General features: G+C 72.3%; 101 protein-coding genes and 2 pseudogenes (2 of these 103 running past the window's edge). 43 read left to right on the top strand and 60 right to left on the bottom strand.

Going from position 1 to position 113,185, the window contains the following annotated elements; genetic code table 11:
* The 5 genes from IG94_RS41465 to IG94_RS0102620 all read right to left on the bottom strand — a co-directional run.
* On the bottom strand, positions 1-116 hold the 5' portion of the coding sequence (locus IG94_RS41465; protein WP_031030311.1) for a hypothetical protein. Its footprint begins 55 nt before the window's first position; the window shows 116 of its 171 coding nt (coding positions 1-116); its start codon is at positions 114-116; its stop codon lies beyond the left edge, outside the window.
* Between the two features lie 105 nt (positions 117-221).
* Complete coding sequence (locus tag IG94_RS0102635) at positions 222-1,169, bottom strand: cytochrome c oxidase assembly protein (RefSeq protein ID WP_031030307.1); 948 nt, start codon at positions 1,167-1,169, stop codon at positions 222-224.
* A 197-nt stretch (positions 1,170-1,366) separates the two neighbouring features.
* On the bottom strand, positions 1,367-2,392 hold the full coding sequence (locus IG94_RS0102630; protein WP_031030303.1) for a 6-phosphofructokinase: 1,026 nt from the start codon (positions 2,390-2,392) through the stop codon (positions 1,367-1,369).
* Between the two features lie 166 nt (positions 2,393-2,558).
* Positions 2,559-3,287 carry a type 1 glutamine amidotransferase gene (locus IG94_RS0102625; RefSeq protein WP_031030300.1) on the bottom strand — a complete coding sequence of 243 codons (729 nt, stop codon included), beginning with the start codon at positions 3,285-3,287 and terminating at the stop codon, positions 2,559-2,561.
* A 23-nt stretch (positions 3,288-3,310) separates the two neighbouring features.
* Complete coding sequence (locus tag IG94_RS0102620) at positions 3,311-4,549, bottom strand: Mur ligase family protein (protein WP_031030297.1); 1,239 nt, start codon at positions 4,547-4,549, stop codon at positions 3,311-3,313.
* Positions 4,550-4,728: 179 nt separating this feature from the next.
* Here IG94_RS0102620 and def point away from each other — a divergent pair, with 179 nt between their 5' ends.
* Positions 4,729-5,268, top strand: a complete 540-nt coding sequence (gene def / locus IG94_RS0102615) for a peptide deformylase (protein WP_031030294.1) — start codon at positions 4,729-4,731, stop codon at positions 5,266-5,268.
* 30 nt (positions 5,269-5,298) lie between these two features.
* On the opposite strand, the gene IG94_RS0102610 is transcribed toward def, so the two are convergent.
* Positions 5,299-5,955, bottom strand: a complete 657-nt coding sequence (locus IG94_RS0102610; RefSeq protein ID WP_031030291.1) for a TetR/AcrR family transcriptional regulator — start codon at positions 5,953-5,955, stop codon at positions 5,299-5,301.
* Between the two features lie 168 nt (positions 5,956-6,123).
* Here IG94_RS0102610 and IG94_RS0102605 point away from each other — a divergent pair, with 168 nt between their 5' ends.
* Positions 6,124-7,350: an acyl-CoA dehydrogenase family protein gene (locus IG94_RS0102605; protein ID WP_031030288.1), complete on the top strand. Its 1,227-nt coding sequence runs from the start codon at positions 6,124-6,126 to the stop codon at positions 7,348-7,350.
* A gap of 12 nt (positions 7,351-7,362) precedes the next feature.
* On the opposite strand, the gene IG94_RS0102600 is transcribed toward IG94_RS0102605, so the two are convergent.
* The 8 genes from IG94_RS0102600 to IG94_RS0102565 form a co-directional block, all read right to left on the bottom strand.
* On the bottom strand, positions 7,363-7,917 hold the full coding sequence (locus tag IG94_RS0102600) for a cupin domain-containing protein (protein WP_031030285.1): 555 nt from the start codon (positions 7,915-7,917) through the stop codon (positions 7,363-7,365).
* Complete coding sequence (locus IG94_RS0102595) at positions 7,914-9,128, bottom strand: cytochrome P450 (protein ID WP_031030284.1); 1,215 nt, start codon at positions 9,126-9,128, stop codon at positions 7,914-7,916. Before IG94_RS0102595 ends, IG94_RS0102600 begins: the two co-directional genes overlap by 4 nt.
* Positions 9,125-10,315, bottom strand: a complete 1,191-nt coding sequence (locus IG94_RS0102590) for a type III polyketide synthase (protein ID WP_224227930.1) — start codon at positions 10,313-10,315, stop codon at positions 9,125-9,127. The genes IG94_RS0102595 and IG94_RS0102590 overlap by 4 nt, the downstream gene beginning before the upstream one ends.
* A gap of 165 nt (positions 10,316-10,480) precedes the next feature.
* Positions 10,481-10,717 (bottom strand): DUF6213 family protein, encoded by a 237-nt coding sequence (locus IG94_RS0102585; RefSeq protein ID WP_031030278.1) that lies wholly within the window; start codon positions 10,715-10,717, stop codon positions 10,481-10,483.
* 25 nt (positions 10,718-10,742) lie between these two features.
* Complete coding sequence (locus IG94_RS0102580) at positions 10,743-12,128, bottom strand: NADP-dependent succinic semialdehyde dehydrogenase (RefSeq protein WP_031030275.1); 1,386 nt, start codon at positions 12,126-12,128, stop codon at positions 10,743-10,745.
* Positions 12,129-12,242: 114 nt separating this feature from the next.
* Positions 12,243-12,704: an NUDIX hydrolase gene (locus IG94_RS0102575; RefSeq protein ID WP_031030273.1), complete on the bottom strand. Its 462-nt coding sequence runs from the start codon at positions 12,702-12,704 to the stop codon at positions 12,243-12,245.
* Entirely contained in the window at positions 12,701-14,239 is a 1,539-nt protein-coding gene (locus tag IG94_RS0102570; RefSeq protein WP_031030271.1) for an ATP-dependent DNA ligase, read from the bottom strand. Before IG94_RS0102570 ends, IG94_RS0102575 begins: the two co-directional genes overlap by 4 nt.
* Positions 14,240-14,692: 453 nt before the next feature.
* Complete coding sequence (locus IG94_RS0102565; protein ID WP_043482796.1) at positions 14,693-15,661, bottom strand: NAD(P)/FAD-dependent oxidoreductase; 969 nt, start codon at positions 15,659-15,661, stop codon at positions 14,693-14,695.
* Between the two features lie 77 nt (positions 15,662-15,738).
* On the opposite strand from IG94_RS0102565, the gene IG94_RS0102560 reads away from it, so the two are divergent.
* The 6 genes from IG94_RS0102560 (at position 15,739) to IG94_RS0102535 (ending at position 21,119) form a co-directional block, all read left to right on the top strand.
* Positions 15,739-16,311, top strand: coding sequence for a helix-turn-helix domain-containing protein (locus tag IG94_RS0102560; protein WP_031030253.1), 573 nt, complete (start codon positions 15,739-15,741; stop codon positions 16,309-16,311).
* Positions 16,312-16,450: 139 nt separating this feature from the next.
* The gene (locus IG94_RS0102555) at positions 16,451-17,422 is read left to right on the top strand and encodes an NADPH:quinone oxidoreductase family protein (protein WP_031030251.1); all 972 of its coding nucleotides are present in this window, start codon (positions 16,451-16,453) and stop codon (positions 17,420-17,422) included.
* Positions 17,419-18,600: an acyl-CoA dehydrogenase gene (locus IG94_RS0102550; protein WP_031030248.1), complete on the top strand. Its 1,182-nt coding sequence runs from the start codon at positions 17,419-17,421 to the stop codon at positions 18,598-18,600. The genes IG94_RS0102555 and IG94_RS0102550 overlap by 4 nt, the downstream gene beginning before the upstream one ends.
* Positions 18,597-19,685, top strand: a complete 1,089-nt coding sequence (locus IG94_RS0102545) for an acyl-CoA dehydrogenase family protein (RefSeq protein ID WP_031030245.1) — start codon at positions 18,597-18,599, stop codon at positions 19,683-19,685. Before IG94_RS0102550 ends, IG94_RS0102545 begins: the two co-directional genes overlap by 4 nt.
* Before the next feature lie 224 nt (positions 19,686-19,909).
* Positions 19,910-20,806, top strand: coding sequence for a phosphatidylinositol-specific phospholipase C/glycerophosphodiester phosphodiesterase family protein (locus tag IG94_RS0102540; RefSeq protein WP_031030243.1), 897 nt, complete (start codon positions 19,910-19,912; stop codon positions 20,804-20,806).
* 118 nt (positions 20,807-20,924) lie between these two features.
* Entirely contained in the window at positions 20,925-21,119 is a 195-nt protein-coding gene (locus IG94_RS0102535) for a hypothetical protein (protein WP_031030242.1), read from the top strand.
* A 24-nt stretch (positions 21,120-21,143) separates the two neighbouring features.
* Here the strand turns inward: IG94_RS0102535 and IG94_RS0102530 are convergent, their stop codons facing one another.
* Positions 21,144-21,512 (bottom strand): DUF779 domain-containing protein, encoded by a 369-nt coding sequence (locus tag IG94_RS0102530; protein WP_031030241.1) that lies wholly within the window; start codon positions 21,510-21,512, stop codon positions 21,144-21,146.
* A gap of 127 nt (positions 21,513-21,639) precedes the next feature.
* Between IG94_RS0102530 and IG94_RS0102525 the strand changes: the two genes are divergently transcribed.
* Together IG94_RS0102525 and IG94_RS0102520 are read left to right on the top strand one after the other, a co-directional pair.
* On the top strand, positions 21,640-22,110 hold the full coding sequence (locus tag IG94_RS0102525) for a MarR family winged helix-turn-helix transcriptional regulator (RefSeq protein WP_031030240.1): 471 nt from the start codon (positions 21,640-21,642) through the stop codon (positions 22,108-22,110).
* A 170-nt stretch (positions 22,111-22,280) separates the two neighbouring features.
* Complete coding sequence (locus IG94_RS0102520; protein ID WP_031030238.1) at positions 22,281-23,885, top strand: MFS transporter; 1,605 nt, start codon at positions 22,281-22,283, stop codon at positions 23,883-23,885.
* A gap of 42 nt (positions 23,886-23,927) precedes the next feature.
* Here the strand turns inward: IG94_RS0102520 and IG94_RS0102515 are convergent, their stop codons facing one another.
* The 4 genes and pseudogenes from IG94_RS0102515 to IG94_RS0102500 form a co-directional block, all read right to left on the bottom strand.
* Positions 23,928-24,317, bottom strand: coding sequence for a luciferase domain-containing protein (locus IG94_RS0102515; protein WP_031030236.1), 390 nt, complete (start codon positions 24,315-24,317; stop codon positions 23,928-23,930).
* Positions 24,318-24,441: 124 nt separating this feature from the next.
* Positions 24,442-25,527, bottom strand: a complete 1,086-nt coding sequence (locus tag IG94_RS0102510) for a lytic polysaccharide monooxygenase auxiliary activity family 9 protein (protein WP_031030234.1) — start codon at positions 25,525-25,527, stop codon at positions 24,442-24,444.
* Positions 25,528-25,767: 240 nt separating this feature from the next.
* A pseudogene (locus IG94_RS0102505) lies at positions 25,768-26,553 on the bottom strand (GH12 family glycosyl hydrolase domain-containing protein); the annotation flags it as partial.
* A 237-nt stretch (positions 26,554-26,790) separates the two neighbouring features.
* Positions 26,791-27,816, bottom strand: a complete 1,026-nt coding sequence (locus IG94_RS0102500; RefSeq protein WP_031030229.1) for a LacI family DNA-binding transcriptional regulator — start codon at positions 27,814-27,816, stop codon at positions 26,791-26,793.
* 184 nt (positions 27,817-28,000) lie between these two features.
* On the opposite strand from IG94_RS0102500, the gene IG94_RS0102495 reads away from it, so the two are divergent.
* Together IG94_RS0102495 and IG94_RS0102490 are read left to right on the top strand one after the other, a co-directional pair.
* Positions 28,001-28,729: a YqjF family protein gene (locus IG94_RS0102495; RefSeq protein WP_263435640.1), complete on the top strand. Its 729-nt coding sequence runs from the start codon at positions 28,001-28,003 to the stop codon at positions 28,727-28,729.
* 30 nt (positions 28,730-28,759) lie between these two features.
* Entirely contained in the window at positions 28,760-31,009 is a 2,250-nt protein-coding gene (locus tag IG94_RS0102490) for a CDP-glycerol glycerophosphotransferase family protein (RefSeq protein WP_107060391.1), read from the top strand.
* A 146-nt stretch (positions 31,010-31,155) separates the two neighbouring features.
* Here IG94_RS0102490 and IG94_RS38405 read toward each other — a convergent pair whose 3' ends face one another.
* Both IG94_RS38405 and IG94_RS0102480 read right to left on the bottom strand, forming a co-directional pair.
* On the bottom strand, positions 31,156-31,554 hold the full coding sequence (locus IG94_RS38405; RefSeq protein ID WP_211269646.1) for a hypothetical protein: 399 nt from the start codon (positions 31,552-31,554) through the stop codon (positions 31,156-31,158).
* Positions 31,555-31,862: 308 nt separating this feature from the next.
* Entirely contained in the window at positions 31,863-32,618 is a 756-nt protein-coding gene (locus tag IG94_RS0102480; RefSeq protein WP_031030219.1) for a FadR/GntR family transcriptional regulator, read from the bottom strand.
* Positions 32,619-32,723: 105 nt separating this feature from the next.
* On the opposite strand from IG94_RS0102480, the gene IG94_RS0102475 reads away from it, so the two are divergent.
* Positions 32,724-34,460 (top strand): IlvD/Edd family dehydratase, encoded by a 1,737-nt coding sequence (locus IG94_RS0102475; protein WP_031030216.1) that lies wholly within the window; start codon positions 32,724-32,726, stop codon positions 34,458-34,460.
* Between the two features lie 24 nt (positions 34,461-34,484).
* Here the strand turns inward: IG94_RS0102475 and IG94_RS0102470 are convergent, their stop codons facing one another.
* The 4 genes from IG94_RS0102470 to IG94_RS0102455 are packed head-to-tail and all read right to left on the bottom strand — an operon-like array spanning position 34,485 to position 40,037.
* Positions 34,485-36,872, bottom strand: a complete 2,388-nt coding sequence (locus IG94_RS0102470; protein ID WP_031030211.1) for a beta-xylosidase/alpha-l-arabinosidase — start codon at positions 36,870-36,872, stop codon at positions 34,485-34,487.
* A 57-nt stretch (positions 36,873-36,929) separates the two neighbouring features.
* Positions 36,930-37,826 carry a carbohydrate ABC transporter permease gene (locus IG94_RS0102465; protein ID WP_031030209.1) on the bottom strand — a complete coding sequence of 299 codons (897 nt, stop codon included), beginning with the start codon at positions 37,824-37,826 and terminating at the stop codon, positions 36,930-36,932.
* A 1-nt stretch (position 37,827) separates the two neighbouring features.
* On the bottom strand, positions 37,828-38,730 hold the full coding sequence (locus IG94_RS0102460; protein ID WP_031030207.1) for a carbohydrate ABC transporter permease: 903 nt from the start codon (positions 38,728-38,730) through the stop codon (positions 37,828-37,830).
* On the bottom strand, positions 38,727-40,037 hold the full coding sequence (locus tag IG94_RS0102455; protein ID WP_031030205.1) for an extracellular solute-binding protein: 1,311 nt from the start codon (positions 40,035-40,037) through the stop codon (positions 38,727-38,729). The genes IG94_RS0102460 and IG94_RS0102455 overlap by 4 nt, the downstream gene beginning before the upstream one ends.
* A 326-nt stretch (positions 40,038-40,363) precedes the next feature.
* Here IG94_RS0102455 and IG94_RS0102450 point away from each other — a divergent pair, with 326 nt between their 5' ends.
* From IG94_RS0102450 to IG94_RS0102440, 3 genes are all read left to right on the top strand, one after another.
* Entirely contained in the window at positions 40,364-41,374 is a 1,011-nt protein-coding gene (locus IG94_RS0102450; RefSeq protein ID WP_031030202.1) for a LacI family DNA-binding transcriptional regulator, read from the top strand.
* Positions 41,375-41,797: 423 nt separating this feature from the next.
* Positions 41,798-43,231, top strand: coding sequence for an endo-1,4-beta-xylanase (locus tag IG94_RS0102445; RefSeq protein WP_031030200.1), 1,434 nt, complete (start codon positions 41,798-41,800; stop codon positions 43,229-43,231).
* Between the two features lie 162 nt (positions 43,232-43,393).
* Entirely contained in the window at positions 43,394-44,389 is a 996-nt protein-coding gene (locus IG94_RS0102440; protein ID WP_043482750.1) for an alpha/beta hydrolase, read from the top strand.
* Positions 44,390-44,610: 221 nt separating this feature from the next.
* Here IG94_RS0102440 and IG94_RS0102435 read toward each other — a convergent pair whose 3' ends face one another.
* The 3 genes from IG94_RS0102435 to IG94_RS0102425 all read right to left on the bottom strand — a co-directional run bounded on the left by IG94_RS0102435 (position 44,611) and on the right by IG94_RS0102425 (position 46,849).
* On the bottom strand, positions 44,611-44,880 hold the full coding sequence (locus tag IG94_RS0102435; protein WP_123937818.1) for a hypothetical protein: 270 nt from the start codon (positions 44,878-44,880) through the stop codon (positions 44,611-44,613).
* A gap of 307 nt (positions 44,881-45,187) precedes the next feature.
* Positions 45,188-46,090 (bottom strand): MerR family transcriptional regulator, encoded by a 903-nt coding sequence (locus IG94_RS0102430; protein ID WP_031030194.1) that lies wholly within the window; start codon positions 46,088-46,090, stop codon positions 45,188-45,190.
* Positions 46,091-46,369: 279 nt separating this feature from the next.
* Positions 46,370-46,849 (bottom strand): Lrp/AsnC family transcriptional regulator, encoded by a 480-nt coding sequence (locus IG94_RS0102425; RefSeq protein ID WP_031030192.1) that lies wholly within the window; start codon positions 46,847-46,849, stop codon positions 46,370-46,372.
* On the opposite strand from IG94_RS0102425, the gene IG94_RS0102420 reads away from it, so the two are divergent.
* The 3 genes from IG94_RS0102420 (at position 46,848) to IG94_RS44290 (ending at position 49,658) form a co-directional block, all read left to right on the top strand.
* Positions 46,848-47,978, top strand: coding sequence for a Glu/Leu/Phe/Val dehydrogenase family protein (locus IG94_RS0102420; protein ID WP_224326229.1), 1,131 nt, complete (start codon positions 46,848-46,850; stop codon positions 47,976-47,978). The two genes, IG94_RS0102425 and IG94_RS0102420, sit on opposite strands and share 2 nt — an antisense overlap.
* A gap of 284 nt (positions 47,979-48,262) precedes the next feature.
* A complete protein-coding gene (locus IG94_RS0102415; RefSeq protein WP_031030188.1) occupies positions 48,263-49,291 on the top strand; it encodes an SAM-dependent methyltransferase in 1,029 nt (342 codons plus the stop codon).
* Positions 49,292-49,370: 79 nt separating this feature from the next.
* Complete coding sequence (locus tag IG94_RS44290) at positions 49,371-49,658, top strand: hypothetical protein (RefSeq protein ID WP_078892141.1); 288 nt, start codon at positions 49,371-49,373, stop codon at positions 49,656-49,658.
* 102 nt (positions 49,659-49,760) lie between these two features.
* Here IG94_RS44290 and IG94_RS0102410 read toward each other — a convergent pair whose 3' ends face one another.
* Both IG94_RS0102410 and IG94_RS0102405 read right to left on the bottom strand, forming a co-directional pair.
* On the bottom strand, positions 49,761-50,756 hold the full coding sequence (locus tag IG94_RS0102410; protein ID WP_031030185.1) for an amidohydrolase family protein: 996 nt from the start codon (positions 50,754-50,756) through the stop codon (positions 49,761-49,763).
* 53 nt (positions 50,757-50,809) lie between these two features.
* Positions 50,810-51,511: an SDR family NAD(P)-dependent oxidoreductase gene (locus IG94_RS0102405; protein ID WP_031030182.1), complete on the bottom strand. Its 702-nt coding sequence runs from the start codon at positions 51,509-51,511 to the stop codon at positions 50,810-50,812.
* Positions 51,512-51,823: 312 nt separating this feature from the next.
* Here IG94_RS0102405 and IG94_RS0102400 point away from each other — a divergent pair, with 312 nt between their 5' ends.
* The 3 genes from IG94_RS0102400 (at position 51,824) to IG94_RS0102390 (ending at position 54,864) form a co-directional block, all read left to right on the top strand.
* Positions 51,824-52,276: a MarR family winged helix-turn-helix transcriptional regulator gene (locus tag IG94_RS0102400; protein WP_031030179.1), complete on the top strand. Its 453-nt coding sequence runs from the start codon at positions 51,824-51,826 to the stop codon at positions 52,274-52,276.
* Positions 52,277-52,492: 216 nt separating this feature from the next.
* Positions 52,493-53,569: an AraC family transcriptional regulator ligand-binding domain-containing protein gene (locus IG94_RS0102395; RefSeq protein WP_169752314.1), complete on the top strand. Its 1,077-nt coding sequence runs from the start codon at positions 52,493-52,495 to the stop codon at positions 53,567-53,569.
* Positions 53,570-53,673: 104 nt separating this feature from the next.
* Positions 53,674-54,864 (top strand): alpha/beta hydrolase, encoded by a 1,191-nt coding sequence (locus IG94_RS0102390; protein WP_052410524.1) that lies wholly within the window; start codon positions 53,674-53,676, stop codon positions 54,862-54,864.
* Positions 54,865-55,170: 306 nt separating this feature from the next.
* Here IG94_RS0102390 and exaC read toward each other — a convergent pair whose 3' ends face one another.
* The 5 genes from exaC to xylB all read right to left on the bottom strand — a co-directional run bounded on the left by exaC (position 55,171) and on the right by xylB (position 62,143).
* On the bottom strand, positions 55,171-56,694 hold the full coding sequence (gene exaC / locus IG94_RS0102385; RefSeq protein WP_031030170.1) for an acetaldehyde dehydrogenase ExaC: 1,524 nt from the start codon (positions 56,692-56,694) through the stop codon (positions 55,171-55,173).
* A 204-nt stretch (positions 56,695-56,898) separates the two neighbouring features.
* A complete protein-coding gene (locus IG94_RS0102380) occupies positions 56,899-58,158 on the bottom strand; it encodes a GAF domain-containing protein (RefSeq protein WP_031030167.1) in 1,260 nt (419 codons plus the stop codon).
* 116 nt (positions 58,159-58,274) lie between these two features.
* Positions 58,275-58,880, bottom strand: a complete 606-nt coding sequence (locus tag IG94_RS0102375; RefSeq protein ID WP_031030165.1) for an N-acetylmuramoyl-L-alanine amidase — start codon at positions 58,878-58,880, stop codon at positions 58,275-58,277.
* 312 nt (positions 58,881-59,192) lie between these two features.
* On the bottom strand, positions 59,193-60,404 hold the full coding sequence (locus IG94_RS0102370; protein ID WP_031030162.1) for an ROK family transcriptional regulator: 1,212 nt from the start codon (positions 60,402-60,404) through the stop codon (positions 59,193-59,195).
* Positions 60,405-60,697: 293 nt separating this feature from the next.
* Positions 60,698-62,143, bottom strand: a complete 1,446-nt coding sequence (gene xylB / locus IG94_RS0102365; protein ID WP_031030160.1) for a xylulokinase — start codon at positions 62,141-62,143, stop codon at positions 60,698-60,700.
* Positions 62,144-62,298: 155 nt separating this feature from the next.
* On the opposite strand from xylB, the gene xylA reads away from it, so the two are divergent.
* Complete coding sequence (gene xylA / locus IG94_RS0102360) at positions 62,299-63,462, top strand: xylose isomerase (protein WP_031030158.1); 1,164 nt, start codon at positions 62,299-62,301, stop codon at positions 63,460-63,462.
* Positions 63,463-63,565: 103 nt separating this feature from the next.
* Here the strand turns inward: xylA and IG94_RS0102355 are convergent, their stop codons facing one another.
* On the bottom strand, positions 63,566-64,831 hold the full coding sequence (locus IG94_RS0102355; protein WP_031030155.1) for an SWF or SNF family helicase: 1,266 nt from the start codon (positions 64,829-64,831) through the stop codon (positions 63,566-63,568).
* A complete protein-coding gene (locus tag IG94_RS0102350) occupies positions 64,828-67,698 on the bottom strand; it encodes a DEAD/DEAH box helicase (RefSeq protein WP_078892139.1) in 2,871 nt (956 codons plus the stop codon). The genes IG94_RS0102355 and IG94_RS0102350 overlap by 4 nt, the downstream gene beginning before the upstream one ends.
* A 308-nt stretch (positions 67,699-68,006) precedes the next feature.
* Here IG94_RS0102350 and IG94_RS0102345 point away from each other — a divergent pair, with 308 nt between their 5' ends.
* Positions 68,007-68,189 carry a hypothetical protein gene (locus IG94_RS0102345; RefSeq protein ID WP_031030150.1) on the top strand — a complete coding sequence of 61 codons (183 nt, stop codon included), beginning with the start codon at positions 68,007-68,009 and terminating at the stop codon, positions 68,187-68,189.
* Positions 68,190-68,240: 51 nt separating this feature from the next.
* On the opposite strand, the gene IG94_RS0102340 is transcribed toward IG94_RS0102345, so the two are convergent.
* Positions 68,241-69,188 carry a hypothetical protein gene (locus IG94_RS0102340; protein WP_031030148.1) on the bottom strand — a complete coding sequence of 316 codons (948 nt, stop codon included), beginning with the start codon at positions 69,186-69,188 and terminating at the stop codon, positions 68,241-68,243.
* Positions 69,189-69,625: 437 nt separating this feature from the next.
* On the opposite strand from IG94_RS0102340, the gene IG94_RS0102335 reads away from it, so the two are divergent.
* Positions 69,626-70,522 (top strand): oxygenase MpaB family protein, encoded by an 897-nt coding sequence (locus IG94_RS0102335; RefSeq protein ID WP_031030145.1) that lies wholly within the window; start codon positions 69,626-69,628, stop codon positions 70,520-70,522.
* Positions 70,523-70,615: 93 nt separating this feature from the next.
* Here IG94_RS0102335 and IG94_RS0102330 read toward each other — a convergent pair whose 3' ends face one another.
* Positions 70,616-71,215: a class I SAM-dependent methyltransferase gene (locus IG94_RS0102330; RefSeq protein ID WP_031030142.1), complete on the bottom strand. Its 600-nt coding sequence runs from the start codon at positions 71,213-71,215 to the stop codon at positions 70,616-70,618.
* An 82-nt stretch (positions 71,216-71,297) separates the two neighbouring features.
* Positions 71,298-71,726, bottom strand: coding sequence for a PPOX class F420-dependent oxidoreductase (locus IG94_RS0102325; RefSeq protein WP_031030140.1), 429 nt, complete (start codon positions 71,724-71,726; stop codon positions 71,298-71,300).
* Positions 71,727-71,834: 108 nt separating this feature from the next.
* Here IG94_RS0102325 and IG94_RS0102320 point away from each other — a divergent pair, with 108 nt between their 5' ends.
* On the top strand, positions 71,835-72,248 hold the full coding sequence (locus tag IG94_RS0102320) for a roadblock/LC7 domain-containing protein (protein ID WP_031030137.1): 414 nt from the start codon (positions 71,835-71,837) through the stop codon (positions 72,246-72,248).
* A gap of 138 nt (positions 72,249-72,386) precedes the next feature.
* Complete coding sequence (locus tag IG94_RS0102315) at positions 72,387-73,364, top strand: DUF6397 family protein (RefSeq protein ID WP_052410523.1); 978 nt, start codon at positions 72,387-72,389, stop codon at positions 73,362-73,364.
* A gap of 1 nt (position 73,365) precedes the next feature.
* Here the strand turns inward: IG94_RS0102315 and IG94_RS0102310 are convergent, their stop codons facing one another.
* Positions 73,366-74,232, bottom strand: coding sequence for an acyl-CoA thioesterase (locus IG94_RS0102310; protein WP_031030132.1), 867 nt, complete (start codon positions 74,230-74,232; stop codon positions 73,366-73,368).
* 28 nt (positions 74,233-74,260) lie between these two features.
* Positions 74,261-76,774 carry a DEAD/DEAH box helicase gene (locus IG94_RS0102305; RefSeq protein WP_031030130.1) on the bottom strand — a complete coding sequence of 838 codons (2,514 nt, stop codon included), beginning with the start codon at positions 76,772-76,774 and terminating at the stop codon, positions 74,261-74,263.
* Between the two features lie 145 nt (positions 76,775-76,919).
* Between IG94_RS0102305 and IG94_RS0102300 the strand changes: the two genes are divergently transcribed.
* Complete coding sequence (locus tag IG94_RS0102300; RefSeq protein WP_031030127.1) at positions 76,920-77,714, top strand: metal-dependent hydrolase; 795 nt, start codon at positions 76,920-76,922, stop codon at positions 77,712-77,714.
* Between the two features lie 53 nt (positions 77,715-77,767).
* On the opposite strand, the gene IG94_RS0102295 is transcribed toward IG94_RS0102300, so the two are convergent.
* The 4 genes from IG94_RS0102295 to IG94_RS0102280 all read right to left on the bottom strand — a co-directional run bounded on the left by IG94_RS0102295 (position 77,768) and on the right by IG94_RS0102280 (position 82,710).
* Complete coding sequence (locus tag IG94_RS0102295) at positions 77,768-78,040, bottom strand: type B 50S ribosomal protein L31 (RefSeq protein WP_031030124.1); 273 nt, start codon at positions 78,038-78,040, stop codon at positions 77,768-77,770.
* Positions 78,041-78,100: 60 nt separating this feature from the next.
* A complete protein-coding gene (locus IG94_RS0102290; protein ID WP_031030121.1) occupies positions 78,101-78,571 on the bottom strand; it encodes a DUF5709 domain-containing protein in 471 nt (156 codons plus the stop codon).
* Between the two features lie 315 nt (positions 78,572-78,886).
* A complete protein-coding gene (locus IG94_RS0102285) occupies positions 78,887-80,668 on the bottom strand; it encodes an ABC transporter ATP-binding protein (RefSeq protein WP_031030113.1) in 1,782 nt (593 codons plus the stop codon).
* Positions 80,665-82,710, bottom strand: a complete 2,046-nt coding sequence (locus IG94_RS0102280) for an ABC transporter transmembrane domain-containing protein (protein WP_224326228.1) — start codon at positions 82,708-82,710, stop codon at positions 80,665-80,667. Before IG94_RS0102280 ends, IG94_RS0102285 begins: the two co-directional genes overlap by 4 nt.
* Positions 82,711-82,891: 181 nt before the next feature.
* Between IG94_RS0102280 and IG94_RS0102275 the strand changes: the two genes are divergently transcribed.
* A complete protein-coding gene (locus IG94_RS0102275; protein ID WP_031030110.1) occupies positions 82,892-83,650 on the top strand; it encodes a hypothetical protein in 759 nt (252 codons plus the stop codon).
* Positions 83,651-83,781: 131 nt separating this feature from the next.
* Here the strand turns inward: IG94_RS0102275 and IG94_RS0102270 are convergent, their stop codons facing one another.
* Complete coding sequence (locus IG94_RS0102270) at positions 83,782-84,243, bottom strand: MarR family winged helix-turn-helix transcriptional regulator (protein ID WP_031030107.1); 462 nt, start codon at positions 84,241-84,243, stop codon at positions 83,782-83,784.
* Between the two features lie 213 nt (positions 84,244-84,456).
* Here IG94_RS0102270 and IG94_RS0102265 point away from each other — a divergent pair, with 213 nt between their 5' ends.
* Together IG94_RS0102265 and mltG are read left to right on the top strand one after the other, a co-directional pair.
* A complete protein-coding gene (locus IG94_RS0102265) occupies positions 84,457-86,259 on the top strand; it encodes an ABC transporter ATP-binding protein (protein ID WP_031030104.1) in 1,803 nt (600 codons plus the stop codon).
* A 43-nt stretch (positions 86,260-86,302) separates the two neighbouring features.
* A complete protein-coding gene (gene mltG / locus IG94_RS0102260) occupies positions 86,303-87,196 on the top strand; it encodes an endolytic transglycosylase MltG (protein WP_211269645.1) in 894 nt (297 codons plus the stop codon).
* Positions 87,197-87,208: 12 nt separating this feature from the next.
* Here mltG and IG94_RS0102255 read toward each other — a convergent pair whose 3' ends face one another.
* Entirely contained in the window at positions 87,209-88,288 is a 1,080-nt protein-coding gene (locus tag IG94_RS0102255) for an NAD(P)-binding domain-containing protein (RefSeq protein ID WP_031030097.1), read from the bottom strand.
* An 84-nt stretch (positions 88,289-88,372) separates the two neighbouring features.
* Here IG94_RS0102255 and IG94_RS0102250 point away from each other — a divergent pair, with 84 nt between their 5' ends.
* Together IG94_RS0102250 and IG94_RS0102245 are read left to right on the top strand one after the other, a co-directional pair.
* Positions 88,373-88,795 carry a secondary thiamine-phosphate synthase enzyme YjbQ gene (locus IG94_RS0102250; protein WP_031030095.1) on the top strand — a complete coding sequence of 141 codons (423 nt, stop codon included), beginning with the start codon at positions 88,373-88,375 and terminating at the stop codon, positions 88,793-88,795.
* Positions 88,796-88,830: 35 nt separating this feature from the next.
* A complete protein-coding gene (locus tag IG94_RS0102245; RefSeq protein ID WP_372459447.1) occupies positions 88,831-89,427 on the top strand; it encodes a YdeI/OmpD-associated family protein in 597 nt (198 codons plus the stop codon).
* Between the two features lie 105 nt (positions 89,428-89,532).
* On the opposite strand, the gene IG94_RS0102240 is transcribed toward IG94_RS0102245, so the two are convergent.
* The 3 genes from IG94_RS0102240 to IG94_RS0102230 form a co-directional block, all read right to left on the bottom strand.
* On the bottom strand, positions 89,533-91,032 hold the full coding sequence (locus IG94_RS0102240) for a tripartite tricarboxylate transporter permease (RefSeq protein WP_031030091.1): 1,500 nt from the start codon (positions 91,030-91,032) through the stop codon (positions 89,533-89,535).
* Position 91,033: 1 nt separating this feature from the next.
* Positions 91,034-91,516, bottom strand: coding sequence for a tripartite tricarboxylate transporter TctB family protein (locus IG94_RS0102235; protein WP_052410541.1), 483 nt, complete (start codon positions 91,514-91,516; stop codon positions 91,034-91,036).
* Positions 91,517-91,644: 128 nt separating this feature from the next.
* Entirely contained in the window at positions 91,645-92,631 is a 987-nt protein-coding gene (locus IG94_RS0102230) for a Bug family tripartite tricarboxylate transporter substrate binding protein (protein ID WP_031030087.1), read from the bottom strand.
* Between the two features lie 408 nt (positions 92,632-93,039).
* Here IG94_RS0102230 and IG94_RS0102225 point away from each other — a divergent pair, with 408 nt between their 5' ends.
* Both IG94_RS0102225 and IG94_RS0102220 read left to right on the top strand, forming a co-directional pair.
* A complete protein-coding gene (locus tag IG94_RS0102225; protein ID WP_031030085.1) occupies positions 93,040-94,686 on the top strand; it encodes a sensor histidine kinase in 1,647 nt (548 codons plus the stop codon).
* On the top strand, positions 94,683-95,447 hold the full coding sequence (locus tag IG94_RS0102220) for a response regulator (protein ID WP_031030083.1): 765 nt from the start codon (positions 94,683-94,685) through the stop codon (positions 95,445-95,447). Before IG94_RS0102225 ends, IG94_RS0102220 begins: the two co-directional genes overlap by 4 nt.
* Here the strand turns inward: IG94_RS0102220 and IG94_RS0102215 are convergent.
* The gene (locus IG94_RS0102215; protein WP_031030082.1) at positions 95,407-96,000 is read right to left on the bottom strand and encodes a TetR/AcrR family transcriptional regulator; all 594 of its coding nucleotides are present in this window, start codon (positions 95,998-96,000) and stop codon (positions 95,407-95,409) included. The genes IG94_RS0102220 and IG94_RS0102215 overlap by 41 nt on opposite strands.
* A 286-nt stretch (positions 96,001-96,286) precedes the next feature.
* On the opposite strand from IG94_RS0102215, the gene IG94_RS0102210 reads away from it, so the two are divergent.
* The 4 genes from IG94_RS0102210 to IG94_RS0102195 are packed head-to-tail and all read left to right on the top strand — an operon-like array spanning position 96,287 to position 101,142.
* Entirely contained in the window at positions 96,287-96,883 is a 597-nt protein-coding gene (locus IG94_RS0102210; protein WP_031030078.1) for a 2Fe-2S iron-sulfur cluster-binding protein, read from the top strand.
* On the top strand, positions 96,880-97,872 hold the full coding sequence (locus IG94_RS0102205) for an FAD binding domain-containing protein (protein ID WP_031030074.1): 993 nt from the start codon (positions 96,880-96,882) through the stop codon (positions 97,870-97,872). The genes IG94_RS0102210 and IG94_RS0102205 overlap by 4 nt, the downstream gene beginning before the upstream one ends.
* Positions 97,869-100,016, top strand: a complete 2,148-nt coding sequence (locus IG94_RS0102200) for a xanthine dehydrogenase family protein molybdopterin-binding subunit (protein ID WP_031030069.1) — start codon at positions 97,869-97,871, stop codon at positions 100,014-100,016. The genes IG94_RS0102205 and IG94_RS0102200 overlap by 4 nt, the downstream gene beginning before the upstream one ends.
* Positions 100,009-101,142: an XdhC family protein gene (locus IG94_RS0102195; protein ID WP_031030066.1), complete on the top strand. Its 1,134-nt coding sequence runs from the start codon at positions 100,009-100,011 to the stop codon at positions 101,140-101,142. The genes IG94_RS0102200 and IG94_RS0102195 overlap by 8 nt, the downstream gene beginning before the upstream one ends.
* A gap of 183 nt (positions 101,143-101,325) precedes the next feature.
* Here the strand turns inward: IG94_RS0102195 and IG94_RS38400 are convergent.
* The 4 genes and pseudogenes from IG94_RS38400 to IG94_RS0102175 form a co-directional block, all read right to left on the bottom strand.
* Positions 101,326-103,090: pseudogene (locus IG94_RS38400) on the bottom strand (glycoside hydrolase family 15 protein).
* 104 nt (positions 103,091-103,194) lie between these two features.
* Positions 103,195-104,106, bottom strand: coding sequence for a polysaccharide deacetylase family protein (locus IG94_RS0102185; protein ID WP_078892138.1), 912 nt, complete (start codon positions 104,104-104,106; stop codon positions 103,195-103,197).
* Between the two features lie 44 nt (positions 104,107-104,150).
* Positions 104,151-105,086 carry a DMT family transporter gene (locus tag IG94_RS0102180; protein ID WP_031030059.1) on the bottom strand — a complete coding sequence of 312 codons (936 nt, stop codon included), beginning with the start codon at positions 105,084-105,086 and terminating at the stop codon, positions 104,151-104,153.
* Between the two features lie 16 nt (positions 105,087-105,102).
* Positions 105,103-105,957, bottom strand: coding sequence for an SDR family NAD(P)-dependent oxidoreductase (locus tag IG94_RS0102175; protein ID WP_031030056.1), 855 nt, complete (start codon positions 105,955-105,957; stop codon positions 105,103-105,105).
* Between the two features lie 276 nt (positions 105,958-106,233).
* On the opposite strand from IG94_RS0102175, the gene IG94_RS0102170 reads away from it, so the two are divergent.
* Together IG94_RS0102170 and IG94_RS0102165 are read left to right on the top strand one after the other, a co-directional pair.
* Complete coding sequence (locus IG94_RS0102170; protein WP_052410540.1) at positions 106,234-107,304, top strand: MGDG synthase family glycosyltransferase; 1,071 nt, start codon at positions 106,234-106,236, stop codon at positions 107,302-107,304.
* Positions 107,305-107,553: 249 nt separating this feature from the next.
* Positions 107,554-108,045, top strand: a complete 492-nt coding sequence (locus tag IG94_RS0102165; protein ID WP_031030048.1) for a DUF1360 domain-containing protein — start codon at positions 107,554-107,556, stop codon at positions 108,043-108,045.
* A 20-nt stretch (positions 108,046-108,065) separates the two neighbouring features.
* On the opposite strand, the gene IG94_RS0102160 is transcribed toward IG94_RS0102165, so the two are convergent.
* On the bottom strand, positions 108,066-108,473 hold the full coding sequence (locus tag IG94_RS0102160) for a DUF5997 family protein (RefSeq protein WP_031030045.1): 408 nt from the start codon (positions 108,471-108,473) through the stop codon (positions 108,066-108,068).
* A gap of 56 nt (positions 108,474-108,529) precedes the next feature.
* Here IG94_RS0102160 and IG94_RS0102155 point away from each other — a divergent pair, with 56 nt between their 5' ends.
* Positions 108,530-109,330, top strand: a complete 801-nt coding sequence (locus IG94_RS0102155) for a LysR substrate-binding domain-containing protein (protein WP_031030042.1) — start codon at positions 108,530-108,532, stop codon at positions 109,328-109,330.
* Positions 109,331-109,431: 101 nt separating this feature from the next.
* Here IG94_RS0102155 and IG94_RS0102150 read toward each other — a convergent pair whose 3' ends face one another.
* The 3 genes from IG94_RS0102150 to IG94_RS0102140 all read right to left on the bottom strand — a co-directional run bounded on the left by IG94_RS0102150 (position 109,432) and on the right by IG94_RS0102140 (position 111,568).
* Positions 109,432-110,172 (bottom strand): DUF4142 domain-containing protein, encoded by a 741-nt coding sequence (locus IG94_RS0102150; protein ID WP_031030039.1) that lies wholly within the window; start codon positions 110,170-110,172, stop codon positions 109,432-109,434.
* Positions 110,173-110,375: 203 nt separating this feature from the next.
* The gene (locus IG94_RS0102145; RefSeq protein ID WP_031030036.1) at positions 110,376-111,071 is read right to left on the bottom strand and encodes an HAD family hydrolase; all 696 of its coding nucleotides are present in this window, start codon (positions 111,069-111,071) and stop codon (positions 110,376-110,378) included.
* Positions 111,072-111,091: 20 nt separating this feature from the next.
* Positions 111,092-111,568: an Lrp/AsnC family transcriptional regulator gene (locus IG94_RS0102140; protein WP_031030030.1), complete on the bottom strand. Its 477-nt coding sequence runs from the start codon at positions 111,566-111,568 to the stop codon at positions 111,092-111,094.
* Between the two features lie 225 nt (positions 111,569-111,793).
* Between IG94_RS0102140 and IG94_RS0102135 the strand changes: the two genes are divergently transcribed.
* On the top strand, positions 111,794-113,185 hold the 5' portion of the coding sequence (locus IG94_RS0102135; RefSeq protein ID WP_031030025.1) for an FUSC family protein. It continues 99 nt past the right edge of the window; 1,392 of the gene's 1,491 nt are visible here — the first part of the coding sequence; its start codon is at positions 111,794-111,796; the stop codon falls past the right edge of the window.

Raw genomic sequence — 113,185 nt, 5'->3', positions numbered from 1 at the left:
CCGAACCACAGCCAGCCGTTGCTGCCGAGCGCCACCGTGTAGGCCGTCACCGCCACCAGGCCGCCGATGGTGAAGGCCCCCATCGTCTTCGTCGAACTGTCCGTGGAACCGGGCATCGCAACACCCTCCTCGTTGTCCGCTCCCCTCCATGGTGCCCCGGATCCGGCGCCGAAGGGTGCGGGAGGGCGAGATACGGCCCCGGGCCCGTGCTGAGCGGGCGGTCAGCCGCGTGCGTTCAGCGAGGCCAAATAGGCGTTGTACTCCGCCAGCTCCCTGTCCCCGTCGCGCTCGGCGGCCCGGTCGCTGCGCCGGGCCCGGCGCTCCTCGGAGGCGTACCACTGGAACAGCAGGGCCAGCAGCACCAGCACGGACGGGACCTCGCTGAAGGCCCAGGCGATGCCGCCGGCCGCGTTCTGGTCGGAGAGCGCGTCGATGCCGAGCGAGGCGGGCGGGTTCTCGAACGTCCCGACCATCGGCGCGGACGCCATCATCAGCGCGATGCCGAAGAAGGCGTGGAACGGCATGCCGGCGAAGAGCTCCAGCATCCGCATCAGGTAACCCGGCCGGTGCGGTCCCGGGTCCACGCCCATGATCGGCCAGAAGAACACCACGCCGACGGCGAGGAAGTGCACCATCATCGCGATGTGCCCGGCCGACGAGCCCATCAGGAAGTCGAAGAGCGGGGTGAAGTACAGCGCGTAGAGGCTCGCGATGAACAGCGGGATGGTGAACGCGGGATGCGTGATGATCCGCATGTAGCGGCTGTGCAGCAGCATCAGCAGCAGCTCCCGCGGACCCTTGCGGCCGCGGCCCGCGGGGGGCAGGGCGCGCAGCGCCAGCGTGATGGGGGCGCCGAGCAGCAGCAGGATCGGCGACACCATGCTGATGATCATGTGCTGCACCATGTGCACGCTGAACATGACCATGCCGTAGTCGTTGAGCCTGGTGCACATCATCAGCGCGACGCTCAGCACACCGACGACGAAGGACACGGTCCGCCCGACCGGCCACTTGTCGCCGCGCCGGGTCAGCCGCAGGACGCCCCAGCCGTACAGCGCCAGCCCCAGGAGGCAGGCGACCAGGAAGAAGGGGTCCGCCGACCACGCGAGACCCCGCCCCAGCGTGAACGGCGGCAGATCCGTCATCATGCCGTGCCCGCTGTGATCCATCCGCCGGCTCCTGTTTCGTGCTGATTGAGAGCGATTGAACGCCCCTTGTCCGGAGCCAAGCCTAGAACCGCCCCGGACGCCCCCTACGACCGGGGGCGCCCGGAGCGCGCTCCAAAGGGGCGCGGGGAACTGCGCGGCCGGCCACCGACGGCCCGCAGACCGCGAACCGTCTCAAGCCCCGAGCTGCGTCCGGCGGGTCACAGCACGCACTCCGCCTCCGCGTACCGCGCGTCCGGCACCGTCTTCAGCGACTCCACCGCGTCCGCCAGCGACACCATCCGGATGTCCGTCCCGCGCAGGGCCGTCATCATCCCGAACTCCCCGCGGTGCACCGCCTCCACCGCGTGCCATCCGAACCGGGTGGCAAGGACCCGGTCGTACGCCGTCGGCGTACCGCCGCGCTGGACGTGACCGAGTATCACCGGGCGCGCCTCCTTGCCGAGCCGCTCCTCCAGCTCGATGGAGAGCTGGCGGGCGATGCCGGCGAAGCGCTCGTGGCCGTAGACGTCCTTGCCGCCCTCGTCGAAGTCCATCGTCCCGGCCCTCGGCTTGGCGCCCTCGGCGGCCACCACGATCGCGAACCGCTTGCCCGCGGAGAAGCGCTCGCCGACCTTCGCGGTCAGCTCGCCGATGTCGAAGGGGCGCTCCGGCACGACCACGGCGTGGGCGCCCGCGGCCATGCCCGAGTGCAGCGCGATCCAGCCGGTGTGGCGGCCCATGACCTCCACGATCAGCACCCGCTGGTGGGACTCGGCGGTGGTCTTCAGCCGGTCCAGGGCCTCGGTGGCGACGGTCACGGCGGTGTCGAAGCCGAACGTCACGTCGGTGACCGCTATGTCGTTGTCGATGGTCTTGGGCACGCCCACGATCGGCAGGCCGTTGTCGGACAGCAGCCGGGCCGCCTTCAGGGTGCCCTCGCCGCCGATCGGGATGATCGCGTCCAGGCCGAGTTCCGCGACGTGGCCCCGGGCGCGCTCCACGCCGTCGCGCAGGTGCTCGGGACGGACCCGCGAGGAGCCCAGTACGGTGCCGCCGCGCGCCAGGATGCCGCTGACCGCATCCAGGTCGAGCTTGAGGTAGTCGCACTCCAGGAGGCCCTTCCAGCCGTCCCGGAAGCCGACGACCTCGTCGCCGTGGTCGACGACGGCGCGGTGCACGACGGACCGGATGACGGCGTTCAGGCCGGGGCAGTCGCCGCCGGACGTGAGCACACCAATGCGCATAGCCCGAATTACCTTCTCAACGTGGCACGGGTCCGGACCGCGCTGTCCGGCTCGATTCCCCGCCACCCTAGCGGTACGAGGGGGCGGGGCCGAACCGTGCGTCCGTCTGCTGGACGAGGCCGCTCAGCTGTGCGGACGGGCCATCAGACGGGCCGGGGAGAGCAGGTCACGCGGGCTGCTGCGCGGCCGCGATCCGCTCGCCCCGCAGTGCCTCGTACCAGCGGTCGTCGGTCGGCGGCAGCGCGTTGACGTCCAGGGCCAGCTTCAGCAGCAGGTCCGCGATCTGCGGGTTGCGGGCCAGCACCGGACCGTGCATGTACGTGCCGAAGACCGTGTCGTTGTACGCGCCCTCGGTGCCGTCGCCCGTGCCGTTGCCGTTGCCGAAGCGGACCTGGGCGAGCGCACGGGCGTGCGGCCCGACGTGGGTGACGCCCTGGTGGTTCTCGAAGCCGGTCAGCGGGGGCAGGCCGAGGCGCGGGTCGATGTCGCCGAGGACGTCACCGACGCACCGGTCGCCCTCGCCGCGCGTCGAGACCACGTCGAGCAGGCCGAGGCCCGGCTCGCGCTGGCCGAGGTCGTTGATGAACTCGTGGCCCAGGATCTGGTAGCCCGCGCAGACGGAGAAGACGATCGCGCCGTTCTCCACCGCCCGGTTCAGGCCGCCGTCGCGCCGCAGCCGCTCGGCCGCCAGCCGCTGCGGCCGGTCCTCGCCGCCGCCGATGAGGTAGATGTCGCCGGACGTCGGGATCGGCTGGTCGCTGCGCACGTCGAGCCGGGCCACGTCGAGGCCCCGCTGCCGCGCCCGGCGCTCCACGACGAGGGCGTTGCCCTGGTCGCCGTACGTGCTCAGCAGGTCCGGGTAGATCCAGACGATGCGCAGTTGGTTGTCGCTCACGGAAGTCCCCTGAAGTCTCGCGGTCAGTTGCCGACGCGGCGGCGCAGGTCCTGGAAGGCGGTGTAGTTCGCGATGACCTCGATGCGTCCCGGCGGGCACAGCTGCACGGCCTGGTCGAGGTCCTCGCACACCTGGAACTGCTGGTTCGCGACCTCCAGGCGCACCGCGAGGTCCAGCTTGCGGTCGCCGACCACGCAGATCGGGTGGCCGGTCAGCCGGGTGTAGTCCACGTCCCACAGCCAGGAGGTGTCGGTGCCGTCGGCGCCGCGCGCGTTCACCGAGAGGATCACCGGGGCCGGCGGCGGGTCGATCAGGGAGAAGGTCTCCAGCCAGCCGGCGGGGTTCTTGGCGAGCAGCAGCCGCAGGTCGCGGCCCTGGAACTGCACCACGTCGTAGCGTCCGGCGACCGCCTGCACCTGGTACATGCGCTCCAGGGCGACCTGCGGCGGCACCCCGAAGACGGCGGTGACGGCGGCCGAGGAGGCGGCGTTGGCCTTGTTGGCGCGGCCCGGCAGCTGGAGGTGGATCGGCCAGGCGGAGCCGTGCGGGTCGAGGACGTGGTCGCCGGACAGGGCCCAGCTGGGCGTCGGGCGGCGGAAGCCGCACTCGCCGCAGAACCAGTCGTCCCCGGGGCGCTGCATCACGCCGCCGCAGGACGGGCAGGACCAGGCGTCGTCCTTCCACATCTGCCCGGCGGCGACCCAGATGACGTTGGGGGAGGAGGACGCGGCCCACACCACCAGCGGGTCGTCGGCGTTGGCGACGATCACGGCCTTCGAACCGGCCAGGCCCTCGCGCCAGTTCTCCGCGAGCATCCGGGTCTCGGCGGCGCGGTCGAGCTGGTCCCGGGAGAGGTTGAGCAGCGCGATGCACTTGGGGTCGGTGGCCTGGGCGACGCCGACGAGGTACTTCTCGTCGACCTCGATGACGCCGTAACGGGCCTCCGCGCCGCTCGCCAGGGCGGAGGTGATGCCGGCCGGCATGTTGGCGCCGAGCGCGTTGGACACGACCGGGCCGGCCGCCTTGAGCGCCTCGGCGATGAGCCGGGTGGTGGTGGTCTTGCCGTTGGTCGCCGAGACCAGGGTCACGTCCAGGTGTCCGGCGAGCCGGGCGAGGAGGTCGGGGTCGAGTTTCAGCGCGACCCGGCCGCCGATCACCGAACCGCTGCCCCGTCCGGCGGCGCGGGACGCCCTAGCGACCGCCTTGCCCGCGGTCACGGCGATCTTGGCCCGCGGCGTGAGCGGGTCCGAGTTGCCTGCCATCAGTTCTCGATCCTCCTTGCCGTACGCGCCGCGCCTGAAGCCTGTGAAGCCTGACGGCCACGTGGTGTGGACCTCAGCCTATCGAGATCCATTCGCACTCCCGAATCGCGGCACCGGCCACCCGGTTCCGGCGGCGGGCGCGTGCCGCCGGGGGACACAGGGACCTTACTCTGACGGTCATGCGACACGGCTCCATCCCGGGCGCCCACGGGCGCGTCCGCCCCCTCGCCCTCCTCGGCGACCCCGTCCTGCACGCCCCCTGCGCCGAGGTGACGGACTTCGGTCCGGAACTGGCGGCGCTCGTGGAGGACTTGTTCGCGACCATGTACGCGTCCCGCGGCGTCGGACTGGCCGCGAACCAGGTCGGCGAGGGGGTGCGCGTCTTCGTGTACGACTGCCCGGACGACGAGGACGAGCGGCACCTCGGGCACGTGGTGAACCCGCGGCCGGTGGAGGCCGGCGGGGTGGTGGTGCGCGGCCCCGAGGGCTGTCTGTCGCTGCCGGGTCTGGAGGCCGGCGTCGAGCGGTACGACGAGGCGGTCGTGACCGGCGTCACGGTGACCGGGGAGCCCGTCACCGTACGCGGGACGGGGTTCTTCGCGCGCTGCCTGCAGCACGAGTGCGACCACCTGGCGGGCCGGGTGTACCCGGAGCGCCTGTCGGGCCTGCGTCACCGGCGGCTGATGCGGAAGGCGGCGCGGGCCCCCTGGAGCCGCTGAGGAGCGGGGCCCGGCGCGGGCGCAGGGCGGTCAGAAGCCGGGGCCGCCCGCCTTGTCCCCGGCGGCGGCGAGCCGCCCCCACAGCAGGTCGGCCAGGCTGCCGACCAACTCCGCCCGGGTGCAGGGGCGTTCGCCCAGCCACCAGTCCCCGGCGGCGTGCATCATGCCGACGATGCCGTGCCCCCAGACCCGGGCCAGCTGCTGGGTGCCCGGGCCGACGTCGAGGCGCTCCTCGATGACCTGGGCCAGTTCCTCGCCCATGCGGCGCAGCAGCGGTGCCGAGTGCTTGCCGACGTCGAAGCCCTGCTCGGCCTGGTCGCCGGGGGTGGCGGCGCCGTCCGCCGGATGCATCAGGAAGCGGTAGACCTGCGGGCGGGCCTCGATGGCCGCCAGATAGGTGTCCAGGGTGGCCTCGACGCGCTGCCGCCGCTCCGCCGGGGCGTCCAGCGCGGCGCGCAGCGAGGCGAGGAGGGCGTCCGTGTGCCGCATGGCGAGGGCGGCGTACAGTCCGCCCTTGTCGCCGAAGTGGCGGTAGAGAATGGGCTTGGTGATGCCGGCCTCGGCGGCGATGGCGTTCATCGAGGCGTGCGGACCGTCGCGCAGCACCACCCGGTCGGCGGCCTCGAGCAGTTCGCGACGCCTGTGGTCGGCGGACCGCTGCTGGCCGGTCCGCTGTGTGGTGTCCATGTGCTCTCCCCACCCGTGCTGTTTCCGTGACGCCTGCGCAAACTAACACTCACAGGGCACCGCCCATCGAACGGGAGGTGACGGGCCTCGGGAGTTGACTTTTCCTACCGACCGGTAACAGACTCCGAGTTACCGTTAGTAACATGCACGTGCGTCACTGGAGGGGACATGGCCGAGTTCACCATGGAGCTCAACGACGAACAGAAGGAGGTCCGGGACTGGCTGCACGGCTTCGCGGCCGACGTCATCCGCCCCGCGGCCGCCGAATGGGACGAGCGTGAGGAGACTCCCTGGCCGGTCATCCAGGAGGCCGCAAAGGTCGGCATCTACTCCCTCGACTTCTACGCCCAGCAGTACTTCGACCCCACCGGCCTCGGCATCCCCATGGCCATGGAGGAGCTGTTCTGGGGCGACGCGGGCATCGCCCTGTCGATCGTCGGCACCGGCCTCGCCGCCGTCGGCGTCCTCGCCAACGGCACCGAGGAGCAGATCGGCACCTGGATCCCGCAGATGTACGGCGACGCCAACGACGTGAAGGTCGCCGCGTTCTGCTCCTCCGAGCCCGACGCGGGCTCCGACGTGGCCTCCATGCGCACGCGCGCGGTCTACGACGAGGCCAAGGACGAGTGGGTGCTCAACGGCACCAAGACCTGGGCGACCAACGGCGGCATCGCCAACGTCCACGTCGTCGTCGCCGTCGTCGACCCGGAGCTGGGCTCCAAGGGCCACGCCTCCTTCATCGTGCCGCCGGGCACACCGGGGCTGTCGCAGGGCCAGAAGTTCAAGAAGCACGGCATCCGCGCCTCGCACACCGCCGAGGTCGTCCTCGACAACGTGCGCGTACCCGGCTCCTGCCTCCTCGGCGGCAAGGAGAAGCTGGACGCCCGCCTGGCCCGCGCCCGGGAGAAGGCCAAGAGCGGCGGCGAGCGCGTGAAGAACGCGGCGATGGCCACCTTCGAGGCCTCGCGCCCCGCGGTCGGCGCGATGGCCGTCGGCACCGCGCGCGCCGCCTACGAGGAGGCGCTGGAGTACGCCCGCACCCGCGAGCAGTTCGGCCGCCCGATCATCGACAACCAGGGTGTCGCCTTCCAGCTCGCCGACATGCGCACGTCCATCGACGCGGCCCGGCTGCTGGTGTGGCGGGCCTCGTGGATGGCGGTCAACGGCAAGCAGTTCACGGCGGCCGAGGGCTCGATGTCCAAGCTGTTCGCGAGCGAGACGGCGAAGAAGGTGACCGCCCAGGCGGTCCAGATCCTGGGCGGCAACGGCTACACGCGGGAGTACCCGGTGGAGCGGATGCACCGCGACGCCGCGATCTACACCATCTTCGAGGGCACGAGCGAGATCCAGCGGCTCGTGATCGCACGGACCCTGGCGGGCGTGCCGATCCGTTAGCAGGCCGATCCGCTAGGCCCGGTCGGAAGCGTCCTGGCCGGGCCTGAGCGGTGTCAGCTGCTCGATGTCGTACCGGGCCCGCAGCGCCTCGATGGCCGCGTGGTCCGGCGGGCCCCCGCCGGCGAGGATCTCCAGCAGTTCCTCGAAGTACCGCTCGTGGTCCGGGGGCGGGCTGGCCTGGAAGAACATCTTGGCCGGCTCGCCCGTAGGGTTCGCGAAGGCGTGCGGACAGCCGGGCGGTACGACGATGACCGTGCCCGGCGTCGCGCGGACCACCCGGTTGCCCGAAGGCGACTCCCAGGTACGCCAGTTGTCGGGGGTGCGGAGCCGCGGCTCGAAGGCGAGCACGTCCAGCTCGCCCTCCAGCACGTAGAACAGCTCCTCGCTGCGGGCGTGCACATGGGCGCCGACGTCGAAGCCCGGCGGCACGACCACCTCGAAGGTGGACGCCGCGCGCGAGTGCGAGCCCGTCACCTTGAAGGTCACGTGCTGGGCCGGCGCCTGCACGACCCTGCCCTGCCCCGGTGGCACCAGCAGCCCCTCCGCGGCCGCCGCGAGCCCGCTCACCAGGTCACCGGCAGGGCCTCGGGCCCGCGGATCAGCGCGCCCTTCTTGAAGGGCACGTCCTCGGGCGCCACCGCGAGCTTCAGCCCCGGCACCCGGTCCAGGACCGCGTCGACGAGCAGCTCGGACTCCAGCCGGGCCAGCATGCCGCCCGGGCAGTAGTGCGGGCCGAAGCCGAACGACACGTGCGGGTTGGGGGAGCGGTCGAAGTCGACGGTGTCGGGGTCGGAGAAGACCTCCGGGTCGCGGTTGGCGGCCAGGTACGACACGTAGACCGCGTCGCCCGCCCGGACCCGCACCCCCCTGATGCCGACGTCCTCCAGGGCGATCCGGGACAGCCCGACGGCGTTGCGGTGGGGAATCCAGCGCAGCAGCTCGTCGATGGCCCGGGGGCGGACCTCCGGCTCGGAGCGCAGCCGCTCGGCGAGTTCGGGCCGGCTCAGCAGCAGGTGGAACATCTGCCCGCTGTTGTTGGTGACCGCCTCGCCGCCGATCTGCAGCAGGACCGCGAGGCCCACCGCCTCGGCCATCGTGATGTCGCCGCGGCCCACGGCGGCGCCCAGCAGCGAGGTGACGTCCTCGCCGGTGCTGTCCGCGCGGAGCCCGACGAGGTCGGAGAAGTAGGTGCTCATCTGCTGCTTGGCCCGCTCGCTGACCTCGGCGCCGTGCGAGGAGGACAGGATCAGCTGGGTCCAGGTGTGCATGGCCTGCCGGTCGGAGGCCGGAACGCCCATCAGCTCGCAGATCACCGCGATGGGGAAGGGACTCAGCACGGCCTCGGTGAGGTCGGCCGGCGGACCGGCCGCCAGCAGGGCGTCGACCAGCTCGTCCAGCATCTCCCTGGAGTGCTCCCGCACCCGTTCCACGCCCCGCGCCGTGAAGGCGGCGGCCACCGAACGGCGCAGCCGGGTGTGGTCCGGCGGGTCCAGGAAGCCGACCGCGCCGCGCGCCGGGATGAAGTGCGGGGCGAGCCGGGTGACCTGCCGGTCCATGACGGCCTCGCGCCCGAACCGGGGGTCGTTGGTGACGAACCGGACGTCGTCGTGGCGGGTCACCAGCCACGCCCAGCCCTCGCCGTTGGGCAACGAGATGCGGGTGAGGGGACCCTCGCGCATCAACTCGGTCAGCACCGGGTCGAAGTCGCTGCCCGGCAGGTCGGCCGCCGGCCACGGACGGACCGGCGGCGCCGCCTCGGACATCGTCTCTTCCCTCATGCCTGCCTCACACTCCGTCGCAGTTCCCGTGCCATGTCCTCGCGCAGGTCCCGGCGCACGTCCGCGGTCTGCCAGTGGCCCAGGGACATCTCCGCGGTGATGCCGGGACCGAAACCGGCCAGCAGCCCGCGAGCCCCCTCGCCGGCCCCGCCCTCGTCGAAGAGCCTGCGCAGCGCGTCCAGGACAACGGCGCTGGCGATGTTGCCGTACTCGGTGAGCGTGGCCCGGCTGAAGCGGAACGCGTGCGGGTCGACCTGGAGGAACGTGCTGAGGTCGTCGAGGATGCGGGGGCCGCCCGCGTGCACGATGTAGAAGTCCAGGTCGGAGGCGTCCCAGCCGTGGCCGCTCGCCATCTCCCTGAGTGCCGGAGCCAGCGGCTCCATCGTGGCCGGTACCCGCTTGTCCAGCAGGAAGTGGAAGCCGGTCGCCTTCACGTCGTACATGATCCACTCGGCGGTCTCGGGGATCAGGTACGAGCCGTTGCGCTCCAGGGACACACCGGTGCCGCCCCGGCCGCGGACCACCGCGGCGGCGATGCCGTCGCCGAAGAGTCCGTTGGAGAGCAGGGAGCCCACGCCGAGGTCGGTGGGCTGGTAGCACAGCGAGCAGAACTCGCAGGCCACGATCAGGGCGTTGGCCTCGGGGTAGGCGGTGCAGAAGTCGTGGGCCCGGTTGACCGCGGCACCGCCGGCCGCGCAGCCGAGCTGGGCGATGGGTATCTGCCGCGTGGTGCTCTCGAAACCCATCTCGTTGATCAGCCAGGCCGTGAGCGAGGGCATCATGAAGCCCGTGCACGAGACGTAGATGATCACGTCGATGTCGGTGGTGAGCAGCTCCGCGTCGTCCAGGGCCCGCCGGATCACGGCCGGGACCCGGGCCTTCGCCTCCCGCTCGTAGAGCTTGTTGCGGTCCTCGAAGCCGGGGTGCTTCAGCGTCTCCTCGATGGGCTGCACGAGGTGCCGGGTGCGGACCCCGGTGTTCTCTATCAGCCGGAGGGCGAGCGGCAGTTGGGGGTGGTCGGGGTGGCGCCGGCGAGCCAGCTCCAGCGTGTCCTCCATCGTGATCACGTGCTCCGGGACGGACACCGAGGGTCTGCACAAAGTCGCCATGAACCGTGCCTGCTTTCGCCTCGCGGAAGGTTGACGCCCCCGGCCGGAAAGTGCTGCACCTGTTACGGGGGTGCCCATCCACGATCACCCAGCGGCACGGCGATCTCTCGCGGGGTTACTCCGTCCCGGGGACCGCGGCGGCCGGCGGGGAGGCTCCGGGGGTGTCGTCCGGATCCTGCCGGGGCCGTCTGGAAGGCGCCGTTGCCTGGAACCGGCCGGATCCGGACGACACCCCCCTCGGCGTCAGGAGGAGCGGTCGCTGCTGTGGGCGATGCAGGCCACGTCGATGCGGTCGGCCAGCTTCGCCAGCTCGATGGTGAGGGCCGCGACCGTGTCCTCGTCCAGGCCCCCCTCGCCGGTCTCCACCAGCCGCAGCCACCGCCCGCCCACCGTGCGCAGCAGCTTGCTCACGTCGGACGCGGCGACCTGGAGCGTGCCGCGGTCGTCGACGATCAGAGGCAGGGTCACTTCGCGGTTCACAATAGGGATCGTAGTCGCGCAGGGCTCACGCTCCGTGCCATACGGTCGTGATGTTGCAGAACTCGCGGATTCCGTGCCCGGACAGCTCACGCCCGTAGCCCGACCGCTTGACCCCGCCGAACGGGAGGGCCGGATGGGACGCCGTCATCCCGTTCACGTACACACCCCCCGCCTCCAGGTCCCGTACGAAGCGGTCGACGTCGGTGTCCTCGCGCGTCCAGACGTTGGAACTGAGCCCGAAGTCCGTGTCGTTGGCGATCAGCACCGCCTCGTCGAGGTCCGCCGCCCGGTAGAGCGTGGCGACCGGCCCGAAGGCCTCCTCGCGATGGATGCGCATCTCACGGGTGACGCCCGCCAGCACGGTCGGCGGGTAGTACCAGCCGGGACCGTCCGGGCGTTCGCCTCCGCACAGCACCGTCGCGCCGCCGCGCACCGCGTCGTCGACCAGCTCCACGAGATCGTTCACCCCCTGCTCGCTGGAGAGCGGTCCGACCTCGGTCTCCTCGTCCATCGGGTCGCCTACCCGCAGCGCCCTCATGCCCTCGGTGAAGCGCGCGGCGAAGGCGTCGTAGACGTCCGTGTGCACGATGAACCGCTTGGCGGCGATGCAGGACTGCCCGGCGTTCTGCGTGCGCGCGGTCACCGCCACGTCGGCGGCCCGGTCGACGTCGGCCGAGGGCATGACGACGAACGGGTCGCTGCCGCCCAGCTCCAGGACCGTCTTCTTGATCATCTCCCCGGCGGTGGAGGCCACCGCGCGGCCGGCGGGCTCACTGCCGGTGAGGGTGGCGGCCCGCACCCGCTCGTCGCGCAGGATGTCGTCGACCGCGGCGGAGCCGATGAGGAGGGTCTGGAAGCAGCCCTCGGGGAAGCCCGCGCGGTGGAAGAGGTCCTCCAGGTACAGGGCGGTCCGCGGCACGTTCGAGGCGTGCTTGAGCAGCCCGACGTTGCCCGCCATCAGCGCGGGTGCCGCGAAGCGGATCACCTGCCAGAGCGGGAAGTTCCACGGCATCACCGCGAGCACCGGGCCGAGCGGCCGGTAGCGGACCAGGGCCCGGGAGGCGCCGGAGTCCTTCACGTCGGCCTCGGCGGGCTCCTCGTCGGCCAGCAGCCCGGCCGCGTGGTCGGCGTACCAGCGCATCGCCTTCGCGCACTTGGCCGCCTCCGCGCGGGCCTGCTTGACCGGCTTGCCCATCTCGGTGGTGATGACCCGGCCGATCTCCTTCTGATCGGCCTCCAGGAGGTCGGCGGCCCGGCGCATGAGCCCGGCCCGCTCGTAGAAACCTGTCGTCCGGTACGTGCGGAAGGTGGCCTCCGCGAGCTCGATCCGGCGCTCGATCTCCTCCTCGCCCATGGCCTCGTACGTCCTGAGCGTCTCGCCGTTCGCCGGGTTCACCGTCGCGATGGGCATGGCCGACCTCCCTGGGGTGCCGATATGTGCTTCGACCCTGGCGCGCGGCCCGGGCGGCCGCAACGCGGGCGGGCCGCGTGGTTCCTCGTACCTGTGCACGAGCGATTCGTCTCGTCAGTGCGAGTGCTCAGCCAGCCGGTCGAGAAACGCGGCCTGCGCCTTCACGATCACCTCGCGGGCCCGGTCCGGCCCGAACCACGCCACCCGGTCCAGCTCCGGGAACTCCCCGACCCGCCCCGACCTCGGCGGCCACTCCATGCGGAAGGTGCCGGGGACCACCGCCGCCGGATCGAGGTCGGCCTCGACGGCCCAGACCGTGACGGTCTTCCCGCCCGCCTGCCGCACCTCGCCCAGCGGGACGGCCTCGCCCTCGGGCGGCGGCAGCCCCAGCTCCTCCGCGAACTCGCGCCGGGCCGCCTCCCACGCCGGTTCGGCCGGGTCGTACTCCCCCTTGGGAACGGTCCACGCCCCGGCGTCGCGCCGCGCGTAGAACGGCCCGCCCATGTGACCGAGGAGCACCTGGCGCTCCCCGCCGGGACCGCGCCGGTGCAGCAGCAGGCCCGCGCTGCGCCTCACCGCGCCACCCCGGGGTGCGCGGCGAGCAGCCCCTCCACGGTGTCCGCCTCCTCGGGGCGCTTGTCCTCGCGGTAGCGGATCACGCGGGCGAAACGGAGGGTGACGCCGGCCGGGTAGCGGGTGGAGCGCTGGAGGCCGTCGTAGGCGATCTCGACGACGAGTTCGGGACGTACGGTCACGCCCCAGCCGTGCTCCTCGACGGCCAGCTGCCCGAGGCGCCCGGTCTGCCAGGTCAGCAGCGCGTCGGTCAGGCCCTTGAAGGTCTTGCCGAGCATCGTGAAGGAGCCGTCGGCGGCGCGGGCGCCCAGGTGGAGGTTGGAGAGCTTGCCGGTGCGGCGGCCGTGGCCCCACTCGGCTGCCAGCACCACCAGGTCCAGGGTGTGGACGGGCTTCACCTTCAGCCAGGACGCGCCGCGCCGACCCGCGCTGTAGGCGGCGTCGAGCCCCTTGACGACCACGCCCTCGTGACCGCGCTCCAGTGCCGTCGCGAGGAACTCCTCGGCCTCCCGCGTCCCCTCCGGACCGTGCACCAGCGTGCGCCGCACCCGCGCCGGCTCGGGAACCAGCCGCGCCAGCTCCGCGTGCCGCTCGGTCAGCGGCAGGTCGAGCAGATCGCGGCCGTCGACGAAGAGCGCGTCGAAGAACACCACGGAGACGGGCAGCGCCCGCGCCGCCGTGGCCACGTCGGTGCGGGAGCCGACCCGTCCGGCGGTCTCCTGGAAGGAGCGGGGGCGGCCGCTCGCGTCGAGGGAGATCACCTCGCCGTCCAGCACGAACCGCTCACCGGGCAGCGCCAGGGCCGCCTCCGTGACCTCGGGGAGCCGGTCGGTGATGTCGTCCAGGGTGCGGGTGTAGAGCCGTACGGTGCCGCCGTCGCGGTGCACCTGCACACGGATGCCGTCCAGCTTCTCCTCGACGGCCGCGCTCCCCAGTCTGCCGACCGCCTCGGCGACCGAGGACGCGCTGTGCGCCAGCATCGGCAGCACGGGTCGGCCGACGGTGAGCCGGAACCGGTCCAGGGCCCCGGGGCCCTCCGCCAGCAGGGCCTCGGCGACGCCCTGCAGTGACCCGGCGAGCATCACCGCGCGGCGTACGTCCGCCGGGGGAGCGTCCGTCGCCGCGGCCAGGCCCTCGACGGCGGCCGCGTCCAGGGCGCCCTGCCGGACCTCGCCGGTGAGCAGGCCGGTCAGGAAGCGCTGCTCGTCCTCGGTGGCCGCGCCCATCAGCTCCCCGACCAGCCGGGTGCGCTCGGCCTGCGAACCGGCGCCCGACACCGCGCCGAGCCGGGTGAGGCGGGTGTCCACGTCACGCACGGTCAGGGTCGGCGCGTCGGCGGGCGGGACGGGGCGCCCCAGCACTTTCCAGCCGACGCCGATCCGGCCCTGCGGGAGGCGTCCCGCCAGGTACGGGATGACGACCGGCACGTCCGCCGCCTCCGCCTCGCGGAACAGCTCCGCGAGCAGGGCGGTCTTCCGGGACCGCGCCGACGTCTCGGCGACCTCCCGGGACACCTGGGCCAACCGGGCAAGCAGCATGCAGTCAGGGTGCACCGGACACGGCCACCGCACACCCCCGCGACCGCAGCGGCTCCCGGGGGAGGGTCCTGGCCGGCGGCCGACGGCGGCCCACGGAGGTCCACAAAGGCCCACGGAGGCTCAGGGAAGGTCGCTACGGGCTTTGGCGGGTCTCGATCCCTGGGTGACCCCGAGCGCGGCTCGCTGTCCCCCCCCGGCCGGGTGGTCTCCGGGTGCCTCGGGCGATCTTGGGTGCCTCGGGTGCTCCAGGTGCTCCGGGTGTCTCACCGGCGACCGGGAGTGACGCGTCGCTCGCTGCCGTATGGGTGGTGGCCTCCACGGCTTGCCTGGGCCGGCCCGAGCGCGGCCCGCCGTCCTCGGCCGTACGCCCCCCCCGGGGCCCGGGGGGGGCGGAGCACGGTGCGCCGGCCGCCGTACGAGCGGTCGTCCCAGGGGCCGGGGACGGGGGCGCCCTCACTCGGCGACGGCCGTGTCCAGGTCCGACATGAGCAGGTCGCCGACGATCGCGGTCGCCGCGCGGTAGCCGCCGCTCGCCGCGTGCACGACCTGCTCGGCGAAGCCCATCGCGTTGCCCGCGGTCCACACGCCCGGCACAGTGGTGCGTCCTGTCGGGTCGACCACGGGGTAGGCGCCGAACGGGGTCTCCTGGAACTCCGCCCCCAGGCGCTCCATCAGACCGGTCTGCGGGACCGCCTTCGGGGCGACGAACACCACCGTACGGTCGTGCGTCGCCCCGTCCGCCAGCCGGACCCCGGTGAGGCGGTCGTCCTCGATCCGCAGCCCGGCGACCTCCCCGGGCACCACCCCGACGCCCGCCGCGGCGAGCCGCCGCAGATCGTCGTCGGACAGCTCCTCCTCGGCGACGGTGTGCAGGAAGAGCCGCACGTCGGCCGACCAGCGGGACACCATCAGGGCCTGGTGCACGCTCTGCGGACCGGCGGCGAGGACGCCGAAGGGCTCGTCCCGGACCTCCCAGCCGTGGCAGAACGGACAGTGCAGCACGTCCCGGCCGAACCTTTCCGCGACGCCGGGCACGGCGGGCAGCTCGTCCCTGAGCCCGGTGGTGACGACCAGCCGGCGGGCCCGAGCGCCCTCCCCGCCGGCCAGCCGCACGGCGAACGGCGCGTCCCCGGCTCCGGCTCCGTCCCGCGACACGTCGGTCACGCGGTCGCGGACCAGCTCCACCCCGTAGCGCGCGATCTCCTCCCGGCCGAGTGCCAGGAACTCGGCGGGCGCCATGCCGTCCCGCGTCAGGTAGCCCTGCATGTGCTCCGAGGGCGTGTTGCGCGGTTCACCGGCGTCGACGACCAGGGTGCGCAGCCGAGCCCGGCCCAGCACGAGCGCGGCCGACAGCCCTGCCGCGCCGCCGCCGACGACGATCACGTCGTACGTTCCGGCCGGGGACTTCTTCTTCTCGGTCATGGTGACCACCTCCACGGAGAAGGTCGCTCGGGTCTACCGGTATTGACAAATGTTGTTGCCGATTCTGCAATATCCGTATGACTGCAGACGATGTCCTCGCCGGTGTCGGACCCAGGCTCCGCCAGCTCCGCAAGGAGCGCGAGGTGACCCTGGCGGCCCTGTCGGAGGCGACCGGCATCTCGGTGAGCACCCTGTCCCGGCTGGAGTCCGGGCTGCGCCGGCCGAGCCTCGAACTGCTGCTGCCGATCGCCCAGGCCCACCAGGTGCCCCTGGACGAACTGGTCGGCGCCCCGCCCGTCGGCGACCCCCGGGTGCGGTCCGAGCCGATCGTGCGCCACGGCCGCACCCACTGGCCGCTCACCCGGCAGGCGGGCGGCCTCCAGGCCTTCAAGGTGCTGGAGCCCCGGCGCAAGGAGGAGCCGGACCCGCGCACCCACGAGGGGTACGAGTGGCTGTACGTCCTCTCGGGCCGGCTGCGGCTGGTGCTCGGCGAGCACGACGTGGTGCTGTCCGCGGGCGAGGCCGCCGAGTTCGACACCCGGGTGCCGCACTGGTTCGGGTCGACGGGGGAGGGCCCTGCGGAGTTCCTCAGCCTCTTCGGTCCGCAGGGTGAGCGGATGCACGTACGGGCGCGGCCCCGGCGGTCGTGACGCGGTGACGTACGGCGCCGTGGGCCCGGCTGCTTCCCGGAGCCTGCTGATTCCCGGACGTCCGCTGTTCCCCGAACGACAAGCGACCGCTTAGTATGCGAAAGACCCGGTCGGACGACGCAGTCGGTGGAGGCCCCGCATGCAGGTATGGCAGGTGCACGAGAACGGCGAGCCGGGCGAGGTGATGCGCCTCGTGGACGCGGCGCCGCCGGTTCCCGGCGAGGGCCAGGTCCTGCTCAGGGTCCGCGCCGCGAACATCAACTTCCCGGACGCCCTGCTGTGCCGGGGCCAGTACCAGGTCAGGCCGCCGCTGCCGTTCACGCCCGGCGTCGAGATCTGCGGTGAGACGGAGGACGGGCGCCGCGTCCTCGCCACCCCGGTGCTGCCGCACGGCGGCCTAGCCGAGTACGCCCTCGCGGACGCCCGGGCCCTGCTGCCCGCCCCGGAGACCCTGGACGACGCCGAGGCCGCCGCCCTGCACGTCGGCTACCAGACGGGCTGGTTCGGCCTGCACCGCCGGGCCCGCCTGGAGGCGGGTGAGACCCTGCTGGTGCACGCCGCGGCCGGTGGCGTCGGCAGCGCGGCGGTGCAGCTCGGCAAGGCCGCCGGTGCGACCGTCATCGGTGTGGTGGGCGGCCCGGACAAGGCGGCCGTCGCGCGCGAGCTGGGCTGCGACCTGGTCGTCGACCGGCGCGGAGAGGACGTCGTCGCCGCGGTCAAGGAGGCCACCGGCGGCCGCGGTGCCGACGTAATCTACGACCCGGTGGGCGGCGAGGCGTACACCCAGTCCACCAAGGTCGTCGCCTTCGAGGGCCGCATCGTCGTCGTCGGCTTCGCCGGCGGCACCATCCCGACTCCCGCGCTGAACCACGCGCTGGTCAAGAACTACGGGATCCTCGGCCTGCACTGGGGCCTGTACAACACCAAGAACCCGGAGCTGGTCCGGCACTGCCACGAACAGCTCACCGAGCTGGCCGCGCGTGGCGCGATCAGGCCGCTGGTGAGCGAGCGGGTGCCGCTCGACGCGGCGGCGGACGCCGTGCAGCGCGTCGCCGACGGCCGGACGACCGGCCGCGTGACCGTCGTCCCCGCGAAGGAGGCAGCCGCATGACCACCGCAGCGGAACTGCGCCGCCGCACCCGGGAGTTGCTGGCCGCGCACCCGCCCGCCGACACGGACCGCCTGGACTTCCTCCGGGCCCGCTTCGACGCCGGACTCGCCTGGGTGCACTACCCGGAGGGCCTCGGCGGCCTCGCCGCACCACGCGCCCTGCAAGCCGTCGTGGACGCCGAACTGGAGACCGCGGGCGCCCCCGGCAACGACCCCCGGCGCATAGGCATCGGCCTCGGCATGGCGGCCCCGACCGTCCTCCAGTACGGCACGGAAGAGCAGAAGCGCCGCCTCCTGCGCCCGCTGTGGACCGGCGAGGAGGTCTGGTGCCAGCTCTTCAGCGAGCCCGGCGCCGGATCCGACCTGGCCGCGCTCGGCACGCGGGCGGTCCGGGACGGCGACGACTGGGTCGTCAACGGGCAGAAGGTGTGGACGTCCAGCGCGCACCTCGCCCGCTGGGCGATCCTCATCGCCCGAACCGACCCGGACGTGCCCAAGCACCGGGGCATCACCTACTTCGTGTGCGACATGAGCGACCCGGGCGTCGAGGTCCGGCCGCTGCGCCAGATCACCGGCGAGGCCGAGTTCAACGAGGTCTTCCTCACCGACGTCCGCATCCCCGACTCCCGGCGGCTCGGTGAGGTCGGCGACGGCTGGCGGGTCGCGCAGACCACGCTCAACAACGAGCGCGTCGCCATCGGCGGCACCCCGGTTCCGCGCGAGGGCGGCATGATCGGCAAGGTCGCCGCCACCTGGCGCGAGCGCCCCGGACTGCGTACCCACGACACGCATCAGCGCCTGCTGGGCCTGTGGGTCGAGGCCGAGGTCGCCCGGCTCACCGGCGTCCGCCTGCGCCAGCAACTCGCGGCCGGCCAGCCGGGGCCCGAGGGCGCGGGCATGAAGCTGACCTTCGCCCGCCTGAACCAGGAGATCAGCGGCCTGGAGGTGGAACTCCTCGGCGAGGAGGGCCTGCTGTACGACGACTGGACCATGCGCCGCCCGGAACTGGTCGACTTCACCGGCCGCGACGCCGGATACCGCTACCTGCGCTCCAAGGGCAACAGCATCGAGGGCGGGACCAGCGAAGTCCTGCTGAACATCGTCGCCGAGCGCGTCCTGGGCCTGCCCGCCGAGCCGCGCACCGACAAGGACGTCGCATGGAAGGACCTCGCCCGATGAGCGCACAGCCGGAACCCGCCCTGCTCCACTCGGAGGAGGAAGAGGCGCTGCGCGCGGCCGTGCGGGACCTGCTCACCGACCACTGCGACCCCGCCGGCGTCATCGCCCGCAGCGAGTCGGCCGCCGTGCACGACGTCCCGCTCTGGAAGGCGCTCTCGGACGCGATGGGACTCGCGGGCCTGCTCATACCCGAGGAACTGGGCGGGCAGGGCGCCTCCCACCGCGAAACCGCGGTCGTCCTGGAGGAGTTGGGGCGCGCGGTCGCACCCGTGCCGTATCTGACGAGTGCCGTCGTCGCCACCGAGGCACTGCTCGCCTGCGGCGCCGACGACCTGCTCGGCGAACTGGCGTCCGCCGCCACCGTGGCCGCCCTGGCCGTCGGACTCCACGTCGCGCCCGGCGGCGCGTTCGCGTCCGTACGGCTCGAAGACGGCACCCTGCACGGGGAACTGACCGGCATCGCCGACGCGTCCGCCGCCGACGTACTGCTCGTGCCCGCGGACGACGGGGGCCTGTACGCGGTGCGGACCGCCGACGCCACCGTCGTGCCGCAGGTCTCCCTGGACCTGACCCGGCCGGTGGCCCGGGTGGCCCTCGACGGCGTGACCGGGCGCCGCCTCGGCGAGGCGGCGCCCGCCGTGCGGCGGGCCCTGCGGACCGGTGCCGGGCTGCTCGCGTCCGAGCAACTGGGCCTCGCCGACTGGCTGCTGACCGAGACGGTCCGTCACCTCAAGGAACGCAGGCAGTTCAACCGCCGGGTCGGCGGCTTCCAGGCGCTCAAGCACCGGCTCGCCCGGCTGTGGCTGGAGATCGCCGGACTGCGCGCCGCCGCCCGCAACGCGGCCGACGCCCTCGCGACCGGCGCGGACACGGACATCGCCGTCGCCGTCGCCCAGGCCCACGCGGCCCGGGTCGCCGTCCACGCGGCCGAGGAGGCACTGCAACTGCACGGCGGCATCGGCATGACGTGGGAGCACCCGGTCCACCTGTACCTGAAGAGGGCCAAGGCCGACTCGATCGCCTACGGAACGGCCGGCGCCCACCGGGAGGCGCTGGCCGCCCTGGTCGACCTGCCCGCACCCTGACGCCCCGTCCTCGTACCGGAGCGGTGCCCGTCCTCCTTCCGGGAGGGCGGGCACTTTGCCTTCCGCTCGTCGCGGGGGAGCGTCGCGGGGGAACACCGCCGCCCGTCCGCGGAAGTGAACGACCGGCGGCGGTCGGGCCAACTCCCCGCACGGCTCTGCTCCCCGAAGGCACCGGGACCCCATACTCACAGGCGTCCCGTACGGCACCTCCAGGGAGGCAGAGCATGGCCCTCACCACCCGACGCAGAGCCCTCAGCACCCTCGGCACCGCCCTCGCGGGCGCGGTCGTCCTGCCCGCCGGCACCGCACTGGCGGCCGGCAACAGGCACAGCGGCAGCGCCCCGGCGGGCGAAGGCAGGCCCGGCCCGCGCCCGTTGTGGCGCGCCCACGCCCACAACGACTACGAGCACGCGCGCCCCCTCCTCGACGCGCTCGACCACCGCTTCGGCAGCGTCGAGGCCGACATCTACCTGGTCGACGGCCAACTCCTCGTCGCCCACGACCCCGAGGACCTCGACCCGGCCCGCACCCTGGAGGCCCTCTACCTCGACCCGCTCGCCGCCCGCGTCCGGGCCGGCCACGGCCGGGTGTACCGCCGCGACCGCGGCTCGCTACAACTCCTGATCGACATCAAGACCGAGGGATCGTCGACGTACCTCGAACTCGACCGCCGACTGCGCCCCTACCGGCACCTGTTCACCTCCTACGCCCACGGCCGCGTCCGCCCCGGCGCCGTCACCGCGGTGGTCTCCGGCGACCGCGCGGCCCGCCCGCCGATGGAGGCCCAGCGCACCCGCCTGGCCTTCTACGACGGCCGCCTCACCGACCTCGGCACCACGGCACCGGCCTCCTTCGCTCCGCTGATCAGCGACAACTGGACGCTCAACTTCACCTGGCAGGGCGTCGGAACCTTCCCGGCCGCCGAGCGGCGCAAGCTGCGGGGCATCGTCGGCGCGGCCCACGCCCGCGGACAGCGGGTGCGCTTCTGGGCCACCCCCGACGTGGCGGGCCCCGCGCGGGACGCCGTGTGGGGAGAACTGCTCGACGCCGGTGTCGACCACCTCAACACCGACGACCTCGCCGGTCTTGAGGCATTCCTCGACGCCCGCGGCAAGCGGTAGGAGGCGGCCCGCGGAACACCACTCGTTCGGAGGACAGGTCAGCCGCCCGGACGAACCCTCCGCTACGCCACACTTGCGGCCGAACGCCGCGAAGTGGACGTGGCGGAGGAGGTTGACCATGGCCGTTTCCATCTCTGTGGTGCTGTTGCTGCTGGTCCTGGCGGTGATCTTCCTGCGCAACGGCGGGCTCAAGATCTCGCACGCACTGGTGTGCCTGTTGCTCGGCTTCTGCCTGGCGAGCACGAGCCTCGCCCCGACCATCAACGACGGTCTGACGGCCACGGCGGACATCGTCAGCGGCTTCAGACCGTGACCGGTGCCGTCGGGTCCGGTGCCGTCAGGTCCCGATCACGCGGGAGCGGATGAGGAAACGCACCCCCTCGGGGGCCTCCAGCGAGAAGCCGCTGCCCCGGCCCGCGACGACGTCCACGATCAGCCGGGTGTGCGCCCACGCCTCGTACTGACTGCGCGACATCCAGAACTCCACCGGCTCCCCGACCCCCTCGACGGCCAGTTCGCCGAGCAGGACGTCCGAGGCGCCGGTGCGGAACTCCCCGGCCGGATAGCACATGGGGGCGCTGCCGTCGCAGCAGCCGCCGGACTGGTGGAACATCAGCGGCCCGTGTGCCTCGCGGAGCCGCCGCAGCAGTGCGGCCGCCCCGGCGGTCAGTTCGACGTGGGGAATCTCCTCGTATGTGTCACCCATGCCACCCATGCCAGCACGGGGAAGGTTGCGAGTGCGTTGCGGGGGAGGGGGCGAGGAGGGGGCCGGGGCGGACCCCCGGCCATTACCTCTTTTGACATACCTATCTGACCATACCTATTGTTCCGGGGTGGCCGACTCCAGCACCCCTCGCCGGGACATCGACCGCGTCGCCTCCGGGCTCGCGGCGTGCCTTCCCGCGCTGCACCGGGCGCTGGACCGGCAGGTCGCCGCGCGGTACCCGCACCCCAAGCCCCCGGAGGCCCAGCTCGCCCTGCTGCGGTACGTCGCGCAGCACGAGGGCGCCACGGTGCGCGAGGCCGCCGAGGCCCTGCTGATGAAGCCGAACAACGTCAGCGCCCTGGTCTCCCAGCTCACCGAGCAGGGCGACCTGGAGCGCAGGCGGGACAGTGCCGACAAGCGCGTCGCCCACCTCCACCTCACGGCCGTGGCCCGTGAGCGGCTGACCGAGGTGCGGGAACTGGAGACCGCGCTCATCCGACAGGCCCTGACCCCCCTCACCGAGGGACAGCAGGGCGCGCTCGGCTCCGCCCTGGACGCCCTCGACGCGCTGACGCGGCACCTCCGCCCCACCCGCTGACCGTCCCCGCGCCGCCCCTGACCGTCCCCGCGCCGCCCCGGCCGTTCCTCGACCGCCCCCGGCCGCCCCCGGCCGTCCGCGGACCGGTCGTTCGGCGGGCAGCCACGGACGCTCGTGCCGGCCGCCCGCCACCCTCCCCGTCACCGCGAATCCGGAAGCGAAGCCCCTCCATGCCCTCCTCCACGTCCGTGGACCACCCCGGCACGTCCGGGTCCACACCCACGCCACCGCCCCACTCCGCAGCCGCCCCGTCGGCGGCGGGCCGCCTGCGCTCCCACCCCTGGCTGACCCTCTTCGCCGTCGCCTTCGGCCTGTTCATGGTCCAGCTCGACGGCTCCGTCGTCGCCATCGCCAACCCCGAGATAGGCCGCGACCTGCAGGCGTCGACCGCCCAGCTCCAGTGGGTCACCAACGCCTACCTGCTCGCGCTCGCCGCCACCCTCGTCCTGGGCGGCAAGCTCGGAGACCGGTTCGGCCGGCGCACCTACTACCTGGCCGGCGTCGTCGGCTTCACCCTTGCCTCCGTCGCCATCGGACTGGCCGGGTCGATCGAGGGCGTGGTCGCCTTCCGCGCCCTCCAGGGCGCCTTCGGCGGACTGCTGATGCCCAACACCCTCGGCCTGCTCCGCGCCGCGTTCCCGCCCAAGAAGTTCGGCATGGCCGTCGGCATCTGGGCCATGGTCTCGGCCGTCGCGACCGCTCTCGGTCCCATCGTCGGCGGTCTCCTCGTGGAACACGTCGACTGGGAGTCCGTCTTCTACGTCAACGCCCCCATCGGCGTCGCCGCCGTCGCCTTCGGCGCCCTCGTCCTCCCGGAGAGCCGCAACGCCACCGGCGGGGAACGGTTCGACGTCCCCGGTCTCCTGCTGCTCGCCCTCGGCCTGCTGGCCGTGGTCTTCGGCATCGTCAAGGGCGAGACCTGGGGCTGGACCTCCGCCGGCACCCTGGGCGCCGTCGCCGCCGGACTCGTCCTGCTGCTCGCGTTCGGCCGCTACGAGACCCGCGTCGCCCACCCGCTCCTGCCGATGCGCCTCTTCCGCAGCCGCGCGCTGACGATCGGCGCCGTCGTCACCGCGCTCAACTTCTTCGTGATGCTCGGCACGATCTTCTTCGTCATGCTGTACCTCCAGAACGTGCGGGGCTTCACGCCGGTAGAGGCGGGCGTGCGGACGCTTCCGCTCAGCCTCGCCTCGCTGGTCGCCTCCCCGCTGGGAGCCGCGCTGACCCAGCGTTACGGCCCGCGGCTGACGATGCCCCTGGGCATGCTGCTCCAGGCCGCCTCCTGCTTCGGCATGCTCACCTGGCAGACCGACTCCTCCTACGCCGCGATGTGGCCGCCGTTCGTCGCGCTCGGCCTCGGCGTCGGCATGGTGATGGCCGCCTCCTCCGACGCCATCGTCGGCAATGCCCCCGTCCGGGACGCCGGTGTGGCCGGCGGCCTCCAGGCGACCACACTGCAGATCGGCGGCGCGCTCGGCACGTCCGTGCTGGTCTCCCTGATCAGCGCCAGGGTCGGTGCCACCCTCGCCGGCGAGCTGACCGGTGCGGGCGTGCCGCAGCCCGTGGCCCAGGGCCTCCGGGAGGCCCGGGACGCGGTCGCGATGGGCGTGGCGCCCGTCTCCGCCGACCTGCCGGCCGGGCTGCGGGCCGCCGTGGTGGAGGGCAGCGGGCAGGCATTTATGAACGGCGTGCACCTGGCCGTCCTAGTCACCGGTGCCCTGTGCGTGCTCGGCGCGGTACTCGCCGCCGCGGGCATCCGGCGCACCGGGCCCTGACGGGGCGTCGAACCGCCCCGGGCACACGCGCCCTCCGTGCCGTCAGGCCTCGCCGGCCGTGGCACGGGGCAGCACGGTCACCCGGTGGAAGTTGCACCCGGAGGGCGGGCCGGCGGTGGCCCGGGACTGGTGGGCCTTGAGCGCGATGCTCACCAGGCTCAGCAGCAGGTCGACGTCGGCGTCGCAGTCCAGGTGCACGGTGACCCAGCGGGACCCGGGGACCAGGCGGATGGCCGTGGAGCCCCCGAGGTCGTACTGGAAGCGCTGGATGGCCCGGTGGGTGAGGTGCAGGTCCACGTCCCGGTCCGAGTGGAAGTGGATGATCTCGTCGCGGACGGAGCACAGCGCCCGTCCGGTTCCGCAACTGGCCGGACCCGCAAAGAGGTCGGGCCAGCCTTGCAGCCGCTCAAAGGCGTGCTGGGCCAGAGTCATGGGCCCATCGTCGCGCGATCATCGTCCCGCAACCAGAGGTTGAGCGAGTTGTAACCGGTACGTGAGGTCGGCGGGGCTCCTCCCGGGGCCCCGCCGACCCGTTTCCGGACGTGGTGCGGACGGGTCAGGCCGTCACGCAGCCGATCGAGTCCGCCGGGAAGTCGTTGCCCGACGACTTGGCGGTGAAGCCGAAGGTCGCAGTGCCGTCCGGCGGGACCACCCGGTTGTGGTCCACGTTGCGTACCGTCACCGAACCGTCGGTGCCGCTGGTCAGCGAGCCGTTCCACACCGCGTCCAGCGTGGTCCCGTCACCCGGCCGCCACTGCACGGCCCAGCCGCTCAGCGGTTCGGTGCCGTGGTTCATCACCTCGACGGAGCCCTGGAAGCCACCGCCCCAGGAGCTCTCCACGGAGTAGACGGCCATGCAGGAACCGGAGTGGGTGGGCGGCGGAGTCGTCGGGTCGGTCGGGTCCGGGCTCGGGGTGCTGCCCGAACCGCCGATGCCGGTGACCTCGCCGTTGCCGCCGTCGAAGACGACGTCGGAGCAGGAGAAGAAGTTCTCCTGGCTGTCCGAACGCACCCACTGCATGAAGATCAGCGCGTCGCCCGAGCGCCCCGAGGGCAGCGCGAGGTCCCAGTAGTAGTGGCCCCCGTCGGTGCCCGGCGAGCCCTGCTGGGGCGGGTCGGTCACCGTCTGGATCAGGTCCAGGTCGTCCCAGCCCAGCTCGGACGTGGGAGACCAGCCCGGCTTGGTCAGGTACACCTTGAAGTCGCCCGGGTGGGCCGCCCAGTTGCTGTACTCCACCGGGATCGTCGCACCCGACGTCAGATGCGTGCGCGGCCAGTCGGCGCGGGCCGCGTTGTAGGCGGAGAAGTCGTACGGGGACCGGTCGCCGGCGCTGCACAGGGTGCCGTCCGGCACGTAACCGGCGCCGCGCCCGCCCGCGTTGGAGTCGAGGACGGCGAACCAGTTGTACAGCGCGTTCGCCCCGCTCTCGTCGAGGGCGGCCTGACAGGCCGGGTTGGTCGGGTCGAGGGCGCCCGTGCCGGTCTTGGCGTCCAGCTGGCACAGGTAGGTCCGGGAGCCCGGCGTCATCGCAACGCCGTGTGCCTCGGCCCGTCCCTGCCCCAGCAGGAAGGTCACGCCGAGGGTGCCGAGCAGGGTGGCCAGTACCGCTGCCAGCGACAGGTATCTGCCGCGTGGAGCCATGCGTCGAGCCATAGGGGGTCTCCAGTCTCGGGGTTGGTGTCCTCTTGTCCGGTGGTGCCGCTGTCGTGCGAGCGAGTGGGCGAGTAAGGGAGGGAGCGCGGGAGTAGGAGGAGGAGCGGGGGGCGCGGCGTGCTCGCGGAGGTGGAACCCCCGCCCGCCCGGGGTGCGTGGACCGGACGGGCGAGGGGGCGGGAGGGCCGGGCGGGAGGCGGTGGGTCCGGAGCGCGGCCGCTACGCCGCGGTGCCCCCGGTCTCGACCGCGGAGGAGAAGGAGGTGACGGCCAGCCCGGCGCCGTTCTCCCACGGCTCGAAGCCGGCCTGGACGCTCGTCAGGTACCAGTCCTCCTCGGCGAGCCCGCGCGCGACGGTGGCCCGGACGAAGTCCATCACGTCGAAGTCCCAGCCGCTGATCGCCGACGGCGCCACGAACGACAGCACGTCGTTGGAGCCGTTGCCGCCGCTCCACACCTCCCAGCCGCGGCCGCCGACGGTCGCCGAACCGACGGGGGAACCGATGGGCTGGATGGGGCCCACCCGGTTGAACCAGATCATGATCTCGGTCCGGTTCACCCCGTCGGTGCGTGGATCCGGATCGAGCCAGATGTCGTACGAGGCGTTGTAGGTGGCGTCGTCCACGAAGCCGTACGAGATGCCGGAGGGGGCCCGGGACACGGTGTCGAGCCGCGCCGGCAGGTTGGTGCCCGGCGAACAGACCGTGTAGTGGCAGCCGTTGAAGACGGACGGATAGGACTTCGGGGCCCCGCTGGTCGGCGCCGAGCCGTCGGCCCGGGTGACGCGGAAGCCGGTGTCGGTGGCGGTGACGCACTGGGCGGCGTCGGATCCCCAGCGGTTGTTCTGGACGACGTACCGTCCCTGGACCGTCGTCGTGCCGAAGGGTTCGCAGATCGTGGTGTCCGCCTGGGCCGGTACAGCCGCGGTGACGAGTGACGCGACGACCGCCTGGCCGGCGATCAGTGCGCTCAGGAGGGCGCGGCGGGAACGGACTTGGCGCCGTGGCGTTCGCATGGGGGCCTCTCCGGGAGGGTGCGGGGGGAAGAGGGGGCGAAGGAGGGGGCCGGGCGGGAGCGCTCCCAACTCCCCACTGATGGGAGCGCTCCCACTAACCGGTTGTCTGGGGACTGTAGAAGCGGTTCATGCTCCTGACAAGACTGCGCGCGCCGGAGTCGTCGAGGAAATTGCGAAGCGCCAGGTGGGGGAGGGGAAATGTGCGGGAGGTGGGGCGCGGGCTGTGGGGTGCCGCGGTCAGGCGGAGTCCCGGACCACCAGTTCCGTGGGGAGGACGACGCTGCGCCCGCCGGCGGGGGAGTCCTCCATCTCCTCCAGCAGGAGCCGCACCATCGTGCGTCCGATCTCTCCCAGCGGCTGGCGGACCGTCGTCAGCGGCGGCTCCGTGGGCCGCGCCGGATGCACGTCGTCGAAGCCGATCACCGCGACGTCCCGCGGCACCCGTCGTCCCGCCGCGCGCAGCGCGTCGAGCGCACCGGCGGCCAGCGTGTCCGACGCCGCGAAGACCGCGTCGAGTTCCGGCCTCCTGGAGATCAGGTCGGCCATGGCCCGGCGCCCGCTCTGCTCCGTGAAGTCGCTCCCCTCGACGACGAGCGAGGACGCGGGGGTCACTCCCGCCCCTTCGAGGGCCTCCCGGTATCCGCGCAGCCGGCACTGGGCGACGTACATGTCGAGCGGACCGCTGACCGCGCCGATCGTGGTCCGGCCGGCGTCCAGCAGGTGGGCGACCGCGCCGCGCGCACCGGCGGTGTTGTCGGCGTCGACGTAGGTGATCGTCTCGTCGCCGGAACGGCGTCCCAGCATGACCGTGGGCAGCCCGGCCTTGGCGAGCATGTCCGGCAGGGCGTCCTCGGCGTGCACCGACATCAGCAGCACGCCGTCGACGCGGCCGCCGCGCGCGTACTCCACGAAGCGCTGCCGCTCGGTGTCCGTGCGGACCAGGGTGAGCAGCAACTGCACCGGTGTGTCGGTGAGGGCGTCACCGACGGCGTGGACCACCTCCGTGAAGAAGGGCTCACCGAACAGCCGCCAGTCGGGCTCCGTCATCACCAGAGCGACGGCGTCCGCACGATGCCCCGCCAGTGACCGGGCCGCGAGATTGGGAACGTACCCCAGCTCGGCGATGGCCTGCCGCACCGCCCGGCGCGTCGAGTCCCGCACCCCGGCCGCGTTGTTGACGACCCTCGACACGGTGCCCCGTCCCACACCGGCGAGGGCGGCCACCTCCTCCAGCGTCGGCGTACCGGGACGCTGCCTGCCCATGCCCGCCCGCCTTCCCCAGGAGATCGTCCGATACTACGGCGCACCCGGGCCGCGAGGGCGGTGCGACCGGTGAGGACCGGGGTATGCACGGGGCACCGACCGGCCGACTGTCGGACCCCTCTGTCATCCTTGGCCCGTGCAGAAGCCCAGCGCCATCACTCCCGACGCCCCCGCGGCGATCCCGATGCCGCTGCTCACCCAGGAGTGGCTCGACCTCGCCTTCATCCACTGGGCCGTCGAGCCCGCGGCCGTGGCCGGTCTCATGCCGCACGGCACCGTGCCCGACACGCACGACGGGCTGACGTACGTCGGACTCGTCGCCTTCCGGATGCACCGGGTCGGATGGCTGCGGCTTCCCGGGGTCCCGTACTTCGGCTCCTTCCCGGAGACCAACGTCCGCCTGTACAGCGTGGACTCCCACGGGCGGCGCGGAGTGGTCTTCAGGTCGATGGACGCCTCCCGCCTGATACCGGTGCTGATGGGCCGCGCCGGTTTCCGGCTGCCCTACCTGTGGTCCCGCATGTCCGTCCGGTCCGTCGGTGAGACGGTGACCTACACCAGCTCCCGTCGCTGGCCCGGCCCGCGGGGCGCCCGCAGCCGCATCACCGTGCGGCCGGGCGAGCGCATACACGAGCCGAGCGACCTGGAGCACTTCCTCACCGCGCGCTGGGGGATGCACAACGCGTTCTTCGGCGGTTCGGCGTACCTGCCCAACCACCACCCCCGCTGGCCCCTGCACCGCGCCGAGATCGTCACCTGCGACGAGGACCTGGTGGCGCGCGCCGGGGTGCCGGAGCCCCTCGGCGACCCGGTCAGCGTCCTCTACTCTCCCGGCGTCCCCGTCCGCCTGGGCCGCCCCGCCCGTCCGGCCCGGAGCGGGGCGACGGCTCTCGGTCGCACGGATGTTCCGTAGTCTGTGCGTGCCCGCACTCCGACGGGAACCATGGTTCCCGTCCCGTCGCCGTCCGGGTCCTCCGGCGCCACCACCGTCTGCTCCGACCGCCCCCTACCCGCATGGATTGCCAGCATGGATCTTCGAATCAGCATCATCGTCCCAGTGCACGGGGTTGAGGCTCTGTTGCCCGAGTGCCTGGACTCCCTGCTCGCGCAGGACGGCGCGGACCTCGAGCTCATAGCCGTCGACGACGCGTCGCCGGACGGGTGCGCCGGGATACTGGACTCCTACGCGGAGCGGGACGAGCGCCTGCGGGTGGTGCACCTGGCCGAGAACCGGGGCCTGGGAGGTGCGCGCAAGGCCGGCCTCGAGCTGGCGACGGGGGAATACGTCTGGTTCGTGGACGGCGACGACCGGCTGACGGACGGGGCGGTGGCCGCGGTCGCGGAGCGGCTGGCCCAGGTGCGCCCCGACGTCCTGGTGACGGACTTCGTCCGCGGGTATCCGGACGGACGCGTGGAGCCGAACACCTGGCGGAAGCAGATCGCGGATCCCCCGCCGCCGGAGACCTTCACGCTGGCCGAGAAGCCGCAACTGCTGAACATGATCATGTCCGTGTGGAACAAGGTGGTGCGCCGCGACCACCTGCTCGGCCTGGACGTCGCCTTCGGCGCGGGGTACTACGAGGACATATCCGTCACCTATCCGCTGCTGCTGGCGGCCGAGCGGATCAGCTATCTGGACCGGCCCTGCTACTACTACCGGCGCGAGCGCGAAGGCGCCATCACCCACAGCAGCTCCCCGAAGCACCTGGACGCCTTCGCTCAGTACGAACGCATATTCGACTTCCTCGACGGGCACCGGGACGACGTGTCGCCCCGGATGCGGCAGCGGGTCTTCGACCGCACGGTGCTGCACGGCATCACGGTCTACCGGACGCCCGGCCTGGTCCCCGGCGACCTGCGGAAGGAGTTCTTCCGACGCCTGACCCGGCACTTCCGCGACCGCAGGCCGGACGGCTACTCGTTCCCGGGCGGGGCGCGCGGACTGCAGTTCCGGTGCGTGGCGCGGGGCGCGCGGGGGGCGTTCCACCGCATGGACGACGCGAACCGGCTGCGCACGTCGGCAGGCCGGGCGCCGGCCTCGTCGAAGCGTGCCGTGCGCGGTGTGCTGGGACTCGGGCGCCGCGGCCTCTACCGGGCCCTCCTGCGGCTGCCGATGAACGAGAACCTGGCCGTGTACGCCGCCTACTGGTACCGCGGATACGCCTGCAACCCGGCTGCCATCTACGAACGGGCGAAAGAGCTGGCGCCGTCCGTGCGGGGCGTGTGGGTCGTGGCCGACAAGGCCGCCGGGGCGCGGATGCCCGAGGGCGTGGACTGGGTCGCCGCGAACACGCTGCGGTACCTCAAGGTGATGGCGACCGCCAAGTACCTGGTGAACAACGTCAACTTCCCGCACGCGACGACCAAGCGCGAGGGTTCGGTGCACGTGCAGACCCAGCACGGCACGCCGCTCAAGCACATGGGCCTCGACCTGCGGGGCAGGCCCAGCGCGGCGGACATGGACTTCGAGCGGCTCCTGGAGCACGTCGGCCGCTGGGACTACCTCGTCTCCCCGAACCCGCACACCACCACCGCGTTCACCGGCGCCTACCCCGGACGGTACGAGGTGCTGGAAACGGGCTACCCCCGCAACGACCGTCTGGCCGCCGCCGGGCCGGCGGACCGCGCGGCCGCCCGTGAGGCGGTGGGTGCGCCCGCCGGCGGCAGGACGGTCCTGTGGGCGCCGACGCACCGGGACGGCGACACGTCGCCCCGGCAGGCGCAGGAGCTCGCCGAACTCACCCGCGAGCTCGGCCCCGGGTACACCCTGCTCGTCCGCCGGCACTACCTGGAGGCCGGCGCCGAGCCCCTGCCCGACGGGCAGGGCGCCCGGGTCCTGGACGTGTCGGCGTACCCGTCGGTCGAGGAACTGTGCCTGGCCGCCGACCTCCTGGTGACCGACTACTCGTCCCTGATGTTCGACTTCGCGGTCCTTCCGGACCGTCCCATCGTGCTCTACGTTCCGGACTGGGAGCACTACCGGCAGCAGCGCGGCACCTACTTCGACCTGCTCGCCACCCCGCCCGGGGCCGTCGCCAGGACACTGCCCGAGCTGGCGCACCTGATCACCGGCGGCGGGGCGGAGGAACCGGAGGCGGCGGAGCTGCGCGGTGCGTTCCGCGAGCGCTTCTGCCCGTACGACGACGGACGGGCCGCCGAACGCGTCGTGCGCAGGGTGTTCCCGGTCGCCTGATCCTCCGCCCGGGACGGCGGACGTGCGGGCCGGTCACGACGGCTGCCGAGCGTGGCGCGCCGCTCCGTAGGCAGGGCGGCGCAGGAAAGGGCAGGGGCGGACGGTCTCGGCCGCCCACCCCTGCCCCTCCCGGGCCCCTCCCGCGGTCACGCGTGCGTGGCGGAGGCGTCCGTCCGTGCCGGTACGGGTGCGCCGCCCACGGGTGCGGGCGCCGCGGGGCGCCATGCCTGCCAGCCGCGGCACAGTACGTAGGCCGCCGCGGTGGACACGACGAGGAATCCGTCGACCAAGGCGGTCTGCGACGATTCGGGCACGTGACCGACCGCGAGAGCGAACACCGTGACCGCCGTCTTGTGGAGCAGCAGCAGTTCCCACAGCCCTCGTTGACCGCGCGGTGCGACGGCGATGAGCGCCCACAGCCCCGCGAACAGGACGTACGCGAAGGTCCGCCAGGCCTCCGTCAGCAGGCGTTCGTCGGACACGTCGGTCATGATCTGGATGCCTCGTGCCAACGCCCCGAGCGTCGCGACGGCGTCGAAGGCCATCAGCCACCTACCGATGCGGTCCGCCCATGGGGCAGGGGCGTCGTCAGCGGTGTGGAAAACGGCTGTGTTCGGCATGTTCGTCCTCTTCATCGGTGCCGCCTTCGCGGTGGGCGCCGGGCGGTGCGGTCCGTCGGCCGGTACGGCCGGACACCGACCCTTCCACCGGGGCGACCGCCGTCGCGTCGGCGAACGTCGCCTACGGGATGGCCGGGGCCGCAGAGCGGCGGACTGTCGTGTCCGACGGCGGAACACGGCCCCCGCGGCATGCGCCGTGACGCGGCGCCCACGACCGTCCGGCCCGGCTGCTGTCACACGGTCCCGTGCCCGGTGTCGCCGGGCGATCCGGGCGACTGGGCGATCTCCTGTTCGGCGGCTTCGATGACGGACAGTACGGCGGCCGCCGCGGCCACGGGATCACCTGCCTCGACGGCTTGCACGACGGCACGGTGACGGGGCAACGACGCCTCCACCGCGCCGGGGGTCCGCGTGCTGACGACGAAGCTGTGTTCCAGCGCGATGTCCACGGCCCGGCCCAGCGAGCCGAGGAGACGGTTGCCGCTGGCGTCGAGCAGGGCCCGGTGGAAGGCGATGTCCGCCTCGACGTAACCGCTGCGCCCGGGGGCCGCCGCCGCGGCCTCCATGGCCGCCAGCGAGTCGTACAGGACGCGTACGTCGTCGGGGCCGGCCCGGTGGGCGGCGAGCCGGGCCGCCTCGGGCTCGACGATCCGGCGCATTTCACCCGTGTCGCGCAGCAGAGCCGTCGCGTCCCGGGCCTGCTTCCAGCGCAGCACGTCGCGGTCCAGGTGGTTCCAGTGCTCCGGGGGCAGCACACGCGTGCCGGTGCGCGGACGTACGCGCAGCATTCCCTTGGCCACCAGTGCCTTGACCGCTTCCCGCAATATCCCCCGGCTGACGCCGATCCCGGCCGCGAGCACGTCCTCGACCGGCAACGCATCACCGGGCTCCCACGCACCCGCCACGATGCGTTGTCCGAGCTCGTCGACCACGCGCTGATGCGTGGTCGGGAAGTGCACCACGGTCTTCGCTCGCCCCCTGGACGCCATTCATCGAATCATTTAATGATTGTGTCCCAGGGTACGGCCCGCGGGGCCTCACCCGGCAACGCCCCATCGCGAAGCGGACGACGCCACAGCCACGGGAGTGAGTGCATGACCGACGGTCAGAGGACGAACCGACGCAGCCAGGCCTGGTTCGGCGCACAGGGCCGCAGCGGGATGCTGTACCGCTCCTGGATGCGCAACCAGGGTCTCGGGCACGAGGTGTTCGACGGGCGTCCGGTCATCGGCATCGCGACCAGCGCCTCCGAACTCGCCCCGTGCAACACCCATCTCACCCGCGTCGCCGAAGCCGTCAAACGCGGTGTGTGGCAGGCGGGCGGTCTGCCGCTGCAGTTCCCCACGATGGCCACCGGCGAGACCCTGATGCGTCCCACCGCCATGCTGTACCGCAACCTGATGGCCATGGAGGTCGAGGAGCTGATCCGGGCCAACCCGCTCGACGGTGTCGTGCTGCTGTCAGGCTGCGACAAGACGACCCCCGCCATGCTCATGGGCGCCGCCAGCGTCGACCTGCCCGCCGTCATGGTCACCGGCGGGCCGATGCTCAACGGCAAGTACCGGGGCCAGGACGTGGGTTCAGGCACCCACGTGTGGAAGTTCGAGGAAGACCTGAAGACCGGGCGGATGACCGAGGAGGAGTGCTTCTTCGCGGAAGGCTGCATGGCCCGCTCCAACGGGCACTGCATGACGATGGGGACCGCCTCGACGATGGCCTGCGTGGCCGAGGCGCTGGGTATGCAGCTGCCGGGCTCGGCGGCCTGGCCCGCGGTCGACTCCCGGCGGATGGAGACCGCGCAGGCGGCCGGGCAGCGCATCGTGGGGATGGTGGAGGAGGAGCTGCGCCCCTCGCGGATCCTGACCCGGGAGGCGTTCGAGGACGCCGTCCGGGTCAACGCGGCCATCGGCGGCTCCACGAACGCCATCATCCATCTCACCGCACTCGCCGGTCGCGTCGGCGTCGAGTTGAACCTGCGCGACTTCGACGACTTGGCCCGCGCGGTGCCGACGCTGGTCAACCTGATGCCCAGCGGCACCTACCTGATGGAGGACTTCTGCTACGCGGGCGGCCTGCCCGCCGTACTGGCCGAACTGCTCGGCGCGGAGCTGCTGCACGGCGACCGGATCACGGTCACCGGACGCACCGTCGCCGAGAACACCGAGCACGCCGAACGCGTCGACTCCGACGTCATCACCCGCCTCGACGCCCCCTTCCAGCCGGCCGGCACCGGTATCGCCGTACTCCGCGGGAACCTGTGCCCCGACGGTGCCGTGATCAAGCAGTCGGCCGCGTCACCGCATCTGCTCACCCACCGCGGTCCCGCGCGCGTCTTCGACTCCCCGGAGGCCTATCACGTGGTGGCCGACGATCCCGACCTCGACATCGACGAGAACACCGTCATCGTCATCCGCAACGCCGGTCCCAGGGGTTACCCCGGCATGCCCGAGGTGTCCAACGTGCCGCTTCCGGCCAAGCTGTTGAAGGCCGGCGTCAAGGACATGGTGCGCGTCTGCGACGGCCGGATGAGTGGCACCGGGTACGGGACGGTGGTCCTGCACGTGGCGCCCGAGGCCGCCGTCGGCGGACCCCTCGCCCTGGTGCGCGACGGGGACCCCGTCGTCCTCGACGTCCCGAACCGCACCCTGAGCCTGGACGTGGACGACGCCGAGCTGACCCGACGCCGGCAGACGTGGCGGGCCCCCGCCGAGCGGTACACCGGCGGCTACACCTGGCTGTACACACAGAACGTGGAACAGGCCGACCGGGGCGCCGACTTCGGGTTCCTGCGCGGGAGCCGCGGGCACGAGGTCCCCCGCGACTCCCACTGAGTCCGCGTCCGGGACGGCCCGGGGTCATGCTCGGGCGACCGGCTCCTGCCCGACCACGAACTCGGCGTGGAGGTGTCGTGTGTGGTCGACGTGGCGTTGGGGGCCGGTGAGGGTGACGCCGGCGGTGAGGTGGGGTTGGGTGCTGGAGGAGGCGAGGCGTAGTTCGAGGGTGCCTGGTTCGGTGATGCGTTGTCCGTCGCGTCCGGTGAAGGAGGCGAGGTCGGCGGGGACGGTGACGTGGAGGCGTTGGGCCTGGCCGGGGTCGAGGGTGAGGCGGGTGTAGCCGATGAGGCGCTGTACCGGCTGAACGACGGAGGCGACGGGGTCGTGGAGGTAGAGCTGGACGGTTTCGGTGCCGGGGCGCCGGCCGGTGTTGCGGATGGTGAGGGCGATGGTGAAGGCGCCGTCGGTGGGTGCTTCGTGGTGGTCGACGGCGAGGTCGGTCCAGTGGAAGGTGGTGTAGGTGAGGCCGTGGCCGAAGGGGAAGGCGGGGGTGGGGTCGATGCTGGAGACGTTGTTCACGTGGGCGAGACGTGGGCCGAGGTAGGTGGTGGGCTGGGCTCCGGGTATGCGGGGGACGCTGACGGGGAGGCGCCCGGAGGGGTTGAGGCGTCCGGCGAGGATTCCGGCGATGGCGTGGGTGCCTTCTTCGCCGGGGAAGAAGGCCTGGACGACGGCGGCGGACTCGTCGGCGGCGCGGCCCAGTGCGTAGGGGCGGCCGGCGAGCAGGACGGTGACGAGTGGGGTGCCGGTGTCGAGGAGGGCGTCGAGGAGCTGCTGCTGGGCGCCGGGCAGGGCCAGTGACTCGGCGTCGCAGCCTTCGCCGCTGGTGCCGCGTCCGAACAGGCCGGCCCGGTCGCCGAGTACCACGACGGCGATGTCGGCGTCCCGGGCTGCTCGGACGGCTTCGGGGATGCCGGAGGTGTCGCCGTCGTCGATGCCGGTGCCGGGGGCGGTGGTGAACCGGGTGTCGGGGAACTCGGCGGTCAGGGTGTCGCGCAGAGTGGGCAGTTCGATGCCGAGGGGGCTGTAGGGGTGGTGCACGCCGATGTGCTGGGGGAAGGAGTAGCAGCCCAGTACGGCGGTGGGTTCGTCGGCGTTGGGGCCGAGCAGGGCGATGCGGCGGGGCGCGGTGAGGGGAAGAATGCCGTCGTTGCTGAGCAGCACGACGGCTTCCTCGGCGAGGGTGCGGGCCAGTGCGCGGTTGGCGGGGCCGTCGAGGTCGATGCTGCCGCGCAGGGTGTCGGGGGTGTCGAGGTCGGCGCCGGTCAGGGCGGGCGGGAGCGGGGTCCAGTCCGCATCGAGGAGTCCGAGGGCTGTTTTCTGGGTCAGGACCCGGCGCAGGGCGCGGTCGATGAGCGTTTCGGGGACGCGGCCGTCGGTGACGGCCTCCTCCAGGGGAGTGCCGAACGTCTTGACGGTGGGCAGTTCGACGTCGACGCCCGCCCGCAGCGCGGCCCCGGCGGCGTCTGCCCAGTCGCCGGCTATGGCGTGCAGGGTGGTGAGGAAGGCGATGCCGAAGTAGTCGGCGACGACGGTGCCGTCGAATCCCCACGTGTCGCGCAGCAGGCCGGTCAGGAGGTCTTCGTCGGCGGCGGCGGGGATGCCGTCGAGGTCGGTGTAGGCGTGCATGACCGAGCGGGCGCCGCCCTCCCGGACGGCCATCTCGAAGGGCGGCAGCAGGACGTCGGCGCGCTCACGCGGACCCACCGAGGAGGGGGCGAGGTTGCGTCCGGCGCGGGAGGCCGAGTAGCCGACGAAGTGCTTCAGGGTCGCCACGATCCCGGCGGACTCCAGGCCCTGCACGTAGGCGGTGCCGATGGTCCCGACGAGGTAGGGGTCCTCGCCGATGGTCTCCTCCACCCGGCCCCAGCGGGCGTCGCGCACCACGTCAAGGACGGGCGCGAGCCCCTGATGCACGCCGACGGCCCGCATGTCACGGCCGATGGTCGCAGCCATCCGCCGCACCAGATGCGGATCGAACGTGGCACCCCAGGAGAGCGGGACGGGGTAGGCGGTCGCGCCCCACGCGGCGAACCCCGCCAGACACTCCTCGTGCGCCAGAGCGGGAATACCGAACCGGTTCTCCGCGGCGATCCGGGCCTGACTGCGCATCAACGACAGCGCACCCAACGCCGGATCGACCGGAGCCGTACCGAAAGGCCGGGTCAGCTGACCCAGCCCGGCCGGCAGGAGCACATCCAGATCGACGGCCTCCTCCATGTCGTGCTGGTGAGGGGCAACATCCCCACCCTCGTCGGACGCACCCACCCACACGCCGTACAACTGCGCGATCTTCTCCCGCAGAGTCATCGCCCCGACCAGGGCATCGACCCGCTCCGACACGGAAACAGCGCGGTCATTCCAGACAGGGACTGCGGGGGTCTTCTCTTCAGCCACGTTGGCGGTCACTTTCCTCCCAGGGCGAAGGGGTCCCGGCAAGCCGGGATCCGCCGTCGGCCGCGTCGGTCAACGGCTGAATCCAGCGGTCAGACCGCTCAGCAACTGGCGGCGGCCGAACGCGTACAGGACCAGGACGGGCAGTGTGGTGAGGACGACTGCGGCGAGCACGGCGGGAACGTTGACGCTGTACTGGCCCTGGAAGGTCCACAGCGCGAGCGGCAGGGTGCGGCGCTCCGGGCTCTGGGTGAGCACCAGGGGCAGCAGGAACCCGTTCCAGATGGTCAGTGCGTTGAAGATGGTCACGGTGAGGATGGCCGGCCGGGTGAGCGGCGCCGCCAGCCGCCACAGCGTCGTCCATTCGGTGGCGCCGTCGACCCGCATCGAGTCGAACAGTTCCTTGGGGACGTCGCGGACGAAGTTGGCGAGCACCAGTACCGACAGCGGGATGGCGAAGGCGATCGACGGGAGGATCAGCGCCAGCAGGGTGTCGTACAGATGCAGTTTGATGATGATCAGGTAGACGGGGATCACGGTCGCCTGCAGCGGGATGGCCAGACCCATGAGGAAGAGCCCGTTCATCGCGCGCAGGACCCGCATGCGCCACCCTCGGACGATCGCGTAGGCCGCCATGAAGGAGAACAGGACCGCCGGGACCACGGCGCCGGCGGTGACCAACACGCTGTTCATGAAGTAGCGGAGGAAGTCGGACTCGATGACCAGCCGGTAGTTGTCCAGTGTCGGATCGCCCGACGGCACCAGCGGGTTGCTCCCGTAGTAGCGGCTCTGGGCCTTGAGGCTGGTGATGAGGGTCCAGTACAGGGGCACGGCCACGACGACGAGCCAGATCCATCCGGCCAGGCCGCCGGCCCAGTTGCGTCGGCGGGCCGGCCGGGAGGAGCGGCGTGGCCGCTCGCGGCCGGTGGTCCCGGGCGGTCGTCGTGCCTCGGGCAGCGTGGCGGTCACCTCAGGCCCCCTCGAGTTGGCTCGCCCCGGCGTCCCGGCCTCCGAGCCGGCGCAGCAGCAGGGCGAGGGCGAGACCCAGCAGGACGAGGATGACCGCGATGACGCTGGCCGGGCCCATCAGGCTGGCCTGGAAGCCCCGTTTGTACATGTCCAGTGCGAGGACCCGGGTGGCGTCACCCGGTCCGCCCTCGGTCAGGACGAAGATGAGGTCGAAGAAGGTCAGCGACCCCACCACCATCAGTGTGGACGAGGTGATGATGGTGTACCTCAGCTGGGGCAGCGTGATGCTGAAGAACTGCCGGATGCGTCCGGCGCCGTCCAACTGCGCCGCCTCGTAGAGGGAGTGCGGAATCTGCTGGACACCACCCTGGTAGATCAGGGAGTGGAACGGGACGAACTGCCAGGAGACGACGAAGACGACGACTCCGAAGGCGAGCCCGGGCCGCCCCAGCCAGTCCTGGCTGAGCAGTTGCAGCCCCAGCCCCGCCCCGAGCCCGAAGTTGGGGTCCAGCAATGCCTTGTACGCGATGGCGATCGCCGCGGAGCTGAGCATCAGGGGCACGAAGTAGATCACGCCCAGCACCGCACGGTAGCGCTGGCGGCCCGCCAGGAACGTGCCGAGCAGAATGCTCAGCGGTGTCTGCACGGCCCAGGACACGGCCATCACCAGGAACGTCACCCAGAGGGCGTGCGGCAGCCCGGGGTCGGTGAGCACCGCACGCCAACTGGTCAGCCCGGACGGGTGGATGGTGCCGATCCCGTCCCAGGTGGTGAAGCTCAGCGCGAAGACACCGACGAGCGGAATCACCGCGAAACCGACGAAGACCACCAGCGCCGGTGTTGCCAGCCACGGCAGGATGCTGCGCGGCGGGCGACGGGGCGGATGGCCGGTGAGTGAGCTCATTTGCCGATGACCGCGTTGAGGGCGCCGGCGAACTGCTTTGGTGAGATGGAGAGTTGGAATAGCTTGACGATGTTGTCCAGCAGGGTCTCGGCGGCCGTGGGACTGAGCGCCTGGTCCCAGGACTGCACGAACGTCCCGGCCTTGCTGGCAATGCCGTAGTTGACCTCGAGGAAGTCGGCGCTCTTGGAGGCGGCCAGCAGTTTCTCCGTGCCGAGCCGGACCGGCACCGAGCCGTTGTCGATCCACGCCTTGACCTCGGCGTCCTGGAGGACGCCGGTCGCGAAGAAGTCCTTGGCGATCTTCTTCTCCTCGGTGGTGGCCTTCGAGGAGATGGACAGGTACTGGGCCGGGTTGCCGACCGTGTTGCTCGGATCGCCCTTGCCCCCGTCGACGGGCGGGAAGTTCATGTACCCCAGCCCGCCGCCGGCGACGAAGTCCCCGCCGTCGGCCTGCTGGATGCCGTACGACCACGAGCCGTGCAGCATCATCGCGGCCTTGCCGGTGTACAGCAGTGCCTGGTCGGCGTTGGAGTCCGCGGTGATGGAGGAGAAGCCCTTGATGAACCCGTCCGCCTCGACCAGTTCCTGCACTTTGGTCAGCGCGGCGATGGCGTCCGGGTGGGACCAGGCGTTCTTCTCGCCCTCGATGACGGCCTGGAACACCTCGGGTCCGCCGATGCGGTCGAACAGGAACTCCAACCACATCATGTTGGTCCACCGGGACTGGCCACCGAGGGAGAACGGCGCTATGCCCTTCGCGTTGAACTCGGGCACCAGCGCCATGATGTCGTCCCAGGACTCGGGCGGTTCCACCCCGACCTGGTCGAAGACCTTCTTGTTGTAGTAGAGGACGACCGGCTGCACGTTCTCGCACGGCATCGCGTAGATCTTGCCGTCGACGGTCGCCGGGTCGAAAGAGGTCGCAAGGAGCGACTTCTTGATGTCGGAGTGCTCCTCGAACCACGACGTGAGGTCCTCGACCTGGCCCGCTTTCGCGTAGGTGCGCAGTGTCCCACCGCCCCACCCCCAGATGATGGTGGGCGCCTGTCCGGCGCCTATGGCGGTCTTGATCTTCGTTTTGTACGCGTCGTTCTGGAAGGTGGTGTCCTCGATCCCGTCGTCGGGATGGGCCTTGTTGTACGCGTCCACCGCGCCGGCCCGGACGCCTTCCTGCGGTTGGCCGTTCAGGTACCAGTACGTGGCCCCGCCACCGCTCTTGCCGGGTCCGGACGAGCCGCAGGCGGCCAGCGCCGCGGAGGCCGGTACAGCGGCGGCCAGGCCGAGGAGGGAACGTCGGGAGAGCGCCATGTCTTTTCTCCGCACTCGAGAGCCGCCGGCTTCTCGTGAGTCATGGTGAAAGATTTTCGAAACAGCCTTCTCCGTGCTCTGTGCGTGCAAATTAGGTTTGGCGCTGATGCCCTGTCAAGGCATCTGCATGAGCGGCCTTGTACAGGCGATAAATGCCATGGTCCAGGCCTCGACGACCGTGTGAAGCGCTGAGTGGCAAGCGTCGAAAGTTTTCGAAAAGGATTGGTTGATCGCAGAGGGTGGAGGGCAGAAGCTGAGAGCCGGGATGCGTTGCCGGCCCGGCCGGCGGCTCACCACTCCGGTGGAGGCACACGTGGGAGGAACCGATGCGACCGAACGCGAGGCGCACCACTTTGGCGGACATCGCCCAGGAGGCCGGAGTCTCCGTCGCGACCGTGTCCAAAGTGGTCAACGGTCGCGGGGACGTGGCGCCGCAGACCCGCACACGGGTGCAGGAACTGCTGCACCGGCACGACTACCTCGCTCCGGTGTTCCGCCACACCGAGGCCGCCGCCGGCCCGACCATCGAGGTGCAGTTCAAGGGCGGACTGAAGTCCTACGTGGCCGAGACCCTGGAAGGCATCATCGACTCCGCCGCCGAGCTGGGGGCCTCGGTCGTGATCAGCAGGGCGTCCGGCGCCCCGCACTGGGCCCGGGACCTGGTCTCGGCCGGGCGTCGCGCCGTCATCGCGGTCACCAGCGTGTACACCGCGGCGCACCTGAACGAACTGGCCCGGTCGGGGCTGCCGCTGGTGGTGCTGGACCCGTTGCACCTGCCGGACAGCCGGGTCAACAGTGTCGGGGCCACCAACTTCGCCGGCGGCCTGGCCGCGACCCGGCACCTGCTCTCCCTGGGGCACCGCCGTATCGCCTATCTCGGCGGCCCCGCCATGGCCGTGTGCAACCAGGCGCGCATGCACGGCTACCGCGCCGCCATGGAGGCGGAAGGGTTCCAGGTGCCCGAGGCGCACGTCCGGCCGGGAGAATTCACCTACGAGACCGGGGCGCTCGGAGCCGCGGCGCTGCTGGACCTGCCGGAGCCACCGACGGCGATCTTCGCGGGCAACGACGAGATCGCCGTCGGCGCCGTGGAGGCCGCACGTGTCCGCGGTCTGCGCGTCCCGGAAGACCTGAGCGTCGTGGGCTTCGACGACACGAGCCTCGCGCAGATGGCCTCACCGCCGCTGACCACCGTGCGCCAGCCGCTGCGGGAGATGGGCGGCGCCGCCCTGCGCACCGCCCTCCGGCTCGCCAACGGGGAGAAGACCGAGTCCCACCACATCGAGCTCGCCACCGAACTCGTGGTACGCGCTTCGACCGCGCCCCCCGGCCGCTGACGGACTTCAGATCCCGTCACGGCCTCGAAAGTTTCGAATCGCGCAATACTGCCGTGCTGCCGTGAGCCAAAAGTCGGAAGCCTCCTGGTCGAGCCCGTAGCCGGTCCGTGCGTGTATGAAACTTTCGAGCCAAACCCCGAAACGTGCTTGTGAAAAGTATTGACGACGCCTCATCGGTGCGTCGATCATCCCTGCTGAGAAACCGGCAACAGTCCGGTATGCCGAACATGGTTGACCCCCGCGTGCGTTGTGCTGCACGGCAGCTCGACGCACAGCCGCGCGGGCAGATCTGCGCACCGAAGCACCCGCGCCACCCTGTGCGTTCCGGTGAGGTTCGCACACGCACGTTGGCTCTCCCCGCGCGGGACGACGCGTTCTCCCGCGCTCCAGTCCCTTCGTGACCCCTGCCTTGGAGGCACTGTCATGGGCTCCCGCACCCTTCCCAGACCCGATATACGCCGAAAGGCGCGCGGTCTGCTGCTGGCGCTGGTCGTCGGCGTCCTCGGAACGGCCACCGCACTCGTGGCGCCGCCCTCCGCCCACGCGGCCGAGAGCACCCTCGGCGCCGCGGCGGCGCAGAGCGGCCGCTACTTCGGCACCGCCATCGCCTCGGGCAAGCTGGGCGACTCGGCGTACACGTCGATCGCGAGCCGTGAGTTCAACTCGGTGACGGCCGAGAACGAGATGAAGATCGACGCCACCGAACCGCAGCGAGGCCAGTTCAACTTCTCCGGCGCCGACCGCGTCTACAACTGGGCGGTGCAGAACGGCAAGGAGGTGCGCGGCCACACCCTGGCCTGGCACTCCCAGCAGCCCGGTTGGATGCAGAGCCTCAGCGGCAGCACCCTGCGCCAGGCGATGATCGACCACATCAACGGCGTGATGGCCCACTACAAGGGCAAGATCTCCCAGTGGGACGTCGTGAACGAGGCCTTCGCCGACGGCAGTTCGGGCGCGCGAAGGGACTCCAACCTGCAGCGCACCGGGAACGACTGGATCGAGGTCGCCTTCCGCACCGCACGTGCCGCCGACCCGGCGGCCAAACTCTGCTACAACGACTACAACGTCGAGGACTGGACCTGGGCGAAGACCCAGGCCATGTACAACATGGTGCGGGACTTCAAGCAGCGCGGCGTACCGATCGACTGCGTCGGCTTCCAGTCGCACTTCAACAGCGGCAGCCCCTACAACAGCAACTTCCGCACCACCCTGCAGAGTTTCGCCGCGCTCGGTGTCGACGTCGCCGTCACCGAACTCGACATCCAGGGAGCCCCGGCCGCGACCTACAGCAACGTGATCAACGACTGCCTGGCCGTCGAGCGCTGCCTGGGCGTCACCGTCTGGGGCGTGCGCGACAGCGACTCCTGGCGATCGGAGCAGACGCCGCTGCTGTTCAACAACGACGGCAGCAAGAAGTCCGCCTACACCGCCGTCCTCAACGCACTGAACGGCGGCGACTCCACCGAGCCCCCCGCGGAATCCGGGCAGATCAAGGGCGTCGGTTCGGGCCGCTGCCTGGACGTGCCCGGCACCAGCACCGCCGATGGCACCCAACTCCAGCTGTGGGACTGTCACGGCGGGACCAACCAGCAGTGGACGTACACCGAGGCCGGTGAGTTCAGGGTCTACGGCGACAAGTGCCTGGACGCCGGCGGCACCGGCAACGGCACCAGGGTCCAGATCTACAGCTGCTGGGGCGGCGACAACCAGAAATGGCGCCTCGACTCCAACGGATCCGTCGTCGGCGTCCAGTCCGGTCTCTGCCTCGACACCGTCTCGGGCGGCACCGCCAACGGCACCCTGATCCAGCTCTCCTCCTGCTCGAACGGCGGCAGCCAAAGCTGGAGCCACACCTGAGAGGTCCTGCCACCGGCCATCGGGCGGTGACTTGCTCGCGGGTTGCCCGGAGTGCGGCAGCGCCTCCGGGCAACCCGCGAGCCGCACGGCGGGGGTGGTTCTGGGTCCACCTCTGTGGGGGTGCTGGACCGCTGGTGGGCCGAACGGGCCGTTCATAGCGTTGTGTTCATGATGGATGACACGAACAGAGAACGAACAGGTGTCACCCGGCGGACGGCGCTGCGGGGGCTGGGACTCGCGGTGGGGGGAGTGGCGTCGGCCGCCGGGCTCGTCGCCTCGCCGGCCGCGGCGGCCCCCCGTCGCGGGCTCGCGACCTACGTGCTGGTGCACGGGACCCACAGCGCCGGCGCGTTCTGGACGCCGATCGCCCGCGAGCTGGTGCTGCGCGGCCACCGCGTCGTCATGGTGGACCAGCCGGGGCACGGCGCGGAGGCTTTCGTGGCGGAGTCGTACCAGCGGCAGGATCTCGCAGCGATGGCGGTCGAGCCCTCCCCGCTGAAGGGCCTCGGGCTGGACGACTACGAGGCGCGCGTCACGGGCATCGTGCGGCGGGCCGCACGGAACGGACCGGTGGTGCTGGTCGGGCACAGTCTGGGTGGCGTGTCGGTCAGCCGGGTCGGCGACGCCGTACCGCACCTGCTTCACCACATCTGCTACATGGCTGCCTTCTGCCCCAGCCGCGTCCTGCCCACCGCGGACGCCTGCACGGCGGCACCCGAGAACGCGGACGCCGTCAGCCCGGTGGAGCTGACGGTGGGTGACCCGGACCGGCTCGGGGTGTTGCGGCTGAACTTCCGTACGGGTGTCAGCGGCGAGTTGGCCCTCCTGAAGGAGATGATCTGTGCGGACTACCCCGACACCGACTTCCGCCGGATGCTGGCCGGCATGCAGACCGACGAGCCCGTCGCCGCCTATGCGGGCCGAGCGGTCGGCCGGGCCGGCACCTGGGGACGCGTTCCCCGCACGTACCTGCGGTTCGGCAGGGACCGTACGATCGCCACCGCGCTCCAGGACAGAATGATCGCGGAAGCCGACGCGTCCACCCCCGGCAACAGCTTCCGCGTGCACGATTTCCCCGGGGCGTCGCATGTCGGCCCCCTGGACCCCACCCCGGTCGCCGACGTCCTGCACACGCTCGCGGGGCACCAGGCGCGATGAGCCCCACAACACCGCTGTGCTCTGATCAATCTGCGGTGCGGGGCCGGCGTGCCTGCTGGAAGAGGAAACGCGGGCGCCTTCATCACGAAAGTGCCCGCGCACGCCCGGCACTCGTCCCGCCCCGCACCGGGAGGAATCGGCGCCCACCGGACACGGGTTTCGGCCGGTACTCCTGCGGCGCCGGCTGGTCTCCTCTGCGGAGACGACAGCCGACCGTTTGCCTACCGGTGGGCGAAGAAGCCGCCGTCGGCGTGAGCAGCACCGTTTTCGAGGTAGGACGCGCCGTTGGGCCCGCCGGCGTTGGCGAACACGCCGACGTAGGCATCCTGCGAGTAGCCGCCGCCGAAGGCACCGCCCTGCTCGTTGCCGTGATCACCGGCGGCTGCGGCGCTCGCCCCGGCCACAACCAGGCCGGCCGCGAGCAGCCCTGCAGTCAGTAGACGCTTGGACATGATGACCTCCATAGTGCTGATGTACTGCACGAACGTCACAGCAATGCCCCTTGCCCGCACTGCTCACCCGGCCACGACCGGGTTTCACTCCTCCCGTTCCGCCATATGCCGAAGCCGATCGACGACTCCCGCGCTTCCGGTCTTCCGCCTCCTCCGCGCGGTGCGGCTGCGCGGGCACGTACGGAGTCGGGCGCTTCGGACAACCACCACGGTCATGCGTTCCTCGGACGATGCCGGCACCTACTGGACGTACTGGCTCAGCCAGGCGTTCGGCCGGCCGGGGCCCTCGACCCGGGCGCACCTGCGGTGGCACGCGCACGGCACAACCCGCCGCGAGGGCCGTCCTTCAGGTGCCGGGTGAGTCCTGGACGGACAGTTCTAGGGCAAGTTGCATACAGCGCAGGCGGGCTGGGGAAAAGTGGTAGGGCATCTTGCCGATCGCTTCGCCCGCGCTCATGGAGCCGGCCTCCCGCCTGTTAGGGCTGAGACCGGCCTCGTCGTCGCCGTCCTCGGGGTGCAGAGTGTCCCAGGCGTCGAAGAGGGCATCGTCCTCCTCGTCCAGGCCGGATTCCTCGATGACGGTGTGCAGGGCGCGTTCGAAAGCGTGCCGCTCGGCGGCCACTTGAGCGACCCGTGGATCGTCGACGGCGACGCTGTCGTCGAGTGCTTCCTCGGCGTCATCGACGCGGTCAGAATCCATCCGCAGCGTGGGATGCCTGGCCAGGACGATGAAGCGCGTGGCCTGGACGGCTGCGCCGAGCGGGCCGAAGATCCGCTCGGTGACCAACAGGGTGTCCAGATCCGCCTGGCGCAGGGAGCCCTCAGGCAGCCTCTTGAGGCGTTCGGTGACGAAGTCGGAGAGCAGCCCCATCCGGCTGCCTTCGGTGCGCATCCGCTGCACGGCGTTCCGCTGCCGCCGCAATTCCGCCTCCTGGTCGGCGAGGCTTTCCTCCAACCGATCCAGGATGACCGCGATACCGTCTTCGCAGTCCGTGCCGGCGGAAGCGATGCCGGTGGTGAAGGCGTCACGGATGTCGTCCAGAGCGATCCCGGCGTCGGCCATCTTGCGAATCCACAGCAGTCGGATCATGTCCTCGTACCCATAACGGCGGCGGTCGTCGCCGCCCCGCTCGGGCTCGGGGAGCAGACCGATCTCGTGGTAGTGGCGAATCGCCCGCGGCGTGGTGCCGGCGAAGGCGGCCGCGTCACCGATCCTGACCTGACGGGGCGGCACGAACGACGAATGCATGAGCAGGGACCTTTCCTCAGGCGGCCGACACCCGGCGCGTAAGTCCACCGGACCACATGCCGCTACGGAAGGTGCAAATCCCCTGCACACCGCCCCGCGCTCATGCCGGGAAACACGCCCTTCCTCCGCATCGACCGCTTCCGGCACAGCGGGCCGGTGCGGCGGCTGAGAAATGCGCCGCCGTCTGGCCTGCGACTACGAAACCCACCCCCATCGATCGTCAGCCGTGATCCAAGGAGACGCAGGTCGACGCGGGCGCCTCGCTGAGCGGCGGGAGTCTCAGGCGCGTTGCTGCTCTGCCGTGGGAGGCAGAGGGTCGAGCACCGGGTTGGTGAGGTGCTGGTAGATGATCGCGGTGCGGAAGCCGGCGATCTCACGGCGGTTGGTGAACTGGTCCAGGAGGAAGGCGTGCAGATGGTCGATGTCCTGGGCTGTGACGTGGACCAGGAAGTCGTCGCTGCCGGCCATCGTGTAGACCGAGACAACCTCCGGCAGTTGCGTCACCGACTGTTCGAAGGCGGCGACGACGTCCCGGCGCAGCGGCCGGATCTGGGTGGACACCATGGCTTGGACCGGGCGGTTGAGTGCGCGCAGGGAGACTTGGGCCTTGTACCCCTGGATGATGCCGCGCTTGTGCAGGAGCCTGGTGCGTTCGAGGCAGGTGGACGGTGCGATGCCGAGCTTCTCGGCGAGCGCACGATTGGACAGCCGACCATCCATCTGCAGATGACGCACGATCGCCGAATCAACTTCGTCCATGACTACCTCCACGACCGAGAGGCCGAATTTAGTTCGGCACGGGATCAGAAGTTCCGTGCATCATTCTAGCCTCAGGGGTATGGGGCAAGCATTTGTGCATGAAGAGGTCGTCGTACGTCGCGGAAGCCGCTCGGGGCTGCCACTGATCGTCTCTGTCCACTCCCGGGTTCTGGGCCCGGCGGTCGGCGGGTGCCGGCTACGCCGTTACGAGACCTGGCAGGACGGGCTGGCGGATGCGCTGCGCCTGTCGGAGGCCATGACGTACAAGGCCGCAGTGGCCGGTCTGGACTTCGGCGGGGGCAAGAGCGTGATCGTCCTCGGCAAGGACACCGAACTCACCCCGCACCTGCGCGAGGCCGCGCTTGAGGACCTGGGCGAGCTGATCGCCTCCTGGGAGGGTTCGTACCGGACCGGTCCCGACATCGGCACCGGCCCGGACGACATGGTGGTCCTGAAGCGATTCTCGCCGCACGCGTACTGCGCGCCCGAGGGGCACGGCGGGACCGGAGATTCCGGTGGTCCCACCGCCACCGGCGTGCTGGCCGCGCTGCGTGCCGGTGCCCGGCACGTGTTCGGCGACGCCTCCTGCGTCGGCCGGAGGGTCGTCATCAGCGGATTCGGATCGGTTGGCGGCGGCATCGCTGACGGCCTGGCTGCCGAAGGCGCTCACGTCGTGGTGTCGGACGTGGACCAGTCGCGAAAGGACGCGGCTCTGGCGAGCGGTTACGGATGGGTCGAGCCCGATCAGGCGCTGTCCGCACCCGCCGACATCTTTGTCCCGGCGGCCGTCGGCGGCCTGCTCAGCGAAGAGTCCGTGCCCCGGCTGTCCGCCCCTCTGGTCGTCGGACCGGCCAACAATCAGCTCACCGAGGAGTCCGTCGCCGATGCTCTCGCGGGGCGCGGCGTCGTCTGGGTACCCGACTACGTTGCCAGTGCCGGCGGCATCGTCTACGCGCTCAGCCGGGAATCGGAGAACTGCGGCCACGAGAAGGCTCACAAGCGGGTGGAGGGCATCGGCGACACCGTCAGCCACGTCCTCGACCTGGCCCGTTCGACTGGCGTGACCCCGCGGCAGGCCGCCCGGCAGATCGCCGAGGACCGGCTCGCTTCCGCTGCCGCGGCGCTGTGAACGGGAGGCAGTTTACTGACCTGGGCCGTATGTGCCTGCTGGGTAGAGTCGTGCGGGCTACTACCTCGCGCACCGGCAAGGCGTGTCCGTGCCGCCGCGCGAGCCGCTCTCCGAAGGGAACACAGAAATTCAGAGTGCGGCAGTGATCCGGCCGTTCGGCCGGCATACGGTCATGCCCACCATGAACCCGCACCCGACAGGGATCGCCGCCCGGAGGGCGCCCGGGGGCGCGCCTCCGAGTCGTCCGATGCCGGGTAGGAGACCGACGAAACGAATGGATCACGATGAACGATGAGCAGGTGGAAGTCGCAGACCTCCAGGCGGCGTTGGGCGCGCGCGAGCGGCTGCGGCAGTGGGCCGACGGCGGGCAGGTGGCTGAGCTGCTGTACGCGGCGTCGGCGAGCGGATGGTTGGACATACTGAAGGAGCCCACGACCGTCGAGGCGCTGGCCGAAAACAGCGGCGTCTCCACCGAGCGCGCGCGCCGGGTCATCGAAGTGTTCCTGGCCGCTGAGGTAGTTCGCAGCCTGGAGGGTCCCTCACCTGCCTACGTACTCACCACGGAGTTCGCGGCGCTGCACCGCAGTCCCGCCGGGGTACGGCTCGACGACACGATCGACGACCTCGCCGCGGCTCGCAACCGCATCCGCTCGGCCTTCTCGCCGGACGCACGGGACCACTGGGAGCAAGACGCACTGATCGTCGCCCGCAACTGGGGCATGCTGCCCACCGCAGCCTCGCGGGCCATCTTCTCGATGGCCTACAACGCAGTGCCGGAATACCGCGACCGGCTGGCCGCAGGCGGCACGCTGCTGGACGTCGGCAGCGGCGTCGGCGGAGCCCTGCTGACCACCCTGACGATATTCACCCAGTTGCGCGCGGTTGGCGTCGAACGGGCCGACGACGTCGTCCAGGAACTGCGCACGCGGGCCGAAGCGGCCGGTGTGGCCTCCCGCTTGGAGGTCCGGTGCGCGGATGCCCGTGATCTCTCTGACGAGGCGGTCTGTGAGGTCGCCTACTGGGCTCAAGCGTTCTTCCCCCGTGATGCTCGCGCGAGCACCCTGGCCGCAGTGCGGCGTGCGTTGGTTCCCGGGGGGTTGCTCTTGGTGCAAGAACTGACACCGTCGGCGCAGGACACGCCGGAAGCACAGCTGCATTCAGCCCTCGCCGCGCTCGTCGCCGAATCCCGTGGTGTCCCCCCTGTCTGCACTGCCGAGGAACTCGCCGCAGAACTGCGGGATGGCGGCTTTGAGGATGTGCAGGTGGTGGTTTCCCCTGTCGGCCGCCTCGTCGTGGGCCGACGGGGGAACTGACAGAGAGCGACTTGAGGACGGTGCGGTAGCCGAGGCAGCACCACGGACGGCGCATCGAGTCTCCGGCGGTCCGGGCAGCGTGGCGTTCGCCTTCAACGCCTGTGGGAATGGGCAGGCACCGACGAATCGGCACTTTCCGGCGTCCGGACCGAATCCTGCTCGTCTGGACGAGGAGCTGGCCGTGCCGTGGCAGGGCAGCCTGGAAGGCCGACGCCATGCTGCACGAGAAGGAGTCCGGAACCTGGCCGCGGCTGCCGGCACCCGCCACCAACTGGTGTTCGTCGATCCGCTGGTGGCTACGACGATCCATCTGCGGCACGACCTGTCGCGGACGTGTTCGCCCGCGCCCAGGCCGAAGGGGATCTGAGCCTCGTCGTTGATCACCTTCGTCGGGAACAGTCATGCCAGCCCCGGAGGCCAGCGGCCCTCTTGCAAGACCGCGGAGAAGACAACGGGGGCGGTGATCGGTTCAAGTGATGGCCTTCGCCAGGTCGAAGAGTGCTTCCGCATTGCCGGAGGCGATCTTGGCACGGTCTCTGGGGTCGGGGATGGCCTCGAAGAAGTGCCCGACCCCTGCCGCGTCGGGGCGGTGGAAGGGATAGTCGGTGGAGAACAGCACCTGGTCGACGGCGGTGAAGTCGAGGGTGTGGCGCAGCAGGCGCTTCTGCAGCATGCCGCTGCTGGTTATGTGGATGTTGGTCTTGATGTAGTCGGCCACTCGACGTTCGAGGTGCGGGGCGACGCCTGAGAGGCTGTCGGCGCGGTCCATCCAGAACAGCAGCATTTCACCCCAGTGCCCGAGAACCAGCTGGAGATCGGGGTGGCGGTCGAAGGCGCCGCTGAGAATGAGGCGCAGCGCGGCCAGACCGGTGTCCATGTGCCAGCCCCAGCCGAAGGTCGCCAGGCCCAGCTCAACCTGCGGGTCCAGGCCGCGGTAGGCGGCGTCACGCAGTGCGTTGGAGACAATCTGCGGGTGGATGAAGATGGGCTGGCGCAAGCGGGCCGCGGTGGCCAGCAGGTCGTCGTATGCGGGATCGTCCAGCGTGCGGCTGCCGGCCCGGCCGTGGACCATGGCGCCGACGTGGCCCAGCTTGGTGGCGCACCGTTCGAGTTCCGCGGCGGCGGCCTGCGGGGCGCTGGTGGGCAGGGTCGCGAAGGCGCGGAAGCGGTCGGGGTGCGCGCGGACGGCGTCGGTGGCCTCGTCGTTGGCTTCCCGTGCGAGCGCGATGGCCTCCGGTGCGGGCAGTGGCTGAGTGGCGGGGGTGACGACCGAAAGGATCGAGAGGTCGATTCCCGCGGCGTCCATGGCCTCGATGCGGCCCTGGCCGATGTCCTCGAGCCGCACCTGGGTGTCGCCCCTGGCGTTGAAGGCGACGCTCTCATCGCGCGCCCCGAGCGCGAGGCGGTCGAGTGCCTTACGGATATCGGCGCTGTTCCAGTGCTCTTCGATGGCGATGGTCTTCATGGCGGGGCTCTCCCGGGCGTCAGCGAGCAGGTCGGAGGCGGGTACCGTGCTCGTCACCAGTTGACGCTCCGGTTCTGGCGGTCCAGGTAGTGCAATCCGCCCCTTCCCGTCTGCGCCTCGATCGTGTCGGCCACTCCGGGGATCGAGTCATCGAGGTTCAGGCGTGCGCCGGGACCGCCCAGATCGGTCTTGACCCAGCCCGGAGCCATCAGCAGCAGGGTGCGCGGGTCATCGGCGTGCCGTGCGGCGAAGCTGCGCATGAGCTGGTTCAGCGCGGACTTACTCGCCCGGTAGACCTCGAAGCCGCCGTTGGTGTTGTCGGTGACGCTGCCCTGGCCCGATGACATCACCCCGATGGTGCCGCTCGGAGGGACCAGGTCCTCAAGGGTCTCGATGACGCGCATCGGGCTCAGAGCGTTGGTCACCATGACACGGATGAAGTCGTCGGTGGACACATCCGTGAACGTCGCCGAGGGATCGGTGGTGTAGTTCGTTCCGGCGTTGACGAACAGCAGGTCGATACGCGAACCTCCCAGACGCTCATGCAGCGCCGTGACCTGCGCGGGAACCGCGATGTCGACGGTCTCCACGGTCAGCCGGCCCCCGGCCGACTCGGCCAGCTCGCGCAACGCGGAGGGCTTGCGCTCCGTCGCGGTGACCTGCCAGCCACGGTCAAGGAACTCCGTGGTCAGCGCGTAGCCGAGCCCGCGCGACGCACCGATGATCAATGCCCTCTTCTCGCCACCTGTACTCATGCCTGCTCCTCACTGTCAGGACGGGCCGACCCGGGCTCCCGCCCATGGCCCGCATCACACGTGCCGGCACTTTCTCCCGGGCCGCCGCTTGAGAACTGATTGCCGCGCGATGCGCCGGGCGCGGGTACCGCCTGCCCAAGGCTTCGGCCAAGCGGCGCAGCTGCCAGGCGCCGCGCGGTGTGGGGCGCCGTGGCTCTCCGTACTTCCCTGGCGGAGGCAGTTGAGACAGCAATCAGCTGTAGGCAATCTATGCGCTCAGGAACTGCATGTCAAAAGATATATATCGAAGGATAGGTAAGCTATGCTGACAGGGTGGAAGAGAAGCAAAGGGCGCGGCTCTTCGAGCTCGCCGACCTGATCCTGGCGGTGGGGCGCCACGTCAACGCAGCCAAAGAGGTCAACGCTGAATCAGGGACACCGCTCGAAGGAGCCGTGATGCGGTACGTCGACCGCCACCCGGGCACCACGGTGAGCGCGGCGGCCGACGCGACCCAGATGATCTCCAGCAACGTCAGCAGAGCCGTTCGTGGTCTGGAGAAGAAGGGGCTGTTGCGGCGCGACGCCGATCAGCACGACGCCCGGCGAGTACGCCTGTACCCCACCCCAAAGGCAGCCGAGAACCTGGAGCGGCTACGTGACACTTGGGCCCGCCTGCTCGACGGAACGGTCACCGACGCCGGCGAGGTCGACACCTTGATCGCGGCTCTGCAGAACATCGAGACCCGGCTCGTCGCCCAGTCTCGCGGTGCCACCAGACAGCCGTGACGGTCTCTGACGAGCCTCAGTACCCGCACTGAGGCTCTGTGTCGCCGGGGCCCGGCCCCTATTGCGGAGCCGCAGGAGCGGTAACGGGAGCGCGATATACGACCCGTTGGTGATCTCGGCGCCGGCCGCTGCGAGCGGAGGGGAGATGCCGAGCCTGCCCAGGGACAGCGTCGCCGCCGCCGTATCGAAGTCCGCCGTGCTCGTACGATGGGTTCCATGCGTAAGCTCGATGCGAAGCGCTGCCCTCCGGAGGGGTTGACGAGGCCAGGAGAGCCGGCCGGGAAGCGGGGGCCGACCGCGCATGTGTCCGCGCTGCGTCTGCTGGCCGCTGGTCTGGAGGGGGAGGGCGGTGACGGTGTCGCTCTCGTCCGCCGCGCCGGTTCTGCCGGGCAGGTGACAACCGACGACACGCGCGTTCCCACGGACCACCTCAGCAGACTCTGGCGACTGGGGCTGGGCGCGACCGATGATCCGTGTCTCGGAGTGAAGGCGGCCGGTCACTGGCGTTTCGGCCGGCTCCGGTTGATGGACTACCTGGTCGCGAACGCCCCGACGCTGGCTGAGGTCTTCACGGTCACGGAGCAGTACTCGGCCCTTGTGAACACGGCACCGAACGAGATCCGCCTGACCGGCGGCACGGGAGGTAGGGGGACGGTCACCTACCAGATCCGGTCGGGCGATCCCGATGTCGACGCGATGGCCAGCCAGTACGCGCTGGCGACGGTGCTGTTCCGGGCGCGGTACGTGGCCGGGCGGGAGATACGTCCGCTGCACGTCTCTCTGACCTCCGACGCTCCGGCGCATCACCGCGAGCTGGCCGTCCGATTCGGCGCGCAGCGCCTCGACTTCGGGGCCGCCACCACCACCATGACGCTCGCGTCCGCGGATCTGTCGCTGCCGCTGCCGGACGCCGATGCGCGGCTCGGCGAGGTCCTGCGGCAGCACGCAGCCGACGTCATCGCGGCCCAGGCGCGTTCCTCCCCCTGGACGGCCAGGCTTCGGCAGGTCGTCACGGCCCAGCTGGCCGGCGGCGGCCTGTCGCTTCAGACGGTGGCGAGGGCGCTGGCACTGAGCCCGCGCAGCCTGCACCGCCGCCTTGCGCAGGAGGGCACCACCTGGCGGGACCTCGTCGACACGGTGCGCCGCGACCGCGCCACCGTCCTGCTGGCCCGGGGCATGAGCCGGAAGGAGGTCGCGGCCCGGCTGGGCTTCGGTGACACCCGCGCTCTCCGTGCCGCGCTGCGCCGCTGGCGCAGGGACTCCGCTGTTGTGACGTCAGCCGACCGGTCCTGACGCTGACGCGAGAAAGCCGCCTTGTGGCACTCCGGAGCCTCCGCCCGGGCGGGCCGGGCCCGCAAGGATCGTTCACGGAAGCATCTCGCGACAAAGGCAGGCAGATGATGGTGAGCGATCAGGAGATCATCGAACGATTCCCGGTGGGGTACTACTCCCTGCACCCGGACATCTCCCTCAACTTCCAGCTCAACCGGTTCTACGGCTGGGCGAACGAGGAACGCATGCTGGAGGAGCTGCGGACGGTGGCGGCGCGCGTCTCCGACTATGCCGACTGGACACGAGTGATGCTGGAATTCAGCGACGGGGCACTGGCGGCCGGCCGCCGGCTGCCCGCCGCCTACTACGCCCGCGCGGCCCAGTTCTTCCTTCGCCCCGACGATCCGCGGTTTGCGCCCGCCCAGCGGCGCTTCCTCGACAACGCCGAGGCGGGGAACGGCGTTACCGCCACCGACCGGCACTCAGTCCCCTACGGGACGACGCGGCTCACGGCCTACCGTTTCACCCCGGCGCGGCCGCGCGGCACCATCGTCGTCTTCGGTGGGTACGACAGCTACATCGCGGAATGGCTGCCCGCCGCCCTTGCCCTGCGTGACTCCGGGCTGGACACCGTGATCTTCGACGGGCCCGGCCAGGGCACCGTGCTGGACGCGGGCACTGCGATGACCCCGGACTGGCATCTGCCGGTGGCCGCCGTTCTGGACCACTTCGGGCTCTCCGACGTCACCCTCGCGGGCTTCTCCCTCGGCGGCTGCCTGGTGATGCGCGCGGCCGCACACGAGCCCCGGGTCGCCCGGGTCATCGCCTGGGACATCCTCACCGACCTCTTCGAGGCCTCCCGCGCACTCCTCGAGTCCGTGGGGCTGGGGGCGCTCACGGCGGACTTCGACAGCCTTCCCGCCCCAGTGCTCGACGCTGCCGTCAAGGAGGGGAGCAGGAGTGACCTGCTGCTGGACTGGTTCGTCCAACAGGGCAGGCGCGTCATGGGCGTCGACACAGCAAGCTCCCTGTTCCGGGCCTGGAACACATACCGCACCGACGAAGTCTCGCACCTCGTCACCCAGGACGTCCTGCTGCTGGCTGGAGCCGCGGACCACTACGTGCCGCTGCACATGCTCGGCGACCAGATACTGACGCTGCCCGCCGCCCGCTCGGTCACCGCGCGCGTGTTCACGGAGACGGAGCAGGCCCAGAACCACTGCCAGATCGGAAATCAGGGCTTGGCGCTCAAGGTGATCCTCGACTGGCTCGACCAGGTCGGCGGCCGGAGTGCAGGGTCGGCCAACCTCTACTGACCGGAAAGCGCGAAGTCGCTGAATACCTGCCCCTGCGAGGTCCAGCTCGAGCCCGCGAAGACAGCAGCCGTTGCGCCGCTCCGTGGAACCCCGTTCCCGGCCTCGGCACAAGGCCGTGCAACCCCTCGCCACGACCTGACGGTGCTCCCAGTTGACCGCAGGGGCCTCGTGCTCACCCGTCGGAGGGCTCGGCCTATCAACTGAAGGCCGGGCGGTGGCATGACGTCTTGTCTCAGCTACGGATGGTGGTTCCCTTGTCGAGCTGCCCGGAAGCCAACGCGGCCTCCGGGCAACCAACTTCAGGCTCTAAAAGAAGCCAAGCTTCTGAGGGCTGTACGAGCAGAGAATGTTCTTGGTCTGCTGGTAGTGCTCCAGCATCATCTTGTGGTTCTCCCGGCCGATGCCCGACTGTTTGTAGCCGCCGAAGGCGGCGTGTGCCGGGTAGGCGTGGTAGCAGTTGGTCCACACGCGTCCCGCCTGGATCGCGCGGCCCGCGCGATAGGCGGTGTTCATGTCGCGGGTCCACACCCCGGCACCCAGTCCGTACAGAGTGTCGTTCGCCGTTTTGAGCGCGTCGTCGAAGTCGTCGAAGGACGTGACGGAGACGACCGGTCCGAAGATCTCCTCCTGGAAGATCCGCATGCGGTTGTGGCCCTCGAAGATCGTCGGCTGGACGTAGTACCCGCCCTTCAACTCACCCTCGTGCTGGATGCGTTCACCGCCGGTGAGGACCTTCGCGCCCTCCTGGCGGCCGATGTCGAGGTAGGAGAGGATCTTCTCCAGCTGGTCGTTGGAGGCCTGGGCGCCGATCATCGTGTCGGTGTCCAGCGGGTGGCCCGGCACGATCAGCTCGGTGCGGGCCACGGCGGCCTCCATGAACTCGGCGTAGATGCCGCGCTGGACGAGCGCCCGGGACGGGCACGTGCAGACCTCGCCCTGGTTGAGGGCGAACATGGTGAAGCCCTCGAGCGCCTTGTCTCGGAAGTCGTCGTCCCGTGCCCAGACGTCGTCGAAGAAGAGGTTGGGCGACTTGCCGCCCAGCTCGAGCGTGACCGGCTTGATGTTCTCCGAGGCGTACTGCATGATCAGCCGCCCGGTCGTGGTCTCCCCGGTGAAGGCCACCTTCGCCACCCGGGGGCTGGACGCGAGTGGCTTGCCCGCCTCCACACCGAAGCCGTTCACGATGTTCAGGACGCCGGCCGGCAGCAGGTCCGCGACCAGGCTCAGCCAGTAGTGGATCGAGGCGGGAGTCTGCTCGGCGGGTTTCAGGACCACCGCGTTGCCGGCGGCGAGGGCGGGGGCCAGTTTCCAGGTCGCCATCAGGATCGGGAAGTTCCACGGGATGATCTGGGCCACGACGCCCAGCGGCTCGTGGAAGTGGTAGGCCACGGTGTCGTCGTCGACCTCGCCGAGCGAACCCTCCTGGGCGCGGATCGCGCCGGCGAAGTAGCGGAAGTGGTCGACGGCGAGCGGGATGTCGGCCGCCAGCGTCTCGCGCACCGGCTTGCCGTTCTCCCAGCTCTCGGCGACCGCCAGGCGCTCCAGGTTCGCCTCCATCCGGTCGGCGATCTTCAGCAGGATGCCGGCACGCTCGGTCACCGAGGTCCTTGCCCAGCCCGGGGCCGCCTCGTGGGCGGCGTCGAGCGCCCGCTCCACGTCGTCCGCCGTACCTCGCGCGACCTCCGTGAACGGCTGCCCGTTCACCGGTGACGGGTTCTCGAAGTACTGCCCGCGCGCCGGCGGCACGTACTCGCCCCCGATGAAGTGGTCGTACCGCGACTCGTAGGAGACGATCGCGCCCTCGGTGCCGGGCGCCGCGTAACGGGTCATCCTGGATGCCTCCCTCGTCGAGTGCTGCCCGCCGTTGGACAGCTCTGACGGCAGGCTAGGAAGCGGGACGTTGCGAACACGTTGCGTGTTGGTTCGCGGACGCTGCCCGGTGACGCGCACGTTCGAGCGCGGACGCCGCCCGGGTGCGAGCGGTTGGCCGGCCTCCCGGTCCGCTGCTGCCCTGCTCCGGGGCCCCGCCGCCCGTCACCGCCCGTGCGGCGCCGCCAGTTCGCGCTCCAGGGCGGCGAGCCGGGCGCGGATCGCCGCCGTGGGGCGGAGCGCGGCGAGTGCACGCCAGACGTCGAGGTCGTCCTCGCCCCACGGCGCGTGTGCCCAGTCGGCCAGCAGGTCGGGATCACGGCCGGCGACCAGCGCGGCGCGCAGTCCGTCGGTGAGCCGGCGCCTGATCCGGTCCACCGCCGGGGCCCGGGAGCAGGGCAGCAGCGGACCGGCGTAGGCCGCCGCGGCTGCTGTGACCGCACCCGACCTGAGCCGGCGCTCCACGACGGCGGCGTCGGACTCCACGGGCAACGTGAGCCGGTACGGCCGGGACGCGAGACGGCCGGGGCCGAGGATCCCACGCAGCCGCGCCAACTCGGCACGCAGGGTCACCGGCGGTACCGTCTCGTCCTCGTACAGCGCGCACAGCAACTCGTCGCCGGTCAGGCCCTCGGGATGGTGGGCCAGCAGCACGACGATCTCGCTGTGCCGGCGGCTGAGCCGGACGCGGCGGCCGTCGGCGGCCAGCAGTGCCTCGTCACGGCCCATCGCGGTCAGCTCGGCGGCTCCGCCCCCGGCCTGCTCCGGTGCGAGCAGTGCCAGCTGCGACTCGGCGGCCCGCGCCACCGCCTGCACGAACCCCAGGCTGTGCGGATGTGCCAGACCGTCCCCGCCGGTGATGTCGACGGCGCCCAGCACACGTCCGGTGCGCGGGTCGTGCACCGGGGCCGCCGCGCATGTCCACGGCTGGACCCGGCGTATGAAGTGCTCGGCCGAGAAGACCTGGACCGGACGGCCGACGGCCACCGCCGTGCCCGGGGCGTTCGTTCCGACCGCGGACTCCGCCCACCGGGCTCCCGGCACGAAGTTCATCCGGTCCGCCCGGCGCCGAGTGGCCGGATGCCCCTCGACCCACAGCAGTCTGCCGTGGGCGTCGCACACCGCGAGCAGGTGTTCGCCGTCGGACGCGAACGTGCCCAGCAACTCCCGGAACAGTGGCATCACCCGCGCCAGCGGATGCTCGGCCCGGTAGGTTCCCAGGTCGCCGTCCATGAGATCGACGCTCGCCGTGCCGTCCGGACCGACACCCGCCCGCACGGACCGGCGCCACGACTCCGCGACCACCGGACGCACGGGTCGCGGCACGGTCCCCGCCTCGGTGAACGTCTCGTGGGCCCGCCGCAGTGTCCGGGCGCGCTCGACCGGGTCGGCTCCCGGCTCCAGAGCCAGCCATGCGTCACTCAACTCGGCCTCCCCGGACAACACTGGACGGGACTCGGACGTGGACATCGTCACTCCGCGGACCGGCGCCGACAAGCACTCCGACCGGCCGGATCCCACGGAGGCGGCGTTCCGCTCGGTCAGGCCGAGTTGACCAGTTCGATGTAGCGGGCCCAGTCCCAGAGGGGCCCCGGGTCGGTGTGGTCGCTGCCCGGCACCTCGTGGTGCGCGATGATGTGCGAGCGGTCCTTGGGAATGCCGTAGTCGGTGCAGATCGCCGCCGTGAGCCGGGCCGACTGCTCGTACATCGCGTCCGTGAAGTACTCGGGCCGGTCCACCCACCCCTCGTGCTCGATGCCGATGCTGCGGGTGTTGTAGTCCCAGTTGCCCGCGTGCCAGGCGATGTCCGCCTCACGCACGCACTGCGCCACATGCCCGTCCGAGGAGCGGACGACGTAGTGCGCCGAAACCTGCTTCTCGGGGTCGCGGAAGATGGCAAGAGTGTCGGCGTACGTCTCCTGCGTGACGTGAATGACCACGTGGTCGACGGGATAGGAGCCGGGCCGGCTCGACCGGCTGTAGTTGGACGCGCTCGCCGCCTGCCACTCGGCGGCGGGGTAGTCGACGGCGCGGGGCCGGGCCGTGGCCCGGGTGCTGGAGAGCAAGGTGTACGGGACGGCGGCGAGCGCGGCGCCCATCAGGAGCCGCCGCCTGGTCGCAGCCGGTGCTGTTCTTTCCCTTTCCATGGAGACTGCCCTTTCGTCGGAGGGGCCCTCGGGCCCTGTGGGGGGACGGTGTTCAGCCGTTCGAACCGGCTGGGGTGAGGAACGGGGCGGGGACCGAGACGAAGTCACGTTGCCGCGGACATCCGCCGCCCTGCGTGCGGGGTGCGTTCGCCTGAATCACCGTACGGCGAGCGGAGATTGCGCAGAAGAACGCCGCGCCGTTCCGTGGACAGCCACCGCCTTGTGGACACCGCGCCCACTCGTTCGAGTGAAAGTGGCGAGTGAAGTGCCCAGTGAAGTGGCCAGTGAAAGTGCTGAGTGGCGTGAACCCGTTCAGGCCCGCCCCGCCGCCACCGACGGGTCGTCCAGCACGGCTCGCACCACTGAGTGCGCGGCTCCGAGCAACGGTCCCTGCGGGCCCAGCTCCGACACGGCGACCGGGCAGACAGGTCCGGCCGTGCGGCCGGCGAGTTCCTCGCGCAGCGACGGCAGCAGCCAGGGTGCGAGTCCGGCCAGCGCGCCGCCCAGCACCACGCTCTGGGGGTCCAGGAGGTTGACCGCGCCGGTCAGCGCGATGCCGAGTGCCGTGCCCGCCTCGCTCAGCGCTCGCCGTACGTTCTCGTCGCCCTCCGCCGCCCGCCCCGCGAGCAGCCCGACGCGGTCCTCGCCGGGTTCCACACCCGCGGCGCGCAGCAGCGCCTTCTCACCCGCGTACTGCTCCAGGCAGCCGCGCCCGCCGCAGGCGCACGCCGGTCCCTCCGGGCGGACCGGCACATGACCCAGCTCGCCGGCGAACCCCCGGGTACCGCGCAGCAGCCGGCCGTCGAAGACCACGGCCGCGCCGATGCCGATCTCGGCCGAGACATGCAGGAAGTCCCGCGGAGTGCCGTCACCGAGCCACAGCTCGGCCAGCGCTCCGAAGTTGGCCTCGTTGTCCACGGTCAGCGGCAGGTCGGCGGGCAGCAGGGCGCCGAGGTCGGCGTCCTGCCAGTCCAGGTTCGGGGCGCGTACAACGGTGCGGGCGTCCCGTGCCACGAGGCCCGGCACCGCCACCGCGAGTCCGGCCGGCCACAACCCCTCGCCCTCCGCCTCGGCGACGACCTGCCGTACCAGACCGGTGAGCCGTTCGAGCACCGGTTCCAGTGAGCCGTCCCGGTTGCTGCCGTACCGCACGGCACGTGCCCGTACCCGGCCGCGCAGGTCGACCGCGCAGACCGCGAGGTGGTCCACGCCGATCTCCGCGCCGATTCCCGCCGGACCCCGTGCGCTGACGGCGAGCGCGGACCCCGGCCGCCCGACCCGGCCGGGACGCTCCGCCGGGCCCAGTTCCTCCAGCAGGCCCGAGCGGATGAGCTCGTCCACCAGCGTCGACACTGCCGCGCGCGTCAGCCCGATCCGGGAGGCCACGGCAGCCCGGGACAGCGGACCCTCGGCGCTGACGGTGTGCATCACCCGGGCGAGGTTCCGGCGGCGCATTCCCCGCTGGGTGTCGGGCAGCGCGCGCCCGGGGCGGGCCGAGTGGCCTTCGTGCGGGGGTGCGGTCATGCGTCAGCCATTCCTTGGTCGCTCGTCCCTCTGTCCTCTGTCGGCCCTCTGCAGGAGGGCCTTGGCCGGTCGCTCGTCCGTCCGTGCCCGACCGCTCGGCCCGGAGCGCCGGGGAACCCGGCGCTCCGGGCCGAGCGGTCGTCGGTGCACGGCGGCCGTCCGGACCCGCCTGGACCCGCCCCGCGCACGACGGCCGCCGGGGCGCGCCGGACGGGTTCCGAGGGCGGTGGGCGGTGCCAGCCGTGAACGGTCCGCGGACGCTCGCCGGTGGCACCGCTCGTACCGGCGTGTCGTCAGCGGGAGTCCGGGTTTCGCTCCAGCAGGGGCGCCGCGTCGGAGAGTACCCCGGTGATCCGGGACAGCGTCGCGTCGTCCCGTTCCACGGCGTCGAGCACCGGCCCGGCGGCCGTGTTCCAGCGCCGTGCCACCGCGGCGGCGTCCTCGCCGGTCAGCAGACCCGCTGCCTGGGCCGCCGCGCCGAGCGCGACCAGTTCCCGCGCCTCCGGTATCTGGACGGGGCGCCCGGACAGCCGTCGTACGGTCTGCTGCCAGGCCGCACCGCGCGCCCCGCCGCCGATCAGCAGCAGCGGCGCGGACGGATCGGCGTCGGCGTCGAGAGCCAGGTCGAGGGCGCCGAGCAGCGAGTGGACGGCGCCGTCGTAGGCGGCCTGGAGCAGCTGGCCGGCGGTCGTGTCGTGGCGCAGCCCGTACAGGAGGCCCGAGGAGTGGGGGAGGTTCGGCGTGCGTTCGCCGTCCAGGAAGGGCAGGAGCGTCACCCCGGTGCCGGGTTCGACGGCTTCGCGGTCCAGATTCAGCAGCGTCGCCACGCGGTCGACGGCGAGGGTGCAGTTCAGGGTGCAGGCCAGAGGCAGCCAGTCGCCGCGTGCGTCGGCGAAGCCCGCCACGGTTCCTGTGGGGTCGGCGGGCCGGCGCTGCGACACGGCGTACACGGTGCCGGACGTGCCGAGGCTCATCACCGGTACGCCGGGAGACAGCCCGAGTCCCAGCGCGGCGGCCGCGTTGTCCCCGGTGCCCGCGGCCACCAGGGTGCCCTTGGAGAACGGCAGGCCGTGGCCGTCGCGCACGGTGCCGGCCACCTCCGAGGGCCGTACCACGCGGGGCAGCAGAGCCGGATCGAGTCCCACGCGCGCGAGGGTCTCCTCGTCGTAGGTCTCGGGGCCGGCCGCCCACCAGCCGGTGCCGGACGCGTCGCCGCGGTCGGTGGTCCCCTCACCGGTGAGCCGCTCGGTGAGGTAGTCGTGGGGGAGACGTACCGCCTTCGTCGCGCGGACGGCGTCCGGTTCGTTCTCGGCCAGCCAGGACCACTTGGTGACCGTGAAGGACGCGCTGGGCACGCTGCCCGTGCGCTCGGCCCAGGACTTGGGCCCGCCCAGCTCGTCGATCAGGCGACGGGCCTGCGGGGCCGAGCGCACGTCGTTCCACAGCAGGGCCGGGCGCACCGGTTCGCCCCGGGCGTCCAGCGTGACCAGACCGTGCTGCTGTCCGCCGATCGACACCGCGGCGGCCTCGCGTGCGGCGTCACCGCACTGGTGCAGTGCCTCGCCCAGCGCGTCCCACCACTGGCGCGGATCGCTCTCGCGCCCCGCCCCGGAGGAGACGGTGTGGGGCGCCTGCCCGCTTGCGACGATCCGGCCGGTGGCCGCGTCGACGACCAGCGCCTTGGTGGACTGGGTGGACGTGTCCACGCCGACGACGAGCGGACCTTCGGCTGCTGGCATCGGGCTACTCCCTCTTCCGCGGGTCCTGGGACCCGGCCTTCATTCCTTCGGGGACACCTTGTCCCTTCCCAGGACCGTGTGTGCATACTAATTTGTAAAGCGCCATGACGAAATAGTCGGCAGCGAGTGACCGGCAGCGAGTGAGGAGCCGCGGAATGAACTACCAGCCCACCCCCGAGGACAGGTTCACCTTCGGTTTGTGGACGGTCGGCTGGCAGGGCCGTGATCCGTTCGGTGATGCGACCCGGCGGGCCCTGGACCCGGCGGAGTCCGTACAGCGTCTGTCCGAGCTGGGCGCGTACGGCATCACGTTCCACGACGACGACCTGATCCCCTTCGGGGCGAGCGACACGGAACGCGAGGCGCACGTCAAGCGGCTTCGGCAGGCGCTCGACGCCACCGGCATGAAGGTGCCGATGGCGACGACGAACCTGTTCACGCACCCGGTGTTCAAAGACGGCGGCTTCACGGCCAACGACCGCGACGTGCGCCGCTTCGCGCTGCGCAAGACGATCCGCAACATCGATCTCGCGGTCGAGCTGGGTGCGAGCGTGTACGTCGCCTGGGGCGGCCGGGAAGGTGCGGAGTCCGGCGGGGCCAAGGACGTGCGGGACGCCCTGGAGCGGATGAAGGAGGCCTTCGACCTGCTGGGCGAGTACGTCACCGAGCAGGGCTACGACCTGAAGTTCGCGATCGAACCGAAGCCGAACGAGCCGCGCGGTGACATCCTCCTGCCCACGGTCGGCCACGCGCTGGCGTTCATCGAGCGCCTTGAGCGGCCGGAGCTGTACGGCGTGAACCCGGAAGTCGGCCACGAGCAGATGGCCGGTCTCAACTTCCCCCACGGCATCGCGCAGGCGCTGTGGGCGGGCAAGCTCTTCCACATCGACCTCAACGGCCAGTCGGGCATCAAGTACGACCAGGACCTCCGGTTCGGCGCGGGCGACCTGCGGGCCGCGTTCTGGCTCGTCGACCTGCTGGAGAGGGCCGGCTACGCGGGTCCGCGGCACTTCGACTTCAAGCCGCCGCGCACCGAGGACCTCGACGGCGTGTGGGCGTCGGCGGCCGGCTGCATGCGCAACTACCTGATCCTCAAGGACCGGGCGGCCGCCTTCCGCGCCGATCCCGAGGTGCAGGAGGCACTGGCCGCGTCCCGGCTGGACGAGCTGGCCCGGCCGACCGCCGAGGACGGCCTCGCGGCCCTGCTCGCCGACACCAGCGCCTACGAGGCCTTCGACGCGGACGCGGCCGCCGCGCGCGGCATGGCCTTCGAGCACCTCGACCAGCTCGCCATGGACCACCTGCTCCGCGCCCGCTGAGACACTCCGCGCGGCTCGCTCCGGCCCTCCTCCTGTACGGAGGCGGGCCGGAGCCCGTCCGCGCGGCCTCCCCCTCGCGTCCGTCCGGGGCCCGGGGCAGACGTCAGAGCTCGTCCCCCGTGGCAAGCGCCATGCAAGCCAGGGCCGTCGCCGGATCCCGTGCCGGTCCGCCCGCCGGGACCCAGCGCCCGCCGTCCTCGCGGTACGGCCACCAGCGCCCCTCGCGGTCCAGTCGCAACTGCCGCGGTGCACCGACAACGGTCCACCGGTTGCCGTGTGCCTGCAGTGACGGGCGCTCGTCCTCGTCCCAGGCCGAGTGCAGCGCCGCACGCGCGCGTGCCAGCGTGTCGCCCTCCACCGGCCACTCGTCCTCCAGCACGGACAGGGCGCTTCGACCTCCGAGCCGCCACGCCCGGGCGGAGGCGGTCAGCGCCTCCCTGGTGCGCCCCGATCCCTTCGCCAGCCGGTCCAGGACGTCCGGCCCCGGGCCGCCCGCGGCCAGACGTGCGGCGTCCTGCGCCCGGGTCGGTTCCGTGTCCACGGGCTGCCGGTCGTGTCCTTCGCGCAGCGCTTCGGCGAGCAGGCGGTGCGCCTCCGCCGCCGCGCGGGAGGCCACAAAGGCCACGGCGGACGGGTCGACACCGGGCGGGGGCGCCGTCTCGGAGTCCAGCGACGGCGGCACGCCCGGGCCGTCGCCGAGGACGGGCGGTGCGGGCGGCGGAGGCAGTACGTGCCCCGCCGCGTACGCCTCGGCGGCGTCCACCCCTTCTGGCCGGGACACGCCGTCCGCGGCGGGCGCGGTGCCGCGCGTCTGGAGGGCGTCGAGTACGGCGTCCTCCGCGCGGCCTCGCATCAGCAGCAGGACGAACGGGTCCTGGTCCAGCAGTCCGGCGACCTGGTAGCAGAGCGCGGCGGTGTGCCCGCAGTGGTCCCAGGCACCGCACTCGCACCGCGGTTCCAGGTCGCCCAGGCCCGGCAGGAGGTCGATGCCGGCGGTCGCGGCATCCTCCACGAGGTGCGGCGGCATGTCGCGGTCCAGCAGTGCCGCGACATGCCCGGACCGTTCAATCGCCATGTCGACGAAGTGATCCCACTGTGCGTCGGAGAGCCGCTCCAGCAGGACGTCGGCCCGATGCGCGGTGCCGTCCCGGTCCTGGACGACCGAGGTGATGCGCCCGGGCCGGACCGACACGGCCCCGACCGCTCCCGCCCGTGCCAGCCGCCGTCCCGTCTTCACCTGGGACGCGTCCATCGCGGCGTCCTCCAGGGCCCGCAGCCAGGCCCGTCCCCACCATGTCCGGGCGAAGCCCCGCCCCTGCGCGGGCGGCAGGGCGGCGAACGTCCGCTCCGTGTCCTCGTACCGGGTCATCGCGTACCCCCTCGCAGTTCCACCAGGTCGGCCAGTTCCGCGTCTGTCAGTTCGGTGAGCGCTGCCTCGCCCGCGCCCAGTACCGCGTCGGCGAGTTCCTTCTTGCGGTGCAGCAGCGCGGCGATGCGGTCCTCGACGGTCCCCTCGGTCACCAGCCGGTGCACCTGCACGGGCCGGGTCTGGCCGATGCGGTGGGCACGGTCGGTGGCCTGTGCCTCCACGGCGGGGTTCCACCAGCGGTCGTAGTGCACGACGTGCTCCGCGCGCGTGAGGTTCAGTCCGGTGCCGGCCGCCTTCAACGACAGCAGGAAGACCGGGGCCTCGCCGTCCTGGAAACGCCGCACCAGTGACTCCCGCGCCGTGACCGATGTGCCGCCGTGCAGGAACAGCGACGTCACACCGCGCGCGGCGAGGTGCTGCTCCAGGAGCCGCGCCATCTGCACGTACTGCGTGAAGACCAGCGTGCTCGCGCCCTCGCTGAGGATCGTGTCGAGCAACTCGTCCAGCAGTTCCAGCTTCCCCGAGCGCCCGGTGATCCTCGGCCGCTCCTCCTTGAGGAACTGCGCGGGGTGGTTGCAGATCTGCTTCAGGCTCGTCAGCAGTTTCACGATCAGGCCGCGCCGGGCCATGCTGTCCGCCCCGGCGATCTCCGTCAGTGCCTCGCGCACCACCGCCTCGTACAGGCCCGTCTGTTCCGCGGTGAGGGACACGGCATGGTCGGTCTCCGTCTTCGGCGGCAGCTCCGGCGCGATTCCGGGGTCCGACTTGCGGCGACGGAGCAGGAAGGGCCGTACGAGCCGGGCCAGGCGCTCCGCCGCCGCCGGGTCCTGGCCGCCCTCGACGGCCCGGGCGTAGTCCCGGCGAAAGGTGCCGAGCCTGCCCAGCAGCCCCGGTGTGGCCCAGTCGAGGACGGCCCACAGTTCCGAGAGGTTGTTCTCCACCGGGGTGCCGGTGAGCGCCACGCGCGCGCGGGCGCCGATGGAACGCAGCTGCCGCGCGGTCTGCGAGTACGGGTTCTTCACATGCTGGGCCTCGTCCGCCACCACCATGCCCCAGGAAACGGCGGAGAGCCGGCCGGTGTCCAACCGCATGGTGCCGTAGGTGGTCAGCACGAACTCGCCGTCCACGAGGCCTTCCAGGTCGCGCCGCGTGCCGTGGAAGCGGCGCACGGGCGTGCCGGGCGCGAACCGCTCGATCTCCCGTTGCCAGTTGCCCATCAAGGAGGTCGGGCAGACCACCAGGGTGGGTCCGGCGGCGCCCGCGTCGGTCTGCCGGTGCAGATGGAGGGCGATCAGGGTGATGGTCTTGCCGAGACCCATGTCGTCGGCCAGACAGCAGCCCAGGCCCAACGACGTCATGCGGACCAGCCAGTTGAGCCCACGGCGCTGATAGTCGCGCAGGGTGGCGTCGAGAGCCGAGGGCTGCTCGACGGTGTCCTGCGTCTCCGGGTCGGCGAGTCTCTCCCGCAACTCCGCCAGCCATCCGGTGGGACGTACCTCCACGCGGTCTCCGTCGACCTCCGTGGAGCCCGTCAGGACGGCGGCGAGCGCGTCGACCGGTGCGACCTTGTGGTCCGTGCGTGCCCGGGCGCGCCGCGCCTCGTCGGGGTCGATGAGCACCCACCGGTCCCGCAGGCGCACCACGGGACGGTTCGCCTCGGCCAGCAGATCCAGTTCCTCGCGCGTGAGCCCCCGGTCGCCCAGAGCGAACGTCCAGTTGAAGGCGAGCAGCGCGTCGGCGGACAGCAGCCGGGCCCCGGACGTGTCCGTACGGCCACCCGGGGCACCGTCGGGCGGGCCGACCTCCGCGCGGGCGCTCAGGTCGCGGGCCAACTCCCTCGGCCAGTGCACGTCGACTCTCGCGCCGGCGAGCGCCCGGGAACCGGTCCCGAGCAACTCGGTGACCTCCTCGTCGGCGAGTTCGACGGCGTCCGGCACGGTGGCCGACAGCAGTGGTGCGAGGGCGGGCCAGGCCCGCGCGGCACGGCGCAGGGCGAGCAGGGCATCCCTCCGCGCACGCGTGCCGAAACCGTCGCCCACAGTGCCGGCCCACACCTCGGAGGTGTCCGCGACGAGCGTGGGATCGCTGACCCCGTGGACCTGGGGCACCACCCGGAAGGCGGGCCGGGTCTTCTCGGCAGCGGAGGCCGACAGACCCTGCACCTCGACACGCAGGGAGAGCCGGACGCCCGTGTCGTGCGCCGCGGCGACATCGGCCGCCCATTCGCTCAGCTCGGGCATCCGCCGCGGCTCGCGGGAGGCGTACGCGGGTCCGACCGTCACGAGTTCGGCGGCGGGGGAACGGGGCAGCGTGTCGGCGACCGCGTCCAGGAAGTCACGCACGAGCCGTTCCGGATCGGGCAGCCGGGAAGGCCCGGCGACGTCGGCCGGGACCGCGTGAGCCTCCGGTGGCATGGCGGCAGCGAGATGACGGACCCGCTCGGCCGCCGACGCGTCCAGCGGACCCACGCGCCAGGCGTCGTGGCCCGCCGCGGACAGACCTGGCAACAGGAGTCCGCGGGCCGCGAGATGCAGGGCCTCGACAGCGACGGCGCCCCAGAACTCCGGCGCGCGGTGGCTGTCCGCGGCGGCACGCGCGCGGGTGAGGACGGGCAGTGCCGCCTGTACCGGCAGGAGCACCGCGGGCACACTCGCCCTCGTCACGCCGTCGCCGTCCGGCAGCACGACCGTCAGGTCCGCGAACGCCGGGCGTTCGCCGGGTGCCGACGGGAGGGCTCCGGGCGTGTCGCCGTCCGGCCGCCAGAACGCGACTCTGCCGGTGCGGGCGGGATCACCGGGCAGGAAGGAGGCGCAGCAGCCGACGAGCGCGGAGTTCTCGGAAGGTGTTGCCGGAGGAGCGGTCTGCAGGGCGATGATGTATTCCTCAAATTTGACTAGGCAGGATGCGGCGGCTGATTGTACAGAATTCGCACGGACATCAAGGGCAAGTGCAATGTGGTATAGGTCACTCTATGGATGGAGGTGCTCCCCGCGGAACAGGAGACAGGGGGCGCGGGTCACGGGGCACGCGGCACGAGGAGGGGACGGCGAGGGCCTCTCAGGGGCGCCTAAGGGTCCGGTCTCAGGGGTGCTTCAGGGTGGCGGTACGGAACTGACGGGAACTCGGGCCCGTTTTCAGGACAGAGAGCGGCAGAGGCCGCGAAGGGAGCGACATCATGTCGAAGAACGCCAAGGTCGCGGCAGGAGGCGTGGCGGCCGGGCTCATCCTGCTGATCTGGCTGCCCTGGTGGGCCGCGCTGCTGATAGTCCTGGGAGTCCCGGCCGCCGCGTACCTCACGCTGGACCCCGGCCAGCGGCGCAGGCTGCGCCGAGTCACGCGCAAGGAGATAGGGCGCTGACGGGCGCGGCGTCCCCGGCTGCCGGTCGCAGGGCGTCCCGGGGCCTCCCGGTCAGCTCGGCCGTACGGCCATCTTGTCGAGGGCTTCGAGGAGTCCGGGAAGCGACGGCCCGCGTCCCACGGGCAGTACCTCGCCCGGTTCCTCGTCGAGCAGTATGAAGGCGATGTCGTCGGTCCGGGCCACGAGCGACCAGCCGGGACCGTCGGCACGCAGCGTCCGCGCGTCACCCGGTGCGAACGACGACCGGACCCGGCCGAGCGGCGGAGGCGAGTCGACATAGGCGCGGGCCTCCGCGAGTACGCGCCGGACGCCACCGTGTCCGGTCGGCTCCGTGTCTCCCGACCCGGCCGCGCCGCCCGCGGCCTCCGGGATGCCGGCGTCCGTACGGCCGGCGCCCGTGGCGTCGGCCGTTGAGTCCTGCTCGACGCGTGCGCCGTCCTCGGAGTCCGCGGAAGCCTCGGAAGGTCCACCCGTCGGCGCGCCCCCGCCTGGCGACGGGAAGTCCTCGTCGTCGATCTGCTCCCGCCACTGGGCCCACTGCAGTGCGATCTCGTCGGCCCCCAGGCGCCGCTGCGCCGGCCCCCACACCGTGGTGTCGGGAGGGCAGAGCGCGGGCTGGTCGGCGGACTCGGGCCCGGGGTCGTGCGGCGCCGGCACGCCGGGTGCCGCCACGGCGACCGCGAGGGGCCAGCCCGGCAGCGCGGCGACGACCGTGCGCTCCTCCGGAGACAGGTCGTACTCCATCCCGCAGTCCCAGGACGCCACGGCGACGGCGACCAGTGAGACGTCGTCGACGACGACCGTCCACCGCGCGCCGTCGCCGTCCTGGCCCAGCACCAGCCCGTAGCCGTCGGCCAGCGGAGGAAGACCGAGCGCGGTGCACGCCTCCGCGTAGTCGTCGCCCAGCACGCTCGGGAACTTCGCCGGCGTCAGCAGCACCGCCGTGAGCACGTAGAGCGCATCGTCCGCGGCGACGGCGTCCTCGTCCGTCCCGGCCATCCCAGCCTCCCCATCGGTTCGTCCAATGGCGCGCACCCTAGTGCTCCCGGGAAGTCCTTGTCACGACTCCCGGACGCACCCGAGCTGCAGTTTTCCGGCTGGACGGGGGCGAATCGACCACCTGTGACCGAGGCGTGGACGATCAGGCCGCGGGCAGTCCGAGGAGCGCCCGGACGACATCCCGTGGCGACTCGTCCCGTTCCTGCGCGTGTCGCCGGAGGTTCTGTCGTTCGGCGTGAACGAGCTTGCCTGCCCCGGCCCGGTCTCTGTTCCCGTGGTCGCGTTCGTGCGCCGGGCGGCGCACGGCCCGTCCCGAGCCTCACGGATCCTGCCCAGCAAGCGGATCACCTCCCCCTGACCGCCGATCATGGCGCATCGTGCATATTCTGCTACTCAACGTAGAGTTGAGGTTCTGGCGGCAGAAGGGGGCGGTCAGGGTGGAACGCTTCGAACGGCTGGCGCGGATCCGGCGCCTTGATCCCTACGAGGACGCCTCGGAGATCTACCGGCTGTCCTCGGCCTACGAGTTCCCCTGGGACTTCGCGCGGGCACTGGAGCTGGCGCTCTACCGGACGTACGCCGTGCCGAGCATCGGCCGACTGCTCGCCGAAACGGCCGAGTTCACGGAACGGCCGCAGAAGCGGTACGACGACACGGCCCTGCTCCTGGACGCAGTGGTCGAGCACGGCTTCGACAGCGCGCAGGGCCGCACGGCGATCCGGCGCATCAACCGGATGCACCGCAGCTACGACATCGGCAACGACGACATGCGGTACGTCCTGTGCACCTTCGTCGTGACTCCCAAACGCTGGATCGACTCCTACGCGTGGCGCAGACTGTCGCGGCACGAGACCGTCGCATCTGCCGTCCACTACCGCAGGCTCGGGCGGCACATGGGCATCAAGGACCTCCCCGGTGACTACGAGGAGTTCGAAGCCTGTCTCGACGCCTACGAGAAGACCCACTTCGCCTGGGACCGAGGCGGACGACAGGTGTCCGACGCCACCCTCGCCCTCATCGCCTCCTGGTACCCGCGCCCCCTCGCGCCCCTCCTTCGCACCGGCACCCTCGCCCTGCTCGACGACCAGCTCCTGCGGGCCTTCAGGTACACGCCGCCGAGTCCCGTCACCCGCGCGCTGGTGCGCCGGGCGGTGCGGCTGCGCGGGCGGGCGGTCCGGCTCATGCCGCCCAGGCGTGCTCCCCACCATGCCCGGCAGAACCGGGAGATCAAGGGGTACCCGAGCGGCTACCGGCTGGACGAGCTGGGCACCCGACCGGTCCCCGGCGTGCAGGGCTGTCCCGTCCGCCGTATCGACACCCCGTCTGTGGAGTGAACCGACGGAGAAGAAGCTCGGGGCTCCCCGACGAGGGGCACCCCGTGCAGGGGACGGCTGCCGGGGCGACGACGCTGCTCGCCGCCCCCGAGGTCAGGCGCCGCGAACGGCGAGGGCCAGGAAGCGGTCGTCCTCGTCGACGTATGACGCCATGCGCCACCCCGCACCGGCGAGCAACGGTCGGAGGTTGGGCTCCGCGCGGAGGTCGTCCGGCGTGACCCGCCGCCCCTGCCGCGTGGCCAGGGCCCGCCTGCCGATCGGATGGAACAGGGCCAGCACGCCGCCCGGACGCACGACGCGTGCCAACTCCCGCAGGTTCCCGGCCGGGTCGGGCAGGTGCGCGATCAGGCCCGCCGCGAACACGGCGTCGAGCGACCGCGAGCGCAGCGGCAGGGCGGCGACGTCGGTCAGCAGCAACCGCCCCTCACGGTCCCTTCCGGCCCTTGCGGCGGCTTGGAGCATGCCGGGCGTCACGTCCGCCCCCAGGACCAGCCCCGGCGGGCCCACGGCCGCACGCAACGGGGGCAGGGCGCGGCCCGTGCCGCAGCCGGCGTCGAGTACCCGATCGCCCTCTCGCAGTCCCAGTTCCGCGACCGCGGCCGCGTACGCGGGGCCGTCGTCGGGGAACCGGCTGTCCCAGTCGGCCGCGCGGGCACCGAAGAACTCCTGCACGTGTGCGTGGTCTCTGCTCATGCTGCGCATGATTCCCCAACCGCCGGTGGAGCCGCACGACGCCCGGGACCGGGCGAGGACCGGCCCGGCCGCCGCGCGGATCTCAGTCCGCCACGGCCTTCTGCGCCAGAACCCTGTCGACGGTGACGCGGACCAGGAGCTCGCCCGGAACACCGTTGCGCGTCCCGAACTCCTCGGCGCGGGCCTCACCCATGTACCGGGCGCCGAGGCGGGCGGCCCAGTGCCGGAGCTCGCCGAGGTCCTCCGAAATCCTGGCCCGTCCCTGCAGGACGACGAAGTCGAAGGGCGGCCGGTCGTCGTCCACGCACAGCGCGACTCGGCCGTCACGGGTCAGATTGCGCCCTTTCACGGTTTCTCTGCCGGTGTTGAACACCACGTCGTCCCCGTCCAGCAGGAACCAGATCGGTGCCACGTGCGGGCTGCCGTCAGCCCTGACGGTCGACAGCTTCGCGGTGCGGGTGCCGTCCGAGACGAACGCCCGCCATTCCTCATCGGTCATCTTCTGTGCCATGCCCCCATCCTGCTTGCCCGGAGCAGTGGTGTGGGGAAGGCTGGCGGGGGGATCCCCCGGCAACAGGGGGAAGGAATGCGCACGGGGACGACACGGGGAGATCGGATCATGGCGCAGAACAAGGGACTCGGCTGGCTGTTGGACGACCTGACCGCACGCGTCGAACACGTACGGCACGCGTTAATTCTGTCCAACGACGGGTTGGTGACCGGAGCCAGTACGGGTCTGCGCAGGGAGGACGCCGAACACCTCGCCGCGGTCTCGTCCGGGCTGCACAGCCTGGCCAAGGGGTCCGGCCGGCACTTCGGCGCGGGCCGGGTGCGGCAGACGATGGTCGAATTCGACGAGGCCGTCCTGTTCGTCACCGCGGCGGGGTCGGGCAGTTGCCTGTGCGTGCTCAGCGGTGCGGAAGTCGACATCGGACAGATCGCCTACGAGATGACGCTGCTCGTCAACAGGGTCGGTGAGCATCTCGACATCGACGCGCGACAGCCGGGACGAATATCGCCCACGGGGCCTTGACCTGCGGTTTCACTGCTCCGTCGGGGTTGGTCGCAGAGTTGTCCACAGGCGCGCCACGGATGTCGCGACCGCGGCTACGGTTCTGTGTCAGGCGGGTGCGAACGGCGCCCACCACCGACTCCACGGGGGAGACCACACATGACCGGCAGCACTGCCATGCAGGAAGAGACGTCATCCGCCGTCCCGACCGGCACCGACCGCCACACTTTCTACGCGTCGAGCCGCGCGGCCCGGGAGCTGGGCCTCAGGCGCAGTGAGTTCGACCTCGCCGTACACCTCGGCCGCATCCGCACCGTGCCCGACGACGAGCGAGGCGGCCGGCGCGTCACCCATGACGAGGTCGAGCGCATCCGGGCGGGGGCGGGCTTTCCCCGGGAGCTCCGGGACGCGGTCCGGGCCGTCGGGACCACGGAGGGCGCGGAGCTCATGAAGGTGACCAAAACCCGGTTCACCCGCCTCGCCCGGTTGGGCCTGGTGGTGCCCGTGCGCTTCTACGTCAATCGTTATCGCACGGTCGTCTGGCTGTACCTGGCCGACGAACTGCGCCAGTTCGCAGCCGACGAGCGGAACACCGCACTGCTCAGGGGCCGCACACCCGAGGGGCTGCGGGGCCAGCTGGACGAGGGACTGGACCTGCGTGCCCGCAACTGGCGGGGAAGGGACCTCGGGTGCCTGCTCCGCCAGGCCGACGGACCGTGGGCCCGGGCTGCGGCCGTGGCGTCCCTGCTGGACGCCGCCGAGGTCTCGGACGTGGTCACCGATCCCTACGATCGTTCCCGGCTGCGCGCGTTCCGGCCCGTGCGGCAACTGTCGGGATCTCCCGGCTCGCCGGCCGCCCAGCTCGCCGAGGAGATCATGACGGCGGCGGACCCGGACGAGATCGACTGGCTCCGCGCCGACTTGGCCAACGAGGTGGAAGCCGCCCGCCGGCAGAGTCCGGTGCCATGCACGGTCTCCCGGGCCGCTCCCGCCCGGCGCGGGTTCGCCCCGGAGCCGCAGGACGCGCGGAACGGGTGCGACGGGCCGGGACACCAGAGGCCCCGGCCGCGACACGAGGCGGCGGCCACGGGACGGTTCCGCGATCTGCTCGGCCGGCTGCGGCGCGCAGGCACCTGACCTACAGGGCTCGGAAGAGCCCTTCCTGGACGACGGACACCAGCATGCGTCCCTCCGTGTCGTAGATCCGCCCGCGGGCCAGTCCGCGTCCGCCGGTCGCGATCGGAGACTCCTGGTCGTACAGGAACCACTCGTCCGCGCGGAACGGCCGGTGGAACCACATGGCGTGGTCCAGCGACGCCATGTCGAACCCCCGCGGCCCCCACAGGGGCTCCACCGGGATGCGCACGGCGTCCAGAAGCGTCATGTCACTGGCGTACGTCAGGGCGCAGGTGTGCACGAGCGGGTCGTCGCCGAGCGGCCCGACGGCGCGCATCCACACGGCACTGCGGGGCTCGGCGTCCTGGACGTCCTCCGCGTTCCAGCGCAGCCGGTCGACGTAGCGGATGTCGAAGGGCTGGCGCCGGGCCATCCGTTCGAGTTGCTCCGGCATCGCCCCCAGGTGCTCGCGCACCTCGTCGGCGACCGTCGGCAGGGACTCGGGGTCCGGGACCTTGCGGGCCGGCGGCAGCTGGTGCTCGAAACTTCCCTGTTCAGGTCTGTGAAAGGAGGCGGTGAGCGTGAAGATCGTGCGCCCCTGCTGCACCGCGGTGACCCGTCGCGTCGTGAACGACCGCCCGTCCCGGTCCCGCTCGACCTGGTACACGATCGGCACGCCCGGGCGCCCCGGACGCAGAAAGTACGCGTGCAGCGAGTGCACCGGGCGGTCGCCGTCGGTGGTGCGGCCCGCGGCGACCAGTGCCTGGCCGGCCACCTGGCCGCCGAAGACCCGCTGCAGCGACTCCTCGGGGCTGCGGCCACGGAAGATGTTGACCTCGATCTGCTCCAGGTCGAGCAGCGCGACGAGGCTTTCGGCGGGATTGGTCATCGGTGGGGTTCTCCTGTGCTCACTGTGCTCACAGCTGGCCGACGTCGGTGACGCGGACGACCGCCCGGCCCTCCGCGTCGGAGGCCGTCAGGTCGACCTCCGCGCTGACGCCCCAGTCGTGGTCGTCGTTCGGGTCGTCGAAGATCTGCCGCACCCGCCACAGGGCGTTCTGCGGCTCCTCCTCGATGATCAGGAGCTTGGGTCCGCGGGCGTCGGGGCCGGTGCCCAGGTCGTCGTGCTCGTCCCAGTACTTGTCCATGGCCTCGCCCCAGGCGTCGGCGTCCCAACCGGCCTCGGAGTCCATTTCGCCCAGCTCACCGACATGGTCGAGGGCCGCGAGCTCGACCCGGCGGAACATGGCGTTGCGGACCAGTACCCGGAAGGCGCGGGCATTGGCGGTGACCGGCCGCACCTGGTCGGCCCTCTCCTGCGCCTCCTCGGCGGTCATCACCTCCGGGTTGGCGAGCTGCTCCCACTCGTCGAGCAGGCTGGAGTCGACCTGGCGCACCATCTCGCCGAGCCACTCGATCAGGTCCTGCAGGTCCTCAGACTTCAGATCGTCCGGGACCGTGTGGTCGAGAGCCTTGAAGGCGCTCGCCAGGTAGCGCAGCACGATGCCCTCGGTGCGGGCCAGTTCGTAGTGGGAGACCAGCTCGGTGAAGGTCAGCGCCCGCTCGTACATGTCACGAACGACCGACTTGGGCGACAGCGGGTGGTCGCCGACCCACGGGTGGCTCCTGCGGTACGTGTCGTAGGCGTGGAAGAGCAGTTCCTCCAGGGGCTTGGGGTACGTGACGTCCTGGAGGCGCTCCATGCGCTCCTCGTACTCGACCCCGTCGGCCTTCATCGCGGCCACGGCCTCGCCGCGGGCCTTGTTCTGCTGGGCGGCGAGGATCTGACGCGGGTCGTCCAGCGTGGACTCGACGACGGACACCATGTCCAGCGCGTACGACGGCGACTCCGGATCCAGCAGCTCGAAGGCGGCCAGGGCGAACGTGGACAGCGGCTGGTTCAGCGCGAAGTCCTGCTGGAGATCGACCGTGAGACGCACGATGCGGCCCTCGGCGTCCGGATGGTCCAGCTTCTCGACGATGCCGCCGTCCAGCAGCGAGCGGTAGATGGCGATCGCCCGGCGGATGTGCCGGAGCTGCTGCCTGCGCGGCTCGTGATTGTCCTCCAGCAGGTGCCGCATGGCGGCGAAGGCGTCGCCGGGACGGGCGATCACCGACAACAGCATGGTGTGCGTGACCCGGAAGCGGGACGTCAGCGGCTCCGGCTCGGAACCGATGAGCTTCTCGAACGTGTTCTCCGACCAGGCCACGAAGCCCTCGGGCGCCTTCTTGCGGACGACCTTCCGCCGCTTCTTCGGGTCGTCACCGGCCTTCGACAGAGCCTTCTCGTTCTCGATGACGTGCTCGGGCGCCTGAGCGACGACGAAGCCCTCCGTGTCGAACCCGGCGCGGCCCGCCCGGCCGGCGATCTGGTGGAACTCCCGGGCCCGCAGCGTGCGCACCCGGTTGCCGTCGTACTTGGTCAGCGCCGTGAACAGCACGGTCCGGATCGGCACATTGACGCCCACACCGAGCGTGTCCGTCCCACAGATCACCTTCAGCAGGCCCGCCTGCGCGAGCTTCTCCACCAGCCGCCGGTACTTCGGCAGCATGCCGGCGTGGTGGACCCCGATGCCGTGCCGGACGTATCGGGACAGGTTGCGGCCGAACTTGGTGGTGAAGCGGAAGTTGCCGATCAGCTCGGCGATCCGTTCCTTCTCCTCGCGCGTGCACATGTTGATGCTCATCAGCGCCTGGGCCCGCTCCACGGCCTGCGCCTGAGTGAAGTGCACGATGTAGACCGGTGCCTGACGGGCCGTCAGGAGATCGGTCAGGGTCTCGGTGAGCGGGGTGTAGCGGTACTCGTAGGAGAGCGGCACCGGACGGGTGGCCGAGCGGACCACCGAGGTGGGACGGCCGGTCCGGCGGGCGAGGTCGCCCTCGAAGAAGGAGACGTCGCCAAGGGTCGCCGACATCAGGACGAACTGGGCCTGGGGCAGTTCCAACAGGGGAATCTGCCACGCCCAGCCGCGGTCCGGCTCGGCGTAGAAGTGGAACTCGTCCATGACGACCTGGCCGATGTCCGCGTTCTTGCCGTCACGCAACGCGATCGAGGCCAGGACCTCGGCGGTGCAGCAGATGACGGGGGCGTCGGCGTTCACGGAGGCGTCGCCGGTCAACATGCCGACGTTCTCAGTCCCGAAGATCTTGCACAGCTCGAAGAACTTCTCCGACACCAGCGCCTTGATCGGTGCCGTGTAGAAGGTGACCTCGTCCCGGGCCAGGGCGGCGAAATGGGCACCCGCCGCGATCATGCTCTTGCCGGATCCGGTGGGCGTCGACACGATCACGTTCGCCCCGGAGACCACCTCGATCAGCGCCTCCTCCTGATGGGAGTAGAGCGTCAGACCGCGTTCCCGGGCCCACGCCTCGAAGGCTTCGTACAGGGCGTCGGGGTCGGCGGTCCGCGGCAGCTGATCGATGAGGGTCACACCCCCATCTTGCCTGTCCCCTGCCGCTATGGGGGAATCGGCTGTCCGTGTGAAGATCACGAACGCTACGCTGGGTCGCCGACGACGCATCAGCGGATCCGGACAACTGCACAGCGGCACACGAGGAATGGGGCGGGCAACGACGATGATGGGACCAGCGCACTCGCTGTCGGGCGCCGCGGCGTGGCTGGGCGTCGGCGCGGCGACGGCCGCCGCGGGACAACCGATGCCCTGGCCGGTGCTGCTCGCCGGAGCCCTGATCTGTGCCGGGGCGGCGCTCGCCCCGGACCTCGACCACAAGGCGGCGACGATCTCCCGGGCCTTCGGTCCCGTCTCACGGGGGCTGTGCGAGATCGTCGACAAGCTGTCGTACGCGGTCTACAAGGCGACCAGGAAGCCAGGCGACCCGCGCCGCTCCGGCGGGCACCGCACGCTGACGCACACGTGGCTGTGGGCGGTACTGATCGGCGGGGGCACATCGGTCCTGGCCATCACCGGCGGCCGCTGGGCCGTCCTGGCGATCCTCTTCGTGCACATGGTGCTGGCCATCGAAGGCCTGCTCTGGCGGGCCACCCGCGGCTCCAGCAGCGACGTGCTGGTCTGGCTGCTGGCCGGCACCAGCGCCTGGATCATCGCCGGAATACTCGACAAGCCGGACGGCGGCTCCGACTGGCTGTTCACCGCGCCGGGCCAGGAGTACCTCTGGCTGGGGCTGCCCATCGTGCTCGGCGCGCTGGTGCACGACATCGGGGACGCGCTGACCGTCTCCGGCTGCCCCGTGCTCTGGCCGATACCGGTGGGCCGCAAGCGCTGGTACCCCATCGGCCCGCCGAAGGCCATGCGGTTCCGGGCGGGCAGCTGGGTGGAGCTCAAGGTGCTGATGCCGGTGTTCATGCTGCTCGGGGGAGTGGGCGGCGCGGCGGCGCTCAACTTCATCTGACTCGTCCGGAGGGCCCGCGGGCTCGTGCGCAGGGCCCGCGAGGCCCTGGACGCTCAGCCGGTCCCGCCGGCGCCTTCGTCGCCGCCCTGGCCGTAGCGGCGCTCGAAGCGGGCGACGCGCCCCTCGGAGTCCACCGTCCTGGCCCTGCCCGTGTAGAAGGGGTGGCTCTCCGAGGAGATCTCCACTTCCACCACCGGGTAGGTCTCCCCGTCGTCCCAGGCGATGGTCTGGTCGCTGGTCGCGGTGGAGCGGGTCAGGAAGGCGTACCCGGCACTGCGGTCACGGAAGACGACGGGCCGGTAGTCGGGATGCTTGTCCTGCTGCATGGCTGCTCCTCGTACGGCTCGGTTCGTGGTGGCGGGGCGGCTCGGCCGCCGCGGGTGGTGTCATCCGGGCATGGAGTCCTCGTCGACGACGTGCATCGCGGCCTCCTCGGCGGAGGCCGCCGCTCCGTCGATGCCCACGTCCAGGGCGACCAGCGTCGGCTCGTCGTCCTCGTGCGCCCCCTCGTCGGGCGCGACGAGCCGGCCCGAGCGGTCCGCGCCGACCTCGTTGTCCAGCAGTTCCCCGTCGGTGCCGTCCACGTCGCCGAGCCCGTCGCCGTCGGGCGCGAGCAGGTCCGGCCGCTCCTCGGCGAGCCGCTGGTCGAGCGTCTCGCCCTCGTGGCGTTCGGCGGCCGTGACGCCGGTGTGCTCCACCGCCCAGGGGCGTTCGGGCGGGGACCAGCCCCGGTCGAGGGGATCGTCGACGCCGTCGTCCTCAAGGGTGTCCTCGCCGTCGAGCAGCCCGGTGTCCTCCCGCTGCTCGGATCCGTCGGGCTGGTAGACGTCGTCTCCCCATCCGTCGGAGCTGTTCACGGATACCTCCATGGGGCGGGGGCCGGCCCCTTCTCGCCGTGGGCCACGGCGGGGCGCCGCCGCACGCGGCACGGCACTCGCCCGCCGCGGAACCGCACGGTTCCCGGGCTCACCTCGAGCCGGTGCCTCCTCCCAGCCTTCCACCCCGGTTCGGGAACCCGCAACGGCACAGACCCGGTCCGGCTACCCGCCGCCCGCGTCGCTCAGGGCTCGCCGCACGCCACCGGCCCGACCGGGGCGTGTGCCCCCGTGCGGCGTTCCCCGCTCCCTCCTGGCGGCGCACCGCGCTCTCCCCGCACCCTGCACGCCACGCGCTCACCCGTGCCAGGACCGCCACAGGGCCGCGTAGGCGCCCCCGGCCGCGACGAGGTCGTCGTGGCTGCCCAGCTCGCTGATCCGGCCGTTCTCCACTACGGCGATGACGTCCGCGTCGTGGGCGGTGTGCAGGCGATGGGCGATCGCCACCACCGTGCGGCCGTCCAGGACCCGGGCCAGGGAGCGTTCGAGGTGCCGGGCGGCCCTCGGGTCGAGCAGGGACGTCGCCTCGTCCAGCACCAGGGTGTGCGGGTCGGCCAGCACCAGACGGGCCAGCGCGATCTGCTGCGCCTGCGCCGGCGTGAGCGCGAAGCCGCCCGAACCGACCTCGGTGTCCAGTCCCTCGTCGAGCGAGCGGGACCAGTCGTCGGCGTCGACCGCCCCCAGCGCCGCCCACAGCTCGGCGTCGGTGGCCCCGGCCCTGGCGAGGCGGAGGTTGTCGCGCAGCGAGCCCACGAAGACGTGGTGCTCCTGGTTGACGAGGGCGACGTGCGAGCGGACCCGTTCCGCGGACATCCGGGACAGTTCCGCGCCGCCCAGGGTGATCCGGCCGTCGCGGGGGCCGTAGATCCCGGCCAGCAGCCTGCCCAGCGTGGACTTGCCCGCGCCGGAGGGGCCGACCAGCGCGAGCCGCGTGCCGGGGGCGACCTCCAGCGAGACCTTGCGCAGGACGTCCACGCCCTCGAGGTAGCCGAAGTGCACGCGGTCGGCGTGCACGTGCCGGCCCTCGGGTGCCAGCGACGGGTCACCGGCGTCCGGCTCGATGTCCCGCACGCCCACCAGCCGGGCCAGGGAGACCTGCGCCACCTGCAGCTCGTCGTACCAGCGCAGGATGATGCCGACCGGGTCGACGAGCATCTGCGCGATCAGCGCGGCCGTGGTCAGCTGGCCGACCCCGATCCAGCCCTGCAGGACGAACACCCCGCCCACGAGCAGGACGGAGGCCAGCACGGTCACATGGGTTGCGTTGATGACCGGGAAGAGAACCGAGCGCAGCCAGAGCGTGTAGCGCTCCCAGGCCGTCCACTCCTTGACCCGGCGCTCCGACAGCTCGATGCGGCGGTCGTCGAGACGGTGCGACTCGACCGTACGTCCCGCGTCCACGGTCTCGGCGAGGGCGGCGGCCACCGCGGCGTACCCCGCGGCCTCGGAACGGTAGGCGGCCGGCGCCCGCCGGAAGTACCAGCGGCAGCCGATCACCAGCAGCGGTACCGCGATGATCACGGCCGGTGCCAGCGGCGGCGCCGTGATCACGAGACCGCCGAGCAGCAGCACCACCCACACGGCACCGATCGCCAGCTGGGGCACGGCCTCGCGCATGGCGTTGGCGAGGCGATCGATGTCCGTGGTGATCCGGGAGAGCAGATCGCCGGTGCCGGCGCGTTCCAGTACGCCGGGTGGCAGGCCGACCGACCGCACCAGGAAGTCCTCGCGCAGGTCGGCCAGCATCCGCTCGCCGAGGACGGCCCCGCGCAGCCGCACCTCGCGCACGAACGCGGCCTGTACGACGAGTGCGAGGACGAAGAGGGTGGCCGTGAAGCCGAGATGCAGCTCGCGGCTGTCGTCCGAGACCCGTTCCACGAGTCCGCCGAGCAGGTAGGGGCCCACCATCGAGGCGATCACGGCGACGGTGTTCACGGTGACGAGGAGGAGGAACGCGAGCCGGTGCCGGCGCAGCAGTTCCCCCGCGTAGGCGCGTACGGTCGCGGGCGCGCCGACGGGCAGGGTGCTGGCCGTGGTCGGGGCCGCCGGGTCGTACGACGGTGGCGCGACGCCGATCATGCCGTCTCCTCGATCTCTTCCAGTCGGTGCAGTACGTCGTCGTCACCGATGACACCGCCGTGCGCGGCCTCTTCCCGCAAGGCCGCGCCCGGCACGGTCTGCTTCGGCCCGGTCTTCCGCGGCGTGGGCGCGCCGGGGCCGGCCCTGTGCGGCACGTCCGCGCCGGGTACGGCCTCGTGCGGCACGGGCGCCCCCGGCACGGTCTTCTCCGGCGGTGTCTTCTCCGGGCCAGTCCTCTCCGTGACGGTCTCCTCCGTGACGGTCTCCGGTCCGTCCACGGCCGGTTCCCCGCCAGGACGTGCCGTGGACTCCTCGTCCGTCTCCCGGGTGACCACCGCCCGGTACCGGGAATCGGTGCCCAGCAGTTCCCGGTGGACACCGACGGCGGCCACCGCGCCGTCGTCCAGGAAGACGATCCGGTCCGCGCGGTCCAGCAGCAGGGGCGAGGAGGTGAGGACCACCGTGGTGCGCCCCTGGCGCAGCCTGCGTACGCCCTCCGCGATCCGCGCCTCGGTGTGCGAGTCCACGGCCGAGGTCGGCTCGTCCAGGACGAGTGCCTCCGGGTCGGTGACCAGGGAGCGGGCAAGCGCCAGCCGCTGTCGCTGGCCGCCCGACAGCGACCGGCCCCGCTCGGTGATGCGGGCGTCCATCGGGTCCTCGGCGCCGACCGAGACCTGCGCGAGTGCCGCCAGCACGTCCCCGCACTGGGCGGCGGCCAGTGCCTCCTCGGCGCGGACCGCACCGGACGCGGGCACGTCGAGCAGCTCACGCAAGGTGCCGGAGAGCAGCACCGGGTCCTTGTCCTGGACCAGGACGGTGGTACGCGCGGACCTCAGCGGCAACTCGTCCAGCGGCACTCCGCCGAGCCGGGCCGACGTGCCTTCCTGCGAGGGGTGCCCGCCGAGCCGTTCCGCCAGGCGCCCGGCCGCGTCCGGGTCGCCGCAGACCACGGCGGTCAGCCGGCCCGCCGGCGCCAGGAGACCGGTGGCCGGGTCGCACAGATCCCCGGTGGGAGTCTCGGCGGCCCGCGAGCCCGCGGTGTCCGTGGCCCGCTCCAGTGCCAGCACCCGCGCGGCCCGCTTGGCCGACGGCCGCGAGAAGGAGTACGCCATGGCGATCTCCTCGAAGTGCCGCAGCGGGTAGGTGAGGATCATGACCGAGCTGTAGACGGTGACGAGTTCGCCGACGCCGATGTGGCCGTCGCGGGCCAGGCTGACGCCGTGCAGGACCACCGAGATCAGGAGCAGGCCCGGCAGCAGTACTTGGATCGCGGAGATCAGCGACCACATGCGGGCACTGCGTACGGCGGCGTGCCGCACCTCCTGGGAGGCGCTGCGGTAGCGGTCGAGGAAGAGTTCCTCTCCGCCGATGCCGCGCAGCACGCGCAGTCCGGCGACGGTGTCCGAGGCGAGTTCGGTGGCACGGCCCGCCTTCTCGCGCTGGACGTCGGCCCGCCGGGTGGCCCGGGGGAGGAGGGGCAGTACGGCGAGGGCCACCACCGGCAGGCCCACGAGCACGACGACGCCGAGTGCCGGCTGGTAGACCACCAGGGCCACGCAGACCAGCACCACGGTCACCGCCGCGGCGGTGAAGCGGGAGACGGCCTCCACGAACCAGCCGATCTTCTCGACGTCACCGGTGGACACGGCCACGACCTCGCCTGCCGCGACGCGCTGGGTGAGCGCCGAGCCGAGCACCGCGGTCTTGCGTGCCAGCAGTTGCTGGACACGGGCGGCGGCGGTGATCCAGTTGGTGACGGCGGTGCGGTGCAAGAAGGTGTCACCGAGTGCGCTGCCGGCACCGCAGAGCACCAGGAGGACACCCGCGAGGGCGAGCCGGTCGCCGGAGCGGTCGACGACGGCCTGAACGGCGAGGCCGACGCAGAAGGGCAGGGCGGAGACGGCGGCGAAGTGCAGCAGACCCCAGGCCAGCGACTTCAGCTGCCCGCCCAGTTGGTTGCGGAACAGCCACCAGAGGAATCGGGGGCCCGAGCGTGCGTCCGGCACACCCGGGTCGGGATACGGAAGGTCTTGGATCTGCATGGCGTCCCAGCGGCTCGTGTCAGGGGTGCCGTCGCAACACGGCATCAGGAGACTGCAAACCGTGACAGGTTCGCGTCGCGGTACGCCCAAAATCAAGCGGTTTTCCGCGGTGGGGCCAGATTCCGGCTGCCTGCGCCGAACCGCCGCCGAGGACGCCGTGCCGAGGTGCGACCATGGACGGATGGGAAGCGGTGGAGTACGGCGTTCGGTGGTCGCGGCGGCGGCCCTTGGGTCCCTGCTGACGGTGACGGCACTGTCCGGCTGCGGCGGGTCGGGGGACGGCTCGGACGCCGGGGCGGGCGAACCGGCGGGCTCGGCGGGCAAGGCGGCCCGCAGCACCGCCCCGGCCGACCCGACGCGGATCCCCAACGTCGGCGACCGGCTCCACGAGCGCATCCCCGCCGACTCGACCCAGGTCGTCGCGGTCTACGGCGACGGCAAGGACTCCGCCGACTCCACGGTTGTGCTCTACACCAAGCAGGGCTCCGCCTGGCACCGCGCCCGCAGTTGGGCCGCGCACAACGGCAAGAAGGGGTGGACCACCGACCACCACGAGGACGACCAGCGCAGCCCCGTGGGCGTGTTCACGCTTACCGACGCGGGCGGCGTGCTCCCGGACCCCGACCCCGCAGCGGGCCTGCCGTACACCGAGTCCGCCGCCTTCGCGGCACCGCGCTCGTGGGCCAAGACGCACTGGCACGACTTCGACTACGTCATCGCCATCGACTACAACCGCGTCAAGGGCACCGCGCCGAACGACCCGACCCGCCCCGAGGGCACGTCCAAGGGCGGCTCGATCTGGCTGCACATGGACCACGGCAGCGGTACGTCGGCCTGCGTCAGCGTGCCCAAGCCGGGCATGGAGTACCTGCTGCGCACGCTGGACCCGGACCGGCACCCGGTGGTGGTCATGGGGGACAAGGCGGATCTGAAGGCCTGAGCCGGCCGCGGACGTTCCGGACGTCCCACCGGTCGGGCACTTGGCCGGGCACCCGATCAGGCCCTCCGTCAGGCCGTCAGTCAGTCTGTCCGTCAGTCAGCCGGTCGTCCATCAGTCCGTCCGGCGCTCCGTCAGGTCGTCCGCCGGCCCCGCCCCGTGTCCGGACCGTCGATCAGGGTGTCCAACAGCCCGCCGAGCGCCGTGCGCTGCTCCTCCGACAGCGGGGCCAGGATCTCCTCCGCGGCCGATCTGCGGGCGCCGTGCAGTTCGCGCAGGTCCGCGCGCCCGTCGTCGGTCAGTTCTATCCGCGTGACCCGGCGGTTGGCCGGATCGGGGACGCGGCGCACCTTCCCGGCCGTCTCCAGCCCGTCGACCAGGGTCGTCACCGCCCGGGGGACGACCTCGAGACGCTCGGCCAGGTCGGCCATCCGGGGCGGCGATTCGTAGTGCGCCAGGGTGCGCAGCAACCGTGACTGGGCCGGTGTGATGCCGAGGTCGCGGTGCTCGAGGTGGCGCTTCTGGATGCGGTGCACCCTGCGGGTGAGCCGCAGCAACTGCTCGGCGAGCAGGCCGTCGGGATCGGGGGCGGTCATGCGGGAACAATATCAGGATGACATTCATTGTGAGTATAGGTAACAATGGCCCGTGGTCCACGTGGTCCACGTGGTCCCCGAAGATCCGTCGGCCTGTGGGCTGCCGACCGGCAGCCCACAGGCCGACGGCCGGGCCGGCCGCGAGGCCCGCCGCCGGCTGCCCGCCGTCCGCGGACACCGCCGTTCCGTCCGTGTCGTCCTCCGAAGGAGCTCATGCAACCCGATCGCGCTTCCGTCTGGACCGCGCCCGCCGAGGCCGGGGAACAGCCCCGGCAGGTGCGCCGCATCCTGAAGCTGTTCCGCCCCTACCGCGGCCGCCTCGCGGTCGTCGGCCTCCTGGTCGGCGCCGCGTCCCTCGTGTCGGTCGCCACCCCCTTCCTGCTGAAGGAGATCCTCGACGTCGCCCTCCCCGAGGGGCGGACCGGCCTGCTGAGTCTGCTCGCCCTCGGCATGATCCTCGGCGCCGTCCTCACCAGCGTCTTCGGTGTGCTGCAGACGCTGATCTCCACCACCGTCGGCCAGCGCGTCATGCACGATCTGCGCACCGCCGTCTACGGCCGGCTCCAGCAGATGTCCCTCGCCTTCTTCACCCGCACCCGCACCGGTGAGGTCCAGTCCCGCATCGCCAACGACATCGGCGGCATGCAGGCCACCGTCACCTCGACCGCGACCTCCCTGGTCTCCAACCTCACCAGCGTGGTCGCCACCGTCGTCGCGATGGTCGTCCTCGACTGGCGGCTGACCGTCGTCTCGCTGCTCCTCCTGCCGGTCTTCGTGTGGATCAGCCGCCGTGTCGGCAGGGAACGCCGCAAGATCACCACCCGGCGCCAGAAGCAGATGGCCGCCATGGCCGCCACGGTCACCGAGTCGCTCTCCGTCAGCGGCATCCTGCTCGGCCGCACCATGGGCCGCTCCGACTCGCTCACCCGCGCCTTCGCGGACGAGTCCGAGGAGCTGGTCGACCTGGAAGTGAGGTCGAACATGGCGGGCCGTTGGCGGATGGCCGTCATCACGATCGTCATGGCGGCCATGCCGGCCGTCATCTACTGGACCGCGGGCATCGCCCTGCAGCTCGGCGGCGCCGGCACGTCCCTCGGTACCGTCGTCGCCTTCGTCTCGCTCCAGCAGGGCCTGTTCCGGCCGACGGTGAGCCTGCTGTCGACCGGCGTCCAGATCCAGACGTCGCTCGCCCTCTTCCAGCGCATCTTCGAATACCTCGACCTGCCGGTCGACATCAGCGAGCGGAAGGACCCCGTCCGCCTCGACCACGTCAAGGGCGAGGTCCGCTTCGAGGGTGTCGAGTTCCGCTACGACGGCAAGGGTGGTCCCGTCCTCGACGGCATCGACATCACCGTCCCCGCGGGCAGCAGTCTCGCCGTCGTCGGACCGACCGGCGCCGGCAAGTCCACGCTCGGCCACCTGGTGCCCCGGCTGTACGACGTCACGGGCGGCCGGGTCACCCTCGACGGGGTCGACGTGCGCGACCTCGACTTCGACACCCTCGCCCGCGCGGTCGGCGTGGTCTCCCAGGAGACGTACCTCTTCCACGCCTCCGTCGCCGACAACCTGCGCTTCGCCAAGCCGGACGCCACCGACGCGGAGCTGGAGGCGGCGGCGCGGGCGGCCCAGATCCACGACCACATCGCGGCCCTGCCCGACGGCTACGACACGGTGGTCGGCGAGCGCGGCCACCGCTTCTCCGGCGGTGAGAAGCAGCGTCTGGCCCTCGCCCGCACGATCCTGCGAGACCCGCCCGTCCTGGTCCTGGACGAGGCGACCAGCGCCCTGGACACCCGTACCGAGGCCGCGGTGCAGGATGCCATCGACGCGCTGTCCGCCAACCGCACCACGGTCACCATCGCCCACCGGCTGTCCACCGTCCGGGACGCCGACCGGATCGTGGTCCTCGACTCCGGCCGGCCGGCCGAACAGGGCACGCACGAGGAGCTGCTGGCACTGGACGGGAAATATGCGGCACTGGTGCGCAGGGACGCCCGACTGGAGCCGACAAGATGACGATATGCCGGATTTGCAGGTAAATGGGGGTTAACGTGCCCGCATGCACATCAACACACCGCCGCGGAGCGCGAGAGGCGCGAGAAGCACCAGGAACACCAGAGGCCCCAGAAGGGCGATCCGACTGACCCGTCGGGGCCGCATCGCCCTGATCGCGACCGGCGCCGTCGTCGCCGGTGCCGCCGTGGCGGTGCCGTTGCTGATGTCGGACGACGAGGGGACCTCCCGCCCCACGTCCCTGGTGATCCCGGAGGGCCGGCGCTCGGCCCAGGTCTACGAGGCCGTCGACGAGGCCCTCGCCCTGCCCGCGGGCACCACCAAGAAGTCCCTGGCCAAGGCCCACCTCAAGCTGCCCAACGACGCCGAGGGCAACCCCGAGGGCTATCTCTACCCGGCGACCTACCCGCTCGGGGACCAGCCCACCCCGGAGAAGCTCCTGACGGCCATGGTCGACACGGCGAACAAGAAGTTCACCGGCGCGCCCGTCGCCGCCGGCGCCCAGCGCAACGCGCTGAACGTCTACCAGGCGGTCACCATCGCCAGCATCGTGCAGGCCGAGGCCGCCACCAAGGAGGACATGGGCAAGGTGGCCCGCGTCGTCTTCAACCGGCTGGAGCGCGGCATGCCGCTCCAGATGGACTCCACCATCAACTACGCCCTGAACCGCTCCACCCTGACGACCACCACCAAGGACACGAAGATCGACAGTCCCTACAACTCGTACCAGCGCATGGGGCTGCCGCCCACGCCCATCGCCAACCCGGGCGAGGAGGCGATGCAGGCCGCGATCAACCCGACGCCCGGGGACTGGCTGTACTTCGTCACGGTCAAGCCCGGCGACACCCGCTTCACCGCCGACTACGCCGAACACCAGCGCAACGTCGCGGAGTTCGGCCGAACCCGGGAGAGCGCCTCGAAAGAGCCCCAGTCCAAGTGACCGGGCGGAGCGTCACGCGGCGACGGGTGCCGGTTCGGCCAGCAGCCGTCTGATGTCCCGCACGGCCGCGCGTCCGGCGCGGTTGGCGCCGATGGTGCTGGCCGAGGGCCCGTAGCCGACGAGGTGGATCCGCGGGTCGGCGACCGCGCGCGTCCCCTCCAGCCGGATGCCGCCACCCGCCTCACGCAGCCGCATCGGCCTCAGGTGGTCGATCGCGGCCCGGAATCCGGTCGCCCACAGGATGACGTCGGCGGCCACCCGCCGCCCGTCGTTCCACTCCACTCCCTCGGGCACCACCCGGTCGAACATCGGCCGCCGGTCCAGCACGCCCGACTCCAGCCCGGCCCGGACCGCGTCGTTCAGCGGCAGCCCGGTCACCGAGACCACGCTCCTGGGCGGCAGGCCCTGCCGCACCCGTTCCTCCACCAGCGCCACCGCAGCCCGGCCCGCGTCCTCGTCGAAGGGGCCCTCGCGGAAGACCGGTGGCCGCCGGGTCACCCAGGTGGTGGACGCGGCGTAAGGGGCGATCTCCAGAAGGTGCTGGGTCCCCGACGCGCCCCCGCCGACCACCACCACGCGCTGCCCGGTGAACTCCTCGGGACCCGCGTACCGGGCCGTGTGCAGCTGCCGGCCCCGGAAGGTCTCCTGCCCCGGGTAGCGGGGCCAGAACGGACGGTCCCAGGTGCCGGTCGCGTTGATCAGGGCCCGCGTGGACCAGACCCCCGCCGACGTCTCGACGACGAGCCGGCCGCCGGTCCCCTCGCGCACCGCGCTGACGTCGACCGGCCGCCGTACCCGCAGGCCGAAGGTCCGCTCGTAGTCCGCGAAGTACCCGCTCACCACCTCGGCTGACGGCCGTGCCGGATCCGCGCCGGTCAGCTCCATGCCCGGCAGCGCGTGCATCCCGTGCACCTTGCCGTACGTCAGCGACGGCCACCGGAACTGCCAGGCGCCGCCGGGCCCGGGGGAGTGGTCGAGCACCACGAAGTCGCGCTCCGGCTCGAACCCCGTGCGCCGCAGATGGTAGGCCGCGGCCAGTCCCGCCTGACCCGCACCGATGACGACGACCTCGACCTCGCGTGTGTAGTTCACGCTTCTACTAACGGCGCGGGGCGCCCCGATCTTCCCCCGGTGCCAGGAGACGCCCCGGTCCGCCCCGAGTGCCAGGATGGACGCATGCCAGATGCCTTCACCACCCGAGTCCTCAGCCTCGCCACCGGCTCGGCGGAGCGGGTCGCCGACATCACCGGCGACTGCGAGTCCTTCCTGCGCGAGGCGGCGGCCGGCCGCGACGGCCTGCTCAACGTCTTCGTGCCGCACGCCACCGCCGGAATCGCGATCATCGAGACCGGTGCCGGCAGCGACGACGACCTGCTGTCCGCCCTGCACACCCTGCTCCCCGCCGACGACCGCTGGCAGCACCGCCACGGCAGCCCCGGTCACGGCCGCGACCACGTCCTGCCGGCCTTCGTACCCCCGCACGCGACGCTGCCGGTGGTAGGCGGCCGCCTGGAACTGGGCACCTGGCAGTCGGTGTGCCTGGTGGACACCAACCGGGACAACCCCGACCGCCGGGTCCGGTTGAGCTTCCTGGGCTGAAGCGGTGGTTGACCCGTCTCCCGGAGTGGGATTCCATGCCCAGCATGGCCGAGGGAGCGCGGAAGTCGACGGATCCTGTTCTGTTCTTCGCCACGCAGGGCGAGTGGGAGACGTGGCTGGAGGAGCATCACGGGGACGCCGCGGGGGTCTGGTTCCGGATTCCCCGAGCCGGCTCCGGCACGGACGGTGTCGACTACGCGCACGCGTTGGAGTCGGCCCTGTGCTACGGCTGGATCGACGGGCAGAAGAAGAAGCTGGACGAGCGGCACTGGCTGCAGCGCTTCACCCCGCGCCGGTCCGGCAGCAAGTGGTCGAAGGTGAACCGGGAGAAGGCCGTCGCGCTGATCGCCAGCGGCCGGATGCGGCCGGCGGGGCAGCGCGAGGTCGACAGGGCCAGGGCCGACGGCCGCTGGGACGCCGCCTACGCGTCGCAGAGCAGGGCGACCGTGCCCGACGACCTCCGGGCCGCCCTGGACGCCGAGCCCGGGGCGGCGGCCTTCTTCGAGACCCTGGACAGCCGCAACCGCTACGCGATCCTGTACCGGGTCGAGGACGCCAAGAAGCCGGGGACGCGGGCCGCCCGTATCGAGAAGTTCGTCGCCATGCTGGCGCGGGGGGAGAAGCTGCACTGAGGAACCGAGAACGGGCGAAGCGCCCTCCGGGCGCCGGACGGCAGCGGGCCGAGGAGGACGTCCTCCTCGGCCCGCTGCCGGCTCCACGGGGTCGGGAGCCGGGTGTCAGGCGTCGGTACGCGAACGGCCCCGCACCACCAGGCGCTTGAGCAGCGGCCAGGCGAGCAGCAGCGCGATCACCGCGTACACCGTCACCGAGAACGGCGTGTCGACCAGGCCCGACACGCTGCCGTCGCTGATCTGCAGGGCGCGGCGCAGCTGTTGCTCGGCGTTCGGGCCGAGGATCACACCGATCACGGCCGGCAGGATGGGCAGGCCGTAACGCCGCATGCCGAAGCCGATGAGGCCGATGACGAGCAGGATCACCAGGTCGACGACCTCGCCGCCGACGGCGTAGGCGCCGACCGCCGCGAAGAACATGATCCCGGCGTAGAGGTACGGGCGCGGGATGCGCAGCAGCTTGGCCCACACCGGTGCCAGCGGCAGGTTCAGCGCGAGCAGCAGCACCATGCCGACGAAGAGCGACGCGATCAGGCCCCAGACCAGCTCGGGTTCGCGTTCGAAGAGCAGCGGTCCCGGCTGGATGCCGTACTGCTGGAAGGCGGCCAGCATGACCGCGGCGACCGCCGTCGTCGGCAGCCCCAGGGTCAGCATCGACACCAGCGTGCCCGCGGCCGAGGCCGACGCCGCCGACTCGGGACCGGCCACCCCCTCGATGGCGCCCTTGCCCCACTCGTCCTTGTGCTTGGACAGCCGCTTCTCCGTGACGTACGACAGGAAGGTCGGGATCTCCGCGCCGCCGGCCGGGATCGCGCCGAACGGGAAGCCGATGAACGGGCCCCGCAGCCACGACTTCCACGTCCGCTTCACATCGGCGCGGCCGAGCCAGGGCCGGCCCACCGGAATCGGCTCGGCCCCGCCGCGCCGCAGGTGCGCCGCCACCCACAGCGCCTCCCCGATCGCGAACAGACCGACCGCCACGATCACCACGTCCACGCCGTCGGCGAGTTGCAGCGAACCGAAGGTCAGCCGCTGCTGGCCCGTCATCTGGTCCAGGCCCACCAGGCCGATCGTCAGGCCGATCAGCAGCGAGGCCAGGCCTCTGACCCGGGACGAACCCAGCACCGACGTCACGGCGATGAAGGCCAGCACCATGATGGCGAAGTAGTCCGGAGCGCCGATGTCCACCGCCAGGTCGGCGACCGTCGGAGCCAGCGCCACCAGCAGGGTCGTGCCGATCATGCCGCCCGCGAAGTGCCCGATCGCCGCTGCCGCCAGGGCCTGCGCGCCGCGCCCCGCCTTGGCCATGGGGTTGCCCTCCATGGCCGCGACCACCGCGGCGCTCTCGCCGGGGGTGTTCAGCAGGATGGAGGTGGTCGAACCGCCGAACATCGCGCCGTAGTAGATGCCCGCGAACATGATGAACGCGGCGACCGGATCCAGCCCGTACGTCACCGGCAGCAGCAGCGCCACCGCCATCGCCGGGCCGATGCCCGGCAGTACGCCGATGGCCGTGCCGAGCAGTACGCCGAGGGCCGCCCACAGCAGGTTGACCGGGGTCAGGGCCGTCCCGAACCCGTCCATGAGGGAGTTGAGGGCGTTCATGTCAGAGCACTCCCATCAGCGGACCGCCGGGCAGCGGCACGCCGAGCAGCTTGTCGAAGAGGACGTAGGTGAACAGGGACAGCACCGCGGCGATCAGCGGATCGCGGTCCACCCGGCGGCTGCCGAGGGCGAACGCGGCACCCCAGAACAGCAGCGCCCCGGCGACCGGGAAACCGGCCGGCTCGATGAGGACCGCGGCGCCGAGGAAGATCCCGGAGAGCAGCAGCACGGTGCGCCAGTCGGCCGGTTCGGAGAGGTCGACGTCCTCTCCGCCCTCCGCCTCGCCGCGCCCGCCGCGCAGCACGTCCACGGCGAGCAGCGCCGCGACCACCAGCAGGCCGATGCCGACGACGACCGGCACGGTCTTGGGACCGACCGGGCCGCGCTGGGTGATGTCGACGTCCATGGTGAGCGCGTCGGTCAGCACCAGCACACCGAGTACCAGCAGCAGCACGCACACGCCGAGTTCGGAGTGCTCGCGCAGCCACGAGCGCCTCCCGCCCGGAGACGCCGGAGCGGAGTCGGCGGTGGGGCCCGCGCCGGAGCCCTCCGTGGAGTCCGGTGCGGAGTCCGGTGCGGGGTCCGGGGCGGAGGAGGAGCCGGTCGGTGTCGTCACAGTCCCAGCTCCTTCAGCACCGACACCACACGCTCGTCCTGGGCGTCCAGGAAGTCGCCGAACTTCTCACCGGTCAGGAACGCGTCGTCCCAGCCGTTCTGGTCCATGGACTTCTTCCATTCGGACGAGTCGTGCAGTTCCTCGAACAGGCGCGTGAGCTTGTTGCGCTGCGCCTCGGACAGGCCGGGCGGGGCGACGATGCCGCGCCAGTTGGTGAAGTTCACGTCGTACCCGGACTCCTTGAGCGTGGGTGCCTCCTGGAGGTCGTCCACCCGCTCCGGTCCGGTCACCGCGAGCACCCTCAGCTCACCGGCCTTGATCTGGTCCAGGTACTCGCCGACGCCGGAGACGCCGAAGCCGACCTTGTTGCCGAGGATCGACGCGAGCAGCTCGCCGCCGCCGTCGAAGGGGATGTAGTTGACCGACTTCGGGGCGATCCCCGCGGCCTGCGCCATCAGCATCGGCGCGAGGTGGTCCGGACCGCCCGGCGACGAGCCGCCGCCCACCGGGATCTTGCCCGGGTCCTTCTTCCAGGCGCCGATCAGCTCGTCGATCGTCTTGTACGGCGAGTCCTTGGCGACCACGACGACGTCCTGCTCCTCGGTGAGCCGCGCGATCGGCGTGGTGTCGGCGAGGGTCTTGGGCGCGTGGTTGGAGCGGACGGCGCCGACGACGCCCAGGCCCATGGACATGGCGAGCTTGCCGTTGCCGTGCTCGCTCACGAGCCGGCTCAGGCCCACGGTGCCGCCCGCGCCGGGCAGGTTGAACACCTCGATGTTGTGCGTGAGACCGGCGTCCTCGGCGTTCTTCGCGGCCGTACGGGCGGTGATGTCGTAGCCGCCGCCGGGCGTGTTGGGAACCATGAAGCGCAGGCCCGGGATCTGGGTGCCGGAGTCGGAGTCGTCGCCGGAGGACAGCAACGGCGGTCCCGCCAGCACGAGCACGGCGGCCCCGAGCAGGGCAAGGGGGGTGCGCAGGCGCACGAATGACACCACCTGTCGGTCGGGTAGAGCGGTACGGGGAGCCCTGTGGGGGAGGGTGACGTGGGCCACATGGTGCCCGCGAGTCCGCCGCCTGTCTTCCTTCCGGAACCAAGGGATGTTGTGTTCATTGCGGTCGCCGGAGAGCGGTCACCGGAGCGCGGTCGCCGTGGTGGCGGGCCGGCGCGGGCGCGGTGCCGGAGACGGCCGGAGGCGCGGTGGCGGAGGTCGCGGGAGGCGTGCCGGTACGGCGCGGGCAGGTCGCCGACGGGTCGCCGGTTCATTGCGAAGAAGGCACATCCCTTTCCTTCGCCGCAGGTGAGGGCCATCATGGCGACCCGGCGCCCCCGTCCGGACCCGGCGCTTCGCCCCGCCCGCCCCGCCCCTCCGTGAACCGAGATCGAGTCCGCCGTGGCCCCCACCTTCCGCCGTCAGACCCTCGCGGGCGAGATGCTGGTCCTCCAGCTCGCCATCGTCGTGGTCGTCCTGCTCGCGGTCGCCGCCGTCTCGCTCGCCCAGTCCCGGGCCACCTTCGACCGCGTCGAGGGCCGCCGGGTCACCGCCCTGGCCGAGCAGCTGGCCGCCACGCCCCTCGTCCGCAGCCAGCTCGTGCGCCCCGTCCCGCAGGAAGCCCTCGCCCCCCTGGTCAACTCCACGCAGACCCAGTCCGGCGTCACCTCCGTCACCGTCGCCGACGCGGGCGGCCGCGTCGTGAGCTCCACCGACCCCACGCTGATCGGCGCCCGGCTGCCGCGAGGCGAGGGCGCCGGCGTCACGAGCGGCTGGTCGGGGCCGTTGACGGTGCAGGGCAGCCGGGAACTCGTCGCCCAGGTCCCGGTGCTCGGCGCCACCCGACAGACCCTCGGCCGCCACCTCGGCACGGTGATGGTCGGTGAGGCCGACCCGACGGTCTGGCAGCGCCTGAGCGGCGCGTCCTCCTACCTCCTCGCCTACCTCGGCATCGCCAGCGGTCTCGGCGTGGCCGGCTCCTGGCTGCTGGCCCGGCGCGTCAAACGGCAGACCCTCGGTCTGGAGCCCCGCGAGATCGCCGGACTCGCCGAGCACCGGGAGGCCATGCTCTACGGCATCGCCGAGGGCGTCGTCGCCCTCGATCCGCAGCACCGGCTCACCCTGGTCAACGAGATGGGCCGGCGCCTGCTCGACCTGCCCGCCGACTGTGTCGGCCAGAGCCTGGACGCCCTCGGCATCGACGGACGGCTCCGCGACGTCCTCGCCGGTGCCACCGCCGAAGCGGCGGAGCCGCGTGACGAGGTCGTCGTCCGCCACGGGCGGGTCCTGGTCATGAACCGCATGACGGTCACCAAGGACGGCCACCCGCTCGGTTCGGTCACCACCCTGCGCGACCGTACCGAACTCGCCCGCCTGGAAAGGGAGATCGGCTCCTTCCGCAGTACCTCCGAGCTGCTGCGCGCCCAGGCCCACGAGTTCGCCAACCAACTGCACACCATCTCCGGGCTCATCCAGATAGGCGAGCAGGACGAGGTCGTGCGCTACATCCGCGCGCTCAACCAGCGCCGCCAGTCCCTGGACGTCACCCTCAGCCGCCGGGTCCGCGACACCGCCGTCGCCGCGCTGATCACGGCGAAGTCGTCCCTCGCCGCCGAGCGCCGGGTCGCCCTGCGCGTCTCGGACCGCACGGCGCTCGACCGACTGGCCCCCGAGGACGCCGCCGACGTGGCGACCGTGCTCGGCAACCTCGTCGACAACGCCGTGGACGCCGCCGCGGCGCCCGGCGCCGAGCACGAGGCGTGGGTCGAGGTCGAGCTGCGGCAGGACGCCGCCAGCGTCGAGATCGTGGTCCGTGACTCCGGGCCCGGCGTGGCGCCCGAACTGGCCCGCGAGGTCTTCTCGCACGGCTTCACCACCAAGGCCGCCCGGCAGGGCGAGCGCGGTATCGGCCTGGCACTGACCCGGCTGGTCTGCGAGCGTCACGGCGGCGAGATCTCGGTGGCCAACACCCCGGAGGGTGCCATGTTCACCGCACGCATGACCGTCAGCCACCTCACCGACGCGGTGGCGGAAGGAGCGGCACCATGACGGACACGGAGCCGGAGGCGACCCCCGGGCCCGGTGGCGGTGGCGCGATCCGTGTGCTCGTCGTGGACGACGACTTCATGGTGGCCCGCGTCCACCGCGCCTTCGTGGGACGGGTCGAACCCTTCCGGGTCGTCGGGGTCGCCGGTACCGGGGAGGAGGCGCTCGCCGCCGTGGCCGCACTCCGCCCCGACCTCGTCCTGCTCGACCTCTACCTGCCCGACGTCTTCGGCCTGGACGTGATCCCCCGGCTGCGCGCCGCGGGCCACGACTGCGACGTCATGGTCGTCAGCGCGGCCCGTGAGGCGGACGCGGTGCGCGGGGCGGTCCGGCACGGTGTGGTCGACTACCTGCTCAAACCCTTCGAATTCGACGACCTGCGGGTACGGCTGGAGCGCTACGCCGCCGAGCGGGGCCGGCTGCTCGGCACGGTGGTGCGCAGCCAGGCCGACGTCGACCGGGCGCTGGCCAAGGCGGCGCCCGCGGCCGCGGCTCCGGCACTGCCCAAGGGCATGAGCGTGGAGACCGCCGAACTGGTCGGACGCACCTTGCGCGAGACCGACGGCACCCTGTCCGCGAGCGAGTGCGCGGCGCTCACCGGCGTCTCCCGTGTCAGCGCCCGGCGCTACCTGGAGTACTTCCACACCGTCGGCGCCGCGGACGTCTCCCTGCGGTACGGCGCGGCCGGACGCCCCGAGCGGCGCTACCGCTTCCGGGGCGCGGTCACCGGCGGTCTGGCGCTCCCGCCCGCAGCCCGTCCATGACGAGATCGAACAACCGCGTGACCCTGGGCTGCCAGTCCTCGCTGGCGTCGACCTGCCAGAGGCCGCCGATGGCCAGAAAGAAGTCGTCCGCGGACACGCCGGGGCGGATGGTGCCGGCCTCCTCGTTCACCCGCAGCAGGAGTTCGGTCGCCTTCATGATGGGGCCGGGCTCCGGTTTGGCCGGGCTGCCGGGCGCGCTGGTGACCAGCCGGATGGCGTCCGCCAGACCGGCCTTGGTCAGGGCGAACCGGGCGATGCGGTCCATCCACTCCCGCAGCGCCCGGTCGGGTTCCCGGGTGGCCAGCAGTTCGGGGGCGGCGTCCGCCGCCTGCTGCATCTCGTAGCGGTAGATCTCCAGGACGAGCGCCTCGCGGTGCGGGAAGTTGCGGTAGAACGTGCCCTGGCCGACCCCCGCCTTCTTGGCGATCGTGCTCATCGGGACGTTCGCGCAGCGCGTCAGCTCCTCCGTGGCCACGCGCAGGATCCGCTCGCGGTTGCGCTGGGCGTCCGAACGCAGGGGCGCGTCCGGCTTGTCCTTCTTCGGCTGGGGCACCAGTCCTCCTCCCGGGTCCGTGGCCGAATCCCGTTCTTGCTAACCGGACAGCTGTCCGTTACGTTTTCGAGTGAGCGGACAGCTGTCCGGTTACTTGTCCACTTTAGCCGCGAACGCGGCCGGCGGAACCAGCCGGTGGTCGAGCCCGCGTGCGTGACGTGGTCGGACCCACGTCCATGACACGGACGAACCCCCTGCCCACGGCCCGTTTTCCCGGTCACCACAGCCCGTTTTCCCGTCACCGGACACCGTAGAAGCTGTCACCAGACACCAGAGAAGGCTGATCATGGCCCCAGCACCCTCCTCGACGTCCAGCGCTGTCACCCTGAACATCAACGGCGAGAAGCACCAGCTGACCGTCGACCACCGCACCACCCTGCTCGACGCCCTGCGCGAGCGCCTCGATCTCACCGGCACGAAGAAGGGCTGCGACCAGGGACAGTGCGGCGCCTGTACCGTCCTGGTGGACGGACGCCGCGCCGTGTCCTGTCTGAACCTCGCCGTCGCCGCCGAGGGACGCGAGATCACCACCATCGAGGGCATGGCCGAGGGCGACCGGCTGCACCCCGTCCAGCAGGCCTTCCTCGACCTCGACGGCTACCAGTGCGGGTACTGCACCCCCGGCCAGATCTGCTCGGCGATCGCCGTCATCGAGGAGCACGCGGCCGGCTGGCCCAGCGCCGCCACCGACGACGTACGGCCCGAGGCCGGACCGCCACCCCTGACACCGGACGAGATCCGGGAGCGGATGAGCGGCAACCTGTGCCGCTGCGGCGCCTACGTCTCCATCGTCCAGGCCGTCACGCGCGCCGCCGAGGCCCACGAGGCCGCCGCCCAGAACGAGGACGCCCCGGTCGAGTCCGTGAAGGAGGCGGCGGCATGAGGGAGTTCGGATACCAGCGCGCCGACGACGTCTCCGGCGCGGTGGCGCTGCTCGCCGCCGACCCGGACGCCCGCTTCCTCGGCGGTGGCACCAACCTCGTCGACCTCATGAAGACCGGCGTCGAGCGCCCCGCGCGCCTCGTCGACGTCCGTGAACTGCCCCTGGACACCATCGAGGAGACCGCGGACGGCGGCCTGCGCGTCGGCGCCACCGTCACCAACAGCGACCTCGCCGCCCACCCCGGCGTGCGCCGCCGCTACCCCGCGCTCACCCAGGCGGTCCTGGCCGGCGCCTCCGGACAGTTGCGCAACATGGCCACCGTCGGCGGCAACCTGCTCCAGCGCACCCGCTGCGGCTACTTCACCGACCTGAGCAGGCCCTGCAACAAGCGCGCTCCGGGCAGCGGTTGCTCCGCCGTCACCGGCGAGCACCACAACCACGCGATCCTCGGCGCCACCGACCACTGCGTGGCCACGCACCCCTCGGACATGGGCGTGGCCCTCGCGGCCTTCGACGCCGTCGTGGGCTACGAGACCCTGGACGGCCCGGGCGAACTGCCGCTGGCCGACTTCTACCTGCCCGTGGGCGACACCCCGCACCGGGAGACCGCCCTGCCGCCCGGCGCGCTCATCACGGGCGTCACGCTGCCGCCCGCCCCGGTCGCCGCCCGCTCCCGCTACCGCAAGGTGCGCGAGCGTGCCTCGTACGCCTTCGCGATCGGCTCGGTCGCCGCCGCGCTCGACATCGAGGACGGCGTCGTGCGCGAGGCGCGGCTGGCCCTCGGCGCGGTCGCCTCGCGGCCCTGGCGGGCCCACGCGGCCGAGGCCGTGCTCACCGGCGCACCGGCCGACGGCGACACCTTCGCCGCCGCCGCGGACGCCGAACTCGCGGCCGTCAGGCCGCTGCCCGACAACGGATACAAGGTGACCCTCATGCGCAACCTCGCGGTGGCCGTACTCACCGAACTCGCCGAGGAGGCCGCCCGATGACCACCGCCACGTCCGGCCGCACGAGGCTCAGCGGCGTCGTCGGCACCGCGCACACCCGCGTCGAGGGCCGCGACAAGGTCACCGGAGCCGCCCGCTACGCCGGTGAGATCCCCTTCGCCGACCTCGCGCACGGCTGGCTGGTGCTCTCCACCGTGGCCCGCGGCCGCGTCCGCGCGGTCGAGACCGATCCCGTCCTCGCCATGCCGGGCGTGCTCGCCGTCCTGCACCACGGCAACGCCCCGCGCCTCGTCACCGACTACGCCGGTCTGATGGGTATGACGCCGGACCCCACCGCCGCCGTCTTCCAGCAGGACCGGGTGCCCCACGTGGGCTGGCCCGTCGCCCTCGTCGTCGCCGAGACGCCCGAGCAGGCCCGGGAGGCCGCCGAGGCTCTCGTCGTCGCGTACGACGAGGAACCCCACGACACCGAGCTCACCGCGGACCACCCCGACGCCCACCCGGCGGGCGGGGTCATGCCCGCCGAGACCGGCAAGGGCGACCTGGCCGCCGGCCTCGCGGCCTCCGCCGCCGTGGTCGACGCGGAGTACACCACTCCCGAAGAGCACCACAGCATGATGGAGCCGCACGCCGCCACGGCCCTGTGGGACGGAGGCCGCCTGGAGGTCGTCGACTCCAACCAGGGAACCACCTGGATCCAGGGCGAGCTGGCCAGCATGTTCTCCCTCGACGCGTCCGCGGTGCGGGTGCGCTCCGAACACATCGGCGGCGGCTTCGGCAGCAAGGGCCTGCGCGCCCACCAGGTCGCCGCCGTGATGGCCGCGACCGAGCTGCAGCGACCGGTGCGCGTGGTGATGACACGGCGTCAGATGTTCTCCCTGGCCGGCTACCGCAGCCCCACCACGCAGCGCGTCAGGCTCGGCTCCGACCCCGACGGCCGGCTGCTCGCCCTGGAGCACCGCTCGCTGAGCCGGACGTCCAGCGTCTACGAGTTCGTCGAGCCCAGCGCGGGCGTGGCCCGGGTGATGTACGACGCGGACGCCCACTACACGGCGAACCACGTCGTACCGCTCGACGTGCCGTCCCCGACGTTCATGCGCGCACCGGGCGAGGCCCCGGGGTCCTTCGCGATCGAGTCGGCCCTCGACGAACTCGCCGAGCGCCTCGGCGTCGACCCGGTCGAACTGCGCCTGCGCAACGAGCCCGAGGTCGGCCCCGTCTCCGGCCTGCCGTTCAGCACCCGCAACCTGGACGCCTGCTTCCGCGAGGGGGCCCGGCGGTTCGGCTGGGCCGGGCGCGACCCGCGTCCCGGGGTGCGCCGCGACGGGCGCTGGCTGCTGGGCACGGGCACGGCCGCCGCCTCCTTCCACTCGGGCGCGGGTCCCTCCACGGCCACCGTGACCGCGCAGGCGGACGGCACCTTCACCGTGCGGATCTCCGCGGCGGACATCGGCACCGGCGCCCGTACGGCCCTCACGCTCGTCGCCGCCGACGCGCTGGAGGTCGCGCCCGACCGGGTGCGGGTCAGGATCGGGGACAGCGACTTCGGCCCCGCCATGATCGCGGGCGGTTCGATGGGCACCCGTTCCTGGGCCTGGGCGGTCACGGAGGCAGCCGGTGAACTGCGCGAGCGGCTCGCCCTGGGCGTGACCGTCCCGCCGGAGGGCATCACCGTGCGGTCCGACACCACCGCCGCCCTCGGCACCCTCGCCCAGAAGGAACGGCACTCCTTCGGGGCGCAGTTCGCCGAGGTCGCCGTGGACACCGCCACCGGCGAGGTACGGGTGCGGCGCATGCTCGGCATCTTCGCGGCGGGCCGGATCGTCAACCCGCTCACCGCCCGCAACCAGCTCGTCGGCGGCATGGTCTGGGGCATCTCCATGGCCCTGCACGAGGAGGCCGTACGGGACCGGACGAGCGGCGGGCTCTACGCCCCCGACCTCGCCGGCTACCACGTGGCCACCAACGCCGACGTGGGCGACGTCCAGGCGGACTGGGTGGACGACCTCGACCCCGACGACCCGGTCGGCATCAAGGGCGTCGGTGAGATCGGCGTCGTGGGCGCGGCGGCGGCCGTCGCCAACGCCGTACGGCACGCCACCGGCGTGCGCCACCGCCACCTGCCCATCCGGCCGGACCGGGTGCTGTCGGCGGCGAGCGCGGGCGGGGGAGCCGCGGATGCTTGACATCGCCGAAGAGCTGGACCGCTGGCTCGCCGAGGGCCGGGAGTTCGCCGTCGCCACCGTCGTCTCCGTCGGGGGCAGCGCCCCGCGCGGCCCCGGTGCCGCGCTCGCCGTCGACAGCGGCGGCACGGTGATCGGCTCGGTCTCCGGCGGCTGTGTCGAGGGCGCGGTGTACGAGCTGTGCTCCGACGCCCTGCGCAGCGGCGAGACGGTGCGCGAACGGTTCGGCTACAGCGACGAGGACGCCTTCGCGGTGGGGCTGACCTGTGGCGGGATCATCGATGTGATGGTCACGCCGGTCGGCGCCGACGCGTCGGCGCGCGAGGTGTTCCGGGCGGCGGTGTCGAGCGCCGCCCGGGGCGGCACCGCGGCCCTGGCCCGGATCGTCGAGGGCCCGCCCGAACTCCTGGGCCGGGCGCTGCTCGTGCACCCCGACGGTTCGCACGAGGGCGGTCTCGGCGGTCATCCTGACCTGGACCGCACGGCGGTGGCCGAGGCCGGGGCGCTGCTGGACGCGGGCCGCACCGGCACGATCGGCGTGTCGGAGGACGGGTCGCACTGCCCCGGCGGGCTCACCCTGCTCGTCGAGTCCAGCGTGCCGCCGCCCCGCATGATCGTCTTCGGCGCCGTCGACTTCGCCGCGGCACTGGTCCGGGCCGGCAAGTTCCTCGGCCACCATGTCACGGTGTGCGACGCCCGGCCCGTCTTCGCGACGCGGGCCCGCTTCCCCGAGGCCGACGAGGTCGTCGTCGACTGGCCGCACCGCTACCTGCGGGAGACCGGGACCGACCGGCGCACGGTGCTGTGCGTGCTCACCCACGACGCCAAGTTCGACGTGCCACTGCTCACGGAGGCGCTGCGGATGCCGGTCGCGTTCGTCGGGGCGATGGGCTCGCGCCGCACCCACGCCGACCGCACCCGCAGGCTGCGCGACGCGGGTCTGACCGAGCACGAGCTGTCCCGGCTGCGTTCACCGATCGGCCTCGACCTCGGCGCCCGCACCCCCGAGGAGACGGCGCTGTCCATCGCGGCGGAGATCGTCGCCGCCCGCCGCGGCGGCACGGGCGTCCCCCTGACGGGCGGTGCGGCTCCCATCCACCGCGACCTGGCGGGGGCGGCGGCTGCCTGAGAGCGTACGGTCGGGCCGGCCGGCCGCGTCGGCCTCGCGGGAAGGCGCCGCCATCGCGACCGGCCGCACCCGCGGTCCGCCGACGGCCCGCCGTCCGGGCGGGCTGTCGGGGCGGACTGTCGGGGCGGGTGCCGGACGGCACCGACCACACCTGTCCGGCATCGCCCTCCCGTCAGGCCGGGGTCACGGCAGGGCCGACTCGCCGGCCAGGCGGACCGCGCACTCCAGCATTCAGGGCGTGCACGAAGGCCTGGGGGAGGTTGCCGCGCAGCTGCCGCTGGCGCACGTCGTACTCCTCGGCGAACAGTCCGGGCGGGCCGTAGGCGGCCCGGGTGCGTTCGAACCAGCGGAACGCACCGACCCGGTGCGTCGCCAGGGCCATGGTGAACCCGCAGAGCAGGAACGCGCCCTCGGCCTCACCAAGCCGCCGCCCCGGGTGTTCGAAGCGGTACAGGTACCCGTCCTCCGCCAGCCTGGACTCGATGTACGCGCGGGTGGCGGCACCCTCGTCGTCGCCGAACCCGCAGCCCCGGGCCATCGGCACCAGCAGCGCCGCCTCCGGGCCGTCGTCGTCGGCGGCCCGCCGCCAGCGCCCGTCGGCGTCCAGGCAGCGGCGCCGGGTCTCGCGCAGTACCGCGTCGCCGAGCCCGGCGCACCGGCGGCCGGACGCCCCCGGCAACACCTCGGCCATCCGCCGCAGACCGCACACCACGCTCAGCCGCGAGTGCGTCCACCACCGGTTCTCCAGCTCCCACAGACCGGCCTCCGGTTTCAGCCACTGCCGCTCCACGACGTCCACGCAGAGCCCGGCGGCGCGTTCCGCCTCCCCGGTCAGCCGGTCGTGCGCGGCGGCCGCGGCGAACAACTGCAGCGCCTCGCCGAAGGTGTCCAGCTGGAACTGGGCCCCCGCGTCGTTGCCGACATGGTCGATGCCGCCGGGATAGCCCGGCAGCCGCAGGGAACGCTCCCGGCCGACCGGTCGTCCGTCGACGGTGTACGCGGGCCGTACCCCGTCGCCGTCCGCGAGGATGCGCTCCGCGACGAAACGCACGGCGTCGTCGACCAGAGGGTGAGGCCCGTGCGCGGCGACCGCGAGACCGGCGTAGCACTGGTCGCGCAGCCAGGCGTAGCGGTAGTCATAGTTGCGCCCGCTGTTGGCCCGCTCCGGCAGGGAGGTGGTGGCCGCGGCCACCATTCCGCCGGAACTGCTGGTCAGGCCGCGCAGCACCGCGTACGCGTGCCGGGCGTCGCGCGGCGCGGCCAGCCGGGAGCAGTCCGGGACCGCCTGCCGCCACTCCCGCTCCGTGGCCGCCCACAGCGCGTCCGCGTCCAGCGGGTCCGTCTGCCGCTGCCGGGCCAGTTCCAGCACCAGGTCGTGCGCATCGCCCTCCCGCAGTACGAAGCCGCCGCGCAATCCCGCCTCCGCGTGCCAGACCGCCTCCGGCGCCCCGGCCAGCCGCAGTCGCAGCTCCTGCGTCCCGGCCGTCCAGACTCCGTCCTCCAGCCGCGGCGCGTGCATCCGGCCGCTGCCGAAACCGGGCCGGGGGTCCAGGTCGAGACGGAGCCGCGCCTCCCCCCGCACCACGCGCATCCGGCGCAGCAGCACGAGCCGGTCCGGGCGGGCCGGCAGGGCCAGGGCCTCCCGGCACTCGACCACGCAGTCGGCGGTCACCCACCGGCTGACCCGGATCAGCGTGCCCTCCTCGTAGGAACCGCCCCAGACGTGCCAGGGATCCGCCGGTTCCACGGCGAAGTGCCCGGCGCCGCCGACGAGCGCGGAGAACACGGCGTCGTCGTGCCACCGCGGGGCGCACAGCCACACGATCCGGCCCCGGGGGTCCAGGACCGCGCCCCGCTCGCCGTCGGCGAGCACGGCGTACTCGCGCAACGCCCAGGGAGGAGACGACAGATCCGGTGACATGGTGCGCTGACCCTCGCTGTCGTTCATGACGCTACGGCTCTCCGCGCGCCGGTCCTGGAAACGGCCGGGCCGCCGGGGCCGCCGGGGGGCACCGGACCGGCTCCGTCCGGCTCCGCCCGCCGCGTGCCGGATCACGGCGGGTCTGCCCCGTCGCGTACCGCTCGCCGTCCCCGTTCGTCACCGCACCCGCCCGGCCCGTGCCGCCCGCCCGCCGTGTCCGCCCCGCCGGACCTCCTCGTGCCCGCCGCACCCCTGGAGGCACCCGCACCCCCACCGCCCGACGCGTCGGCGCCCGTGCCCGTGCCCGGGTCCGTCATCCCGTGCCTGCCCAGCGGGCCGACATCGAGTCCCGCCTCGTGGCAGTCGCGCACGATGCCGGGCAGGGCGCCGAGCGTGGCCCGCCAGCTGCCCGGGGCGGAGGTGTGGTCGGTGTCGTGCAGCAGAATCGTGCCGCCGCCGCGCAGAGAGGCCGCGACGGTCGCCCGGACCGAGGCGGGCGTGGCGTCCTCGCGCCAGTCCCTGCCCCACGCCGTCCACAGCACCGGGCGCAGTCCGGCCCGGCGGGCGGCCGCCCAGCGGCCGGCGGTGAGGATGCCGTAGGGCGGGCGGTACCAGCGCGGGGCCTGCCCGGCGACCTCGCCCACGACGTGGGCGGCGCGCAGCACCTCGCGTACGTCCCGGCCCGGCGACGGCAGCCAGGGGCGGCCGTGGGACCAGCCGTGGACGGCGAGCTCGTGCCCCCTGCGGACCGCGTCCCCCGCGACCGCCGGCCACCGGGCCACGTTCTCGCCCAGGAAGAAGAACGTCGCCCGCACCCCGAGCCCGTCCAGTGCGTCGAGTACACGCGGCGTGGACACCGGGTCGGGGCCGTCGTCGAAGGTGAGGGCGACGTGCCCGGCGTCGCCCTGGCCCGCCAGCCCCGGGAACCGGCGGCGGCGCAGCTCCGGCAGCCAGGTCGCCGCCGGACCGATGTGGGCCAGCGCGGCGACGACGACCGGTGCGGCGGCGTACACCGCCCGTCCGGCCCGGGATCCCTGACGCATCCGTGTATCTCCCGTCGGTCCGCCCGGCGCCCCGCCGGCGCCTCTCACGACTCGTCCCGTTCGCCCCGTCGCCGTTTCCCGGCCCGCCGCCCGGGCCCGTCCCGCGCCGCCGGAGCCGTGTCCCACGCGCCGTGGACCGACGGCGCGCGGGCCAGCCCGACACTGCCGAGGCCGATCAGCGCCACCCCGACCAGCTCGGGCAGCACCCGCACGCCGAGGGCGATCTCCTCGCCGAACAGGCCCCAGCCCAGGGCTACGCTGGTCAGCGCGTCGCCGAGGGTCAGTGCGGGCTGCGAGGCCGCGAGCGTGCCCGCCCGCAGCGCGCTCTGCAGCAGCAGGAAGCTGGCCACCCCGACCACCGCGGTGGCGTACGGCGGCCACTGGGCCAGTACCGCGCCCACCCCCTGCGGCAGCCGCCCGGTGACCTCCTTCAGCAGCGCGGCCGTACCGCCGAACCCCACCGCGGACGCCGAGCCGAACAGCGCGGCCCGCGGGGCGCCCCGCAGGAGGCTGCCGACGGCGGCGAGGGCCGTCACCAGGACGAGCAGACCCAGTCCGGCCCAGATCCACCGTCCCTCCTCGGCCGTGCCGCGGCCGGGGGCGGGGGTCGCGGACCCCAGGAACAGCGCGAGCCCCACCGCCAGGGCCGCGAAGGACAGCCAGGTCCGGCGATCGGGCGAATGGTGGAAGACGAGGCTGCCGACCATCAGGGTGAACAGCAGCTCCGTGGCCATCAGCGGCTGGACGACGGCGAGACTGCCCACCGCGAGGGCCGCTGCCTGCAGCGCCGTCGTCAGCGCCAGCAGTGCCGCGCCGCCCACCCAGTACCGGTCCCGCGTCAGCCGCAGCAGGGAATGCAGTGCCGTGTGGCGGGCGCCCGCACGGTCCTCGTCCTGCGCGGCGGCCCTGCGCTGCAGCACCGACGCCGCCGCGTTGGACAGCGCCGCGAACAGGGCCAGGACAACGGTGAGGACGCTCACCCCCGCGCGCTCCCGGTCATCCGAACCGCGCGGCCAGCCGCCGGTACAGCCCGGGAGCCGCGCCCCGCACCCGGCACGGAAGGCGCAGCCACGAGGGCACGTACACCTCGTCGCGGCCCCGCGCCACCGCGACCCGTACCGCCTCGGCCACCCGCTCGGGAGGCACCGGGCGCGGCCTGGACCGTTTGTAGGGAGCACCGCGGCGCTCGAAGAACGGGGTGTCGACGACTCCCGGCACCACATGGGTGACCCCCACGCCGGTGCCCCGCAGTTCGTAGCGCAGCGCGTCCGCGAAGGTGCCGACGGCGGCCTTGGCGGCGGAGTAGACGGCCTCGTCGCGCACCGCGACGCTGCCCGCCAGCGAGCCGATGAGGACCACCCGTCCCGAACCCGCCCGCACCATCCCCGGCAGCACCGATCGCACCAGCCGCAACGTCGCCAGCACGTTGACGTCGAGCACCTCGTCGACCGCGCGCGGCGGCATGTCCAGGAACTCCCCGGCCCAGCCGACCCCGGCCCCGGCCACCAGGAGGTCGACCCGGCCGGTCGTGGCCAGCGTGAAATCGGTGAGCTGCCGGTCGGCACCGGGCAGGGTGAGGTCCGCGGCGAACGCCGTGGCCCGCGTGTCCTGGGCGACCTCGCGCAGCCGCACCGGGTCGCGTCCGGTCAGCACCAGCCGCCAGCCTCCCTCCTCCTCCAGGCGGCGGGCCACGGCCGCGCCGATGCCGGAGGACGCCCCCGTCACCAGCGCCGTGCGGGTCCGTGTGTCCCGGGCCCCGCCGGGCGGCCGGCGGGACCTCGCACGGTCCGCGTCGGGAGCGACGACCTGCGGCCCGGCAGCGGACCGGGGGCGGGAGAACGCATGGGCCATGGAGACCACCTTGGCTCGGGGCGGGCACCGGGAGCGGCCGACCGCGCGGTCGGGCTCCGGCGTCCGGCCGGACGGGCGGTCACGGAGTATCCCGGGCGGAGCGCCCGAAACGCACCCTTATGTGATGGTTTGAGGACCTTCGGGCGGGCAACCTGAACCGCCGTGCGTTCCCGCAGCTCGTCAGCCGGTCCGGAAGCCGCCCCGTCCGCTCCCCGCCGGGTGGCTCCCCGGCAGGTCCCCGGAGACGTCGGACGTCTGCTGGTGGTCAGCGCGAGCATGGGCGCGGGCCACGACGCGGTCGCCGCCGAACTGGCCCGCCGGGCCCGGGATCGGGGCGGCGACGCCCTGATCGTCGACATCCTGGAACTGCTGCCGTACGGCCTCGGCGGTGCCCTGCGGCGCTTCTACCGGGGGTCCGTGCGCCACTTCCCCTGGGCCTACGCGGCCCTGTACCGCCTCTTCCTGCGCCCGGGCCCCGGGCGCAGGCCCGGCGGCACGCCCCTGGCCCGGCTGGCCGGCGGGCGGCTGCTCGAACTGGTCCGGCGCACGGACGCCGACGTCGTCGTGCCCGTGTTCCACCTCGGCGCTCAACTGACCGGGCATCTGCGGGCCCGCGGCCTGCTCCCGGTGCCCGGCGTCGTCCTCGTGATCGACTTCGAGGTCCACCGGCAGTGGCTCCACCCCGGCAACGACCACTGCCTGTGCCTCACCGAGGACGCCGCGCGCGCGGTGCGCGAGGGCACCGGCACGCCCGCGGGGACCTGCGGCCCGGTCGTGCCCCCGCAGTTCCTCACCGACGCCCCCGGAGCGGCCCGGTGGCGGGAGCTCTTCGACCGGCTCGGTCCCGGACGGCCGGCGGTCGTGCTGTCCGCCGGGGCCTGGGGGGTTGGCTCCCGTCTGGCAGCCACCGTCCGGCTCCTCGCCGGACACGGTTTCCTGCCCGTCGTGCTCTGCGGGGGCAACCGGCGGCTGCGCCGCACGCTGGCCCGCGCCCGGGGCGTCCTCGCGCTGGGCTGGGTGAGGGACATGCCGGGACTGCTGCAGGCCGCACACGCCCTGGTCGACAACGCCGCAGGCCAGACCGCTGTACAGGCGCTCGCGGCCGGGCTGCCCGTCGTGGGGCACCGTCCCATCCCCGGCCACGGCGCGGACGGTGTCCGGCGGATGGCCGAGCTGGGCCTGTCGGACCTCGCCGAGGACGAGTCCGCGCTGCTCGACGCGTTGCGAGGGCTCACCGCGCCGGGCCCGCGGCGCCGGGAGCGGATCGCCGCCGGACGCGCGCTGTTCACGGACGACGCCCTGACCCGCGTGACCGACGCCGTCCGCACTGCGCACGGCCGGCGCTGAGGACCGCGCCGCGACCCGGGGACGGCGCCCGTTCTCCCACCGGAGGGCCGGAGGGGAGGAGCACCCGGGCACGGCCGGAAGCGGTGCAGAAGGCGGCGCAGGGAGGTGGCGCGGGGAGGTGGCGCGGGGAGGCGGCGCCGAGCTCTTCGGCGAACCGCCCGGCCGAGCGGCGCCCCCGGCGCGTTGCGGACGGCGCGAACAGGGCACCCGGGCCCGGTCCCCAGCGAGGGCCATCCGAGGAGGCAAGCCATGACGGACGTCGATCAGCGCTACGGCGGCGGGGAGGACAACCCGCTCGGCGGATACGCGGCGCTCGCGGCGACCTTCGCGACCGGAGCCGGCGTGTTCGCGGCCACGGCGCTGCGGCGCGGGCTGCGTCTGCCCGACACCGTGCCGCCCTGGGACGTCGCCCTGCTGGGCGTGGCGACGTTCAAGGCCTCCCGGCTGCTGACCAAGGACAAGGTCACCAGCTTCCTGCGGGCGCCGTTCACCCGCCGCGAGGGCGAGGGCGAGGGCAGCGAGGTGATGGACGCCCCGCGCGGCACGGGCCTGCGCCGCGCCGTCGGCGATCTGGTCTCCTGCCCCTTCTGCACCTCCGCCTGGGTGGCCGGCGGCCTGGTCGGCACCTACGCCGTCGCCCCCCGGGCCGGACGGCTGCTCGCCGCGGGGCTCAGCGCGGTCGTGGTGTCGGACTGGCTGCAGTACGCGTGGACCGCGAGGGAGCAGAAGGCGCAGGAGTGACCGCCCGGACGCCCCCTGGGTCAGTCGCGCTCCGCGCGGGTGGCCCGCTCCGCGCGTTCGGTGTGCAGCTGCTGCACCCGGGCCGCCTCCTTGCGGACGTCGGCCTGCACGGCCTGCTCCCGCTCCAGCCACTCGGGGCGCTCCTGCCTGAGCGCGTCGATCTGCTCCGTGGTGAGCGGCTCGGCGACCCCGCCCCGGTGCAGCCCGGCGATGGAGACGCCGAGCCTGGCCGCCACGACCGGGCGCGGGTGCGGGCCGTCGCGCCGCAGATCGCGCAGCCACGCGGGCGGGTCGGTCTGGAGCGCGTTCAGCTCGGCGCGTGTGACGACGCCCTCCCGGAACTCGGCGGGTGTGGCCTCGAGGTACACACCCAGCTTCTTCGCCGCGGTCGCGGGCTTCATGGACTGGGTGTTCTGGTGCGACGTCATGGAGCAAGGGTATCGAGCGGGTGAGCGGTCCCGACCACGCCCGGTAACCTGGCCGGGTGACAGGCTCGCAGGACCACCCTCCGTTCCGGCTCGCGTACGTCCCGGGGGTGACGCCCGACAAATGGGTGCGCATCTGGAACGAGCGGCTGCCGGACGTCCCGCTCTCCCCGACCCAGGTCCCCGCCGCCCGGGCGGGTGAGACTCTGCTGGGCGGCGACGCCGACGCCGGGCTGGTGCGACTGCCCGTCGACCGCACCGTTCTGAGCGCCATCCCGCTCTACACCGAGACGACGGTCGTCGTGGTCCCCAAGGACCACCTCGTCACCGCGGCCGACGAGGTGAGTGTCGAGGACCTGGCCGACGAGATCGTCCTGCATCCCCTGGACGACGTCCTCGGCTGGACCGAGCGCCTCCCGGGCCGCCCCGCGTCGGAGCGTCCGGCCACCACCGCGGACGCCGTCGAACTGGTGGCGGCCGGCATCGGCGTCCTGCTCGTCCCGCTGTCGCTCGCCCGGCTGAACCACCGCAAGGACCTCACCCACCGGACGGTCACGGACGCCCCGCAGTCCGGCGTGGCACTGTCCTGGCGGGAGGACGCGCACACGGACCGTGTCGAGGACCTGATCGGCATCGTCCGGGGGCGCACCGTCAACAGCACCCGGGGCCGGCAGCCGGAACCGCCGCGTTCCAAGGGCGGGCGCACCGAGGGGGCCGGGGCCAGGCGCAAACCGGCGCCCGGGAAGCAGACCGGGGGCGCGCGGTCGGGCACAGGCGGCAACCGCAGGGGCGGAAGCGGAGGGGGCGGCGGCAAGGGCAGGGGCGGCGGCGGGCGCGGCGGCAGGTCCCGCCGGCACTGATCCCGCGGCCCGGCGCCGGACCGCGGTCCGCCGCGGCCCCGTGCCCGCACCCCTGCCGCCCCGCGTCACCCTGCCGCCCCGCGGCCCCGTGCCCTCGCGCGTCAGTCGGCGGCCGGAGTCGGTGTCGGCGTCGAGGTGTTGACGTCCAGCCCGGGCGGCGCGGTCAGCGAGAGCACCGGCTCGCCCGGCTGCGGAGCCGGGGGCGTGAGCTGCACCTGGGGCAGGTTCGGCGGAGCCGTCTGCTGGAAGTTGACCTGGTCGAAATTGACCAGCCCGGTCTTCTCCAGCACGGTGATGTGGTCGAGGACGGTGTCGTTGGCCTGGTCGGCCAGCTGCCGCACCAGGGAGTTCTTGGTGTTGGCGCGGATGTTGGCGATGGCCGGGAAGATCTGGCCGTGCGTGATCCGCATGATGTTGACCGCCGTGGTGTCGAACTGCTTGCCCGTGGTCCCGTTCACGGTCGACACGAACTGCTGCTGCTGGGGCGAGGCCAGGTTGGGCAGGGTGATGCCCAGCTCGGGCGCGATCTTGCGGCAGGTCGCGTCCAGCCGGGAGTGGCCGACGACCAGGTGCTCACCGGCCTCCTTCATCTCCGGTGTCGTTCCCCGCTCGATGGCCATCAGCCCCAGCGGGTGCTCCCACAGGCCCGCGGCACGCACCTTCACCACGAAGTCCCGGTCCTGCTCGGTGAGCGGCCCGTACCGCGTGTTCGTGACGACCCGGGCCTGGTCACTGCCCGAGTTCTGCATCCCGAGCATGGTCGGGTAGGCGAGCGCGGTGAGGGTGAGGACCAGGGCACCGGCCACGAAGGCGGTCCCTGCCGTGGTGCGCGTGATGCGCATCGTGCCTCCTGGGGCGATGACATGCTCGGACACCAGGGGGTACGGACGCGGACGGCGCTCTGATCACCTCGTTCGGTAAAAATTCGTCCGGTACGGCGGTCGGTCGGCCCGCCCCGGCTCGGTCGGCCCCCCCCGGGTCGGTCGGCCCGGCCTCATCATTCAGTCGGCCCGGCTCCACTGATCAGTCGACCTTCCCCCGCCCTTCAGTCGGCCCGGGCCGTCCGCGCCAGCCAGTCGTACGCCGCCCGCGCGGTGAACTCCTCCTGTCCGCCTCGCACCAGCAGCTCCGCGGTGGTGAACTCCGGGGCGTCGGCCTGCGCCGCCACGTACGGGATCGCGATGCACCGCATCCCCGCGGCGTGCGCGGCGGCGGCCCCCGGAGCGGCGTCCTCCAGCACCACGCAGTCGGCCGGGTCCGCCCCGAGCCGGCGGGCGGCCTCCAGGAAGACGTCGGGAGCGGGCTTGCCCCGCTCGACCTCGTCGGCCGAGACGACCGTGCGCAACTGCGCCGCCAGGCCGGTGCGTTCGAGGATCGTCGAGATGGCCTCGGCCGACGACCCCGACGCCACCGCCAGCGGAACGCCCTCGCCCGCCAGCCGCTCGACGAACTCCTGCATCCGGGGGTACGCGCGGGCCGAGGTGCGGGCCAGCTCCAGATAGTGCCGGTTCTTGACCGCGAGCAGTTCCTCCACCGGCGCCCTCAGGGCGTACCGCCGCTTCCAGTCGGTGACCGTCTCCTGGGTGCTGATGCCCACGTACGCCTCGTGGTCGGCCCAGCTGAAGTCGGGGACGCCGTACTCGGCGAGGGTGAGCCGACCTGCCTCGTAGTAGTGGGGCTCGCTGTCCACGAGCGTTCCGTCGAGATCGAAGATGACCGAGATGCCGCCGAGCGTGCTCATGGCGTCCAGCATGCCAAGGATCACCTGCGGACCGAACGCCCGATCGACTCCACGAGGGGGAGCAGCCGGTTCGGCACCCGCTCCCGCAGGACCACCTCGCTGCGGGTGCGGACCACGCCCGGCAGACTGATCAGCTTCTGGACGACGTCCTCAAGGTGCGCGTTGTCCCGGGCCACGACCCGGGTGAGCAGGTCGCCTCCGCCGGTGATGGAGAAGGCCTCCACGATCTCCGGCACGCCGGCCAGCGCCTCGCCCACCTCGTCCAGGTGCCCCTGCGTGACCTCGATGTGCACGAAGGCCAGTACCGGGTGGCCCAGCGCGGCGGGGGAGAGGGAGGGAGCCGTGCCGGTGATCACGCCCTCCCGCTCCAGCCGGTCCAGCCGGGCCTGGAGCGTGCCGCGGGCGACCCCGAGGAGACGGGCGTACTCGCGCACGCTGGTGCGCGGCTGCTCAAGGAGCAGCCGCAGGATGCGGGTGTCGAGCTCGTCGACCGCCATGGCGCCCCGGCTCCCTTCGTCGGCCATTGGCCCTTCACCGGCCACGTGAGGGCGGTGAAAACTGTACCAATGGCCCACAGTCACAGCGCCCTGTTGAGCCACTGGCGGCGAAGATGCTCCCATAGGCGAGTCGATGGCGCTGCGGACCCCGCGGCGCCTTTCTCGTGCCGGTCGGTGAGACGCGGCGAAATTCAGTGCCATGCGTGAACGAGGGGGCGGTAGTCAGTGCTGAAGAAGGTGTTCGTGAGCCCGGATCCTGGACGGTCGCGCCTGAGGTTCGCCGCGCGGGCCGTCCTCGGCATCGGGCTGGCCGTCGTGGTCTGCGGGCTGGCCGGGACTTCCCTGGTGGGCGCGATCACCGGCGGGCTCGCGGCCCTGCTCGCGCTGTTCACCGTCACCGACGCCACCGTGCGCGGCCAGGCCGTCACCACCGCGCTGCTGCCGGTCGCCGGGCTCCCCGTGCTCACCGCCGCCGCCGCGCTGCACGGCCACCCCGTCGCCCGTGACCTCGGCTTCCTCGCCGTCGTCGGTGCGGGCGTGTACGCGCGCCGCTGGGGCCCGCGGGGGCACAGCCTCGGCGTGTTCGCCTTCATGACCTTCTTCATCGCCCAGTTCCTGCGCGCGACCCCCGAGCGGCTCCCCGAGATGTACGCCGCGGTCCTGCTGTCGGTGGCCGCCGCCGCCGCGGTGCGCTTCGGCCTGTGGTGCTACGAGCGCCGCCGGCCCGCCCCCGCCGTTCCCGCACCGCCCGCGGGCAGCGGGCTCGCCCGGATCACCACCCGCCAGGCCGTCCAGGCCACCGCGGGGGCCGGCTTCGCCCTGGTCGTGGGCCAGCTGGTGTCCGGCGAACGCTGGTACTGGGCCGTCGGCGCCGCCTGGTGGGTGTTCGTCAACACCGCCTCACGGGGCGAGACCCTGGTCCGCGGATTCCGCCGGGTCCTCGGTACGGTCGTCGGCATCGGCCTGGGCCTCCTCGTCGCCGTCCCGCTGGCCGGGGCCGCCGTTCCCACCGCGGTCGTCGCCGCCGCGTGCGTCTTCGGCATCTTCTACACCGCGGCCGTCTCGTACACCTGGATGATGCTCTGCGTCACCCTGCTCGCCGAGCTGCTCTACGGCCTCCTGGACGTGCTCAGCCCCGGCCTGCTCGCCCTGCGGCTCGCCGAGACCGGCGTCGGGGCGCTCGGCGCCGCACTCGCCGTGCTCGTCGTCCTGCCCGTCACCACGCACGCCGTCACCGACGCCTGGATCCAGCGCGCGCTGCGCTGCGTGCACGCCTGCACCTCCGAGGCCGCCGCGCGCCTCGCCGGGACCGAGGGCGCCGATCCGGGCCCGCGGGTGGCTGAGCTGGAGCAACTCCTGGTCCGGGTACGGCTGTCGGTCGCGCCGCTCGTGCATCCCCTGAACCCGATGTACGGCCGCAGGCGGCGGGCCCGCCGGGTGCTGGGCCTGCTCGACGACTGCGCCCGGGAGATCCGGGGCCTGGTCGCCGTCGCCGCCGACCCGGAGGCGTCGCACGACGCGCGGCTGACCGCGGCCTGCTGGCGGGTGGAGAGCGCGGTGGAGGCGCTCACCGGCGGCGGCGCCGTCCCCGCCCGCGCGGCCGGCCCGCGGGCCGCC

Source organism: Streptomyces olivaceus, from assembly GCF_000721235.1.
Lineage (GTDB): Bacteria > Actinomycetota > Actinomycetes > Streptomycetales > Streptomycetaceae > Streptomyces > Streptomyces olivaceus.
Note: the sequence above shows the minus strand (reverse complement) of the source record. Positions and strands in the feature narration are given on the sequence as shown.

Bases quoted from the DNA above. Each gene is read 5' to 3' on its own strand.
- IG94_RS0102635 (WP_031030307.1), bottom strand. From the start codon at position 1,169: ATGGATCACAGCGGGCACGGCATGATGACGGATCTGCCGCCGTTCACG.
- IG94_RS0102630 (WP_031030303.1), bottom strand. From the start codon at position 2,392: ATGCGCATTGGTGTGCTCACGTCCGGCGGCGACTGCCCCGGCCTGAAC.
- IG94_RS0102620 (WP_031030297.1), bottom strand. From the start codon at position 4,549: ATGGCAGGCAACTCGGACCCGCTCACGCCGCGGGCCAAGATCGCCGTG.
- def (WP_031030294.1), top strand. From the start codon at position 4,729: ATGCGACACGGCTCCATCCCGGGCGCCCACGGGCGCGTCCGCCCCCTC.
- IG94_RS0102610 (WP_031030291.1), bottom strand. From the start codon at position 5,955: ATGGACACCACACAGCGGACCGGCCAGCAGCGGTCCGCCGACCACAGG.
- IG94_RS0102605 (WP_031030288.1), top strand. From the start codon at position 6,124: ATGGCCGAGTTCACCATGGAGCTCAACGACGAACAGAAGGAGGTCCGG.
- IG94_RS0102595 (WP_031030284.1), bottom strand. From the start codon at position 9,128: ATGAGGGAAGAGACGATGTCCGAGGCGGCGCCGCCGGTCCGTCCGTGG.
- IG94_RS0102590 (WP_224227930.1), bottom strand. From the start codon at position 10,315: ATGGGCACCCCCGTAACAGGTGCAGCACTTTCCGGCCGGGGGCGTCAA.
- IG94_RS0102580 (WP_031030275.1), bottom strand. From the start codon at position 12,128: ATGCCCATCGCGACGGTGAACCCGGCGAACGGCGAGACGCTCAGGACG.
- IG94_RS0102570 (WP_031030271.1), bottom strand. From the start codon at position 14,239: ATGCTGCTTGCCCGGTTGGCCCAGGTGTCCCGGGAGGTCGCCGAGACG.
- IG94_RS0102565 (WP_043482796.1), bottom strand. From the start codon at position 15,661: ATGACCGAGAAGAAGAAGTCCCCGGCCGGAACGTACGACGTGATCGTC.
- IG94_RS0102560 (WP_031030253.1), top strand. From the start codon at position 15,739: ATGACTGCAGACGATGTCCTCGCCGGTGTCGGACCCAGGCTCCGCCAG.
- IG94_RS0102555 (WP_031030251.1), top strand. From the start codon at position 16,451: ATGCAGGTATGGCAGGTGCACGAGAACGGCGAGCCGGGCGAGGTGATG.
- IG94_RS0102550 (WP_031030248.1), top strand. From the start codon at position 17,419: ATGACCACCGCAGCGGAACTGCGCCGCCGCACCCGGGAGTTGCTGGCC.
- IG94_RS0102545 (WP_031030245.1), top strand. From the start codon at position 18,597: ATGAGCGCACAGCCGGAACCCGCCCTGCTCCACTCGGAGGAGGAAGAG.
- IG94_RS0102540 (WP_031030243.1), top strand. From the start codon at position 19,910: ATGGCCCTCACCACCCGACGCAGAGCCCTCAGCACCCTCGGCACCGCC.
- IG94_RS0102535 (WP_031030242.1), top strand. From the start codon at position 20,925: ATGGCCGTTTCCATCTCTGTGGTGCTGTTGCTGCTGGTCCTGGCGGTG.
- IG94_RS0102530 (WP_031030241.1), bottom strand. From the start codon at position 21,512: ATGGGTGACACATACGAGGAGATTCCCCACGTCGAACTGACCGCCGGG.
- IG94_RS0102520 (WP_031030238.1), top strand. From the start codon at position 22,281: ATGCCCTCCTCCACGTCCGTGGACCACCCCGGCACGTCCGGGTCCACA.
- IG94_RS0102515 (WP_031030236.1), bottom strand. From the start codon at position 24,317: ATGACTCTGGCCCAGCACGCCTTTGAGCGGCTGCAAGGCTGGCCCGAC.
- IG94_RS0102510 (WP_031030234.1), bottom strand. From the start codon at position 25,527: ATGGCTCCACGCGGCAGATACCTGTCGCTGGCAGCGGTACTGGCCACC.
- IG94_RS0102500 (WP_031030229.1), bottom strand. From the start codon at position 27,816: ATGGGCAGGCAGCGTCCCGGTACGCCGACGCTGGAGGAGGTGGCCGCC.
- IG94_RS0102495 (WP_263435640.1), top strand. From the start codon at position 28,001: ATGCCGCTGCTCACCCAGGAGTGGCTCGACCTCGCCTTCATCCACTGG.
- IG94_RS0102490 (WP_107060391.1), top strand. From the start codon at position 28,760: ATGGTTCCCGTCCCGTCGCCGTCCGGGTCCTCCGGCGCCACCACCGTC.
- IG94_RS38405 (WP_211269646.1), bottom strand. From the start codon at position 31,554: ATGGCCTTCGACGCCGTCGCGACGCTCGGGGCGTTGGCACGAGGCATC.
- IG94_RS0102480 (WP_031030219.1), bottom strand. From the start codon at position 32,618: ATGGCGTCCAGGGGGCGAGCGAAGACCGTGGTGCACTTCCCGACCACG.
- IG94_RS0102475 (WP_031030216.1), top strand. From the start codon at position 32,724: ATGACCGACGGTCAGAGGACGAACCGACGCAGCCAGGCCTGGTTCGGC.
- IG94_RS0102460 (WP_031030207.1), bottom strand. From the start codon at position 38,730: ATGAGCTCACTCACCGGCCATCCGCCCCGTCGCCCGCCGCGCAGCATC.
- IG94_RS0102455 (WP_031030205.1), bottom strand. From the start codon at position 40,037: ATGGCGCTCTCCCGACGTTCCCTCCTCGGCCTGGCCGCCGCTGTACCG.
- IG94_RS0102450 (WP_031030202.1), top strand. From the start codon at position 40,364: ATGCGACCGAACGCGAGGCGCACCACTTTGGCGGACATCGCCCAGGAG.
- IG94_RS0102445 (WP_031030200.1), top strand. From the start codon at position 41,798: ATGGGCTCCCGCACCCTTCCCAGACCCGATATACGCCGAAAGGCGCGC.
- IG94_RS0102430 (WP_031030194.1), bottom strand. From the start codon at position 46,090: ATGCATTCGTCGTTCGTGCCGCCCCGTCAGGTCAGGATCGGTGACGCG.
- IG94_RS0102420 (WP_224326229.1), top strand. From the start codon at position 46,848: ATGACTACCTCCACGACCGAGAGGCCGAATTTAGTTCGGCACGGGATC.
- IG94_RS0102425 (WP_031030192.1), bottom strand. From the start codon at position 46,849: ATGGACGAAGTTGATTCGGCGATCGTGCGTCATCTGCAGATGGATGGT.
- IG94_RS0102415 (WP_031030188.1), top strand. From the start codon at position 48,263: ATGAACGATGAGCAGGTGGAAGTCGCAGACCTCCAGGCGGCGTTGGGC.
- IG94_RS0102410 (WP_031030185.1), bottom strand. From the start codon at position 50,756: ATGAAGACCATCGCCATCGAAGAGCACTGGAACAGCGCCGATATCCGT.
- IG94_RS0102405 (WP_031030182.1), bottom strand. From the start codon at position 51,511: ATGAGTACAGGTGGCGAGAAGAGGGCATTGATCATCGGTGCGTCGCGC.
- IG94_RS0102395 (WP_169752314.1), top strand. From the start codon at position 52,493: ATGCGTAAGCTCGATGCGAAGCGCTGCCCTCCGGAGGGGTTGACGAGG.
- IG94_RS0102390 (WP_052410524.1), top strand. From the start codon at position 53,674: ATGATGGTGAGCGATCAGGAGATCATCGAACGATTCCCGGTGGGGTAC.
- exaC (WP_031030170.1), bottom strand. From the start codon at position 56,694: ATGACCCGTTACGCGGCGCCCGGCACCGAGGGCGCGATCGTCTCCTAC.
- IG94_RS0102375 (WP_031030165.1), bottom strand. From the start codon at position 58,880: ATGGAAAGGGAAAGAACAGCACCGGCTGCGACCAGGCGGCGGCTCCTG.
- IG94_RS0102370 (WP_031030162.1), bottom strand. From the start codon at position 60,404: ATGACCGCACCCCCGCACGAAGGCCACTCGGCCCGCCCCGGGCGCGCG.
- xylB (WP_031030160.1), bottom strand. From the start codon at position 62,143: ATGCCAGCAGCCGAAGGTCCGCTCGTCGTCGGCGTGGACACGTCCACC.
- xylA (WP_031030158.1), top strand. From the start codon at position 62,299: ATGAACTACCAGCCCACCCCCGAGGACAGGTTCACCTTCGGTTTGTGG.
- IG94_RS0102355 (WP_031030155.1), bottom strand. From the start codon at position 64,831: ATGACCCGGTACGAGGACACGGAGCGGACGTTCGCCGCCCTGCCGCCC.
- IG94_RS0102345 (WP_031030150.1), top strand. From the start codon at position 68,007: ATGTCGAAGAACGCCAAGGTCGCGGCAGGAGGCGTGGCGGCCGGGCTC.
- IG94_RS0102340 (WP_031030148.1), bottom strand. From the start codon at position 69,188: ATGGCCGGGACGGACGAGGACGCCGTCGCCGCGGACGATGCGCTCTAC.
- IG94_RS0102330 (WP_031030142.1), bottom strand. From the start codon at position 71,215: ATGAGCAGAGACCACGCACACGTGCAGGAGTTCTTCGGTGCCCGCGCG.
- IG94_RS0102325 (WP_031030140.1), bottom strand. From the start codon at position 71,726: ATGGCACAGAAGATGACCGATGAGGAATGGCGGGCGTTCGTCTCGGAC.
- IG94_RS0102320 (WP_031030137.1), top strand. From the start codon at position 71,835: ATGGCGCAGAACAAGGGACTCGGCTGGCTGTTGGACGACCTGACCGCA.
- IG94_RS0102315 (WP_052410523.1), top strand. From the start codon at position 72,387: ATGACCGGCAGCACTGCCATGCAGGAAGAGACGTCATCCGCCGTCCCG.
- IG94_RS0102310 (WP_031030132.1), bottom strand. From the start codon at position 74,232: ATGACCAATCCCGCCGAAAGCCTCGTCGCGCTGCTCGACCTGGAGCAG.
- IG94_RS0102300 (WP_031030127.1), top strand. From the start codon at position 76,920: ATGATGGGACCAGCGCACTCGCTGTCGGGCGCCGCGGCGTGGCTGGGC.
- IG94_RS0102295 (WP_031030124.1), bottom strand. From the start codon at position 78,040: ATGCAGCAGGACAAGCATCCCGACTACCGGCCCGTCGTCTTCCGTGAC.
- IG94_RS0102285 (WP_031030113.1), bottom strand. From the start codon at position 80,668: ATGATCGGCGTCGCGCCACCGTCGTACGACCCGGCGGCCCCGACCACG.
- IG94_RS0102280 (WP_224326228.1), bottom strand. From the start codon at position 82,710: ATGCAGATCCAAGACCTTCCGTATCCCGACCCGGGTGTGCCGGACGCA.
- IG94_RS0102275 (WP_031030110.1), top strand. From the start codon at position 82,892: ATGGGAAGCGGTGGAGTACGGCGTTCGGTGGTCGCGGCGGCGGCCCTT.
- IG94_RS0102270 (WP_031030107.1), bottom strand. From the start codon at position 84,243: ATGACCGCCCCCGATCCCGACGGCCTGCTCGCCGAGCAGTTGCTGCGG.
- IG94_RS0102265 (WP_031030104.1), top strand. From the start codon at position 84,457: ATGCAACCCGATCGCGCTTCCGTCTGGACCGCGCCCGCCGAGGCCGGG.
- mltG (WP_211269645.1), top strand. From the start codon at position 86,303: ATGCACATCAACACACCGCCGCGGAGCGCGAGAGGCGCGAGAAGCACC.
- IG94_RS0102250 (WP_031030095.1), top strand. From the start codon at position 88,373: ATGCCAGATGCCTTCACCACCCGAGTCCTCAGCCTCGCCACCGGCTCG.
- IG94_RS0102245 (WP_372459447.1), top strand. From the start codon at position 88,831: ATGCCCAGCATGGCCGAGGGAGCGCGGAAGTCGACGGATCCTGTTCTG.
- IG94_RS0102240 (WP_031030091.1), bottom strand. From the start codon at position 91,032: ATGAACGCCCTCAACTCCCTCATGGACGGGTTCGGGACGGCCCTGACC.
- IG94_RS0102220 (WP_031030083.1), top strand. From the start codon at position 94,683: ATGACGGACACGGAGCCGGAGGCGACCCCCGGGCCCGGTGGCGGTGGC.
- IG94_RS0102210 (WP_031030078.1), top strand. From the start codon at position 96,287: ATGGCCCCAGCACCCTCCTCGACGTCCAGCGCTGTCACCCTGAACATC.
- IG94_RS0102205 (WP_031030074.1), top strand. From the start codon at position 96,880: ATGAGGGAGTTCGGATACCAGCGCGCCGACGACGTCTCCGGCGCGGTG.
- IG94_RS0102200 (WP_031030069.1), top strand. From the start codon at position 97,869: ATGACCACCGCCACGTCCGGCCGCACGAGGCTCAGCGGCGTCGTCGGC.
- IG94_RS0102195 (WP_031030066.1), top strand. From the start codon at position 100,009: ATGCTTGACATCGCCGAAGAGCTGGACCGCTGGCTCGCCGAGGGCCGG.
- IG94_RS0102185 (WP_078892138.1), bottom strand. From the start codon at position 104,106: ATGCGTCAGGGATCCCGGGCCGGACGGGCGGTGTACGCCGCCGCACCG.
- IG94_RS0102175 (WP_031030056.1), bottom strand. From the start codon at position 105,957: ATGGCCCATGCGTTCTCCCGCCCCCGGTCCGCTGCCGGGCCGCAGGTC.
- IG94_RS0102170 (WP_052410540.1), top strand. From the start codon at position 106,234: ATGGGCGCGGGCCACGACGCGGTCGCCGCCGAACTGGCCCGCCGGGCC.
- IG94_RS0102165 (WP_031030048.1), top strand. From the start codon at position 107,554: ATGACGGACGTCGATCAGCGCTACGGCGGCGGGGAGGACAACCCGCTC.
- IG94_RS0102160 (WP_031030045.1), bottom strand. From the start codon at position 108,473: ATGACGTCGCACCAGAACACCCAGTCCATGAAGCCCGCGACCGCGGCG.
- IG94_RS0102150 (WP_031030039.1), bottom strand. From the start codon at position 110,172: ATGCGCATCACGCGCACCACGGCAGGGACCGCCTTCGTGGCCGGTGCC.
- IG94_RS0102145 (WP_031030036.1), bottom strand. From the start codon at position 111,071: ATGAGCACGCTCGGCGGCATCTCGGTCATCTTCGATCTCGACGGAACG.
- IG94_RS0102140 (WP_031030030.1), bottom strand. From the start codon at position 111,568: ATGGCGGTCGACGAGCTCGACACCCGCATCCTGCGGCTGCTCCTTGAG.